Origin of the sequence: Paenibacillus oenotherae, from assembly GCF_019443105.1 — a bacterium.
GTDB classification, from domain to species: Bacteria; Bacillota; Bacilli; order Paenibacillales; family Paenibacillaceae; genus Paenibacillus_Z; species Paenibacillus_Z oenotherae.
Genome location: NZ_JAHZIJ010000001.1, coordinates 403,700 through 517,380 on the forward strand (window position 1 = coordinate 403,700; position 113,681 = coordinate 517,380).

The following is a 113,681-nucleotide window of genomic DNA, read 5'->3' on the forward strand; positions in this document are numbered from 1 at the left end:
TCCTGGGCGCCGCTGAGGAATGTTTCGTATACAGGCACTTTGCGGAATGCGGCGTACAGAGGAATCAGCACAATCATAAAGGGGATGATCCATGAAGATACTGCCGTTATCCATTCATACAACGGCCTCACCCTTCCCGCTGCCCGGCGTATTGTTCGCTATTGCCGCATAACCTCCCGCGCCCCCATGCTTGCCGCTTGCACCTGCCCCGCCGGAGCCCCCGCCGATGTCCTTCCATTGCGGAGGCTTGCCGGAGCGATGCCTGTACCAGCGGTCAGCCGCTATTGCAGCTGCTGTTGCGATTAGTGTCGCAGCCAGCGTCGTACCGACAATCTCGGCAGGATGGGCGGAGCTGTATGTCATCCGAATCGCAATCAGCGTAGTTGGCACGAGCGTAATGCTCGAAGTATTAAGCGCCAGCAGTGTGCACATTGCCGCCGATGCTGTTTCTTTGTCAGGGTTAAGCTTCTGCAGCTCCTGCATCGCTTTGATACCCATAGGAGTAGCTGCATTGCCAAGCCCCAGAATGTTCGCGCTCATGTTGCTCATAATATAGCCAAGCGCAGGATGGTTGCGCGGCACATCCGGGAACAGAAACCGCACGACAGGCTGCAGCAGAACGGCCATTCTATCCAGCAGCCGCGCATCCTCGGCAATGCGCATCAGTCCGAGCCAGAACACCATGACGCTAATCAGGCCGAAGCTGACCGTAACCCCGCTCTTCGCACCATCGAATGCCGCTTCAGTCAGCGCCTCCATCCTCCCGGTAACGGCTGCAGCGATGAAGCTTGCAACGATGAAGAACAACCAGATCCAATTCACCATCTTGCCGCCTCCCCTCCGAACAGCGTCCCCAGCACAAACTTCAACGCTCCCCAGAAGGAGGTCAGCCAGGGCTTGGCGGATAACGGATGCGACGTCAACGAGGTCGACCAAGCCTCCCGATCCGGCAGCTTGATACGAGCGCCCTGGGGTTCATAGACAGGTGTAGAGCCGATCTTCGCATCACCGATATACCAATTGATCGTGCCCCGCTCTCCCAGCGCATAAGCAGTAGATTTTACCGGAAGGAGTACCATCTTGGAACGAAGCTGCTCCCTCTCGCCCTCTGCGAACGGATATTGAAGCGTTCGGCCGACCGCGAGCGGATAGCCATTAACCGGTTGGCCTTTATGCGCCACTTCGTCAAGCGGATAATGGGCGAAGCCCCAATTAAGCAGCTTCTGGTGATCGACCCAATCATCGCCGTCATTCAGTGTCACGACAGCCAATTGTTGATTGTTGCGGGTCGCCGAGCTGACCAGACAGCGGAAGGCCTGCTTGGTGAAGCCGGTCTTTACGCCATCGGCTCCTTCGAACATCGTGAGCATCTTGTTTTTATTTTTCCACTTATAGTCCCATTCTTCGTTCGGATTCGGCGCTGTTTTTATTTTCGTCTTGACGATTTCTTTGAAAATCCGGTTGCGCAGCGCGTAGGCCGTCAGCTTGGCCAGATCGTTCGCAGACGAATAATGCCCTTCGGCATCCAGCCCATGGGGATTCTTGAATTGTGAATTTTCAAGCCCGAGCATGCGAGCCTTCTCATTCATGAGATGGACGAATCCTTCCTCCGAGCCGCCGACATGCTCGGCGATTGCGGTTGCCGCATCATTGCCGGAGCGGAGCATCAATCCGTACAGCATATTGTGCAGACTCATCTCCTCGCCCAGCTTCAGGTAGATCGAGGAGCCCTCCTTGCCGGCCGCGCGCTTGCTTGTCTTCACCTTGTCGGACAGCTTGCCATGCTCAATCGCTACGATAGCAGTCATTATTTTGGTCAGACTGGCGATCTTCATCTGCTTGTCGCCTTCATCGCTATACAACAGCCTGCCGGACTCCACATCGATGAGCGCGGCCGCTTTGGCATGTGTGGAGATCGGCTCAGGTTCAGCATGGACGGACGCAGCTCGGTCCCATGGTATGATGCTCCACGCTAATACGAATACCCCCATGAGACCTATGGTCATACGAACGAGCCTCATACATTTCCTCCTCTAACATTGGAATAAGCTTCAATCGGCTTGCCGACTGCCGGTTGTGATCCGACTTCAGGTCTTGTACAAGTATATGAACCCTGTGACATTCATATGTCCCTATGATCATTGCCGGTATTGACCGTATGGGGCAACATGAGCCGCAACAGAATAAAGGCTGCACCCGACCGCCATTGGGATGGCGATGGATACAGCCTTGCAGGATAGAACATGGCCTTTACGTCTCTACACCAGGTTCGACTCCGGCGTTTCGATCAGCACAGAAACATCATTCCCTGTCTGGGATTGACTGCTGCTTTTGAACATGCTTTGAATCTTGTCGAACACCTGCGGCGCAGAATCGATAACCTTCTCCATCAGATGCGTCTGACCGTCAAGCGGTACAATTTTCACACCCTGCGTCCCGACAACAAGAAAGGCAATCGGCGTAATGGAGACACCGCCGCCGCTGCCGCCGCCGAATGGCAGTGCCACCGAAGCATTGTGGGCATCGCCGGACTTTGCCGATGTGCTCTCCGTTTGCTGGCTGTTGTCGAACCGGATATCACTTCCGCCTGCTACGAAACCGAATCCTACCTTGGAGATCGGCATAATGACACTGCCGTCCGGCGTTTGGACGGGATCGCCGACAATCGTGTTCACATCGACCATTTCTTTAATATTTTCCATGGCTGTCTGCATCAAGCCTTGAATCGGATGATTGTTCACTTTCTTTCCTCCTCCTTCGGGTACTCACCTCATAAAGTCAGTGCAAGTTGCAATACCTAGCTTTCCCTTGGCTAAGATTCATTATGTGCCTTACGCCTTCAGCAGGATTTTTTGCCAGCCCAGCAGCCCTTTCTCCGTGCCATGAACCTTTTTTACCCGCCGCATCAGCACAATTCCGGCATAGATCGCATAGCCGAACCTGATCTTCGCCGTGAATTGCCCGTCTGTAGAGAACTGCGCCCGTTCAAAATTCGGGTCTACAGCGATCTCAGGCTGCGCCTGCAAACGGACCAATTGCGACAGCACGCCTATCGCCGTTGTTTTCACCGACCAGACCATTCCTGTCGCCATAGCCGTCCACATCGCATCTCCTGTACCTACTGCCGTTCGCCACTGCCAGTCAACCAGCTTCACGTGGCTCAGCATCGTTCTAACCCAGCCCAGCAAATTATCCGTATGTTTAAGCAGCATCTGAGCTTTCTCAATCGATTGCATTATTTTCTCCGGATTGAGGTTGGTTAATGACGATCCGCTATGCTTCCCGCCCATATTCTCTTCCGTAACCTCGCGCTTCAGCTCCATCTCGAATCCTTTGACCCGCATGATCGGCAGCTCCCAATGATAATTAACAAGTCCAAGCAGCGCTTTTATTTGCAGCTCGGCGTGATCATTGTCACCGATTCGCCTTGCGTTGCCGTGAATGACGACCGAGGACATCGCAGCGGCGAAAATAAGCAAAAAAAAGAGAACTGCCCCAATCAACCATCCGAGCGGGTAACCCAGCATGGGCGCTAATCCCCCGTTTCCCTATAATTGGCTCGAATATAGTATGACCTCATGGACAAATCTCATTCATCATCTTACTCGTTTTCATCGGAAGACTGCGCTTCCCTGTCGAACAGCTCCTTCTCCAGCTCTTCCGTATCCAGTTCTTCCCCATCCCATTCTTCTGTCCCTAATTCTTCCGCCTCCGGTTCCACGGTATCGAACTCCTCGGACAGCAGCTCATCCAGCGGCGGCAAATCTCCCAGCGGCATTTCCTCCAATGTCAGCTGGCGGCCCTCCAGCTTCTCGAATAAGAGCTGGGTCTGGTCGTCAAGCGAATCATCATCAACTGCTGTCGGTTCGGGAAGCGCATCCAAGCCGGCCAGTCCAAAATAATCAAGGAACGACTTCGTCGTGCCGTACAGGATCGGTCTGCCGATAGCTTCCGCGCGGCCCACCTCTTCGATCAAATCCTTCGTAACAAGCGTATAGATTGGGCGTTCGCTCTTGACTCCCCGTATCTCTTCAATTTCAACCCGTGTGATCGGCTGCCGGTAGGCGACAATCGACAGCGTCTCCAAAGCCGCTTGAGAGAGGCTCGAGCGTGTCGGTGTATAAGCCATTCGTTCAAAATAAGCCGCGTGCTTAGGATTCGTCGTTAATCGAAAGCAGCCTGCAACAAGCGTCACCTGAATACCTCGTCCCTTGCGCTTGAACTCCTTCATCAGATCATTCGTAATGTCCGCCGCAACCGCAGCGTCGAGCTCTAATATATCGGATAATTGCTTGGCGCTTAGCCCTTCGTCTCCTGCCATGAAAAGCAGGCCTTCAATAATCGACTTCAACTTCGAGTAGTCCATCTTCAGCCGCTTCTCCTCTCCTGTGTATCACAATGTCCTCGAACAATTGATGCTGATAACAGCGAATATGCTTCATCTTCATCAGCTCCAGCAGCGCCAGAAACGTTACAACGATCTCATGCCTGCTCATATCTTCACGAATCAGCTTCGAGAAACGAACCGTTTCATAGTCCCTTAATACGACGATAATGTCATTGATCCGGTCCTTAACCGATATTTCGTCCCGGTGAATCGTCGCGACTATATTGCGGCGCGTGGCTCTGCGCAGCGCCTTCTGGAACGCTTTGACGAGATCGCCCACATGCAGCCCCTTGACGGGGTTAACCGGTACTGCCTTCATATAAGGCGTTAAATCCTCCGGCTCCTTCGTAAAGACAAGGCTGCGTTCAAATTCCTGTTCCCGAAGCTGTTCCGCGATTTGCTTGTATTTCCGGTATTCAATCAGCTTGGCAATCAGCTCGTCGCGCGGATCAAGGCCGTCGTCCTCCCACAGCTCGTAATCATCCTCGATGACCGGAGGCTTAGGCAAGAGTTGCTTGCTTTTAATGGATAAGAGAGTCGCCGCCATGACAAGAAATTCGCTCGTAACCTCAAGCTCCAGCTCCTGCATCGCATTCAAATATTCCATATATTGATCCGTCACTTCACTTATGGATATTTCATGAATGTCGATTTCCGCTTTGTCGATCAAGTGCAGAAGCAGATCGAGCGGGCCTTCGAACGACTCCAGTTTGTATGTCACCGCCATGGTGCTGCCTCCTAAACGTCATGCAGACAACCGGCATTCCCTTGGTGGGAATGACCGGTTGTCTGTGCAACTGATATCATCTTTGTCTATTCTAACAACTTCATAAAATATTAGCTCAGCAGCGTTTTGGTCAGGTTCGCCATCTCGATAGCGGTAACTGCAGCTTCCCAGCCCTTGTTGCCTGCCTTCGTGCCTGCACGCTCTACCGCTTGCTCGATGGAATCCGTCGTCAGTACGCCGAATACAACCGGCACGCCTGTCTTGAGGCTGGCAGCCGCCACGCCCTTAGCCGCTTCGCTGCATACATAGTCAAAATGCGGTGTTGACCCTCTGATTACTGCGCCCAAAGTAATGACCGCATCGTATTTGCCACTCTCCGCCATCTTGAGTGCGATCAACGGAATTTCGAATGCACCTGGCACCCATGCAATATCCACCTCTGCATCATCTGCGCCATGGCGCTTGAATGCGTCCAGCGCACCGCCCAGCAGCTTGCTCGAAATAAATTCATTGAATCGTCCAACGATGACTCCATAACGCAAACCTTGCGAAATCAGGTGACCTTCGAATACTTGATGTGCCATATGATTGATCATCCTTCCACTTTTTCAATAGTATCGTCAAAACGGAGCATATGTCCGAGTTTGGATTGTTTGGTATGCAGGTAATTCGTATTGTCCTCATTCTCTTCCATTTGCAGGGGAACCCGCTCCACAACCTCGATGCCGTAGCCCTCAAGGCCCCGGATCTTCCGGGGATTATTGGTCAGAAGGCGCATCTTGCGAACGCCGAGATCCTTGAGAATTTGAGCGCCGATCCCGTAATCGCGCAGATCAGGAGCAAAGCCTAGTTTAATATTCGCGTCCACCGTGTCGAATCCCTGCTCCTGCAGTGCATAAGCCTTCAATTTATTAATCAGGCCGATACCGCGCCCCTCCTGCCGCATATAGAGCAGCACGCCGCTTCCTTCCTCATCAATCTGCTTGAGAGCAGCAGCCAGCTGCGGCCCGCAATCACAGCGGTGGGAGTGGAATACATCGCCGGTCAGACATTCCGAATGGACACGGACAAGCGTCGGACGGTCAGGGTCCAGCTGGCCCTTGACCAGCGCGACATGCTCCTTGCTGTCCACCTCATTCGTGTAAGCGATAGCGCGGAAAATACCGAAATCTGTCGGCATCTTCACATCGACCGCGCGCTCCACCAGCTTTTCTTTCTCATTGCGGTAGTGGATCAAATTCTGGATCGTAATTAGTTTCAGCTTGTGCTTGTTCTTAAATTCGATCAAGTCGGGCATTCTTGCCATTGAGCCGTCTTCTTTAATTATTTCGCAGATAACCGCTGCAGGAGCGGAGCCGCACATGCGGGCCAGATCAATCGCTGCTTCCGTATGTCCCGCCCGGCGCAGAACGCCGCCCTTCTTGGAGATAAGCGGAAAAATATGCCCCGGCCGCCGGAAGTCCGCCGCCTTCGTATTCGGATTGATTAGCGCCTTGACCGTCTCCGACCGTTCATGCGCCGAGATTCCGGTGGAAGTGGAGATATAATCGACGGACACCGTAAAGGCTGTGCCGTGATAATCCGTATTATGGGTTACCATCGGAGGAAGCTCCAGCTCTTCCGCCCTCTCAGGGGTAATCGGCACACAGACCAGACCGCGAGCCTCAGTAATCATGAAATTAATGACTTCCGGTGTTGACTTGTCCGCCAATGCGATCAGATCACCTTCATTCTCGCGGTCCTCATCATCCACGACGATGATCGGTTTGCCGAGAATCAAATCATAGATTGCCTCTTCAATCGCATCAAAGCTCCCGGCATCAATCTCGTTCGGATTTACTTGTTGTTGATCGTCATGCATAGGGTTGACCACCTTTCCTGCAAGTCTGGTTAATTACATGAATCCGTTATCCGCCAAAAAAGATGCCGTTATTCCGCCACCGCGGCTTCCTTGCCTGGATCCGGAATCGCTCTCTCCGCCTGCCGGCCCGCCGCCCTTGTAATGGAGCAGATGATCCACATACTTGCCTAATACATCACATTCAATGTTGATGACACCGCCTGCCCCTTTGAACTGCAGCGCCGTCTCCCGCAAGGTGTGCGGAATAATCGAAACCGTGAAAGTCGCTTGATCTGCAGACACAACCGTAAGACTTATACCATCCAGTGTGATGGAGCCTTGAGGAATGATATATCTTAATAAAGCAGGATCATGCGGTCTGATCGTAAACACTACCGCATTCGCATCCGGCGTCCGCGTTACGATGGCACCTGTTCCATCGGCATGGCCTTGAACGATGTGGCCGCCAAAGCGTCCTCCGGCCTTCATCGCCCGCTCAAGGTTGAGCGTCTCGCCAGGGCGAATATCCTTTATATTCGTATGGCGGAAGGTTTGCGGCATAACATCCACCGTGAAGGAGGTGCCGTTAAGCTCTACTACGGTCAAGCATACGCCATTAACTGCAATGCTGTCCCCGATTGCCGCATCCTCCAGCACGCGGGATGCTTTGATCGTCAGCAGCATGGCCTCCCCTTGCTTGTAGGAGCGTGACAGTGTACCTATCTCTTCAATAAGACCAGTAAACAAACAAAAATCACCCCTATGGCAGGCAGCCAACGGAGTGATGGGAATGTAAAGGACGTAATGGAAGACACATTTAAACAAGCCCTCATACTTTGTGAAAAAATATACAAAGTGAGCGAATAGAAAAAATGGAATTCGCAAACGTCTCCTTCTCCCATCCAGACTTTACTGTCGGTCCCGGAATTGCACCAGGTCCACCGCTTCGCCATTGCTTCACCGTTAGACGATCAGAAGCTGCGAATCGGGTCACGGACTGACAGAACGACGAACACGTAATCGTTGGACGAGTCGTGTACGCTGCTCTGATCACCGCCGGTTGGGAATTTCACCCTACCCCGAAGGAAACCGCAAATACTTTGAAGAAATGTTACCACTTCAGAATGAAAAATGCAATCTATTTTCATCGATTATTTTTGTCGGAAGCCGAAAGAGAGCAGCCCTCTGCTCAGAGACTGCTCCCCGCAATCGCTCATAACCGCTAATTATAGCCCGGATAGTGGCTGTTCTGATTGGTCAGCTTAGGCAAAATATTCATCGATTCGATATGCTCCCTCGTCCTGGGTGTACCGAGCCTGTAAATATACGCATAGAGGTCAAGCAGGTCATCGCTGAATTTCTCCTGGGCCGGGTCCCGCTCAGCGGATTTGAAAGGAATTGCTGCGCGAAGGGAGGTCGATTCCGTAATCTTCTCCTCCTGCTGCAGCTTCCGCTGAAGTATCGTAAGCTCCTCCTCGGTTGCTTGAATGGACAGCTGATCCGTGCGCGAAGGCTTCATCTCAATCGTACCCGATGTTATCGATACATAGTAAGTTTGAGGCGTCATCATGCCCCCTCCTTTCCTGATATACCTCTATAACACGATCAGTCCGATTATGAAACAGCAAATAAGGACTGTCCAGAAAGTCCAATATCCAAAGAGTCATTCCCAATTGATAGGAGAAGATGCCTCCAAAACCACTAAAAGGCTAAAAAAGTGGGGCCGGAAGCATCTATTTCATTCCTATAGTGGGGACTCTGAAATCATCAGACCACTTTCTCGGTCACCCCTTCTCCAAGTGGTTCGAAGGCAGAGTGACGGAGTAAAAAGCCTGCGAATGTGCATGAATTTCGGTTAAAAGACGCCATAATGATAAAATTCCTGCAATGATGCATGAATGTGAGAAAAAATCGGCCGTTAAAAGGAAATAAAGGTAAAATACATGCACTCTGGCAGGCATTTTACCTTCATCGGGTCAGAAACGAGAACAAAACTGCCGTTTCGCATGTTTGCCTCCTCGCATCTCGCTTGTCTCGGCGTTTGAATGACGGATCGTCCTCTGGCGAGGAAATACATCAACAATCCCAAGATCGCAGGCATTCCACGTCGTACAGCTGCTTAAAGTGGGAGCTGAGACTTCCAAAAGGACTTTCTGGAAAGCCCCTATACGAGTCAAGGCTTATTCAGGCTGACGTCCTATACGTCTACAACTTCGACCTTTTCCATTTTGTCGCGGCCCTGGAATGCATCAACATGCTCCATGCCTTTCGCCACTTTGCCGAATACGGTGTGTCCGCCATCGAGATGCGGCTGCGGCTGATAGCAGATGTAGAATTGGCTGCCTCCTGTATTGCGGCCGGCATGCGCCATTGCGAGCGTACCGCGCTCATGCTTGTTCGGGTTGATCTCACAGTTGATATTGTATCCCGGCCCACCGTTGCCGACACCGTTCGGACAGCCGCCCTGTGCGACGAAGCCCGGAATAACGCGGTGGAATGTCAAGCCATTGTAGAAACCAGAGTTCGCCAGTTTCTCAAAATTTGCAACCGTGTTCGGTGCGTCTTGATCGAATAGGTCAATTACTACTTCTCCGCCGTTTGCCATTGTAATTTTCGCTTGTTTTGCCATTGTTTGTTGTCCTCCCAATTTGGTTTAATCCCCCTAAATCCCCCTTGGAAAGGGGGACCCCAGGGGCTCCCTCCCCTGGACCCCGGCCCCACCGTACCTGCCACGAGGCCGTCTTCGTCCCCACTATGGTGCCGCAACCCGCTTTCGTCCACTTCCGTGGACACGCTCCACCTCTACGCCTCTTCACCCACTATCAGCCTCTTTAAAACCTTCCTGCTGCCACCTTCCACTCTTACCCTTCTCTCCCCCACCATCCACCTGCACCCGCTTTATGGCTCCCGCCATAAAGCTCTCTTTCGATGCACTGCACACACACACACTTCCCGTACACATCAGTGCAAGGGAAGTGTGTGACTTGGGTTGTTGGGGCGGAGCTTGGTTGTGTATTTGGCTTTAGATGATTGTGTTTGAGCTTGTGTTTGTTTTTGAGCTTGGTGTGCTTTTGGCTTTATATGGTTTTGTGAGTGGGTCTTTGATCACAACAGAATTCGGGGCTTGCTGGGACGGACAGGTTGCTTTGTCCGTCTTGTTTGCCCCTCCTTATTATAAGTTGAACGATTGCAAGAACAACAGAGCGGAGCAGGGGGAATGATTCTGGAGAAGCGTCAGCGCTCGCCTTTGTTCCTGGAATTCCACATGAACGGATACAATTCAAGAATTCCGGGAACAACAGCGATCGTAAGAACATTCCCTTGTGCAGCGGCCTGCTTGTTCATTTCCATCGTTGAACATTCTCTTGTGCAGCAACCTGCTTGTTCATTTCCATCGTTGAACATTCCCCTGCGCAGCGGCCTGTTTGTTCATTTCTATTGTTGAACGGTGCTTGCTTGCTTCATTCTTGCAGGGATTACGTCATTGCCGATAATATTGTCCAGCGACTCGCGCTTGACTGCCAGATCCGCTTGACCATCCTTGACGAAGACTACCGCCGGACGACGAATCCGGTTGTAGTTGCTTGCCATTGCATAGTTGTATGCGCCTGTGCAGAATACGGCCAGCAAATCTCCCGTCTTCGCTTTAGGCAGCTCCAAATCCCAGATCAGCATGTCGCCGCTCTCGCAGCATTTGCCCGCTACGGAGACGGTCTCTTCTGCCGCTTCATTCGCACGGTTGGCGAGAATCGCCTCGTACTTGGACTCGTACAGCGCAGGACGGGGATTGTCGGTCATGCCGCCGTCAACGGCAATATATTTGCGCACGCCTGGAATGTCTTTGCTTGTCCCAACTGTATACAGCGTCGTACCCGCATCGCCAACCATGCTGCGGCCCGGCTCAACCCAAATCTCAGGCAGCGTGTAGCCGGCATTGGAGAAGTTGGTTTTGATGGAATCGGTGATCGCCTTGACATACTGCGAGATCGGAAGCGGCGTATCCCCTTCGATGTAACGGATGCCGAAGCCGCCACCAAGGTTGATAACGCTGAACATAATGCCGAGCTCATCACGCACTTTGACCGCGAAGCCCGCTACTTTATCTACCGCCATCTGGAAGCCTTCCACCTCGAAAATTTGCGAGCCGATATGGGAGTGAACGCCCAGCAGCTCCAGGTTAGGGAGCCCATCGGCTTCCTTGATCGCCGTATATGCCGAACCGTTGCCCAGGTCGAAGCCGAATTTGGAATCGGTTTGTCCCGTTGAAATATATTCATGCGTATGTGCTTCAACACCCGGCGTAATCCGAAGCAGAATCTTAACCTTCTTGCCCTTGTCGCCTGCAAGCGCATTAAGCAGCTGCAGCTCGTTGAAGTTGTCCACTACGAAGCAGCCGATATTCGCGTCAAGCGCCATGTTGATCTCATCCGGCGTCTTGTTGTTGCCATGGAAGTGAATGCGCTGCGCCGGGAATCCTGCCTTCATCGCCGTGTAGAGCTCGCCGTCAGAGACGACGTCCAGCGACAGATCTTCTTGCTCGGCAATGGCACACATAGCCATTACACTGAATGCTTTGCTCGCATAGGCAACCTGGAATTTCAGGCCCGATGCGCGGAACGACTCCACATATTCGCGCGCGCGCTGACGCACAAGCGCCTCGTCAACAATATAAAGCGGCGTTCCAAACTGTTCTGCCAAATCTGCGACATCGCAGCCGCCGATCTCTAAATGACCTTTTACATTGATTTTGCTAGTACCGTGAAAATACATTGTTTCCCCTCCGCTGTCCAATTATTCCCATTGATTTTGATTTGTATCAATTAACATCAGTATACCTTATTCATCCCTTTGCCGAAATGGATATTTTCGCAATTCCTTTGCATTTTTTGCGAATGATTACTTTTTGGCGCGGTCAGGCATCTTATCCCGCTGCTGCGGCTTGAGGTTGTTGGGACGTGTTCTATTATACAGAACCGGCTGTCTGAATATAATGTTCCACAGCCCCTTCAGGTCGAATGGAATAAGCGGCCACATGTAGGGACGATTGAAAGACCGCTCCATAACCAGGATGATAAAAATGGCGGTGGTCGCCAGCATGAAGCCCGGTACCTTGAACGAGGCTACGGCCACAATTAGCACCAGCCGGACGATCCGGTTCGCCAGGCCAAGCTCATAGCTTGGGGTCGCGAACATGCCGATGGCAGCTACAGACATGTACAGGATGACCTCATTGACGAATACACCCGTCTTGACCGCGATGTCTCCGATCAGAATGGCTGCGATCAAGGACATTGCCGTCGCAAGCGGGGTCGGTGTATGTACAGACGCCATCCGGAGCAAATCAACCCCTAGCTCTGCAATTAGAAACTGTGCCACAAGCGGCAGCTGACCGGCTTTCTGCAAGCCGATGAAATCCAGCGCAGCAGGCTTGAGCGCGGGCTGAATCGTGAACAGAAACCACATCGGAAGCAGAAACAGCGAAGCGAAGATGCCCATAAACCGGACCCAGCGAAGATAGGTGCCGATAAACGGCGTCTGGCGATTCTCCTCCGCATGCTGGATCAGATCAAAGTAGGTCGTCGGCAAAATCATGACGCTCGGTGTTGTATCGACGAAGACGGCCACATGCCCTTCCATGAGATGAACCGCCACAACATCGGGCCTCTCCGAATAGCGGACGAGCGGAAAGGGGTTCCACCCCCGCTTCACGGTCGCTTCTTCCAGCTGTTTGTCGGCGAGCGGCAGTCCGTCCAGCTTGACCGATTTTATTTTGTCGCGAATGGATTCCAGCAGATCCTTGTCCACTATATCGTCGATATAGGCGATACACACATCTGTATGTGTCCGCTCCCCAACCTGCAGCACCTCATAGCGCAGCTGCTTGTCGCGCAGCCGCCTGCGAACGAGCGTGACGTTGACCAGCATCGTCTCTACGAAGCCGTCGCGGCTGCCGCGAACGACACGCTCCAGCGATGGCTCCTCTGGCCCGCGCGCCGGAAAGTTCTTGGCATCGATAAGGAGCAGTTCGGTCTCCCCATCCATATACAGCGCGCTTCCTCCCGAAAGCACATTAGTCATCATTTTGTTCCAATCGCCTTGACGTTCTACTTGAATGCCTGGCACATAATGATGAAAGAACGACTCCAGGGCGAAGGAGGACAGATCACTGGGGTCGAGATAAGTTAGCCGGGTCAGAATATCCGTCAGCACCTCATCCTTGGCAAACCCGTTCATGAAGAACAGCGCGGTGCGCTTGCCGCCGAATGTCATCTCCCTTACGACAACATCGAAGCTTTTCTTATATCCGACCTCCTGCTCCAGCTTCAGGATGAACGCTTCCATATTATCGGGGATTGGAACGGGCTCTTCCTTCTCCTTTTTATCTCCGCCAGCCCTGCTGTAGTGTACCTGTATAGGCTCGGAATGCTTCGTCCCCTGATCCGCATCCTCTTTCCAATGGGCAATGATCGGATCTTCTTCCCCTGCCTCCGGCCGGTTCTGGCTGCCATGCTCATGCTCGTTCATTCCTATACCCCCTATGTCTAGTTCTACTCCATCCATTGAAATACGAGCCAATCGAACAGCGATCCCGTTACTTTCCCAAGCATCATCGCCATGACGAGGCTAACCATGAAGCAGCTGAGGCGCAAGCGCTTCGCTAACAGCGGCAGCAGGTTCATCACTTCCGTCAGTGCCGCAGCGAGCATGCCGATAAAAATGCCGTCGAACAGTCCGATCCCTGCCAGCGTGAGACGTCCGGGCAGCGAGAAGCGCCATTCCATGAAATCAGCCAATGACCAGAAGACCGCTCCGCTTATGAGCGCTGTCTCATACCAGATCGACTTGCGGAAGGCGCATGCCAGCTGCGCTAGCCGGGGGATGAGATCCAGAACGATCAGCAGGGCGATGAGTCCGCTGCCGACAGACAGCCCGCCGGCAAAGCCGAGGATAGCGACGAATGCTTTTGCAGCCCATGCGATACTATCCATCATCGATCCCTGCCCGCGAGCTGCCGCCGCTGGAACGCTGACCGGGCTGACCGATATCGGCGCCGTTCTTCCTGCTCATCTCGTCAGCAATAACATAGGCATTCATATTCTCCTCGTACATATAGAGCTCCACCTCAAGCGGGTTGGGCTCTTCATTAAGCTTTTTGCGGAAAATATGATTGAAAAAGACGATCATGCCAAGTCCAATCCCGAGGGAATAGGGGATCTGAAACCATAACGGATGCTCACTCTTCTTGCCTGTCACAAGCTCCGTGATCCGCTGATGAACCTCCTTCATACTGACATCTGTATGAAAGTTCATAATCGCAAGTCCTGAACCGAAGAACAGCAGCAGCCAGGCCAGAATCAGCACGGCAATTCTCGGCTTGGGCGGCTTGTCCGCCACGAGCACAAGCACCTGCGGATCGCCGAATGTCTCAATTGTCAAATCCGGCTCCCGCTGCCGCAAGGCGCCTACAATTTGCAGCAGATCAATAACGATACGGTTGCCTTCCGTCTGTTGGTGGCGATGAAGGACGAACGTCTGCAGCTTGGCCTCAATAACAGGATCAGCGCAAAATAGACGGGCGGCGTGACCAAGCGTGACAATGCCTCCAGGCTTGATGCCGATCCGCTTGCGCAGCCGCAAATATAAGATTGATGCAGCGGCACTGCTCATATGCTTGCCTCCCATCATCAGTTAGTGGCTCCTTACCCTTCCCTTTTAGTATGATTAAAGGCCGCCGTGGATAATCGGTTCAATTGCGGTAAGTTCAACCAAACCTGCCGCGATGCAAAAAGACCCAATCGCCGCAGCCCGGCGATTGGGTCTCCTGTATGCTTATTATTGAGCGATCTGATCTCTGATCAGCTGCAATATCTTTTTCTCCAGCCTGGATACCTGCACCTGCGAGATACCTAGCCTGGATGCTACCTCAGACTGAGTCTGGTCACGGTAATAACGGAGAAAGACGATAAGCCGCTCCCGCTCCGACAATCCGCTGATCGCTTCATTAAGCGCCAGCTTGTCGAACCAGCGATCCTGCGAATCATCCGCGATCTGATCCATTAACGTGATGGGATCGCCATCGTTCTCGAATACCGTCTCATGAATCGAGGTCGGCGGCTTATTCGCCTCCTGGGCGAATACGACATCCTCCGGACTGATCCCGAGACGCTCCGCTACTTCCTTGATCGTGGGCAGGCGCCCCAGCACTTTGGACAGCTCATCCTTCGTCTTGCGCACCTTATTGGCTGTTTCCTTGAGAGACCTGCTTACCTTGAGTGTTCCGTCATCTCTGAGAAACCGCTGAATCTCCCCGATAATCATCGGAACCGCGTAGGTCGAGAATTTCACGTCATACGATAAATCGAATTTATCGACTGATTTCAACAGACCGATGCAGCCGATTTGAAACAAATCCTCCGGCTCGTAGCCGCGGCCCATAAACCGCTGCACGACAGACCAGACGAGCCGTATGTTGCATTGTACTAGTGTATCACGCGCTACCGTTTCACCAGATTGACTAAGCGCGATCAGCCGCTTCACTTCTGAATCGTCCAAGTATGGCCCCGCTGTTTGTTTCACACCGACTTCCATGAGGTTCAACCCCTACGCGCCTAATTAAATAGCGCTTTTTTCGATTCAATGCGCTTCGTCATCGCAATAGATGTTCCGGTTCCCGGCTCGCTCGACACCTCGAAGCCATCCATAAAATTCTCCATAATCGTAAAACCCATCCCCGACCGCTCCAACTCCGGCTTGGACGTATACAAGGGCTGGCGCGCCAGGTCCAAGTCCTCAATGCCATTGCCATTATCCTTAATAAGCAGCTTCACAACATCGCCTTTGATCGACGCTTCGATCGTCACCTTGCCGTCCGGATCGTTGTCATAGCCATGAATAATGGCATTCGTCACCGCTTCGGAGATGACGGTCTTCAGATCGTTCAGCTCCTCAATGGTGGGATCGAGCTGGGAGACGAATGCGGCTACAGCAATACGCGCGAACGCTTCGTTCTCCGAACGGGCGGAGAAGGTAAGCGTCATCTCATTCGTTTCGTTCATGAAACGACCTCCAGACTTGTGAGCGCTATTCGCTCATTCTCGTGAATAGGCAATATTTTGAACAGCCCTGACAGCTCGAACAATCGGTACACGCCCTGATTGACATCGCAGACGACCATTTTGCCGCCCTTGGCTTTAAGCTGCTTGTAGCGTCCCAGAATAACGCCCAGGCCGGAGCTGTCCATAAATTGGAGTTCCTTCAAACTGAGAATGATATGGTCGCTGCTGCCGTGCAGAATCGCATCCTCCATCTTGAAGCGCACGATATCGGCCGTATGATGATCCAGCTCTCCGTGCAGCCTGACGATGAGCACATTGCGGTAATGCTCCAATTCAACCTGCAAACTCATAATCCTGTTCACTCCTCCCCCGTGTTGAACAAGCATTTCTACAATTGGAGTTCCATTTCCTGCCTCACGACAAAACTAGAAGCAGGGCCCTATGAGCTGACAAAATGCGCTACACTTTTGCGACGGAATACGCATTTATTCACTGGTTCAACTGTCCATCCATTCCGGTCAGCCGTTAATCTGCGGCTTGAGCTTTTTAGCTGAACAGGCCGCCGAAGCTCCGTTTCAGCAGCTTCCACCAGCCTGCACGCTCAACCGATACCGGAGCGTCCACTGCGAACTCGGTGAGCACCTGATCGCCCTGATACACAATAAGCTTGCCGATCGGAGCATTCACGGTAACAGGCGCCTTGAGCGGCTCCAGCTTGAGCTCATAACGGATATCTTTGACCGAGCTGCCCTTCCTCAGCAGTACACTATAGGAATGCTTGGCCGTAAGCTGCAGCTCCGATTGCATGCCCTTCTCAATCTTGACCGTGCCCATCGGGTCACCCTTCTTGAAGATCGGATGGTTCATATATTGAGCGAAGGAGAAATCAAACATCTGCGATACTTCCGCATTGCGCGTCTTCGTATTCGGCTCGCCCATAACGACTGCAATGACACGCAGATTGTCACGGCGCGCAGTGGCTGTCAGGCAGAATTTGGCCTCTGTCGTAAAGCCAGTCTTGAGGCCGTCCGCTCCCGAGTAGAACCGGACAAGCTTGTTCGTGTTCACCAGCCAGAACGGTTTCTCGCTCGATTTGCGCAGATAGTCCTGATACATCCCTGTATACTTGGTTATTTCATTATGCTTGAGCAGCTCTCGCGACATGATGGCGATATCATGAGCCGATGAATAGTGATTCTCCGCAGGAAGACCATTGCAATTGGCAAAATGGGTATTCTTCAGTCCCAGCTCCTCCGCGCGCTTGTTCATCATGTTGACGAACTCCGCTTCCGTCCCCGCAATCTTCTCTGCCATCGCAACAGACGCATCGTTTCCTGATGCCAGCGCGATGCCTTTAAGCATCTCGTCAACACTCATCTGCTCGCCCGGCTCCAGAAAAATTTGCGACCCTCCCATAGATGCCGCATATTCGCTCGTGGACACTTTATCAGTCAGCTTGATCCGTCCTTCATCCAGCGCCTCCATAATGAGCAGCATGGTCATTACCTTCGTAATGCTTGCCGGCGGCAGCCGGTCATGGCTGCTTTTCTCGTAAATAATCGTGCCGCTATCCGCATCCATCAGAATGGCCGAACGCGAGGATGGCGCAAGCTCCGACTGGACAGCCGCTTCTCCCTCGGCCCTCTTCTCCCCGGCAGACCATGCCGTTGACGGAGCCAGCAGCAATATCGCGATGCAGCTCATAACTATTAATCGTTTACACTGTTGATTCATACGTATCGATCCCCTCCAGCATGATGTCTGCAGCTGCAAGCGGCCACAGTTCGGCTAAAATCTCTTCCTTAGTTTCGACCGATACGCGTTAAATTATTCCAGTACCGCGATTTTTTATAGTGTTTTCTAAGATTATGCCCGGTTTAAATGCATGAACAGATCTCTGCGCTGGATACGGCTTAATCTGTGCTCGATCTGTGGCTGGATCCGTAGCTGGATCCGTAGCTGGATCCGTAGCTGGATCTGTGCTCGATCTGTAGCTGGAATGCGTGATTTCGCGTTTGTAAGCCGGATATATCGTGTTATAGCACTGAATGACAACGCGGTGTATGTTGTAAGCAGGAAAATTCCTTGCTACAGCTGGAAGAGAGCCATTCGCGCCCGCGCAGAGGGTGACTTTAGACGAAAAAAACCGCTTACGACGCACGAAACAACCTCAACCTTGGCTGAAAGGCGGAAAAATCCGCTTACAGACGGCACAACAACGAACGACAGGGTCACTTGAGCTTGGGTTGTCGCTGTGTGTATCGAGGTCATCGCTGTGTATCGACCGTGAATCGGCAATAGCATCATGCAGAGCGCTGGACATGTGCTTCGAGCTTCCTGCACGTGCATTCCCGGCAGCCTGCTCAAATAAAAAAACAGCAGCCCCGTCAAAAACCGGGTGCTGCTGCCTGTCGCTGTTTGCGGCCTAACTATAGCGCTGAACGCCCTTTCCTGTCACGACTGACAGCAGAAGCGGAGACAACCCTGGTTCCTCTGTGCTAATCGTATAAGCGTTCTGCACATGCTCCACAATGAGGCGGTTGGCCTCACCTTCACTGCGTGCATGCAATATTGCAATCGTCTCGCCTGCCGCCACCTTGTCTCCTACTTTGCGGCGAAGCACCAGTCCCACAGCGTGGTCGATCGCCGCATCCTTCGTAGCGCGTCCCGCTCCGAGCTGCATCGCTGCGATTCCAAGCTGCTCGGCATCAATGCGCTGCACCCAGCCTTCCTGCAGAGCCGCAACTTCTATGAGGACAGGCGCCTGCGGCAGTAGGTCCGGCTGATCTGCAATGGCCGGATCGCCGCCCTGCGCCGCGACAAAAGCGCGGAACTTGTCCAACGCAGCGCCGGATTCCAGCCGCTCGCGCAGCATGCTCTCCGCCGATTCCATATCGCTGGCTTGACCGCTCAGCACGACCATCTGCGCGCTCAATGCAATGCAAAGCGCGGTCAAATCCTGCGGCCCCTGCCCTCTCAGCGTATCAATGGCCTCTTGAACCTCTAGCGCATTGCCAATCGCATACCCGAGCGGCTGATCCATGTCGCTAATAATTGCGGAGGTCTGCCGGCCTACCTGGGTCCCGATATCCACCATCGCACCAGCCAGCGCCTCGGCTTCATCCACTGTTTTCATAAAAGCGCCGCTGCCTACTTTCACATCCAGTACAATCGCATCCGCTCCGGCGGCAATTTTCTTGCTCATAACCGAGCTCGCAATCAACGGGATGGATTCTACTGTAGCGGTCACATCGCGCAGCGCATAAAGCTTCTTGTCCGCGGGCGTAATGTTCCCGCTCTGTCCGATTACAGCCAGACCGATCTCATTCACCTGAGCGAAGAAACGTTCTCTGGTCAGCTCTGTCTGAAAGCCGCGTATCGCTTCCAGCTTATCGATCGTTCCGCCTGTATGTCCAAGCCCTCTGCCCGACATCTTCGCCACCGGGACACCGCAAGCCGCTACAAGCGGGCCTATGATGAGCGTCGTTTTATCCCCTACGCCGCCTGTGCTGTGCTTGTCGGTCTTGATCCCGCGGATCGGAGACAGATCGATCTCATCGCCGGATTCCGCCATAGCCAGGGTCAGCGCCGCCGTTTCCTCTGCCGTCATTCCCCGAAAATAAACAGCCATTGCCCAGGCCGACATCTGGTAGTCAGGAATGTCGCCCCGGCAGTAGCCCTCCACCAGGAAAGCGATCTCCGCCTGGGACAGCGGCTCGCCGTTCTTTTTTTTATGTATAAGATCAACTGCGCGCATCATTATGAGCCTCCTCATGATGGATGTCGATAATAGCTCAGGTTGCTTTGGGCTCGTCGAGCGATTTGCGCTTGTCCGTTTGCGCTTTAACAATAAGTTGGTCGAGCGTCTGGCTGAGCAGCAGCACATCACGGTGCATAAAGGTCTGTTTCCTCATTGCTGCAGCCACCAGTTGACCACGCAGCCGTTCAAGCCGACGATTCGTAAGGTTGTCCATATTCATCACCACTTTATCTGTTATCACGGACATTATACGACGAGCGCCGAACAAAGAATGTCACAATCAGTCGAGCGAATTGTTACATTTATGTTACAGAAACAGAGATGCTGCACGACATATTGTAGCTCCAAAAGGAGTACAATCGTGCAGCATTATCATATCGAACAGATGCGCGGTATCTACCGCAAGCTCCGCGCCAACTGTGCGTTTCAGATGATTACAGCAAGGAGATCAGACCGTTGACAAGACCAAGGAATCGCGTCTTCACACGCTCGGTCGTCTCCATTACTTCCTCATGGGACAGCGGCTGGTTCAAAATACCCGATGCCATATTGCTTATGCACGAAATACCTAGTACCTCGATACCGGAATGACGCGCCGCGATAACTTCCGCAACCGTCGACATGCCCACTGCATCGGCTCCCATTGTCCGCATCATGCGGATCTCCGCAGGTGTCTCGTAGGAAGGGCCCAGAACGCCGACATAGACGCCTTCACGCAGTGTGAATCCTTGCGCCTCGGCCGTTTGGCGGGCCAGGCCGCGCAGCCGGCTGCTGTAAGCCTCCGACATATCGGGGAATCTCACGCCAAGCTCGTTGTCATTCGGTCCGACCAGCGGATTGCGTCCGGTCAGATTAATATGATCGCTGATCAGCATCAGATCGCCGGGATCATAGCCAGTGTTAATGCCTCCTGCAGCGTTCGTGACTACGAGCGTCTTCACTCCAATCGCCTTCATGACACGCACAGGGAAGGAAGTCAATTCAGGACCATAGCCCTCATACATGTGGAACCGTCCCCGCATAAGCACAACGGTGCGCCCGGAGAGCGTGCCGATCAGCAGCTCGCCTGCATGTCCCTCAACCGTGGAGAGCGGAAAATGCGGAATATCCTGATACGCTATCGTCACAGCGTTCTCAATATAATCACCCAAAATCCCCAGCCCCGAACCCATAATAAGGCCGATCTCCGGCTGTACTTTAATCCGTGCAGTTATGTATTCCGCTGCCTCGCGGATATGTGCTCCTGTTAATAAATTCATTATAAATGCCTCCCATGCGATTTGAATTATTATAGTGGCTGCGCCGGGCAGCGCAGAGCCTGCCTGCCCGCGGCGGCCCTTCCCCTAACGCAGCATGCTCAGGAACGAGCTGCCATGCTCCGGCGACTGCACGCCGAAATTATCGGCGATTGTAGCCGCGATATCCGCAAAAGTCGAACGAATGCCAAGTGAGCCATGCGCCTGAAAAGCTGGACTGTACACGAGCAATGGCACATACTCACGGGTATGATCCGTTCCAGGATGCGTCGGATCGTTGCCATGATCGGCAGTTACGATCAGCAAATCCTTGTCGCCGACCAGCTTCTCAAGCTCCGGAACCGCCCTGTCGAACGCTTCCAGCGCCTCCGCATAGCCCTGCGGGTCACGGCGGTGGCCGTAAAGCGAATCGAAATCGACCAGATTGGTAAACAGCAGCCCCTTGAAGCTGCGGGCCAGCGTCTGTGCCGTTTGCCCGATGCCATCGGCATTGCTCTTGGTCGGAAGCGACTCCGTGATGCCCTCCATACTGAAAATATCACCGATCTTGCCAACTGCGATTACGTCAAGGCCGCTGTCCTTGAGCGAATCAAGGATCGTGGGCTCGGGCGGCGCAACCGCGTAATCATGGCGGTTGGGCGTTCGCTTGAACGCCCCGGGCTTGCCGACATACGGCCTGGCGATTACCCGTCCAACCGCATAGCGGTCATCAAGCGTAAGCTCGCGGGCAATCCGGCAAGCCTCATACAGCTCTTCGAGCGGAATGATCTCTTCATGCGCAGCAATCTGAAAGACGCTGTCCGCTGAGGTATAAACAATCCATTGCCCTGTTCGCATCTGCTCCTCGCCAAGCTCGTCGAGAATTTCAGTCCCGCTGGCCGGCTTGTTGCCGAGAACGCCCCGGCCTGTCCGCGCCTCGAACTCGCCCAGCAGCTCCTTTGGGAATCCTTCGGGGAAGGTGCGGAAAGGAACTGTCACTCTCAGGCCAGCGATCTCCCAGTGTCCCGTCATCGTATCTTTGCCGACGGAGGCCTCTGCCATCTTCCCGAAGTATGCGCCCGCCTCAGCCGCAGGTGTCCAAGCCCCCAGCGGCGCAATCCGGTCAAGCCCCCAGCGGCGAAGATTCGGCAGATTAAGGGCAGGAACACGCTCCAAAATATGCCCGATCGTATGGGATCCGGCATCTCCGAAGGCTGCCGCATCCGGCATCTCGCCAATCCCTACACTGTCGAGCACAATAACTGCAATCCGGTCAAAAGACATCTCATCACTCCTTCTTCCAAGGCACTATGACCATAGACGTATATTATTTCACCTTCGCCCTGGGATGTGCAAGATTATAGACGTCCTTCATGCGCGTCTTCGTTACCTGTGTATAAATCTGTGTTGTCGAAATATCGGCATGGCCCAGCATTTCCTGGACAGACCGCAGATCCGCCCCGTTCTCCAGCAGGTGCGCGGCAAAGGAATGCCGCAGTGTATGCGGCGTAATTTCGCTTAGAATACCCGCCTCCACGGCATGCTTTTTGATGATTTTCCAGAAGCCCTGCCTTGTCATTCGGGTGCCCAGATGGTTCAGGAACAGCGCCTGCTCCGTACAGTCGCCCTTCAGAAGCTTATGACGCATAGATTGGATGTAGGTAGTCAGCGCTTTGCAAGCAACTCCTCCAAGCGGAACGATCCGCTCCTTGGCATTCGTGCCCACACAGCGGATAAAGCCCATGCTCGCATCGACATGCTCGACATCAAGCGTGATCAGCTCCGTTACCCGGATTCCAGTCGCATACAGCACTTCCAGCATCGCATTGTCCCGGGCGCCAGCAGCCGTCGTAATGACCGGAACGCTTAGAATCCGCTCAACCTCTTCTACCGTCAGCACTTTCGGCAGCCGCTTCTCCTGCTTGGGTGTCTCCAGTTCAGTGGAGGGATCGTAAGCAATAAACCGTTCTCTCGTCAAATATTGAAAAAACGAACGGATTGAAACTGTATATCGTGAAACAGTCGCAACAGCTCTGCCCTGCTGCCGCAGCTCATTTAAATATCGCAAAATATGATGCTTGTGAACATCCCCAATCGCGGATACCCCTTGCAATTGAAAGTAGTCGATAAAAATATTCAAATCACGCTCGTAGGATTCGAGAGTGTTCGGGGAGAGTCTTCGTTCGGACGATAGAAACTGGATAAATGATCGTAGATGTGCTTTCATGGGTCGGTCCTTTCCCTGAAAAATCGTTCCGATGGCGCATTTGTCCTTATGTATATTCCACAATGCCCCCGAGTTCTCCTGCCAATGAACGGCAATTCTTGTCGAATCATTGCAGAACCGCCTTTATCCCATGTCCCCCGCTTACTCCCCATACCAGTAAAATAACCGCAGTCTGTCCGATAAAGTGTTCTCCTCCAGCGGCGCAGGCTGTGCCCGAAACACTTTCTCGGCGCTGCCCTGCGGCACTCTGTAGGGGTCTTCGGGAGCTATCCATACCGCAATGTAACGGCAGCCGTTATACATCACGATCGTGAACAGAGCCAGCAGCACAATGAACACGATCCTCCTTGTCCATCTCCGAACCGATAAGACCATGACCGGCGACCCCCTCTTTCATAAGTGAGACGGACAATAATGGTTGTCCCTTACAACACCATATGAAGAGTGCCATCCAATCATGACTTATAAAGCTGTATTCGAAGGCATGCCTTCCCTTCTCCTGGCGAGATGCCATCCTAGTCGAATGGCTTGCTGCCAATCAGCTGCTCCAGCGCCATGTAAGGCATGACTACAGCCTCCGCAACCTGCGGATGCGTGACATGGCCCTTGAACGTGTTGACTCCCTTGCTCAGCGGCTCATCCTGCAGCAAGGCTTGCTTCAGTCCCTTGTTCGCAAGGTCAAGCGCATAGGACATCGTCACATTCGTCAAGGCAAAGGTTGACGTGCGCGGTACAGCACCCGGCATATTAGCCACCGCATAATGAAGCACGCCATATTTCTCATAGATCGGATTGCTGTGCGTCGTTACACGGTCAATCGTCGCGATGGAGCCGCCTTGATCGACAGCTACGTCAACGATTACCGCCCCTTTTTTCATCGTCTGCACCATTTCATCCGATACGAGCTGCGGAGCGCGGGCGCCTGGAATCAATACCGCACCGATGAGCAGATCCGCTTTTCGAACGGCGTTGGCGATATTATAGGGATTGGACATTAAAGTCCGGATTCTTCCGCCGAAGACATCATCAATATAACGCATCCGGTCAGCGCTTTTCTCCAGAATGACGACACTTGCTCCCATGCCTAGTGCAATTCTTGCCGCATTGATGCCGACCGTTCCTCCGCCGATGATGATGACCTCCGCAGGGGGCACGCCTGGAACACCGCCAAGCAGAATTCCTCTCCCGCCGTAGAAAGCCTCCAGAAATTGCGACCCCACCTGAACCGCCATTCGCCCCGCCACCTCACTCATCGGAGTGAGCAGCGGCAAGCTCCCGTTCTTCAACTGAATCGTCTCGTATGCAATTCCTGTCACACCCTTCTGGACGAGCGCCTTGGTCAGCTCAGGAGCAGCAGCCAAATGCAAGTAAGTGAACAGCAGCAGGTTCTGGCGAAAATGTGAAAATTCCTCCGGCAGCGGCTCCTTCACCTTCATAATCATCTCAGCCCTCGCCCACACTTCTGCGGCATTGTCTATCATGACCGCCCCTTCGGCTGCATACGAATCATCGTCAAAGCCGCTCCCGATACCGGCACTGGACTCAACCAGCACTTCATGGCCTGCAGCCTTCAGCATGCTGGCCCCAGCCGGCGTCAATGCCACGCGGAACTCACTTCCTTTAATCTCCTTAGGCACACCGATTATCATCACAATTCCTCCTCTTAGTAACATCTGCTAACTATAATAGCACTATATGACTGGATTTCAGTCGCTGTCCATCGCTTTGTGCCTTACTTGTCCTTTACGATACGGTTTCCTCTCCTGCTACAAATTATGTGCTTGAAGGGCAGCCGCCCATGCCTCTGGTTGTTTGCCTCCATACACTGGATTAATCGGCGCAGCATCTTGGATGCAAGACAACGGTTCCAGATCATCAATGTTCAATTGTTGGAACAATATAAGGAGGATCTTTCATTGAAAAGAGTAGAACGATTGCTTTTGCACTGCTCTAGCGGCACCGTATCTGGACAACATACTGTTCGCCAAATAATTGGATTCAAGACACAATCTAATTACAAGCGATGCATTAAGGAACTGTCGCGGCATGGCATTAAACCCGTCAAGAGCATACGTCAAAGCCGTGTCATCTCCTGTCTTCTGGACGGCCGCCGTACCGAACAGCTGCAATCGCTCAAAAATCACCCGCATGTTAAATATGTGGAGCCTGATTTGAAAATCAGTTCACACGGCCTCTCGCCTGCGTTCATCGCGCCTCCTTCAGCAGCGAAAGCAAAACGAACAAACAGCCGGCCCCTCCACTGTACAGCTGCGACTTCCACATACAACCGGGCGTCCCGCCCTCTTCTGCTTCCGCCTATCTTCTCGAACTCAGCCACCATCAGCAAAGAAATCACTTGGAACATCAACCGAATTCAAGCCCCCGACGTATGGGCCTCGACATGCGGAGAGGGCGTTGGGATTGCCATTATTGATACCGGAATCGCATCACATCCTGATCTGCAAATTGCGGGAGGCGTGAACACCATCGACGGTTCATCCTACCAGGATGACAACGGCCACGGCACCCATGTTGCCGGAACCGCCGCCGCCCTTGGAACGAACGGCAACATTGCCGGAACGGCACCCAAGGCCAGCCTCTATGCGGTCAAGGCGCTTGATGCGGACGGGGCCGGCTACGTATCCGATATTATTGCCGGAATCGACTGGTGCATAAAGAAAAAAATCAAAGTCATCAACATGAGTCTCGGCTTGCAAAATGCTACAAGCGCAGCACTGCGCGATGCGGTTCAGCGGGCGTATAAGCAAGGCATCGTCATTGTCGCATCCGCCGGCAATTCTGGCCCGAACAGCGGCACAATAGATGAGCCGGCAAGCTATTCCGAGACGATAGCAGTGGCCGCTTCTACGATTGCCAACGGTATTGCGGACTTCAGCAGCCGCGGCTCCGGTATCGATATTGCCGCACCCGGCAGCATTATCCGTTCCACCTGGCTTAAGAACGGCTATCAGGTCCTTTCCGGCACCAGCATGGCTTGTCCTCATGCTGCTGGCAGCGCTGCGCTCATTTTGGCCAAGGAGCCTAATCTGACCCCTGCGCAGGTAGCCGAGCGGCTGCGGTCATCCGCACTGACTCTGCCCGGTTACGTCGCACAATCACAAGGCTCCGGCCTGCTCCAGATTGCCGATGCTATGAGCAAAAAGAATACCAATGCCGCCGCGAGACGCAAACGCATCCTGCAGCGCAGAGCCGGCAGCCGCAGATGATAAAAAAACTCCTTCGTGCGGCATGGTTTCGCTGTAAGCGAATCATACCGCACAAAAGGAGTTATTGTTGTTGATCGTTCTTACTGCGGCATCTGCTGCAGACACCTTGAAAATCAAGCCGATGATCGATAACCGTGAAACCAAATTCCAATTCTAACCGTTCTTCCAGCGGGCCAAGCCAATCTTCTAATATTTCGTCCATCGCTCCGCATTGTACACAGATCAAATGGTGATGATGGTGTTTGTTGTTGTCCGTACGCAAATCATATCGGGCCACTCCGTCTCCGAAATTCAATTTCTCCACGACGTGAAGCTCGGTTAGCAGCTCCAAAGTCCGATATACGGTTGCTAATCCAATCTCAGGCGCCTTGTCCTTCACAAGCATAAAAACATCTTCCGCGCTGAGATGATCCTCTTCATTCTCCAAAAGTACTCGTAGTGTCGCTTCGCGTTGCGGGGTTAGTTTGTACCCTTGCGACTGCAGCTGCTGCTTAATCTTATCAATCCGGGATTCCATGGTTTCCCCCCTCGCACTGCCTTGCGCCCATCACCGGAAAACGTTTGCTTTCATTATAGGGGCACATTGCGAGTAAAGTCAAACCCTTTTTAGAATCATTATAATCCTCCCGCGACCTCGGACAGCAGCGGCACAGCCCACTTCAGCATAGCTGGCGATACAAAGGTCTCAATCGACGCTGCCGCCGCAATCATAATGAGCATCAGCCCAAACGTCCCCGTATGCGCGAGGAAGGGCTCGCTTAACGTCCCGTAGCGGCCCATGAGCCGATTGCGGACAATGTACAGGGAGAAAGAAAGGGCAGATACACTTGCAATCAACAGCGCAGGAACAACGAGCAGATTAGGCGGAGCAACAGAAACCAGCGAGAACAGAAGACCTTTCCATGAATATTGGCTGACAAGCGTGCCTACCGTGAACCCGACCAGCACTCCTTTGAGAAAATCAAGCGCCAGCACGAGCGGCATGCCGACAACCGTAAGCCCAAGCACCCATACAAGCAGAAGCCATTTGCCATGGAAAAAGACACGATCCCAGAAGGACAGAGCGCCATCCGGCAGCAGTCCTTTCTCGGCTCGTTCCGCGAATTTCTGCACATAACCGGCCAGATCCTGCTGCTGATCAAGCGTCAATGCATTGACAAGCAAGGCGCCAAAGACGATCCCCACTATAAAAATAACCGCAACGAATACATAGATCGTGAACTGATCCTTCATCAGCAGTCCCTTCGGCGATGCTCGCATGTCACACACTCCCACATTCGAATGGTACAGTGTATGTCCAAGCCATCGCCGCTATGACGCCGCAGCTAAGTCAAGCCGCGTAAATTCGCTTCATCGCGCTGCGCGGTTGCGCGCTGCTCCTCCCAGGGCGCGTGCGCACGCTATTTCCGCTTTCTGGCCACTTTGCCGTATTGACCGCCGCCGCCAGAGCTAAGCTCCACAGTTCCTTGCCGTGCACTGACGATCACTTCTGCCGCGGCTGCTCCGACTATGGCAGCAATCTCTTCCGGTGCAGCATCATGCAGGACTGCCATCTCTGTGCCGAAGCGCTCAAGAAGCTTGTCCAGCGACCGTTTCCCGATTCCCGGGATGAATTCCAGCGGCACCTGATAAATATACGGCGGACGTCCTTCCGAGACATGCGATTGCTCTCTTCCGGCAAACCGGGCAAGCTGCTCGATCCGGTCCATAACGCCCCGAACCAGCTTAGGGCTGCCGCACATGGGACAACGCTCGGCTGCGGCCTCATCGCCCGCCAGCGAGCCGCAGTTCAAGCAGTAGGTACGATGATATTTGCCAAGCAGCGGGTTCAGTCCATAATTAGCGGCAATTGACCTGCCCTCCCGGCCTCCCAGCGCCAGCCTCAGCTCAGCGTAAGACGGCTCAGCCAAATGCATGGCATTGTATTCCCGGCCGATCTTGGCGATGGAATGGGCATCGGAATTCGTGACGAAAGGGATGCCGTCCAGATCCGGTATCCATCCCGCCATCATGCTGTCCGAGCTTAGTCCAAGCTCCACGGCATCCACCAGCTCCGGGTCCAATGTCTCCTGAAGCGTATCCGAGCAGCTGCCGAACAGGCTCTTGTGGGGCGTGAAAATATGAGCAGGTATAAATAATCCGCCCCGTCCCTTCACCTCTTCCTGAAGCACTCGTGCCGGCACATAGATACGCTGCGAGCTGAGCCCGATGTTGCGCATATGCCTGCTCATCCAGCCAGAGAACTGCCGCATCGCCTCCAATGTCGGCATATAAGCCAGGTGATGAGCGGGACCGCAGCCGGGATCCCTCACCTCAATTTCTGCGCCAAGCACAATTGTAGTTCCTTTATAACGAATTCCGCCGCCTTCCGCCTCGGACATTTCGCCTGAGTCAAGAAGAGCCATAATATCATGCTGCACACCCGGCGCATGACAATCAATGATGCCAAGAAGATGAATGCCTTTGCGGACAGCAGCCTCATGAGCGATATTGCGAAAGGTAAGATCGCGGCTCCCGCTGATCTTCACCGGATCGCCGTTCTCCGTGCGGCCAATATGAATATGCAGGTCAGCGAATACCCGCTTCAGTGCCGTGTGATCCATTCGCTAAATTTCTCCCGTTAGCCTGTAGATATGCCAGGCATAGACGGCCAGAATAGTCTTCGCATCGCTGATTCGCTCCTCACGGATATACGTCTGCGCCTGTTCGAACGTAATCGCCTCGACCGCAAGATACTCATCCTCATCCGGCCTGCTCTCGCCCTTCACAAGATCCTCCGCAACAAAGAGAAACAGCTTCTCATCGGCAAACCCCGGTGAGGTATAGAAGGCGCTGATCGGGCGAAGACGTCCCGCACGGTAGCCTGTTTCCTCCTCCAGCTCGCGCGCCGCGGCAGTTATGGGGTCCTCCCCGCTGTCCAGCTTTCCTGCCGGGATCTCGATCTGAAATTTCTCCATCGGCTTCCGATATTGCTCGACGACAAGCATTTTGCCGTCTATCAAAGCAAGAACGGCGGCCGCTCCGGGATGCTTCACAATTTCGCGCGTCGCGGTTCCGCCATGCGGGAGCTGCACCGTATCGACCTGAAGAGAGATGACCTTCCCCTGGAAGATCGGTTCCGTTTTTATCGTCAGCTCTCGGAATTCATCCGTTTTCTTTAGCATTTCGTCCAGCTCTCCTTTTCTACTGCACTGCCTCAGTGCTGCCTCAGTGCCAATCTGCCTCGGTCACAGCATACATAACTTGTCCACTTCCCTCATATGCTGATATTAGCCCTGTGGCACAGCCCATTGGCAATGAACGTTAATTTGGTTCCAAGGTGCTTATAAATGCGGCCTATGCGATTAATAAAGATTAAGGGGGTATGGTTCATGAAACAATATTCCGTTACCAGTCAGCTTATGCTTGTAGGCAAGGCTTGGGAAATTCGCCATCAGCTCCGGTTAATGGCGAAGCAGGACACTGTCCGCACGAAGGAAGACCAGCGAAAGTCCACATTAAGCGAATATTTGGAGCATCGCCGTCCTCTTCATTAGCAGCACAATTCGAATCTTGCATCTCAGCAGCCAACGTTCATTCGGGACATCGCTGATCTTCATATAATGGCATATAGGGAAGAGCTGCGGCTAACTTGCTGTCCGCGCCTCTTCCCTATTGTCATTGCAATTCTTATACGGTTTTGTTCGCCGCTTGCGAGATAATCTCTACGACAAGCCCTGCGGTCTTCACCAAATCCACTACCTTAATCTGCTCTTTCGTCGTATGGATATGCTCATAGCCAACAGCCAGATTGACCGTAGGCACACCTAATCCGTTAAAAATATTAGCGTCACTGCCGCCACCCGAATGGAAAGTGCGCGGTGTAGCTCCAATGGCCGTAATTGCCGATTTGGCAAGCTCCACTACAGAGTCCCCGTCGCTGTACGAGTAGGCTGGATAAATAATGTCGCTCTCGAACTCCGCTCTGGCGCCATACTCGGCCGCTACTGTATCCACCGCCTCGCGCATAGCCGCAATCTGCCCATCCAGCTTATGCTGCACAATGCTGCGCGCCTCGGCATCCAGCTTCACGTAGTCGCACACAATATTCGTCGCGCCGCCGCCCTCGAATCGGCCGATATTAGCAGTCGTCTCATGATCAATACGTCCCAGAGGCATCCGGGCAATGGCTTTACCAGCTACTTGAATCGCGCTGATGCCGTCCTCGGGATTCACGCCCGCATGCGCTGATTTGCCGTAGATCTTAATCGTAATCTTCGCTTGTGTGGGCGCAGCAACGGCAATATCGCCGATAAGCCCGTTGGAATCCAGCGCATAGCCGAACGCCGCTTGCAGATGCTCCCGTTCGAGCGCAGCAGCGCCGAGCAGCCCGGATTCCTCGCCGACTGTAATGACGAACTGCACAGGGCCATGCTTAACCCCCTGCTCCTTCAATACTCTGATCCCCTCAAGCATCGCGGCCAGACCCGCTTTATCATCACTGCCGAGAATCGTCGTGCCGTCACTGCGAATATAGCCGTCAGCATCCAATTGCGGCTTAATTCCGTTGCCTGGCATGACCGTATCCATATGCGAAGTGAAAAATATCGTTGGCGCCGATTCCGCCCCGGCAGCAGCGAGATTAGCGATGAGGTTGCCTGCTCCGTGACCCGTCTTGGCTGCGGCGTCATCTTCCAGCACATCGAGCCCCAAGGATGAGAATTTCTGCTTCAGCACATCGCAAATTTGCCTCTCGTTCCCTGTCTCGCTATCCACCCGCACAAGCTCCATAAATTCATCAACTAGACGTTTCTCGTTAATCATCAGACTTCCACCATCCTTCTCAATCGTTTACAATAATCAGATACGCTTTATATTTTGCACGAAAGGAGTATGAGGACATGCGCCCCAATCGATTGATGAGAGTATTAATCTGGGTGTTGATCATAGCCCTGCTGTTATCAACGCTGCTAGTTGGTATCGGCTGGATCTTTGAATAGCTCGTCTCCGCCGGCAGTGGCATACCCGAACTGCCGGCAAAAATACGGAATAATTTCCTTTGCGACCTGCGTAACTGAGAGATGAATCCCCGTCAAATCCGCGAAAGAGGTCACCTCATATTCCTGAATGCCGCAAGGAATGATCCCCTTGAAGCCATCCTGCGCTATGCCTGCTTTGACATTCAATGCGAACCCGTGGCTTGTTACGAATCCCCGGCGAGTGCGGGCTTTATTGAATTTCACCCCGATAGCCGCGATTTTCTTATCCCCGATCCACACTCCCGTATATTCGGGCTTGCGTCCGCCTTCGATGCCGTATTGGGCCAGCCAATCGATAATAACCTGCTCCAGCTGCCGCAAATAGCCATGCAAATCAAGACCGGGCGCTTCCAGGTAGAGAAGCGGGTAGCCAACGAGCTGGCCGGGGCCATGATAGGTAATATCCCCGCCACGGTCAATCTGGAACAAGCCGATTCCCTGCTCTGCAAGCTGCTCTTCGGACAGCAGCAGATGCTCAGGATGGTTCTGGGAGCCGATCGTATAGGTCGGCGGATGCTGAAGCAGGAGCAGCGTCTCGCGCCGCTCCTCCTTGTCAATTTGTTTCACATATGATTTCTGAAGATCCCATGCTTCGGCGTAGCCTAACAGTTCTGTATAGCTGACGTCGAGCGTCTTGACATTCGTTGTTGTCATCGCAGTCAAGCCTCGTTTCAATACAGTTTGGTATCCAGATCGAAGCCTTCAAGATTATCCTTCACCCGCTGCAGGAACCGTCCGCAGATTACCCCGTCGAGAATCCGGTGATCCAGCGACAGACAGAGATTAGCCATAGAACGTACAGCGATCATATCATTAATAACGACCGGGCGCTTCACAATCGACTCGAATGTCAGAATAGCCGCCTGCGGGTAATTGATGATTGGATAAGAGAGAATAGAGCCGAATGAGCCTGTATTGTTGACTGTGAATGTACCGCCCTGCATGTCGGACATCGTCAGCTTGCCTTCGCGCGTCTTGCGGGCCAGATCATCAACCTCGCGCGCCAGACCGGCAATGTTCTTCTGATCGGCATTCTTAATCACAGGCGTCCATACGCCCTCTTCCGTACCTACTGCAAGAGAGAGATTGATATCACGCTTGACGATGATTTTATCAACGGCCCATACCGAGTTCATAATCGGATAGTCCTTGATCGCATTAACCACCGCTTTGAGCAGGAAAGCCAAATAGGTCAGATTAATGCCTTCACGCTTCATGAACTCGTCTTTAAGCTTGTTGCGAAGCACGACGAGATTCGTAACATCCACTTCTATTGTCGTCCAGGCATGGGGGATTTCAGTCACGCTCTGGCGCATATTTCTGGCAATCGCATTACGAAGCGGCGTCACATCGATAAAATATTCACTGCGTCCCGCTTGCGGCCCATTCTCAACTTCAATGGAAGGAAAGGGCGGCGATTCCGTCAGATGCAAGCCGGAGGAACGAACCGTCTCACGCGTATCCATATTTATTGATTGCGCTGCTGGAGCAGTACTTCCAGCCGATCCTGCGTTTGAACTGCCCGCATTGCCGGAGGCTACATAAGCGAGCACATCCTTGCGGGTAATCCGGCCGCCTAGTCCGGTTCCCTTCACGTGCGCCAGAACGATGCTGTGCTCGGCAGCGAGCTGCTGAACAGCAGGAGAGTAGCGGTGACGCATGCTCGTGTCACTGCCATCCTCCCCTTCTCTTGCTGCGGATCCGGCTCCAGTCCCGTTGCGGTCTGCCGCATGGCCTCCAGCAGATGCGTTCCCAGCGGCTGGTGTGCCTGAATGATCTCCGCCACCCGCTCCTTCTGTTTCAATAATGCAGATGGGCGCGCCGACCGGTACGGTTTCACCGGCACCGACCAAAATCTTCGTTAGTATGCCCCGAACTGTCGATGGCAGCTCAGCGTTCACCTTGTCCGTCAGAACTTCGCATAGCGGTTCATACATATCAATAGTATCGCCCGGCTGCTTCAGCCATTTGTCGATTGTAGCAGATACGAGCGATTCCGCTAGCTGCGGCATGACGATTTCCGTCACCGTCTTCATCTCTATTCAACTCCTTACCGTCTTCTATGCTACACTGTGTCAAGCTTCCTTGGCAGCAGACATTAGCATCGGAAGCATCCATCCAGCCTTGCTTTTACAAACAATAAATCCTGTATCAACAACTTATGATGGTCTAATAGAGCGCCAAATGCCTCATCGACTCTTTGACCTTATCCTTGTTCAGCATAAAAAATTTCTCGCCGGGCGGATTGATCGGCATAGCCGGCACATCCGGTCCGCATAAACGCATAATCGGCGCATCGAGCTCGAACAGCATCTCCTCCGCAATAATGGCTGACACCTCGCCGCCAATACCGCCGAACTTATTATCTTCATGAATAATGAGTACTTTGCCCGTGCGGCGGGCTGCTGCAAGAATAGCTTCCTTGTCGAGCGGCTGCAGCGTGCGCAAATCAAGAATATGCGCAGAAATCCCCTCCTCAGCGAGCTCTTCAGCCGCTTCCATGGCGAAATGCAGCGGCAAGCTGTAGCTGATGACCGTAATGTCATCGCCTTCCCTGAGCACATTAGCTTCACCAATCGGAACCGTATAATCGTCCTCCGGCACATCCCCGACAACAAGCTTATAGCATTTCTTATTCTCGAAGAACAGCACCGGGTCGGGGTCGCGCACCGCAGCCTTCAGAAGGCCTTTGGCATCATAAGCCCGATATGGAGCTACGATCTTCAATCCCGGTGTGCCGAAGAATACCGACTCCGGACACTGCGAGTGGTACAGACCGCCGAAGATGCCTCCGCCGATTGGCGCGCGAATTACGATCGGACAGGACCAGTCATTGTTGGAGCGGTAGCGGATCTTGGCCGCTTCGCTAATAATCTGATTCGTCGCCGGAAACATAAAGTCCGAATATTGCATCTCTGCAATCGGCTTCATACCGTACATAGCGGCCCCGATTGCGACACCGGCGATTGCAGATTCTGCAAGCGGCGTATCGAGCACGCGGGCTTCTCCGAATTCAGCGAGAAGTCCCTTCGTCGTTGTGAACACGCCGCCCTTGTAGCCAACGTCCTCACCCAGCACGAACACGTCCTCGTCCCGTTCCATTTCCTCTTTCATAGCAAGGCGGATCGCATCAATATATTCCATAACCGGCATCTTAACGTCCCCCTTTGCCTTGATCGCCATCATAGACATGCAGAAGAATATCCTCTGGCCTTGGGAACGGCGCCTTATCGCCATATTCCGTCGCATCGTCCAGCATGACGCGGATCTTCTTCATGAGCTCGGCATCCTTCTCCTCGTCCCATAATCCGCATTCAATCAAATATTGCTTATATTTATTAATGCCATCCTTGCCGCGATGCTCATCTACCTCTTCCTTCGTCCGGTAAGCCAGATCATTGTCGGAAGTGGAATGCGGCGAAATACGATACATCATCGCCTCGATCAGCGTCGGACCTTCTCCGGCAATCGCTCTCTCTCGTGCTTCCTTAACGACACGGTAAACCTCAAGCGGATCATTGCCGTCCACACGCACACCCGGGAATCCGTATCCGATAGCACGGTCGCAAATACGCCCGCCAACCTGCTTGTGCAGCGGAACCGATATCGCATATTGATTGTTCTCGCACATGAGGATAACAGGGAGCTTGTGAACGCCGGCAAAATTGCAGCCCTCATGAAAATCCCCTTGATTGCTGGAGCCTTCGCCGAATGTGACGAACGTCACCAATTCCTTCTTCTTCATCTTCGCGGCAAGCGCAATGCCGACAGCATGGGGAACCTGAGTCGTTACAGGACTTGAGCCTGTTACGATGCGCAGACGCTTGTGGCCGAAGTGTCCCGGCATCTGCCTTCCGCCGCTGTTGGGATCTTCCGCTTTCGCGAACAGAGAGAGCATCAATTCACGGAGTGTCATGCCAAGCGACAGGACCAGCGCATAGTCGCGGTAATAGGGCAGGAAATAATCCACATCCCGATCCAGCGCGAACGCCGCGCCAACCTGCGCAGCCTCCTGCCCGATACCGGACACGTGGAAATTAATCTTGCCTGCGCGCTGCAGCAGCAGACAGCGCTCGTCATAGCGGCGCGAAGTCATCATCGTGACATACATTTCAATGGCTTTCTCATCTGTAAGCCCAAGCGCTGCATGCTTGGATTGATTCTCGACCGATTGTGATTGCTTCATGAAGGGATGCCCTCCTTTAACCTACTTTTATAACCTGGTACTAAGACTTGGTTACACCTATTATAACTGACTTCGGAGCAAAAAGAAATGTCGCTGCTCTCTTCGCTCCGCTCAGCCCCGGAATCAAAAGGATATCGCTTTCCCGTCCACCGCAAGCATAGCTTCACCGATCACTTCAGACAATGTGGGATGCGGATGAATGACATGTCCAACCTCCCACGGAGCTGCTTCCAGCAGCATGGCAAGCGATGCCTCTGATATGAGATCTGTCGCATGCGGCCCGATCAGATGAACGCCGATAACATCATTCGTATTTCTGTCGGCAATGACTTTGGCAAAGCCTTCAGCCTCGCCGATTACGAGTGCCTTGCCGATCGCTTGAAATGGAATTTTCCCAATCTTCACATCATGTCCCTGTTTGCGCGCTTCGTCCTCGGTTAAACCGATCGATGCGATTTCGGGACGCGAATAGATACAGCGGGGAACCCTTGCTGGGTCCGGCGCCTGCTCCTTGCCGCCAAGCAAATGGTCAATCGCTACCATCGCTTCATGCGCCGCCGCGTGCGCCAGCTGCAGTCCGCCGACAACATCGCCAACCGCATAAATATGAGGCTCCGTTGTTTGGAAAAAGCCGTTCACACGAATGGCATTGTTCTCAACACGAATGTCCGTGTTCTCAAGGCCGATCCCTTCCACATTCGCCCTGCGTCCAACAGATACCAGCATTCTGTCCGCGTTCAGCTTCACGGCTCCTTCTTCTGTCCGCGCTTCGATCACAACTTGTCCATCTTCGACTGCATAAGTATCCGTCATTAATTCGATTCCTGTCAGAATGCGGACTCCTCTGCGGCGCAGCTGCTTGGCTAGCTCCAGCGAAGCTTCCGCATCCTCTCCTGGCACCAGTCTTGCTGCAGTCTCAATAAGCGTTACATCCACGCCAAAATCAACCAGCATCGACGCCCACTCCACACCAATAACGCCGCCCCCGACAATCAGGATGGATTCCGGCAGCTGCTCCATCATAAGCGCATCGTCACTTGTCATAATATGAGTTCCGTCAGGCTCAAGCCCTGGCAGCGTGCGCGGACGCGAGCCCGTCGCAATCAGGAGGTTGGTTGGCACGATCGTCTCCATCTCCCCATCCGCAAGCTCAACGGCAACACTGCCGCTTCGCGGCGAGAAGATGGACGGGCCGATCACTCTTCCGCTGCCGTTCATAATCGTTATGTCATGCTTGCGCATCAGATGCTGCAGCCCCTTGTGAAGCTGCTCAACCGTTCCCTCCTTGCGCTGCTGCACACCTGCAAAATCAAGGGTAACCGCGCCTTCCGCCACTTTGATGCCGTATGTATTTGCCTTGAGCATCGTTGAATATACCTCGGCACTTCTCAGCAGCGCCTTGCTAGGTATGCAGCCCTTGTGCAGACAGGTGCCTCCGAGCTTCTCCTTCTCAACAATAATGACCTTCTTCCCTGCTTGCGCTGCTCTGATCGCAGCCGTATATCCTGCAATGCCTCCGCCAATGATGGCAATGTCGCATTGAATCGTCATTGATTTTCCCCTCTCGCCACAAATCGCATTATTAGGTTCACCAGACTATAATCGCCAATGAAATGTTCAACCCTGATACAATCGGATGGATTGAATGATTGAATGGATTGAGTTAAATTGAATCGAATGGAATGCTTCTCCTCTCCTATTGTACCTGTTTTCGCCGCCAGGGAAAACATCCCCGTGTGGCAAATGGACAGCGCATATCGAAAAAGGTATGATAATGAAGTATCTGTTTTTGCCATACAGGAGGATCTGCAGCTATGAAACAAATCATCGCGCGTTTTATTGCCATACTACTTCTCGTTATACCCGGCCTTGGAGCCACTTACGGATTCCTGCTTATGAAGGATGCCGTCTTTCATTATTACGCTGCGCATGGCGACGAGCAGGCCATTCCTCAATTCGAATGGGGCATGATGCTGGGCGGGCTAGTGCTGTTTCTGATCGGTGTCGGCTTTATCGGCGGCTGGACATTCTTCCGTGACCGCAAGCGCAATTATCTCTCATCACGCTTTCGCGAGAAGAAGCCGCGTCCGCCGCGCCCTGGGGCGCAATAAAGTCCTGCTATAGCACGGGAAGCGCGTAAGGGACTGTCCGACAAGTCCAATATCCAATGCGTCAGTGATGTGAAAAGATGCCTCCAAACCACTCAAAGTGGGGCTGGAAGCATCTTTTTTCATTGCATATAGGGACTCTGAAATCATCAAACAACTTTCTGGACAACCCCTTCTCCAAGTGTGGTTTGAGGGCAGCATGACGATGAAGAAGAAGCCTGCGAATGTGCATGAATGTCGGTTACAAGACGGCTTTAATGGTTAAATTCCTGCGATCATGCATGAATTTGGGGGGAAATCGGCCGTTAAGAAGAAACAAAGGTGAAATACCTGCGCTCTGGCAGGCATTTCACCTTCATGGGGCCAGAAACGAGCAAATACATGCCGTTTCGCAGGTTTCGCTTGGCCCCTAGCTCACATTTCGCATCTCGTATCTCGCATGTCTCGGCGTTTGAATGACGGATCGTCCTCTGGTGAGGGGTATGTCAGCAGTGTGATAATCGCAGGCACTCCACATCGCATTTCTTCTTAAAGTGGGAGCAGGGATTTCCACAAACTGGACAGCTCCTTTAGTCTGCTGTCCATATGACCGCGGGCTGCACTTGTTCAGGCCCGTTCGCGTGAAATAATACTGTCAACAAGCCCGTATGCAACCGCCTCTTCCGCAGTCATAAACCGGTCGCGATCGGAATCCTTTTCGATCTGTTCCTGTGATTGCCCCGTGTGATCCGAGAGAATGCGATTAATTTTCTCCTTCGTCTTCAGAATCCAGCTGGCGTGGATTTGAATGTCTGCCGCTTGCCCGCGCGCTCCGCCCAGCGGCTGATGGATCATCACTTCGCTGCTGGGCAGCGCGAATCTCTTACCCTTCGCCCCTCCTGCAAGAAGAATAGCTCCGAAGCTGGCGGCTATCCCCATACATATGGTCGATACGTCAGAGCGTATGAACTGCATCGTGTCATAAATCGCGAAGCCCGCTGTCACGGAACCGCCTGGACTATTAATATACAGCTGAATGTCCTTCTCGGGCTGGTCCGCTTCCAGGAAGAGCAGTTGGGCGACAATCGAATTCGCCATATGATCTTCAATTTCTCCGTTCACCATAATGATGCGATCCTTGAGAAGCCTGGAATAAATATCATAGCTTCGTTCGCCGCGATTCGTCGTTTCAACCACATAAGGAGTCAGATTCATTCGACGCACACCTCTCTTAATTATGCTGCTGCGCACAGCTGAGCCGGCATATGGAAGGTGTTCGCAACCGGTTTTCTCCAGCCAGGAGAAGACTGCTGAACTGCAATCATTCCGCCGAGAGCTTGAACCGGATCGTTCTGAGCCAATGCCAGATACACGAGTGCCTGCGGATCAGAGCGCCGTATAGCAGTCAGATAGGCATGGAGCAAGCCTGGATCCAGCCCTTCCTGCTCTTCACCGCCGCCCGAATTGTCTTGAGCGCGGGACGATTCGTGCTTCTGCTTAACCTTTTCGAGGACATTTCTGGCCCGATGCAGGGCAGCCTTGACGGCACCCTCCGTCGTTTGCAGCCAGCCCGCTGCCTCGGCGCTCTTGTAGCCGCATACTTCCCGAAGCAGGAATACCGCCCGCTGCAGCGGCGACAAATGCTTCACAACGAGACGAAGCGCCTCCTCGACCTCTAAATGATCATGAAGCTCATCCCAGGCCGCGTCGGCAGCCGACTGGCCGATCATTTTTTCCGCTGCCCGTCTCCGACGCACGATGTCCACCCACAGATTTTTGGCGATTCGCAGCACGTAGGCTGTCGGATTGGAATGGGGATGTGCGCCAACGATAACAGACAATGCCCGCAAGCAGGTTTCCTGCACCAAATCCTCCGCATCCCAGACCGATCCCGTCAGCTTCAGGCAGTATCTGTACAACACAGCCCGAATTTCACCTGTCATTGTATCCTGCTTCAGGCCTGCATCCACGCCCGACTCCATATTTTGCACACTTGCCGCACCTTGCAGCATTTCGCTCAAAACAATCACCTCCTCAGGACTCCAGCTTAGCTCGCTGCATATTGTAAACGAATGAGGCTGTTTAAAGGATACGCTTCCTAACTATGAAATAGAAAAGGCACCTTTCATTTAGATCTGCATCCAAAGGAAGTGCCTTATTTGTAAAAGCTTTAATGTTGCAAATCCCCAGCATCCCATTTATGAGCACATTTCAAACAAGTAATTACAACTTTTTTGCTCCCAATCACTCCGCCTAATAAACCAACTGGACCAAGAAGAATCCCACCCAATGCCGCTTTACCTAATCCAAAACCTTTATTTCCCACAGTAACTTGTGCGGTTCTACACTTAGGGCATCTAACTGGTTCATCATCCATATCATTTCTTACTTCTGGCTCTAAATAATGAACTTTTTCAAGCGTTGTACCACATGAGCAGTTGGTGTTTCGTTTGATTTCAATTTCAGCATCGCTTTTAATACAATATGCTCGCATTACACGCACTTCATCTCCACAATCTTCACAGGCAAAATAGTAATAACGCCCATCTTCACGAACCATTGCCATCATATCACCTCAAAATTTTTAACATAAAAAAGAAACAAACATGCATCCCATAATAAAAAATATTTTTAAGTTTCAACATCTTGAAAATAGTGTAAATAATATCTTTAACATATCATAATTCTGTAAATATTGGCAACCGAGATTACAAATACATTCTTCAGGGTAGATCATATAAAAAAACACCACTCTCCACTGGTAATTTTGCAACCAATAGATTAGTGGTGTTTATTAATTTGATAAAAGTTAATCAGTAGCGTTTTACTTTCTTGCTTCGATTACTCTCAGCTCACCTTATGCTCAATCCGCAGCTTGTCCGCCACCATCGCGATGAATTCGCTATTCGTCGGCTTGGACTTGCTGATATTGATCGTATAGCCGAACAGGTGCGAGATGCTATCGATGTTGCCGCGTGTCCAGGCAACTTCGATAGCATGGCGGATCGCGCGTTCAACACGGGAAGGTGTTGTTTTGAATTTCTCCGCAATTGCCGGATACAGCGTCTTGGTGATCGCGCCGAGAATTTCGATATTGTTGTACACCATCGTGATGGCTTCGCGCAAGTACTGATACCCTTTAATATGCGCAGGCACACCGATCTCGTGTATGATACTTGTAATATTAGCATCCAAATTCTTGCCCTTTACAATTGGTACTACATTCGATTTAACAACAGAAGATGAACTGTAGGATGAGGATGTAGAAGATACAACATTGGAATTGCCAACAAGCTGGCGAATGCGATTAGCCAGAATTTCCATATCAAACGGCTTTAATATGTAATAGGATGCACCGAGTTGAACCGCTTTCTGTGTAATATTTTCTTGGCCGAAAGCAGTCAGCATAATAATTTTAGGCATTGGAGACAAGTTCATATCACGCAACCGCTCCAATACTCCAAGTCCATCCAAATGAGGCATAATAATATCCAGAATTAGAACGTCCGGCATCTCAGTGGATTCTTCAAGCAATCGAAGCACTTCTTCTCCGTTATAAGCGACTCCTGAGACAACCATATCGTTTTGTTCAGAAATGTACTCCGACAACAGATTCGTGAACTCCCTGTTATCATCCGCTAATAAAACTTCAATTCTTTGCAAGGTATAATCCTCCTTAGTAAAATCCATATCATACTGCTATATGGTTTCGTGATATTCCGTCTGTCCTTCATGTCTAACATACATTTTCGACATCTCAAACCAAATTCCTTCTGTCGAATAATATTTTTCTTTATTTTTTTATTCGTTTGTTTTATAATGAATATTTTGCTACATATAGCATCATAATTCGTATATTTTCGACAAAATGAATAAGAAAAAATCCTAAGGCGTACTAAGCCGCCTTAAGATTCAACCCCGCTGTCTTCAGCAGAACCCCCGCATCCTGAAGCATCCATTCAATGAAACATCCATAACCCGATGTAGGATCATTGACGAATACATGCGTTACAGCTCCAATCAGCTTGCCATTCTGAATAATTGGACTGCCGGACATCCCTTGCACAATACCACCGGTCTGTTCAATTAACCTGGAATCCGTAATTTTGATGACCATACCTTTGGTTGCTGGAGAGGATTGCCGTGTTACATGCACAATCTCTACGTTAAACCGTTCGACCTTCTGACCGTTCACTACTGTTAACAGCTGTGCGGGACCTTCCTTCACTTCCTCAGCGAATGCTACAGGAACCGAACGTTCATTGTAGCTGTGATTGGGAAGCTCCTTCATTTTGCCGAAGATGCCGAATGGCGTGTTCTTCTCAATATTGCCAAGTACCTTGCTTTCCTTGATAAAATGTGCGCGTTTCTCTCCTGGCTCGCCGCTTTGGCTCTTGTTAATCGAAGTGACATTGGATTGTAAAATTTGACCCTCGCCCACTTCAATCGGTGTTTGTGTATCCATATCGGTTATAACATGGCCTAATGCCCCATACACGCCTTGATCCGGTGCATAGAAAGTCAACGTGCCTACACCTGCGGCAGAGTCTCTAATGTAAAGCCCCAGCCGCCATGCACGATCTTCAACATCATATACAGGAGACAGTTTCGTCTCGAAAAGATGAGAACCACGCTTCACTGTCAGATGAAGAGGCTGCTTCTTACCTCCGGCACTCTCCGCCAATTCCGCTACTTTATGAACTTCATTGATGTGATTCCCATTGATACGGACAATTAAATCTCCCAGCTGCAGCTTTGCCGTCTCACCTGGCGATACTTTGGAACCTTTTCCAATAACAACTTGATGATGGCCTACGACCATAATGCCGGCTGATTTCACCTTGACTCCAATTGTCTGTCCGCCAGGAATGACACGAAGATCAGGAACGACATTCACCTTCACTGTCTTAAAAGGGATAGCGCCGAATAATTTCAGCTTCATCGTTGTCGCACCGCTATGCTGGGATTGAAGGGACAACGGCTTGTTCAGATCAACGGAGAACGAACCAGCCTTAGACCCGTTCACGCTTAATATCTGTGGATCAACTGTCACCTGTGCATGTACAGGCATGCCGTAGTCTAATTGCTTCAACTGCCCGGAAAACAAGCGAAGCTCGTTTGGAAAGGAGGCATAGTGTTGAAAGGGGGAGGACAGACCAAGCATGCAAACGATGAATACGAGAAGAAGACCAAGCCACCGCTTTCGCTGATTGGCATTCAATGACTTCACACTCCCTGTTTACAATCGCTTGACGAGATGTTTGTTCGCCAAATGCGTATCTTTAAGGTATCCCTGCCCCCGCAGTTTTATGTCGCCAAAAACCTTCCCGTATATCCTTACATTACGCTCCCTTTTGTTTGTAAGCCAAGTCAAGCATTTCTTGTGCATGATGCCGTGTTTTTTCCGTTACTTCCACCCCGCCGAGCATTCTGGCCAGCTCTTCAATACGCGTGCCATTCTGCAGTTCCGTTACATGTGTGGAGGTTCGTTCTGCAACAATTGCTTTGCGGATCTCATAATGATGATCAGCCATACAAGCTACCTGCGGCAAATGCGTAATGGAGAATACTTGGCACTGGCTCGACAGCCTAGACATCTTCTCAGCGATAGCTTGAGCTGCACGGCCACTAACACCTGTGTCAACCTCATCAAATACAAGGACAGGAACCTGATCTATGGAAGCGAATATCGCTTTAAGTGCCAGCATAATACGCGACATCTCGCCACCGGATGCGATCTTGTTCAGTGGCTTCAGTGGTTCGCCCGGATTAGGCGCCAGCATGAAGGCCGCTTCATCTATACCGTTGAGCAGAAGCCGGCAGCGCTCCCCTTCCACATGCTGCTGCAGCTCAACGCGGAATGTCGTTCGCTCCATCCCCAGCTGTCTCAGCTCCGCTTCGATGGCAATTGCCAGCCGATCCGCAGCAGCGCGCCGCAGCTCAGACAGCCGTCCCCCAACCTTGTTCGCCTCTTCATACAGGGCTGATCCTTCCTCACGAAGGCGGCTTACATGCTCATCCCGATTCTCGATTTTATCGGCCTCGGATTGAATTTTAGCCAAATAGGCCAAAATATCAGGGATTGTCTCCCCATACTTGCGCTTCAGGCTGTGAATCAGATCCAATCTGTCATCAATAATAGCCAGACGTTCAGGATCAGACTCTACACCGTCACGGTAATCCCTTAATTGAAATACCGCATCTTCCAATCCATAATAAGACGATTGCAGCTGCTCCAGAATCGGACTGATTACCGCAGAATCAAATTCGCGTATATCTTCAATGCGTGAGATTGCACGGCTTACCGCATCCAGACCTTTGCTGCCATACAGCATGGAATAGGCTTCTGATGCGCTGTCCCGGCGTTTGACGGCGTACATTAGCTTCTGCTTCTCTTCCGCCAGCGATTCATCCTCCCCAGGGATAAGCTTGGCAGCAGCGATCTCTTCGATCTGAAAGCGATAGAGATCAAGCATTTGCATATTCTGACGCGACGTATCCTCAAGCTCTCTGAGCTGATGGCGAACCTGCTCATAGCGCCTGTAGACCGCTTTGTACTTCTCCAGTGTTTCCGTTACTTTAGCGCCCGCGTACATATCAAGCCAATCCAAATGCTTCTCCGTTCTGAAGAGGGATTGATGCTCATGCTGTCCATGTATATTCACAAGACATTCGCCCGCCTCACGCAGCATCGACATCGTTACAATGTGTCCATTCACACGGCTGACGCTCTTGCCCTGCGAGCTAAGCTCACGGCGGATGACGAGGCCCTCCTCCGGCAAAGCATCGATTCCAAACGTGTGCAAGGCCGCCCATACCGGATGGCTGGCAGGGAGCTCGAACATGGCTTCGATTTCCGCTTTGGCGCAGCCGTAGCGTACCATATCTGATGAGCCTCTGCCGCCAACTACGAGGCTGAGCGCATCAATCAGGATCGATTTCCCCGCTCCAGTCTCACCGGTCAGTACGTGGAATCCTTCGTGGAATCGGACTGTAACCGACTCAATTACTGCCAAATTGCGAATTGAAAGCTCCCGAAGCATGTACGTGTTCCCCCTTTATGTCTTGTAGCCATTACATTAATTCATGAAATCAAGCAGGCGATCGACCAACTGTCCGCTCTGAGCCTTGGTTCGGCAAATAATGAGAATCGTATCATCGCCGCAGATCGTCCCCATAACTTCACTCCACTCCATGTTGTCAATCATTGCACCGATCGCGTTGGCTGTACCCGGCAGGCTCTTCAGAACGACCAAATTATCAGTGTAGTCAATATGGACGAAATGATCCGCTAATGTACGCTTCAGCTTGTGAATCGGATTCGTTCGAACCTCCTGAGGCATGGAATACTTGTACCGTCCATCCTCCACAGTGACTTTAACAAGCTGCAGCTCCTTGATATCGCGTGAAACCGTAGCTTGCGTCACCTGAAATCCGGTTGAACGAAGCGCATCAACCAGTTCATCCTGCGTTTCAATAATTTGCCCTGTAATGATCTCGCGTATTTTCATATGTCGAACACTCTTCATATTATCCTCCTCAAATGCTTCCCATCCATCTATCCAAAACGAAATGTTATTGTTCGAATTGTTCTTTCCTTGCCATCGACGAACAGAATGCCTTCGCTCTCCGGCATAAGCAGTGCATACACCATCAGACGGTCTCGCACCCCGCTGCCTGTCCAGTCAATCGGCATCCGGTCACGAGCTGTCTTCACGATATAATGCTTGCCGTCCTTCTCTGCAATCAGATCAATAAACAGCCGGCTTTGCAGCAACTGTCCGTCCAAATCAATCGTTATAGGCAGCCGATAACGGCCATATGTCACTTCATACCCTCTATGCTCCAGAAATCTGACGTTCTCATCATCCTCACGCACCTCTTCCGCATTGCTGAGCAGCAGCTTGGAATTCATGCTTGGCGGCTCATGCAGCCAGCGGTAGAAGAGCCGGTACAACCAATAAATAATCAGGCTCCCAGCGACAAGCATCACCAACCAGTCACCGTATTTCCCCATTGATTCCCTCCTCACGAACAAGAGTGTTACCTATTCATTCGTGAAAGAAGAGGAAATTCCCTCTAAATGGAATGGCGAACGTTTGTTTGGTTTTTTATAGTTTATCAGATTTTGTGCATTCTGCAAAGGGGAACAACGCTTTTAACGGCGGCGCTTCCAATCTCTCCATCCCTATTATGCAGCAGCTCATACGCCAGCAAGGGGCACAGTCCCATTATTCCACAGCGAAATAAGCTTCGCAAATAGACAAAAAAAAGCCCTCCAAGCCAGCTTCCGCTGAATTGAAAGGCTCCTGCCATCTATTAGCTTATCGTTTCCAGGCTAGGCTTGATCACGCGCAAACGTCCGCCCCGCATTATGAACGAGCTCTGCCAGCTCTTCATCAGAAGGGACAGCTGCTGCTGAACCCGGCATCCACAGCCAGTAAGCCAGAAACTCTATATTGCCTTCTCCGCCTGTAATGGGGGAAAAGGTTACCTGCTGCAGTGAAAATCCCTGCTCGGCAGCAAATGTCAGCACGGTCTTCAATACATCTCGATGAACCTTGGAATCCCGCACCACACCTGATTTGCCCACATTCTCCCGCCCGGCTTCGAACTGCGGTTTAATAAGCGCCACTACTCCGGAACCTTCCGAGAGCAGTGTTCCAAGCGGCGGCAAAATGAGCTTTAGCGAGATAAAAGACACGTCTATCGTTGCAAAGGAAGGCTTGGGGCCATTCAAGTCTGACGGCTTCGTATATCTGAAATTAGTGCGCTCCATAACTTCAACTCGCTCATCTTTTCGCAGCGACCAATCCAATTGATTGTAGCCGACATCAATGGCATATACATGCGAAGCGCCATTCTGCAGCGCACAGTCCGTAAAACCTCCGGTCGAAGCGCCAATATCCAGCATAACGATGCCGTCCATTGACAGCTGGAATTCTCGAATCGCTTTCTCCAGCTTCAGACCTCCGCGGCTCACATAAGGGTGAGGCGCACCCTTTACAGTGATTGCAGCCGCTCGCGGCACTTTGGTACCGCCCTTCTCGATTCGTTCTCCATCGACGATTACGAGCCCTGCCATTACAGCAGCCTTCGCTCTCTCCCGACTTTCATAATAACCTTGCTCAACCAAGAGCACATCGATTCGTTCTTTCGCTGTCGTCATCTTATCTCCCGTTTCTTATGCAGGACCGTTCACGCGCTTGCGCACTCTGGGCAGCATGGCTTTAAGCTCTGCCGCAGTATCCTCAGCCGTAAGCCCGATTTCCTGACGCTGCTCCTTGATGGAGCCATGCTCTACATACACATCCGGAACACCTTTGATTCGCACAGATACGTCCCGTTTATTGCGAAGTGAATAGAATTCAAGCACAGCACTTCCAAGACCGCCTTGCTCGCAGCCCTCTTCCAGCACCAGCATGTTCAATCCTTCATCCGCAAGCTGCAGCAGCATTTCTTCATCAAGCGGTTTGACAAACCTGGCATTCACAACACGGATATTCAGCCCTTCGCGCTTGAGCAGTTCGGCTGCTTCTTCCGCTACCTGTACCATTGGGCCAATGGCAATAATAGCCGCCGAGTCGCCTTCACGAACCGTTTCCCATTGCCCGATCGGTATCGGTGTCATGACTGGCTCCATGGCGACCCCAAGCCCGTTAATGCGCGGATAACGAATGGCAATCGGCCCATCACTATAATCCATTGCCGTCTTCATCATCTGGCGCAGCTCATTCTCATCCTTAGGCATCATCAGCACCATATTAGGAATATGACGCAAATAAGCAATATCATATACACCCTGATGGGTTTCACCATCGGGTCCAACAAATCCCGCGCGGTCAATCGCGAATACAACGTTCAGGTTCTGGCGGCAAATATCATGGACCACCTGATCGTACGCGCGCTGCAGGAAGGTGGAATAGACCGCATAGACAGGCTTCATTCCTTCCATTGCCAGTGCCGCACACATTGTAGCCGCATGCTGCTCCGCAATCCCTACATCGATCATCCGGCCGGGGAAACGCTCGGCAAACTTCAACAGTCCAGATCCTCCGGGCATTGCAGGTGTAACGGCAACAATCCGGTTGTCCTCTGCGGCAAGCTCCATTAGCGCATCACTGAATACTTCCGTATACATAGGCGGGCCCACGGCCTTCAGCACTTGACCGGACTCAATCTTGTAAGGTGAAATGCCATGCCATTTGTGCGAATCCGCTTCTGCAGGAGAATAGCCCTTGCCCTTGACTGTCAGGATATGAATGAGAACAGGGCCGGTAACATTGTTGGCTTGCTCCATAACATCAAGCAGTTGGTTCATATCATGACCGTCAACGGGGCCAAAATACGTAAATCCGAATTGTTCAAACAAAATTCCGCCGTTAACAAGCAAATATTTGACACTATCCTTGAGACGCTCAGCCGTCTTGGCAAGCTTGCCGCCGATTGCCGGCACCTTATTAAGGAGCTGCTGCAGCTCATCCTTGGCTTTCTGATAATGGCGGTCTGTACGGATTTTGCCCAAATAATGATGCAGTGCTCCGACATTAGGCGCGATTGACATCTCATTGTCGTTGAGAATAACCGTCACATTGCTCTTCTCATGGCCGATATGATTCAGCGCCTCGAGCGCCATACCGCCGGTAAGTGCGCCGTCTCCGATTACAGCGACAACTTTGTTGTTCTCGCCTTTAAGATCGCGCGCCAGCGCCATTCCCATCGCAGCCGAAAGAGAGGTGCTGCTATGGCCCGCTTCCCACACGTCATGCGCACTCTCCGACCTCTTGACGAAGCCGCACAAACCCTTGTACTTGCGGAGCGTGTCGAATTGTTCCTTGCGGCCTGTCAATATTTTATGAACGTAGGATTGATGACCCACGTCAAATATAAATTTATCCTTAGGGCTGTCATATAAATAATGGAGTGCGAGCGTCAGCTCCACCACACCCAAATTCGGAGCGAGATGTCCCCCTGTTGCGGACAATTTCTCAATCAGAAATTCGCGGATTTCTTCAGCAAGCTGCCCAAGCTGCTCAACAGACAGCTCTTTCAAATCTTTAGGCTCGTTAATGTGTTCGAGCAACACGATATTTCCTCGCTTTCCAAGACAACGCGATTTCATTGTCCAATGAAGATCAACCAATGTCTAATTATAGCATAGATCATGGCCTTGCCCAATATTGTCCCCTAATGATCCCTGCTCATCAAGTACTCGGAGATGGCAAACAACCATTCAGGCTTGCCAAGACCGGCTCTGGTGAGCGCCTCAGTAGCTTCCTTCGTCAGCCGTTCCACAAGCGTCTTGCTCTCTTCCAGACCGATCAGATAAGGGTAGGTCACCTTCTGCTGCTGTACATCGCTCTGCGTAGGTTTGCCCAGCTTCTGTTCATCGCCGATCAGATCGAGAATATCGTCCTGAACCTGAAAAGCAAGCCCGAGCTTGTGGGCAAACTCCGTCAAGGCTTCGATCTGTGCCGGGGATGCCCCGCCGATTCTGGCCCCTGCTGTAACAGAGAATACAATCAGATCACTCGTCTTGCGGGAGTGAATGTACTCCAGTTCCGCAAGCGTCGTTCTTCCTTGCTCGCCCAGAATATCCGCCGCCTGGCCGCCAACCATGCCGGGAACGCCGGCCAAGCGGGCCAGATCGGAGACAATAGCGATGACCGTTTCTGCGGATACGCCGCGCTTCGCCGCTTGGCTGACAGAATAGAAAGCGTGTGTCAGCAGGCCGTCTCCCGCCAGAATCGCAACCGCTTCTCCATACACCTTGTGATTCGTCGGTTTGCCGCGTCTGAAATCATCATCATCCATGGCAGGCAGGTCATCGTGAATGAGTGAATACGTATGTATCATCTCAATCGCGCAGGCGACAGGCATAGCGGAGTGCCATGCATCGGAGTCGCCTTTGACTGCTTCTGCGGCAGCAAGGACAAGGATGGGGCGAAGCCGTTTGCCGCCTGCTTCAACGGAATACATCATCGCTTCGCGCAATTGAACCGGAAATACCCATTCAGCGGGTATTGCTTCAGCAAGCGCTTGCTCCACTTCCTTGGCTGACCGGCTCAAAAACTCTGCAGTAGTAACCAATGCGTTCAACCTTATTCCCCTCTATCTTCATTTGCCGCAGCAAACGGTTTTTTATGAATGGCGCCTTCCGATTCGATCAGTATCTCGATTTTGCGTTCCACCTGCTCCAGCTTGGACCCGCACAATTGGGAAAGCCTCATTCCTTCCTGAAACAGTTCAATCGCCGTCTCCAACGGTACATCACCGCTCTCCAGACGACTTACGATGCCCTCAAGCCGTTCCATCGCCTCTTCAAAGCCTAGCGGCTGCTCTGCCTCGCTCGCCATCGTCCTCATGCCTCCTCCTTCATACCCCATACATGACATTCCAAATCTCCATCAGATAGCTTAACTTTAACTAAATCCCCAAGCTGAACATCACCTATTGATTTGACCAATTTATTATTGGTGCTATCGTAAACGAGACTATAGCCGCGTGACATGACTTTAAGCGGACTCAGCGCATCCAGCTGCCGGATTGAAGCATGGAGCTTCATCCTGCGCTCCTTCATTCCGGCCGACATTGCAGCTTCCAGCCGTTCTGAAGCCGTTAACAGCCGGCCCGCCGCCAATGCCGCCTTCTCTCCCGGATGAGCTGCTGCAAGTGCGGATTTCAGACGAATAAGACGGTCATTGCCTCTTTCCGTTGCCCGCAGCATCCGCTGCTGAAGCCGTTCTGTCAGCCGATCAAGCCGTTCCGCCTGCAGCAGCATATATCTGCGTGGATGAAGGAAGACAGGTGAACGCTGCAAACGCATTAACCGTTCCTTGCGGAATTGTACGGTTCCGCGCAGCGACTGCACCAGCCGCGACCGTATATTGGTCAACTGGGCTTTCAATTCTTGCACATTCGCAACCGCGAGCTCTGCAGCAGCTGTTGGGGTAGCAGCCCGCAGATCAGCAACAAAATCCGCAATCGTAAAATCCGTCTCATGTCCAACTGCTGAAATGACCGGAATAGCTGAAGCTGCGATACTCCGTGCCACCGCTTCTTCGTTAAACGCCCACAGCTCTTCCAGCGAGCCGCCGCCGCGTCCAACAATTAATACGTCTACTTCCGCCATTTGGTTCATTATTTCTATCGCCTTCACAATAGAGGGCGCCGCTCCCGTTCCCTGGACCACAACGGGAAAAAGCAGCACCGGCACGGAAGGGTGACGACGCTGCAGCGTAATTAATATGTCCCGTACAGCAGCGCCGGTCGGTGATGTAATAATTCCTACAGCCTTTGGGTGCGCAGGTATCGGGCGCTTACGCGCTCCGTCAAACATTCCCTCCTGCTCCAGCTTGCGCTTGAGCTGTTCAAAAGCCAGGTACAGGCTTCCGATCCCATCCGGCTGCATTGCTGTAGCATAAAACTGGTAATTGCCGTCCCGCTCATAGACCGATATATTGCCCCGTGCCAGCACCTTGGAGCCTTCCTTGGGCATGAAGGGCAGCTTCACATTATGAGAAGCGAACATAATGCATTTCAATCGGCTGTCCTTATCCTTCAAGGTGAAATACATATGCCCGCTGGAATGATGGGTGAAATTCGATATTTCACCCCGCAGCCAAACATCGCCAAGAAGCCTGTCAGACTCCAGCTTCATCCGTATATATTTATTGATATCCTTAATGGAGAAAATACGTGATTCATCAGACATATGGGAATGATCACTCCCCGATTCCGTTTGCTTGTTTAGCCGCCTTCAACGTATTGAGCATCAACATCGTAATTGTCATCGGTCCAACTCCGCCTGGAACCGGAGTCACATAACCTGCCGTATCCAGCACATCATCGTAATCTACGTCGCCCGCAAGCTTGCCATCCGGCAGCCTGTTGATGCCAACGTCAATAATGACCGCTCCCGGCTTCACGAATGACCGTCCGATTGCCTTAGGCTTGCCGATAGCTACAACGAGTATGTCAGCAGTCTTCGCGATTGCCTCCATATCTGCGGTGCGGGAATGGCAAATCGTTACCGTCGCATGCTCGCGAAGAAGCAGCATGGCAACTGGCTTGCCTACAATGTTGCTGCGGCCAATGACGACTGCATGCCTGCCCGCAATCTCGATGCCCGTTCTTTTGATGAGCTCGATAACACCGGAAGGCGTGCATGGCAGCAAGCTGTCATCGCCGATTGTCAGATTGCCGACACTGATGGGATGGAAACCATCGACGTCTTTATGTACGCTAATAGCGTCAATAACCGGTTTCTCCTCGATATGCTTAGGAAGCGGGAGCTGGACAAGTATACCGTGAATGGTAGACTGATTGTTCAGCTTGTCTATAACGGCAAGAAGCTCCTCTTGCGTCGTCGACGCCGGGAGCCTGTGAACCTCCGAGTAAAAGCCCAGCTGCTGGCATGCCTTCTCCTTGCTCCCAACATACACTTTGGATGCCGGGTCTTCGCCTACCAGTACTACTGCCAATCCAGGTACGATGCCGCGCTGTGCCAGCTTAGCTGTTTCTTCACCGATTTCGACGCGGATCGCATCTGAAATTTGTTTGCCTTCAATTCGTTGTGCCGACATATTGGTTCATCTCCTTTTTATTGATCCCCCTAAATCCCCCTTGGAAAGGGGGACCCCAAGGGCTTCGCCCTCTGGACACCCAGCCGAATAACGTCTGTGCTGCAGGGACGCTCTATTGTTACTCCGAACTTCTTCCCCGCTTTCGTCCCTCCGGGACACGCTCTACTTCGGGTGATCTGCTTCCGATCATTTCTCCGGTCAGCCTATTAAGTGCCTGTCGCCCACTTCGCAGGCTTGTCCCTGCGGGACTTAAATGCTCTTTAAGTGCAAGTGCCCTGTCGCCCACTTCATGGGCTTGTCCCTTCGGGACTTAAATGCTCTTTAAGCGCAGGTGCCTGTCGCCCGCTTCGCGGGCTTGTCCCCGCGGGACTTGAAATGCGGTTTGCTAGGTTATGCTTTAGGCTTTAGCTCATCTACCGCTTGAAGGAGACGGCCTAAGACGCCGTTTACGAATTTACCGGACTCGTCTGTGCCGAAATGCTTGGCCAGATCTATCGCTTCGTTGATCGCTGCTTTGGGCGGAACATCATCGCGAAATATCATCTCATAGCATGCAAGACGCAAGATCTGACGGTCTACACGGGATAACCGGTCTACCTGCCAGCCCGTCAAATAACCCTGTAGCATATCGTCAATCGCCGCTTTGTTCGCTGTAACGCCGTTGACTAGCTCGCGAACGTGGTCGTCAATGGCTCCTACATCTGTCGAGTCAAGACCAAGCTCGTTCTCTTCGTTTACTTCGTCAAACAGCATGTTGACCGCTTCAACCGCGGCCACTTCGTTCATTTCCATCTGGTACAAGCTTTGTACCGCTATTTCCCGTGCAAGCCTTCGTTTCATGGGGCCTCCTGACAATCTCATCATATTTCAGTAAGAAGAAAAGACAGACACCGTCCTGTACGGCGAAGCCGGTCTCATCTCTCGAAGAAGTCCGTAAAGTATAGGAGAACGATTTATTTATACTTTCAGATCTTTTCAAAAAATATGATCTCCTCCCTGCCCCGATCAGAATTCATTTTGTCCGGGGTACGGAGGAGACCATAGCACTATTTGAACGGACGCCATCTCTCCATAAGCCACTCGGTAAGCCGCTGCCATGGAATTACAGGTCCGCTTTGTTCATCCTTCGCCTTGCCAATCGTATAGCCAATCCAGAGCAGCAGCGCAAAGAACAGCATGTCCCAGAAGCCTACAATGAAATAGATGATACCAAGTACTACTCCCGTAGCAACACCGGCAATCCGTCCTCCATAGGTTGTCCAGATTTCCCTCATTGACAACACCCCTATTCCACTCGACTTTTGAAGTTCGTCGACTGGATGATGTTCGCCACGAATACCGCTACTGTCGCTACCGGAATGCCAGTAATCTCTTCAACATGTGATTTAACAGCGCGCTGAATCTCTTCCGTCAATACCGGAATCGAGGACTCTCCATCCGCAACTGCCCGAAGTGAAATATCGATGCCAGCCTCGCTAATACGAATGCGCGCCCGCAGATCCTTGATCCCCCGCTGACGGCCAGCCGCCTTCAACGCCAAATTCTCAACGGTTTCAATGGAAATCCGAATGTCGCCAAATTCCGTACGCTGGTCAATGGAAGGAGCCGATGAATTGCTGCGGCGCAGCGATACATAGAAGAATCGCAATCCAATCAGGAACATAACGACCGATACGGCTACAACCGTCCACTGCAGCCACTCTACTTTGCCGCTATACAGATCTTGAACGATTTCTCTGGACCATTCCTCTGGAATCCAGTTTAACCCGATGCCAAATGCCAGTACTGACAATGCACCCACTGCGAGGCTTAACAGAAACAACAGCAGCTTGTCCATTACTCTTATCAATGGGAGCCTCCTCCTTGGGGCAGACTAGATAAAACCCCCAAGCGCCGAGCGGCAAGCCCATTCACAAGGGGGTATAGCTATCTTACTTATTCACTCCATTTACTTCACGCGATGCGCTTCATCCTCGTCCGGTTTATCATTCGTCTTGAAATGGACGTCATGGATATGAACGTTGACTTCAACGACATGCAAGCCTGTCATCGTTTCGATAGAGCGCTTCACATTCCGTTGAATGTCGGAAGCGATCTCCGGAATTCGGTTGCCGTACTCCACAATGATAGAGACGTCTACAGCCGCTTCCCGTTGTCCAACTTCAACCTTCACGCCCTTGGACAAGTTCTTGCGTCCCAGCAGCTCAGCAATACCGCCAGCTAATCCGCCGCTCATTCCAGCAACACCTTGAACCTCAATAGTCGCAAGTCCTGCGATAATCTCTATGACTTCGGGTGCGATCTGAATAGTGCCCATGTCGGTCTTCTCATAGTCCGCTGCCAGCGTACTCATGGTTATCATACACCTCCCGTAAAAAGTTGCGCAGCTTCAGCCTCCAGCCGATAGCTCATCCGCTTCTTATTTCTATACTATAGCATTCAGAGAGAAATATGACAAACAACATTGCAGTTGTTAATCAGCATCAGTGAACCCCGGGATACAGACGATGTCAAAGGTTGACAATCCTGTGTTCCGCCTGGCTGATGCCGGTTTGTCAAATTGTAAAGTTGGCGCCTTCGCCTTCTCTTTCCTTCTCCGGTTGATTGACATCGTATTCCTCAAGGAACTTAATGTCGAAATTGCCGTCAACAAACTTAGGATGATTAAGCAGCTTCATATGAAAAGGAATGGTCGTGCGAATGCCGTCGATCGCAAATTCAGCGAGTGCCCGCTTCATTCTTGATATCGCATCCTCACGGTTCTCGCCCCAAACAATCAGCTTCGCAATCATAGAATCATAATGCGGCGAAATCGTATAGCCCGGGTACGCTGCGCTGTCCACTCGAACGCCAAGACCGCCCGGCGGCAAGTAAAACTGAATTTGGCCCGGCGCAGGCATAAAGTTGCGATCCGGATCCTCCGCATTAATGCGGCATTCAATTGACCAGCCGTTAATCCGGATATCCGATTGCTTGATCGACAACGGATTGCCCTCAGCAACGGAGATCATCTCTTTGATCAGATCAACGCCTGTTATCATCTCTGTAACGGGATGCTCAACCTGAATCCGGGTATTCATCTCCATGAAGTAGAAATTGCCGTCGGGACCAAGCAGAAACTCCAGCGTTCCTGCTCCGGCATAATTCACCGCAAGAGCGGCGCGCACTGCGGCTTGTCCCATACGCTCGCGGAGAGCCTGGCTCAGCACTGCACAAGGCGCCTCCTCCACCAGCTTCTGGCGGCGGCGCTGAACGGAGCAGTCACGCTCGAACAGATGAACGGCATTGCCGTGCTTATCGGCCATAATCTGAATTTCGACATGCTTCATGCCTGTCAGAAACTTCTCCAAATATACGCCGGCATTGCCGAATGCCTTCTGGGCTTCCTGCTGCGCTGTCGTAATCTGGGAAACGAGAGATTCCTCGTCCTCCGCAATACGAATGCCTTTGCCTCCGCCGCCTGCCGTCGCTTTAATAATGACCGGATAACCGATCTCGCGGGCAATTCGAAGCGCATCGTCCATATCCTCCACAAGTCCGTCCGACCCAGGAATAACAGGAACATCCGCTGCCTTCATCGTATTCTTGGCGACTGCCTTGTCCCCCATCTTGCTGATCGCTTGCGGAGAAGGGCCTATGAAGGTCACATTGCAGGATTCGCATATTTCAGCGAAATTAGCGTTCTCGGCAAGAAATCCGTATCCAGGGTGAATGGCGTCGCACTCTGTTAATGTGGCGACACTCATAATATTCGTCAGGTTGAGATAGCTGTCCTTGGATGCTGTCGGCCCAATGCAATAAGCCTCGTCCGCAAGCCGGACATGCAGGGAATCACGATCAGCCTCAGAGTATACAGCAACAGTTCCGATGCCAAGCTCGCGGCAGGCGCGAATGATCCGGACAGCAATTTCTCCCCGGTTGGCAATCAATATTTTATTAAATTTCAAGGTCTTACCCCTTTCGATCGCTGTCGTTCATGGACTGAATTCCTCGCAGCCGGATTATTCCGGTTTGACCAGGAATAGAGGTTGTCCGAACTCAATAAGCTGTCCGTTCTCAACGAGAATATCGACAATCTCGCCGCGAACTTCCGCTTCGAGCTCATTCATCAATTTCATCGCTTCCAATATGCATACAACGGACTTCTCATTAACACGATCACCAACGCTGACAAATGGCGCAGCCTCAGGTGACGATGAGCGATAGAATGTGCCAACCATTGGAGACAGAATTTGATGCAGGTTGGCATTGACTGCTGCCGGCTGAGCTGCCTCTGGTGCAGCAGGTGCTGCCGCAAGCGCCGTCGGTGCTTGTTGTACAGGTGCGGGAACGCCTTGCGTATATGTAGGAACGAGCGACGCGGTTTGAACGTTCACCACTTCGGTTTTGCCTGGCTTGCGGATGAGCAGGCGGGCGCCTTCGTTTTCAATCTCGAGCTCATGAACAGACGTTTGATCCACTAGCTTGATCAATTCTTTAATCTCGCTTAGCTTGAACATGGTTTCACTCCTAAAAGCATACTTTTTTTGAATAGTTAACATCAGGATAAGCATCCGGCATACGTTTCCACCTTCTTATGCGGCAGAAATGCCAAAACTTGTACATAACATTCCTATTATAGCACAAACACCGTCGAACACGAACCCATTTTTATAGCATCTTACGAAAAACAGCCCCACAGCCGCAATGACGGCTATGAGGCGCAAAGGCGGGCTGCGATAAGCACAGGCCTCGCTATGGGGCTATGAATTGAACGGATACCTGATCGGCTCCAACCTCCAGCTCCTTCATGACCATCATGACGATATTATCCGCCTGGCTTCTCTCAAGCTTCTCGCTCTCAACGACGACTTTATATTTATTGTTGTTCTCCTCGACTATAATTGCATTGCTGAATTGCTTCGTCAGCTCATCCTCAATGCCGGTTTTTTTGGAGCTCTTGTCCTCCAGCTGATTGATCTGCTCCGCCGCCTTGTTCGCTTCCTTCGCATCCTGCGATGCATCCGAGATAATGCTGTACAGCCGGTTGTTCTCCTCCGCGAATTTCTGGTCACGCTTGTATTGAAGCTCTTCAAAGATGCTGCCAGCTGTACCTGCCGCTGCCGCATCCAGCTTGCGCAGCACCTCCTGATCCGCCTTCTCCGCTTCCTTGTCCACAGCCGTCTCTGTTGCAGTACCCGCATCCGCCGCCTCTGTTACCTCTGTAACGGTAAGGCCATCGAGCTTGTCAGCATTGCCGGCCGCTGCCTCTGTCGCATCCATGCCGAGCTTCTCTTCCTGGCTTCCGCCATCTGTAAGCATATTATTGCCGGGATCCACATCTTCAGTAAACAGGTAGTATGCGGACAAAATAACCATCAAGCTCAACATCGACACCAACCAGATCGTTTGCCGTTTCGTATTCATTCGTGAACAGCCTCCCTTTTCTCATTCCAATTGTTATGAATGCTTTCTTGGCACTACAGATATCCGATTCACTGGAACGCTGATCCCTTTCTCTACAGCATCCATAATAAGCCGTCTGACTGTCCCGTTCTCTGCGCCTTTGGCAACAATAAGAACTCCCCTGATGCGCGGCTTGATTCGTTTGGTCACAATGGGAGTCTGATTGCCTGACGCTTCGTACATGACCACTTGCCCATCCTTCGATATGGATGTAATATGCCGTTTGCCGCCATTCTTGTCATTCTCGTCTGTTACCTGCTGCGTCTCCTTTTCGTTGCGCTGCACGACAATCTCCTCCGTCGAATCAATCGTAACCAGCACATCGACCGCTCCAACGCCAACGATTTTCTCCAAAATATCTTTCAGCTTCTCCTCAAGGGGGCCCTCAATCGCCTCAAAGGACTCTCCCTCACCAGAGCTTCCTCCGATGAAAGCCTCTTGCTCGGAGGCAACGGGCGGGGCCGTTTGCTGTGAAGGCTCGACGGTCTGGAAGGACAGGAAGGAATGAATGAGCATGAGCAGCGCTCCTAGACCGCCAACCAATAGCAATATGCGCATTGTTCTCACCCTCTTCGGACCTCCCGGCCCTCCGCCTACAACCGATTCGAGTCCTTCCAACCATTTGGCCACCGTCGTCTCTCCTCTCCACCTGCTTGCAGGAGGTACTGTAAAAAAATACCTGTCTACTTCTGTCCGCCGACTCTATGCTCGGGTACGTATCAAGACCGATTCCGGCTCGACATCCCAGCCGTTCTGCAACACCTGCACAATTCTGTCCGCCAGCTCACCCTTGAGCAGAGTGGAATCTTCAGTCAGGGCGGCGCCAGTCCCCTCGTCATTGGCGATCCCATCCAGTTGCACAGCTACGGCAACAGGCTCTACCACCGCCACCACAGCTTCTTCCGACTGCTCGCGCCCTTCGGCCTGCCCATCCTCCGGTGCTGCGATGGTCACCGACACTTTGGCAATGACTGCTCCCCCCATACCTGCGGCATCCTCTCCAAGCTCAACGGCTACCTCCATCACATGTGTGCCTGTCCGCCTCTGAATCTGCGATAACATGGCTTCTTCGAGCTTTCGCTCCGCCAATGCTGCCGCAGAAGCCTGCGCTTTGCGCCGCATAGCCTCTGCATCGCGCTGGATATCCTGAAGTGTCGGCATATGCACTTCTCTTGCCGAGGGAGCATCGATCCAGCTTGCAAAGCTCCGGTCCAGCCGCGCATTGAAATCTCCTCTTAGCAGGGATATTATCGGCGACAGAATGGTCAGCAGAATGATCAGGCTTGCCACCAGCCGCACATAACGCTGCATCGACCGGTTGGGCAGGAGCAGATCAATGAAGCTCGCAAGCAGGACGACCGCGATGATTCCTCTCAACCAATCGGCGAGCCATGCAAGCATCCTGCCACCTCCCGCAACTAACGAATCATGACCGTCGCATTCCCGGCTGTCAGAATAATCGTCACAGCGAGAAAGAACATAAGTCCAACAGCAGCCAGCGCCGCGAACACGTAGATCAGCGTCTTCCCGATCGTCTGCAGACATCCGACTATCGGACTGTCCCCTAGCGGCTGCATAATGGCGCCTGCCACGTTGTAGATCAGTGCCAGCGTCAAAATTTTGATCGCCGGGAAAGCGCATAAGAAGATCAGAATGATCACACCTGCAAGACCAATCGCGTTCTTGACAAGCAGTGAGGCGGACATTACCGTATCAGCCGCATCAGAGAATGTCCGGCCGATAACCGGAACGAAATTGCCGGTAACGAATTTGGCCGTCCGCATCGTGATGCCGTCTGTAACCGATCCTGTCGCTCCCTGTACGGATATAACGCCAAGAAAGATAGTGAGCATAACACCCATCAGCCCTACTCCGAGATTCCGCAATACATTTGCAAGCTGGGTTACTTTGAACTTGTCCGTAAGCGAACTGGCGATGAAGAGCACCGCCGAAAAGAACAGCAGCGGGAACACGAAAGTATGGATGACTGTACCTACAGCATGGATCATAAAAATAATCAACGGATGCAGGACAGAAACCGTAACGACATTCCCCATCGTCGCGAGCAGCGTCAGCAGAAGCGGCACCATCGCCATCATGAACTGTATCATGCCGCTTATAGCATCCTTCGCATATCCGATCGCTACGTTAAAGCTGTTGACAGCGAGCACGAGCATCACCATATATGTGATGCTGTAAGCAACCTTGCTTACTGTATTGCGTTCAAATGCCGTCTGCAGCGTCTCAAGAATCATGCTGAATACAGTCAATATAACGATGGTGACGAGCAGCTTGCCGTTATAGAGCACCTCATGCAGCACATACCGGAGCAGGCCCCCGAGCACGGTGCTCAGCTTCAGTCCTTCGCCGCCCGGCATGATCATCTCCATGAAGCTCGGCACCCGGCCTTCGGGAAAAAAGCCCCCGTATTCCCTGGTCAGCCGCTCCCAGTATTTCTCCACCGCCTGCATGTCCATTCCCTTCAACTGCTCGTCAGCCAGCGATTGCGCTAATCTGGAGGACTCACCCTCAGTAGAGGAAGTGGCTTTCCTAGTATCCATATCCGAATTTGCATTTGGATTCTCGCTTGGATGCGCAGTTGGATTCGCATGGACATCCTGATCCGGATTGGCTGACAGAGCGGTTCCAGCAGCAGCAACCGCCCCCTGCAGACAGAGCATATAGGTGAGGAATATAAAGAGCACGACTGCAATTCTTAGCAATCGCAGCAGCATAACACTTCACCCTCCTGCAGGCAGCAAGCCGAGCACAGTCTCAACGATGACACTGATGATGGGAACCGCCATAACGAGGATCAGCACCTTTCCGGCAAATTCGATTTTGGATGCAATGCTCTCCTGCCCTGCGTCTCGTACGATCTGTGCGCCAAACTCTGCAATATAAGCGATACCGATTATTTTTAGAATGGTCTTGAGATAGATCGTGGGGATGCCGGAGCGATCCGCAAGTCCCTCCAGAACGGTTATTACCGCTTCAATCTTGCCGATCATAAACAGGAAGATGAAGAGTCCGGTAAATGCAGCCAGCAAAAAGGCGAACATCGGCTTTTGCTCCCGGATAACCAGGATCAGAACCGTTGCCATTAGCCCAAGGCCGACGATCTGGATCATTTCCATGCTATCCTCACCCGCCCTGCAGCCCCGATCCTGTTATTGAAACAGGAAGATCGTCTTGATTTCTTGGAACAAATCATTCAGCAATCTCACAACCATGAACAGGACAACGACAAAGCCGATCAGTGTCACCCAATGCGCCATATCTTCCTTGCCCATTTGCTTCAAGACGGTATGGATCATGGCAACAATGATGCCGATGCCTGCAATTTGGAATATGGCGCTAACATCAAGATTATTCATACATTCGGCACCCCACTAAACGATCAAAATGACGACAAGCGCCGCGATGAGGACGCCGAGGCTCTTCCACATCTTCTCATAGCGGGCTTGATCATCCCGCGCCGTCTCTTCTTCCGCTTTCAGCTGCCCCATCGCAAGCTTGAGATGCTTGATTTGATCGTCACGGTCGCTTATGCCAAGAGCCGAACCCAGCCTGATCAAAGCCCCCTGCTCAGCCGCCTTCATCGCTGTTCCCGGCCAATGCGCGGCGACTGAGCATTCCCAGCATTCGCGGAAGGTAAGCCCGTCCGCTTCATCCAGACGATTCTTCACTTCCCTTAACAGAGAGCTGACCGGTTCAGGCAGGTGTGCCGATGAGCGGGCGAGCGCTTCCGGCAGCGGCGTATAACCGTAGCCAATCTCTGTCTCAAGACGCTGCAGCGCTTGTATCAGCTGACGGATCTGACGCGGCCTTGCCGCAAAGCGGGCAGCCTGCTGGAAACCGATCATCGTGCCTGCAAAGAGAATGAGCACCGCGCCGATCAGCTTAAGCATGCGCATCCCCTCCTGGGCGCCGTGTCGGCTCCCTCGCCGCCGGTGCTCGCCCGGCCGCTGCTGCTGCCGGAATTACCCGGCTCGACATTCCCGCTGCGGTGCGCCCCAGCTCGACGCACACTGCAAATGCATCGGCCTCAAGCAGCCGCCGCAGCACCGGACGGCCACGGGCATCGTCCAGATCGCGGGCATGGGCAGTTGCAATCACGGCTATCCCTGCATGACTCGCATCAAGAATGGCATCCGCGTCCTCCTCACGGCCGATCTCATCAACAATCAGCACCTCTGGCGACATCGAACGGATCATCATCATCATCCCTTCCGCTTTCGGACAAGCATCCATCACATCCGTCCGCGGGCCGACATTGAAGCTCGGCACACCACGTATGCAAGCGGCTATCTCGGAGCGTTCATCCACTATGCCGACTTTTCTCCCCTGCCAGCCTGCTGCCGCACGATGCCCCCACTCCCCGCTGCTCACCGCCCTTGCCAGATCACGCACCAGCGTAGTCTTGCCCTGCTGTGGAGGAGCAATAATTAAAGCAGGCAGCACAGTTTGTCGGCTCAAGTCCAGCAGCTTGGGCAGCACCGTATTCGCCGCGCCCACGACCTCGCGGGCTATCCGCACATTGAATGCCGCAACATCACGAATTCCTCTGACACCGCCGTCTTCAAGAACCGTCCGTCCGGCAATGCCGATCCGATGGCCGCCAGAAGCTGTAATGTACCCCCGCCGCAGCTCTTCTTCCATCGCATAAAGCGAATGGTTCGTAACCCGCTCCAGCAATTTGCGGCAGATCGGAGCAGCAGGCTTGTACGCATCGGCTGGCTCGGTCAGAAGCGCGCCATTCTCAGCAATAAACCGAAACCCGTCGCCAAATCCAACCTCCAGCGGCCGTCCTTCGCGAATCCGTATTTCCTCCAGCCTGTCTCTTACTGTGCGGGGCATCTGCTGCAGAATGAGATGAAGCTCGGCTGGCAGCAGGTGCATTACGCGCTCTAGCATGCGGCATTCCTCCTGGAACTGCTTGTTGAAGCTGATTTCGTAGTTTCATAGAACAGGTTTGTCCATCGTTGCTTCCAAGTTTATTCCGTTCATGCTGCAATTATGACAAGCCCTTTCGTTTCTCGCAGTCTTTGAAGACTACTTTTTTAATATGCCTATTAGAAGACACGCAACTCCGGCTACAACCCACAGAAATTTGCCAGGGGACAGCTTGTCCGACAGCCCTACAAGACCGATTGTCGTTGTTGTAATAAGTACAAGCGGCCCTACGAGCGCTAAAGCTGAGTTAACCGCGAGCGCTTTGTCAATCTGGTTCAACCTGAGCATTATAAGCGCCGCGCATATTTCTACCGTACCTGACAGCAGACGCAAGGAAGCCATCGTCATCACGATTTTGTTAAGCATCACTCACTCCTCCTCAATAAATTGGCTTAACGGTTATAGTACAGCCTATGCGGACTTGTCTATCATTCAGACCGACAAATAAACTTATGCAGCCAAGCTTAATTGGGCACACGCCCTTGCCGAAATGCATATATTGCACTCGAATGTCAAAGTGATTCTTCACGATAACGTGTGAACAAGCGAGGAGATTAAATCATGAGAGCCATATCCCGTACAGCTTGGCCGGAGTTGCTGCAAGATCCCAGTGGATTGCGAGAAAAGCTATGTCGTACCGGGGATACAGCCGTCTCCCTGAACAGGCATGCCGGCCGCGGACAGACAATGGTGATCGACAAAGGCCTCGGCATGCATGCCTTCACAGATTTGCTCGAGACCGCAGGCCATTATATGGATTGCTTGAAGCTTGGCTTCGGCACCGCTCCCCTCTATCCGTCTGAGCTTCTGCACAATAAGCTGCAATTCGCCAAACGAAGCGGAATTATTGTGATGCCAGGCGGCACGCTGCTGGAGGCTGCGATTCAGCAGAACGTCGTTCCTGCTTTCTTCGAAACGATCTGCCGTCTGGGCTTTAGCGGGATCGAGGTTTCGGACGGAACGATCGAGCTGCCGCGCATACAGCGAACCGAGCTTATCCGTGAAGGTGTGAGACATGGACTGCGCGTCGTGTCCGAATATGGCAAGAAGCTGTCCGGCTCCATGATCGAAGCGGATGAGCTTGCATTCACAGCAGAAGAGGATTGGAAGGCGGGCTCCGAGCTTGTAACAATCGAAGCCAGGGAGTCAGGCACCGGTGTCGGGTTGTTCGACGAAGACGGCGAGTGCCGGGAGGATGTGCTGGAGGCGATATGCCGCGTCATACCGGATACGCGCCGGATTATGTGGGAAGCGCCGCTGAAGCATCAGCAGGTCCTGCTGCTTGATACATTCGGAGCCAATGTTCATCTCGGCAATATCCCTCCGTCAGATGCATTGACACTTGAGACGATGCGCCGCGGCCTAAGGTCTGATACCTTCCATCTGGCCAGGAACATAGAAGCTCTTCATTACATGATCTAACAGGCTTGACAACGGGACTGCTGCACATCACTGCTGTTCTCGTGCAAGAGTGACCAATGGAAGGCGGATCAATAAACGATGCATATTGAGGTTATTTCAAGCGTCAACGAAGCGCGGGCAGACCGGTTTACCCATCGGACAGCGATCGTGATTGATGTGCTCAGGGCGACCAGCACGATGATAACCGCATTGCAAGCAGGGGCAGTCAGCATCTACCCTGTTGAGACAGTGCTCGAAGCGCGCACGCTGCAGAGGCAAGGCTACATGCTGGCAGGCGAACGCTTCTGCCGTAAAATACCGGGGTTCGAGCTCGGCAACTCGCCCAATGATTTCACACCGGAAGTGGTACAAGGCCGCCGAATCGTACTGACGACAACGAATGGCACACGTGCGGTCCATAAAGCGATGCGGGCGGACTTTGTCCTGTCGGCTGCTCTGCTCAACGCTACCGCATGCGCAAAGGCCGCGATTGAATTGCGGCGGGATGTCGTCCTGCTCTGCGCTGGCTGCCATGATGATTTCGCCCTTGAGGATGGACTATGCGCAGGGCTTATTATTGATCGCCTGAAGGCTCTGTCCTCTTCCTCCGTTGGGATAGACGACTTCGGCACAGCGATGCTGGGCCTGTACCACAGCTCGAAGGAGTGTGTGGCAGAGAGACTTACGGCAAGCTCTTCGGGCAAGCGGCTGATCAAAATGGGATTCGGGCGGGATATTGAAAGCTGCGCTCAATTGGATACGAGCGGCATCGTCCCCAAACTGCAGGGGGATATGATTATTGTAGGCTGATGAGGAGCGGGGGCATATCGGCGAGGCTTGTTCCATACAATGGACAGTAGACGCCCATCCGTGCGGGATGGGATGATGCTAATGAGTTGAAGGAGCATGGGGGCATGAACGGTCAAATCATTCTAGTTATTCTAATCATTATCGGGCTGGCAGGGCGCTCTCCAATTATTTCCACCGCAGCATGCGTGCTGCTTATCGTGAAGCTCGTTCACCTGGAGCGGTTCCTGCCCATGATCGAAAGGCGCGGAATGGAGCTCGGCCTGCTGTTCCTGACCTTCAGCGTACTCGTCCCGTTCGCCTCCGAGCGGATCCAGAGCAAGGATATGATCAGCGCACTGACTTCATGGCCCGGCATCCTTGCCCTGATGGGAGGCGCGGCCGCTACCTACATTAATGGCAAAGGATTGGAGATGCTGAAGTTCGATCCCCAAATCATTGTCGGACTTGTTGCAGGCTCCATTATCGGCATCGTGTTTTTTCGCGGCATTCCGGTTGGCCCTCTTATGGCTGCAGGAATTACCGCCATTCTGTTCAAGCTGTTCACTCTTATAGCCGAACGATTCTAGTTCTTTTGGAGTTCTTGCGATCATGGGACATTTGACGTCCTTCTCGCCAGAGGATGGTCCGTCATTCAAATGCCGAGATATGCGAGATACAAGATGCGAGATGCGAGATGCGAGCCAGGCGAAACATGCGAAACGGCATTAATGTTCTCGTTTCTGACCCCATGAAGGTGAAATGCCTGCCAGCGTGCAGGTATTTCACCTTCATTTCCCCTTAACGGCCGATTTTTTTCTCAAATTCATGCATGTTTGCAGGCTTTCTACCATTATGGCGTCTTATAACCAAAATTCATGCACATTCGCAGGCTTCTTGCTCCGTCACGCTGCCTTCAAACTTGGACAAGGAGTTGGCCTGAAAGTTGTCTGATGCTTACAGACTCCCCCTAAGTTCCCCTGTACAACGAAAAAGATGCCTCCAGCTCCACTTTTTAGTGGTTTGGAGACATCTTTCACATCATTAGGGACTGACGCATTGGATATTGGACTTTTTCGGACAGTCCCAGGTTTCTTAGTGATTCAATTCAAGCTATATAATCGTGTTTAGCGGCGATCCTGCGGGCCACCAACAAAGGCTTGCTCTGCTGTATCCAATCCATATGCGGTATGCAGCGCGCGTACGACATCTTGAACAGGCTCGGCTGCAATGATGCATGACAAACGAATTTCTGACGTGCTGACCATTTTGATGCTCACGCCCAGGTTGTAGATCGCTTCAAACATCTTCGCAGCAACACCCGGGTTGCTGACCATGCCAGCGCCTACGATGGATACCTTCACGAGATCCTCTTCCGAGCTTAGCTCGCGATAAGGAACTTCTCCGCTGATGCTCTCAACAACACGCAGCGCCCGCTCTTTGTCGTCCTGAGACACAGTAAAGGAAAAGTCAGCCTTGCCATCTTGCACACCGCTTTGAACGATAATGTCCACATCGATGCCATTGCTCGCAAGGGAGCCAAATACTTTAGCCAGCACGCCCGGCACATCCTCTACGCCTGCGATGCTGATTCTTGCCACATTCTTGTCAAAAGCAATGCCGCGAACGACAATCCCCTGTTCCATGACCGCTTCCTCCTTCACACTCGTCCCTTCGTTTTGCGTAAAGCTAGAACGTACGACAAGGCGTACATTATTCAATTTCGCATATTCCACCGCACGAGGATGCAGAACAGCTGCGCCAAGATTGGCCAGCTCCAGCATTTCGTCATACGAAATTTCATTCAATTTCCGTGCACATTTAACGACACGCGGATCGGTCGAATAAACGCCGTCCACATCCGTATAAATCTCGCACACATCGGCATTGATCGCCGCAGCAAGAGCAACTGCGGTCGTGTCCGATCCGCCGCGTCCGAGTGTCGTAATTTCTCCGTCATCCGTCATTGCCTGGAATCCGGCAACAATGACCGCGTTTCCTTCATCCAGCGCCTTGAACAGCCGATCCGGCTTAATATCTCTAATACGCGCCTTGCTGTGCACCCCGTCTGTGCGAAACCCGGCTTGCCAGCCGGTAAAGGACATCGCTTGATATCCAATGCTATGGATGGCCATGGACAACAGCGACACGGAGATTTGCTCCCCGGTAGTAAGCAGCATATCCATCTCGCGAGCTGGCGGATTCGGATTAAGCTCCTTTGACTTGTCGATCAAATCATCTGTTGTATCGCCCATTGCCGACACGACAACAACTACCCGGTGACCGGCATCTTTATAATCGGCAATTCGTCTTGCGACCCGTTGCATCCGTTCTGTCGAACCGACGGAGCTGCCGCCGAACTTCATTACTATCAAAGACAACGCTGATCCACTCCCAACGTATTCAATTCATAATCATCAAATAAAGATTATAGCATAAGGTTGCCTTATTGGGTATGAAAAAACCGCCCGGGTATTCGCCCGGGCGGCCTTATATCTGGCAAGGAAGAAAGTACTATGCGCGGGAGATGTATTTGCCTTCTCGCGTATCAATGAGAAGAACGTCGCCTTCGTTAATGAAGAGCGGCACTTGAACATTCAGTCCTGTTTCGACTGTTGCGTTCTTGGTCGCGCCGGTTGCTGTGTTGCCTTTAATGCCCGGCTCGGTCTCCACAACCTTCAAGTCTACGCTGTTAGGCAGCGTAATTCCCAGAATCTCGCTATGGTAACTGGAGATGTTAACCGTCATGTTCTCCTTGAGGAAGTTGATCTCCCATTCCAGCTGCTTCTTATCCAGTGTGAACTGGTCATACGTCTCGTTGTCCATAAAGGTGTACTCGCTGCCGGAGTTGTACAAGTATTGAACAGCGCGGTTCTCTACATGCGCACGGCCAAGGCTCTCGCCTGCACGGAACGTTCTCTCCACCGTGTTGCCGTTGCGGAGATTTTTGAGCTTGGAACGAACAAAAGCCGCTCCTTTACCCGGTTTAACATGTTGAAAATCCAATACCGTAAAAATATCGCTATCCACTTCAATGGTCAGGCCTGTCTTAAAATCGTTAACTGATATCACTGCTGACAACCTCCTAAATTATGTTAAGCACTCAACCCAAAATATGTAGCTCCTTCGGTGAAGAGGTTAATAACGAATTTCCTGATTTTGTAATGACGATATCGTCCTCGATTCTGACTCCGCCAAATCCGGGAATATAGATGCCAGGCTCGACCGTAACAGTCATGCCAGGCTCCAGAATTGTATCTCCCGTCTTCGAGAGGCGCGGCGCTTCATGGATCTCCATGCCAAGGCCATGCCCTGTGCCATGACCGAAACAATCGCCATACCCATACTTCGCAATGACATCTCTTGCAATGGCATCCGCTTCGCGTCCCGTCATGCCAGGCGCAATGGCCGCCAGCGCAGCAAGCTGCGCCTCCAGCACGATCGCATAGATTTCACGGTGCCGATCCGTCGGAGAGCCAACTACAATAGTACGTGTCAGATCAGAGCAATAGCCGCCGTAATAAGCGCCAAAATCAAGCTTTACAAACTCATTGCTGCCAATAATCCGGTCGCTTGCCACCCCATGCGGCAGCGCTGACCGCTCGCCTGAAGCAACAATTGTCTCGAAGGAGGTCGATGTGGCGCCCTTGCCGCGCATATACATCTCCATCTCAAGCGCAACCTCGCGTTCGCTGATTCCCGGCTTAATGAAGCCAAGGATATGCCGGTAGGTATCGTCTGCCAGAGCAGCCGCATCCCGCATAACCGCAAGCTCGCATTCTTCCTTGATCATACGCAGTCCTTCAACAACACCGGAGACAGGAACAAGCTCAATATCGCCAAGCGCTTCCTGCCAGGCCCTGTATTCACTGAACACAACATGATCCTGTTCGAATCCAAGCCTCTGCACACCGGCTGACGCCGCCAGCTCGGCGACGGTAGCAATGATTGAGGCCGTATGCTCGACGACTGTGAATCCAGCCGCTTGCTGCGGCGCCTGCGACATATAGCGAAAATCGGTTATTAGCCACTGATCGGACGAAGTCAGCAGAAGTGCTCCGGCAGATCCGGTAAACCCGCTGACATAACGGCGGTTGAACGAATTCGTAATAAGTATGGCATCCAGCCCATGCCCATCCAGCTTCTTCGTTACACCATCTACGCGATTATTCGTCATAATCCACCCTTCCACCATGACGCTGGGACAGCAGGCTAGACCGTTTCCTGACCTCTGTCCTGCGGATTCAAATGCTGCACGAGTGCATGAAGTCCAAGCACATAGCTGTGCGCGCCGAAACCGGCGATTTGTCCAAGCGCGACTGGCGCTGTAACGGATACATGCCGGAATGCCTCGCGTTTATGAATATTGGACAGATGAACTTCGACAAAAGGGATAGCTACAGCTCCCAGCGCATCACGCAGCGCATAGCTGTAATGCGTCAGCGCACCGGGATTGATCATAATCCCGTCCACCTTGCCGTAAGCCTCGTGAATGCGGTCAATCAGGAAGCCTTCGTGGTTAGATTGATAGAATGACGTCTCCACTACAAGCAAAGCCGCCGTTTCCCGAACAAGTGTCTCAATGCCGGAAAGCGTTGTTGTTCCGTATACACCGGGCTCGCGAATTCCGAGCATGTTCAAGTTCGGTCCGTTCAATACAAGTATCTTAATCATGAGGATCCTCCCGGCGCTTAGATCATTAGACATTTTACCACAAAGAACCATGCTTTGAGAAGTGTCTCCGCCAGAGAGGAGGATGTGATATTATTTCGCTCCCTGGGCGCCCGACGGCTCTCTCGTTGCTTCATCTGTGAATTCATAAGCAATCGTGAAGCCAATGAACAGTCCCCAGATCAGAAAAACAGAAAGCTCTGTTGCAATCGTATCCATCCCCTGCTTGTGGATCGGCGCCATCATGCCGAGCAGCGGGCCAATGCCGATGAACAGCACAACCCACCACAGCAGCCCGTACGCAATGCCCGGCCGGGGGCCGGCAATCTTCCCCAGCAGCAGCTTGTACACCAGTGCCGCGACGATGGAGAGAAGGATAAAGGCTGCCAGCCCGATCGCATAGCCCCACGGGGACTTCAGGAAGGCGCTGCGGAAGAAGGGCTCTGCCAGAAAGGCGGGAATGACTTTCGTAAAGTGGATCTGGTACAGCACCCACCGGAATGAGCCCCATATTAATCCGGCAAAAAAACCTAGGCGGACACAGAACCAATAAGGGTTGGTCTGGCGGCCGCGCTTCCTTTGGCGCAATGATTTATGTGTTAGATGCATCTGCTCTCCTCCAATTTGTGCAAGACTATAGCCCGTACAGCATAGTATGCGCCAAACCCGCATCCGTAAACGGAGAGATTCACCTGAACAGGGAAATAGGGTTACTCGCATTCATAAGCAGAATCAAGTACAATAGGATGTAATTGAACTAATATAATAGAAGCAGGTAAAAGGATGGTGATTCGCCCTTGTCGCAGGAACCACGTAATATTTATGGCGGACAAGCCGTCATCGAAGGCGTTATGTTTGCCGGCAAGCATGTTAATGTAACTGCCGTTCGCCGCAAGAACGAAGAAATCGTATTCTATGAAGTTCCACGGACATCCAAGACATGGATACAGAAACTCAAAAAAATACCGCTGCTGCGCGGCATCGTAGCTATTCTGGAATCAAGCGCTAAGGGCTCGCAGCATTTGAACTTTTCGATGGAAGCTTATGCAGAAGATGAATTGGCCGACGAGAAGGATGATGCCAAAGCTGCCCAGAAGGAAAAGGAAGGCAAGGGCGGCTGGAGCCTCAGCATGATTGTTGGCGTAGCCATTGCCGGCATTATTTCGTTCATCGTCGGCAAGCTCGTCTTTACCGTCGTTCCCGCAGCAATCGAGGAACTGCTCTTCGGAGGAGCAAATTTGAATATTGTTGTACACAACCTTATTGAGGGCCTAATCAAAATTGTGTTCCTGCTGGGATACTTATACATCATCTCGCTGACACCACTCATCAAGCGTTTGTTCCAATATCACGGTGCTGAGCATAAAGTGATTAGTGCCTATGAAGCCGGAGAGGATCTTACTGTAGCGAATGTACAGCGCTATACTCGGCTCCACTATCGCTGCGGAAGCAGCTTTATCGTATTTTCCGTGCTGGTGGGAGTCATCGTCTATTCCTTCTTCCATTGGGATTCCATGTGGGAGAGAATCTATTTGCGCGTACTGCTGCTCCCCGTCGTGCTTGGCGTATCCTATGAGACGCTCCGCTTCACGAATGCGCTTCGTGAATTGCCGCTGCTTCGTTATCTCGGCTATCCGGGACTGTGGCTTCAGAAGCTGACTACGAAGGAACCGACAGATGAGCAGGTAGCTGTATCGATCGCTTCCTTCAAACGGATGCTGGAGCTGGATCGGCAAATGGGCAAAGCTTAACACCTTTAATGTATCGTATGGGAAAGAAAGGATGAGGGGTATGCCTCGAAAATGGAGTCCGTTGTTAATCGTTATTCTGACACTTGTCGTTATTGGCCTGACTGCACAGACGATCGGTAATCCTATACAGCTCATTATTCCCGTCGTCGTTCTTGGCGTCATCTTCCTGCTCTATAAATTCCCGCCAAGGCCTTCCAAAGCGAAGCCATATCAGAAGTCAGCAGCCCGCCGTGACGGAGGGCAGACCAAGCCAAAGACACGGAAGAACGTGCCGTTCCGTGTTATTGAAGGCGGCAAGGATGACGACAATTTGCCCAAATATCATTAACGCCCACCTGGCAGGCCGCTAACGCCATTTACTATCGTGAACAAAAGGGTTGTCCGAAAGTCCAATATCCAATGAGCCAGCCCCAATTGTGAAGGGATGCCTCCAAAACCACTAAAAAGTGGGATGGAAGCATCTTTTTCATTATTTACGAGGGAATTCACAGCCCTCCTTCATTCATGTTCGCCCACTGTGCAGGTTCCCGGCTCTCCCCACTTTCAATTGTGACGGAGTATGAAGCCTGCGAATGTGCATGAATTTTGACTACAAGACACTTTAATGGAAGAATGCCTGCGATCATGCATGAATTTGAGTAAAAATCGGCCGTTAAGGGGAAAAGAAGGTGAAATACCTGCACGCTGGCAGGCATTTCACCTTCTTGGGGTCAGAAACGAGAACATTAATGCCGTTTCGCATGTTTCGCCTGGCTCGCATCTCGTATCTCATGTCTCAGCGTTTGAATGACGGATCGTCCTCTGGCAAGGAATACGTCAACAGTCCCATGATCGAGTGGGAGCTGAGATTTCCAAAAAGGACTTGCGGGTAGCCCATGTTCATCACGATTCAGGAAGAAAAAATGACATCCAACCGGCAAGCCGTTGAATGTCATTCTCATTTAGCGCCATACAATTGCCTGTCCAGCGCGCTTGCGCCACAAATAACTCTATTCGCTCTCAAGCTCCGACCGGATATTGCGCAGCTCCTCCGAGCGGCTTGGATCCCGGCGAAAATATTCTACCAGTGTCTCAATACATGTAATGGAATCCCAGCTCAGATGATGCTCTATGCCTTCAACATCTGTATAGATGTTCTCTTCCTGCACACCGATTATGGTCAGGAACGACTCCAGCAAATCATGGCGTTCCATCAGCCGCTTGCCCATCTTCTTCCCTTTATTGGTTAACACTAGTCCACGATATTTCTCGTAGATGAGATAGTTATCCTTGTCCAGCTTCTGGATCATTTTCGTAACAGATGAAGGATGTACTTCAAGACCTTCCGCTATATCTGATACGCGCGCGTACCCTTTTTCGTCAATTAGTTTGTATATCCGCTCCAAATAATCTTCCATGCTGGGCGTAGGCATTAACTGAACCTCCGTTCTCCTTATTACTCATTAAGTATCATACACTGCCCGGTGAAAGGCTGCAACCTGAGACACGGAACTTTCGATGTTTGCCTGCATGTCCAGTGAACAAGCAGATGCGCTCCGCATCATTATGACGGAGCGCATCCTGCAGCTTTTCCAGATGAAGCAAACCATCATTCCGCCTAGAATTTCAGCCACTCCGGCGTGATGGAATTCAGCCAAATTGTAATTTGAGTCATCTTGTCCGTGAAGAGCAGTATGCCCATCAGCAGCATGATTCCGCCGCCGATCTTCATCATGATGCCGGAGTAACGAACAATCCATTTCGTCGAACCGATGAAGAAAGCCAGTACGAAGAACGGTATAGCGAAGCCAAGTGAATAAGCGGTCGTAAGCTGGAACCACGTGCCAGGCTCTGAAGCGGCATATAGTATAATTGCGGTAAGAATCGGTCCGACGCATGGCGACCATCCGGCAGAGAAGCCGATACCGAACACGAATGACCCGAGATAACCCGATCTTAGCTTGATCGGCAGCTTGCGCTCCTTCATCAGCACCTTAGGTTGAATAAGGCCCATCAGGAATAGTCCCATTGCAATAATCAGTACGGCGGACAGCTGGCGTATGAGCCCTTGATACTCGGAGAAGATTTCGGCAAATGCGTTCGTGCTGTAGCCAAGCGTGTAATAAACGATAGAGAAGCCCAGAATAAAGAACAACGTGTGGCTCATCGTCCGTATTCGAACCTCTTTACCTGGATTCTCACTCTTCAAATCAGTAACTGACACACCGCTTATGTACGATAAATACGAGGGATAGAGCGGCAGACAGCATGGTGATATGAATGACGCAATACCGGCGCCAAACGCAGCCCAAACCGTTACTTCGGTCATTGCAGGAAGACCTCCCAATCTTGTGACAAATTCTTTTTAGGCGCTGAATTTGCGCCTTACAGACAACAACAGCAGCAGCATAGCAATAAGGAGCAGCACAATGGTGCCCCCGGGAGCCAAATTCCACACCCCCGCAATAACAAGGCCGCTAATGATCGCAATCTCGGCAATGACAACGACGGTAATAACAGAGCGTTGAAAGCTTCTTGCAATGACAAGACTGCAAGCGGCAGGAATCGTCAGTAGCGCTGAGACGAGCAGAGCGCCGACAATCTTGATCGAGACACTAATGACCAATGCCGTCAATACGCTAATCAAAAAGTTGAAATAGCGTGTCGGCAGACCGCTGACAGCGGCGGCATCTTCATCAAACGTCATCAGAAACAGCTCCTTGGCATGCATACGAACCGCAATCAGAACCACGACCGTAACGATACCGATCAATAGAAGATCTGTATCATCCAGCGTGTAGATGCTTCCGAACAGATAGCCGCTGACGCTGACGTTAAATCCTTTTCCCATGGAGAATAACAAGGACGCCAGCGCCACGCCTCCGGACATAATAATAGCAATCGATAGCTCCGCATAAGACTTGTAAGCCTTGCGCAGCTTCTCGATTGCGAATGTCGCGGCCAGCGCGAACACAAGACCGACGCCGATCGGATATACGCCAATAAGGAAGCCTAGTGCTACGCCTGCAATGGAGACATGCGCCAATGTATCTCCAATCATCGCCAAGCGGCGAAGTACAAGAAAAAGGCCCATGAGCGGCGCGGTTATACCGATTAGAATGCCGCCAATAAGCGCTCTTTGAAAAAACTCGCTAGTTATTATTTCCAAGCCCTGCGCCCACTTTCTCTCTTTCCATGGAATGACGCAGATCCTTTAGACTATGCGTCAAGTTCGTTTCCACACAATCCTCGATCTCATGAGAGTGCTTCACATAAAATTTAAGCTTGCCGCTCCCGCCCTTGGGCTCTTCGCCCAGATAGGACCGAATCATCTCCAGATCATGGGAAACCATCAGAAACGTAATATTGTGATGCTGGTGCATATGTTTGATCAAATGAAAAAAATCTTGCTGAGTCTCCGTATCTATGCCGACGGTAGGCTCATCCAGAATAAGCAGCGCCGGATTATTGATCATGGCACGCGCCAGAAATGTCCGCTGCTGCTGGCCTCCGGACAGCTGCCCGATCCGCTTGCCCGCAAGATCCTCGATATTCATCGCATGAAGCGCTTCATCGCATTTGATCCCATCGGCCTTCGTCACCCTTCGAAACAGCTTGTTTCTGCTGTAAAGGCCTGACATGACGACCTCGCGAACGGTAGCTGGAAACAGTGGATTAAACACATTCTTCTGCGGCACATAGCCGATCCGGTTCCAATCGCGAAACTCGCCAATCGGCTGGCCAAATAAGTTAACACTGCCGCTGTCGGGCTTCAGCAGCCCGACAATAATGCGCAGCAGTGTTGTCTTGCCCGCTCCATTAGAGCCGATTAATCCGACGAAATCCCGCTCCCGTACGGCAAATTGCACATGCTCAAGCACAGGCTTCTGCTGATAAGAGAATGATATGTTCGACAACTCGATCACATTCTGATGACACATTGTTTGCTGCTGATCAGCACGCATTAAGAATCACTCCTACTCCCGCGCCCTCTGATGCTTCATTCAAATTGCATAATGACTTGAACCTTGTCTCTCTATTGTAATGCCTTCAGCAGATTTTGCAAATTGGCCTCCATAAGACTGAGATAGTCGTCGCCGTTCTTCTCCTGATCCGGTGTTAATCCTTCCAGAGGATTCAGCACAAGCGTATCGACGTCCGCCTCTCTTGCCAAAGTTTTGGCCAGCTCATCCGAGACCAGCTCTTCGAAGAAAATATATTTCACTCCATGCTCTTTGACGAATTTGGATATCTCCAGCAGATCCTGCGCTTTCGGCTCCGCTTCCGGCGACAAGCCCATAATCGATACCTGGGCAAGCCCGTAATCCCGCGCCAAGTAGCCGAAGGCCTGATGCGACACGACGATATCCTTATGCGGCGCGGCAGCCAGCTCAGTCTTGAAACGATCATGAAGCGCGGCAAGCTTGTTCGCCAGCTTCTCATAATTCGCCTCATAGTCGGCCTTGTGCGACGCATCTACCTGTATGAAGCTGTCCAGAACATTGCGAGCCATAATGAGCATGGAATTCGGACTGACCCAAGTATGCGGATCAACATCATGATGATGCCCCTCTTCGCCCCCATGCGCAGCTTCATCAGCATGAGCGGCTTCATCCTCATGTGCCGCTTCATCCGCATGGTCGGCTTCGCCCTCGTGATCATGCCCCTCTTCCTCACTGCCCTTAATTAAAGGGATACCTTTGCTGATCTCTGAAGTGGCCAGCTTGCTGTCCTTGGGCAAGCCCTCCAGAAAATCATCTACCCAGCCTTCCAGTCCAGCTCCGTTATACAGGAACAGCTGCGCCTTGGCTGCCGTATCCAAATCCCTGCTCTTGGGACTCCAATCATGCGGCTCTACGCCAGCAGGAATCATATTCACAACGTTCACCTGGTCCCCGCCAATCTCCTTCGCCAAAAAATAGAGCGGATAGATGCTCGTCACGATATTCGTCTTGCCCTCCACCAGCTTGCTGCCGGAATCACCGCATCCGGCTAACGCTATAACAGAAATAACAATCATTATTAATGTTAATGGTTTCACACTCATTCTTCCCATTCGTTCTCTCATCGCAGCCCCTGGCCTCCACCTCTAAAATCGTAAACATTACTATTAAATTGTATCAGCGGCGTACTGGGCTGTCAATGAGAAACCGCCGAAGCACTTGGCCCCGGCGGCGTAAAGTTCTTATTTATTTCACAATCGCTCCATTAGGCATGCCATCCGGCACGGTCGCAAGCGTCAGCTCATCACCGTGCGAGGCTGCAAGAATCATTCCTTGCGACATCTCGCCGCGAAGCTTCACCGGCTTTAAGTTCGTCACACAAATGACTTTGCGTCCCACCATCTCCTCAGGCGTGTAAAATTTGGCGATGCCCGAGACAACCTGGCGCTGCTCATAACCAAGATCAAGCTGCAGCTTCAACAGCTTGTCCGCTTTCTTCACCGGTTCAGCAGCGATGACCTGCGCGACGCGCAGCTCCACCTTGGCGAAATCATCAATCGCGATCTCGGCCTTAGGCTCCGGCACTTCAGCCACTGGTGCGGCGGCTGCCTCCGGCTGCGTCTCTGCTTCTGCTGCCTGCGCCGCAGCGGGGTTCATCGAAGACGCGATGTATGCCGCTTCCTCCACTGCATCCAGACGCGGGAATATCGGCTCCGCTTTCGTGACGCGGGTTCCGCCTGGCAGCCCTCCGTATGTCTTTGTGCTGTCCCAGGCAGACAGCGCTCCTTCCCCAATGCCAAGCTGTCTCTGAATTTCCTTCGGCGCAGTCGTCAGGAACGGCTGAAGCAGAATGGAAATGATGCGGAGCGACTCCGCAAGATGGTACATAACGGACGCAAGAGCCTCCCTGCTCGCCTCATCCTTGGCCAGCGTCCATGGCTGCGTCTCGTCGATATATTTGTTCGTCCGGCTGACCAGTGTCCAGATCGCGGCAAGCGCAACGGAGAACTCCATCCCTTCCATTGCTGTCTCCACCTGCTCGACTGTTCTGACCGCCAATTGCGACAGCGATTCATCGAATGCGGTCACATTGCCGCCATATGCCGGAATTTCACCGCCGAAATATTTGTCAATCATCGCGACTGTCCGGTTCAACAGATTGCCAAGATCATTAGCGAGGTCGAAATTGATCCGCTCCACGAAGCCTTCCGGCGTGAAGGTGCCGTCAGAACCGAAAGGCACTTCTCTAAGCAGGAAGTAGCGCAGCGCATCCAGGCCGTAACGCTCAATGAGAACGACCGGATCGACAACGCCGCCCTTCGACTTCGACATCTTCCCTTCCTTCGTCAGCCACCAGCCGTGCGCAAACACTTTCTTAGGCAGCGGCAATCCGAGCGCCATCAGCATAATCGGCCAATAAATCGTATGGAAGCGCACAATTTCCTTGCCCACAACATGAACATCCGCAGGCCAGAATTTGTTGAACTTGCCGGGCTCGGAGGAGCCGTATCCAAGAGCGGTGATATAGTTCGACAGCGCATCGATCCAGACGTAGACGACATGCTTGGGATCGCCCTTCACCTTGACCCCCCAGTCGAACGTTGTACGAGATACCGCCAGGTCTTCCAGACCCGGCTTAATAAAATTGTTGATCATCTCGTTCTTGCGCGATTCCGGCTGGATGAAATCAGGGTTCTCTTCATAATACTGAAGCAGTCTGTCGGCATAATTGCTCATCCGGAAGAAGTAGCTCTCTTCCTTCACGAGCTCGACGGGACGGCCGCAGTCGGGACAATTCCCGTTCACGAGCTGGCGCTCAAGGAAGAACGACTCGCATGGCGTGCAATACAGTCCTTCGTAATTGCCCTTATAGATATCACCTTGCTGCAGCAGCTGGTCGAATATTTGTTCCACTACTACTTTATGCCGCTCCTGTGTGGTTCGGATAAAGTCATCATTCGTAATATCAAGCTTCTTCCACAGCTCCTTGATCGTAACAACGATGTCATCGACAAAGCGCTGCGGAGTCGTCCCCTTCTCCTGCGCTTTCCGCTCAATCTTCTGCCCGTGCTCGTCGGTGCCGGTCAAATACCAGACATCATAGCCGCGCAGCCTCTTGTACCGCGCCATGGCGTCACAGGCCACCGTCGTATAGGCATGGCCAATATGCAGCTTGTCACTGGGATAATAGATCGGGGTTGTAATATAAAAAGACTTGTTCGTTTCGCTCATGAGTAGAGCCTCCTTATCATCATTATTGCCATCTTACAAGCTTATGTCTGCACAAAAAAAGCTCCCGTCCGCTATGGGACGAAAGCTTATCGCTCACGTGGTACCACCCAATTTTCTTCCGCCGGAGCCCAGGGCGTCCGGTGAAAGCTTCATTAGTGCCGTCCGATTGGACAGCAGCCTGGCCGATAACGCGGCCTCGCGTCCCTCCCTTGCCGTTGCAGCTTCAGCAGCTGACGGTTCGAAAGCGAATTCTCCCGGACCATTTTCCACAAGATGCGCCTTGCCGGTTTCCAGCTTCTCCGGCTCTCTGGTAAGGGCATTGTCTCTGTACTTATCCGTTCATCGAAGATTCCAGTATATTGAACTCTCTTGCTTGCTACAAACTATACCGAATCAGCAGCACCGCTGTCAAGAGCGGCAGCCCGCTCCTCCCGCGTAGGCGGAACATGGTCGATGCCTCCGGGATGGAAAGGGTGGCAGCGGCAAATTCTCCGGACGGCTAGCCAGCTGCCCCGCAGCGGCCCATGCTTCTCGATCGCTTGCAGCGCATATTCGGAGCAGGTCGGGTAGAAGCGGCAGGTCGGCGGCTTCAGGGGCGATATAACCTTACGATATGCATATATAGGCGCCTTTAATATTCTCCGCATCGCTGCCTCCTTCTCATGAACCACACTCTAGCTGCTATTGTTGCATTCTACTCCGCTCATTTTACCATAGTTACAACGCCAATCCTAATAAAAAGCCTCCTCTTGGCTGCATGAGCGTGCAGCTTGCAAGAGGAGGCCCGATGGAATTATAAGTGCAAAAGCGTCATCTACCAGCGTTCTTCCGGCAGCGGCAGAAACATCATTGCAACCGGCATGTTGCCGCCAGCCGCAGGTGTGAAGACGATCTCCAGCGATTCTTCCTTGTCGCCCGTACGATAGAGCACGCCAGCCTCATTGTTGTTCTTCAGAATGCTGTTGGTCGTAGCCTTGACGACCTGACCGTTAACGATAAACGCTCCTGTATATTCACCGCCGCGGCCATTCAGCGCAATCAGTGTATTAGGCGCTACATGCGGCAGCTTGAGCGTGTACAGAACGCCGTAGTTGCCGAAATTCAGCTGCAGCTCGCCGTTCGTATAATCGATGCCGTCTTGAAACGTGTCAATCTTGCGGTCGCCAAGCATAATGCGCTGCGGCTCAAGTCCGAGCGTCTCCGTAATTTCAATAACCCGGTTAGCCCCGTTGAAGGTACCACGCGTATGCTTATCATCCCGCGGCATCACCTTCAAATTCGGCAGCTCGACAAGCGGCAGCTTCTTCTCTGCAACAATTACGACACTATACTGGAGCTCTTGATCGGAGTATATATCAGCGTATGCCGAGAACACTTGATCCTGCTTGAGCGGCACCTTCGATATCTCCGGCAAAATAACGACAGATTGCTTAGGCCCGATCTTCGTCCATTTCGGCGATTCATTGGCAATGAGCGATTCCAGGTAACGCGCGGTGGAGAATTTGCCTGCATTCACTACATAAGGGTCCGGCCCGCCCACGCCGATTGAGCTTGTATTCACATTAACCGCAGTGCTGTTCAGATTCGTTGCCACAAGATAGATTTTGACAGGATAACCGATCTTGTTCAAATGGTGGAACATGAAACGAACCTGTCCTGTAATCTGATCCTGATAAGCGATTCCTTCTTCAATGAGCGTCTCCGGGCTGTTGCTTCTCACCATCTGAGCCGTATCGGATTGAATCGTATACGGGAGCGCTGTCGCGTTGAGTACAGAGGCGCCGTCAATTGCGAATTTATCCCCGATCCGGGTGAACAGCTTCGCATATTCATCCCGCGTATACAGCACTTCGGTCGTTACCGTGAACGTCTTGCTAACCGAGTGCGACAATCCGTGACGGTCTGTAACCTCAAGCGTTACCGTCTTCTCACCGGCGTCGAAGAACACATTCTCGCCCTCTTTGCCCGTCCAGTCTCCTGACCATTTGCGAGTTACAATCGCATTCTCATCATCATAGCTGAACTCATTGAATGTGACCTGCTCCCCAATCCGGTACTGCGACTTCTCCGTGGAGAAGTCCGCTACCGGCGGCTGATTCGGAGCTTTAACCACAATAGTAACGGAATATGGCTCGCTCCACAGTCCGTTACTATCGCGAACCTGTCTGGATACCGTATACGTACCGGGCTCCGGAAAAATCTCCATCTTGCCTTCCCACACGTCTTCTACGAAAGGATAGCCTGTGCTGTTCGTCGAACGGTCGATATAGTTCACATAGGTCTCACCCGCGTAAATCTCCGCAGGCTGCACTTCAAAGTTAGCCGTTGGCAGCACTTGCGCATTCCAAGTCAATGTGATGATATTGCCGCTAAGAAGCAGATTGCTTTCCGTAATCTGCGACCAGGCACGCAGCGGAACCATCAATGAACCGCCCTGTACATATGGCGCGACAAGAGCAGTGGCCGAAACGCCATCCTTCCACAACGTCTTGTTCCCAATCTTGAAGCGGATCTCTCCCTTACTGCTCTTCGCGATCGATTCCTTCTTCGCCGCATCATACGAGATCGTATATCCATAACGCTCGGCGATAGATTTGAACGGGATAAATGTCGTCCCCTTCACCACCGTAATGGGCTGAGGCGATTTATAAGCAGCCCCGTTATGGGTAATAACGTTGCTCTTCATCTTCACAACCAGCTTATCGGACATCTGTCCCTGTGCGGTTGCCCTTTCTACAGACAGACCGGCAATTGGAATAAACAATAACGATAAGATCAAAAACCATTTCAGCGATTTCATGCTCCGTCTCCTTTATCTCTTTAATGCAGCTTGTTACCTGTCAAGATGGCTCAAGTCATGCGCTCATGACCTGTTAAACGCCATTTTGAAGGGAAAAGTTGCGCAAAAGCGGAGATCGGACATCAATTGGTCACATTTGCCGTGCCTATCGACTTCCTATTCGAAGCCCTATCAACCGTTCACTTTCATGTTCATAACGAAGCTGAATGCCATCGCAACGAACGCTGCAACGGTGAGAATTCCAACGATCAACCGAATGGATGACAAGCGCCGAATACGCTCCGGATTTTGCTCCTGCCGCGCAGTCGTTAACGCGCGATGCGCGAATAAGAAGATAATAAGCAGCGCAACGAATACCATGTTAATCAAGAACCATAACTGTGCCCACATAACAACCCCTCCTGCTAATCGATCTTGATTCACCAGAATCAACTAGACAAGACTGTAACCGATCCCTGGCAGGAATGCAACTTTCTTTGCAGCAGCTTATTGCGCAGCCGTGTACTAAACCGTTTTCTTGCTCGGTTGCAGAACAACAGATCCGAACGCCAGCAGTACAGCGGCGAATAGAAGCAATATCCCCAGCGGGAGCAGCACATCCCTAAGCGCATTCCCGAACGCCAGCTTGCCGATCGCTTCCAGCGCCCATTTCTGCGGCATGAAATTAGCCAGCTTCTGGATGTATGGAGGCATCATGCCGATTGGCACGAAGCACCCGCCCAGCAGACAGCTTGGCGTAACGATCAGATTCTGGATCTGCGACAGCTGATTGACATTGCTCACCAGACCTGCAACGGCTGTAGCAATTCCGACTGCTGCCAGCAGAAAGCATTCCAGCACGATAAAATGCGGGAGGAAATCAACACCGTAATCGTATTGGAATATCCATTCCGTCACGATTAGCATCAGCAGCAGCTGGATCGTTCCGACCAGCAGGCTGCCAATGAAGTTGCCTGCTGCGATAGAGTAGCTCCGAATCGGGGCTGCGAACATCCGGGACATCGTCCGCTGCTCCCTGTCCTCCATCACCACTTGAATGGCCCCATTGATAGCCATCATAAGGAACATGAGAATAACACCCGTTATAAGCACATTTCTGCTCCCCGTCGATCCATCCTCATTAAGCGGCGTAATCGACAACGCTGCCGGCCGGTTGTTCGTTTCCGCTAGCAGCTGTTTCAGCATAGCCGCCCGCTTCGGCCCCTCCTCCGAATGCAGGGCGGAAAGTCTCGCATACTTCGCGGCCTGGCCCGCTTCCGAAGACAGCCTCTGCTCCAGCGCAGCGTTCCACAGCTGCTCGCTTAGACGGTACAGCTTAACCTCCGGCAGCTTCCCATCCAGCAATGAAGCCGTGTAATCTGGCGGGATATATACGGCGGCATCAGCCCGGCTGTCCGTGACGGCAGACCTAAGCTCCCCGGCATTGCTGCCGAGATTGTTCTGCAGCTGGTAGCCCCCCATCTCTTCCAACGACGAGACCAACGCCGCTCCCAGCGGGCCTTCATCCGCATTCCACAAGGCAATAACGCGAGGACTTTCTACCGATGTGCCGAATAGCAGCACAATACCAGACAGCACGAGAGCAGGAAGCAGTACGAGCATGAGGAATCCTTTCGGCTGGCCTATCGTCCGTTTCAATATATTGGCGGCAATCGTCAGGCTATGCATGCAGGCTCACCACTTTCTTCAGCCTTGCAAAGGCGAGAATAAGGAGCACGGCTGTAATCATGGCAAGAATCCCTATCCCTTGCCAGATCACGGTTGTTTCGCTCTCTTCCATAATTCGTTTAATCGTCATCACTGCCCAGTGATTAATCGTAAATTTGCCGATATTCAGCACATTCTGGTTCAAATCGGCAATCATCCCGCCAGTGAGGAATGTCATCAGCACGGTAACGGTGGAGAAAATCGATTGTGTCGCCTTGCTCGTTCCGACGATAGAAGCAATGACCAGGCTAAGGCCAATCGCGCACATGGATGTGAGCAGACACGCCAGAACGAGCAGACCGAGATGATTCCCCCAGCTTACGCCGAATATTTGCCAGGAGAACACAATAATGATGCCCGCCTGCAGGACGGCAAAAATACCTGTTCCGGTCAATTTGCCAAGCACAATAATCCAGAAGGGCTGCGGGGCTGCGTACAATCTTGCCAACGTCCCCTTCTCCTTCTCCTGAAGCAAGGACAATGCGGCGGGCATTCCCGAGTAGAGCAGGAACATGACCAGATAAGCGCCCGCATAATATTGAATGGCCGAGACGCTGCCGAAGACCGCTTTTCCCTCGCCTGCAAACTCTGTGCTGATTCGCGCCACTATTTCCTCCGATTCCGTCCTCTGCTCCAGCCCCTCTCCAGCCCCGGCCAGCATGATCGCACGTCTTGTCTCCAGCTCTTTCAGAAAGGAACCGGCTGTCTCCTCAGCCATCAGATTCTCATTATCCAGCCGTCCCGGATAAGCGGTCCAAACCGCCTCCCCACCTGCCAGAAACTTCTCCGAGAAATCCTCTGGAACGATGAAGCCATAGTCCACGCTCCCCTCCCGCAGCTGGTTCAGCACCTCCTCCCTGGATGAGGCAAATTTCACGATCATAAGCCCGGCCGTTCGCTCATCCTGCAGAAATGCTTCAATCTCCTTGCTTAGTGGTCCGCGGTCAGCGATATGCATCGCTACCTGAACCGGCTTCATCTGATTATCGAATACAGTGCCAAGCAGGAAAATAAGAAATAACGGCAGTATTAGCATAATAATTACGACTGACCGCAGCCTCAGAATCTGGATCAGCTCATACCAGGCCATTGTGATCCAAGCTTGCATAAAAGTTCTCTCCTCTCGACTCTTTCTCTCTTCGATCTCTTATCTCTCCGCTTGCTTATCCACGATCTCTCAGCGTGCGCCCGGTCAGCTGCAAAAATAACGATTCCAAATCCGTCTCGACACGGGACAGCTTGAGGAGCGCCGCACCATGCTTGTGCAGAATGAACAGCAGATCCTGCAAGGCGGTGGTTGATTCATCCAGCACGACCTCAAGTGTCTGCGCATCCGTTACCATCACCGATCGCAATCTCGGATGCTCGCGCATCTCCATCAGCATCGTTTCTTCCATGCGATCAAGCTCCAGCAGCAGCTTCTCCTCTTGACCCGACTGTTTGCGAAGCTCCTCCTTCGTGCCCAGTGCGATGAGGCGTCCGCGATCCATAATGCCGACCCTTGTGCTGATCGCCTCCACTTCCTCCATATAGTGGCTCGTATAGATAACCGTCGATCCCAGCTTGTTTAATGTCCGCACAGAATCCAGAATGTGATTGCGGGACTGCGGATCGATGCCGACCGTCGGTTCGTCCATAATAATAAGCTTGGGCCGATGCATAATGGCGCAAGCGATATTCAGCCTCCGCTTCATCCCCCCTGAGAATGTTGCAGGCTTCGCTTTGGCCCGGTCCAATAGTCCGACAAACTCCAGCGACTCCGCTACCCGCTCCCTCAGCAGGCTGCCTCTCAATCCGTACAGCTTAGCGAAAAAAGCCACGTTCTCCTCCGCCGTCAAGGTTTCATATATAGCGAGCTCCTGCGGCACAAGTCCAATGAGGCGCTTCACAGCCAGCGGCTCCTTGCGGATGGAATGTCCGCCGACCCTTACATCTCCCGCGCTGGCTCCCAGCAGACCGGCAAGAATATGAATCGTCGTGCTTTTGCCCGCCCCATTCGGGCCGAGAAGGCCGAATATTTCCCCTTCTTCTATCACCAGCGACAGATGATTAACGGACAGTGCAGCATCATATTTTTTCACAACCTCATCAAAAACGACCATGCTCATCGCAGTAAGCTCCCCTCGTAATTCTGATATCTCTATTGTAAGCAGCGGCAGACTGCTTTACATGTCCGAATCGTCACTGCACAGATATGACAAAAGTCATTTTATAAGTCTTCCTCCTCTTATTGCCGCTCGGGGAACGGATCAATATGCTATAATAGGTTCACTTATGATGGGCCGGAGGGCTGCAATGTCACTGCTTCTCAGCTGGTTGCGCCATCTTCTGCTGTTCGTCCCTGCGCTCGGTACGTTATTAGCCGGCGAGGTAGAGTCACAGGGATGGTTTGTGTTGAACGTGCTGATCGGACTGCTTCTGATCAGAATCGGGGAAATAAGGCAGAGCATCGGCGGCTGGCTGCTGCCTGTAGAGCTCGTCTGGTTCGGCTATCTCGGATTTCATGAGGGCGGGCTAATGTATCTGCTGCTCTATTCGAGCTTGGCAGCGGCCTTCAGCCGCTACAGCAAGAACGGAGCGATCGCAATGTTCGTTCTGGCAGGCGGCGTTATGCTGAATGTTGTTATTCAGAACAATCAGGGGCCTGCGGTTCTCTGGTCGGCTAACATACTTTGGTGCGCGATGGCAGCTGTGCTGTATATGACGCTTCATGCTACCGCCAGGCATCATCATGTGGAGTCGCTGTATGATGAGCTCGCCCACAGCCATGAGCAGTTGGAGCAGGCACGGCGACGGCTGCAGGATTATACCGGACAGATCGAGCAGTTTGCTCAGGCCGAGGAGCGCAATCGCATCGCCAAAGATATTCACGACGATCTTGGTCATCGTCTTATCCGGCAGAAGATGATGCTGGAGGCCGCTCTTCAGCTGCTCGACACACAGCCAGAGCGAGCGCATGCGATGCTGCGGCAAATCCGGGATCAGATGGAGGACGGGATGGAAAGAATGCGCCAAACTGTTCGCCGCCTGTCTCCCTCCGATGATTCGCATTCACGCCGATATGCGCTGGACAGACTGATTGCGACATCGGGACTTGAGCTCGGGCTCGACGTTACATTCACGGTCGAAGGGATTCCACAGCTGCTGTACCCCAGTATCGAATATGTGCTCTTCCGCAACGCTCAAGAAGCGATAACGAATGCGGTGCGCCATGGCGGCGCAAAGCAAGTCAATATCATTCTTGACTATCGTCCCTACGAGCTGGCGCTGACTGTCACTAATGACGGTGCCGTGCCTGGCGAGCCGCTTCATCACGGACTCGGCCTGCGAGGAATGGAGGAACGCATCGCAATGCTGGGAGGCCGTTTGGAGGTGCAGACTTCGCCTGCATTCACAATTACTACCATTCTTCCAATTAAGAAAAGGGGAATCCACCATTGATACGTGTACTCATAGCCGATGACGATCCCTTTATCCGTGAAAGCTTGCAGGTGCTGCTTGATCTGGATCCAGATTTGACGGTCTGCGGAACTTGCGAGGATGGCGAGGCGGCCTATCAATTTGTGCGGGAGCAAGCGGTGGACGTCGTTCTGATGGATATTCGGATGCCTGTCTGCAACGGCGTGGAAGGCACCAGAAAGCTCAAAACGCTGCCGAGCCCGCCCGCTGTCCTCATTCTGACTACCTTTGACGATGATGAATATATTACCGAAGCGCTGCGCAGCGGAGCGAATGGCTACCTGCTCAAAAATGTGCCGCCCAGCCGCATCATATCCGGCATCAAGACCGTCAATGACGGCTCGCTGCTAGTCCACCCGGATATCGCGCGCAAGCTGGCCGGACTCGTTCATTCCGGCACGCGGCCAGCCGACCCCGCCTCTGACGAGGCGGAGGAGAGAAGGCAACAGCTGCTGTCCAGTCAGGGGCTGACGCAAGCCGAGCGGCATGTCGTTCAACTGATTGCCGATGGCAAATCCAATAAGGAGATTGCCTCCGCTTTATTTCTAAGCGAAGGAACGATCAAAAATTACATTTCGGTTATACTGGATAAGCTTAGTCTGAGAGACCGCACCCAATTAGCCATCTACTATTTGAAAATGTAGCTGCATATCCGTTTTGTCACCCGTTATACATTGCAGCAATTGAAAGGAAGGATCGATTTTATGACTATGCCTGCGACTACCGAGACTGAGACTGCACCAGTAACTGCAACTGTGACAGAACCTAAGTCCACAGCTTTTAGCGGATTTTCCGCCCATGACTTCGACGTATTCCATGTACCGGGGCTGGAGGCCCGCATGTCCGTTCTGATCGAACGCGTCCGTCCCAAGCTGGAGCAGCTCGGTGAACGCCTCTCTCCCTTTCTTAGCGAGCTCGTCGGAGAAACCATCTATCCGCATGTCGCCAAGCACGCCAGACGCAAAGTAAACCCGCCGAACGATACGTGGATTGCATTCGCTGCGAACAAACGCGGCTATAAAGCCCATCCGCATTTCCAGATCGGCCTGTTCGGCTCGCACTTATTCGTGCAGTTTGCCATTATCTATGAATCGGACAACAAGTCTGTGTTTGCCGATCACGCATTGAGGCAGCTGAGCGATATGGAGAAGCACATTCCTGCGCATTTCGTATGGTCAGGCGACCATATGGTGCCAGGCGGCGATACACAGAGCGAGCTTGGACGCGAAGGATTGCGCAAGCTGCTGGAACGTCTGCGCACGGTCAAAGCATCCGAGGCGCTCTGCGGCATTATCATCGACCGCAACGACCCGCTGCTCATGGACGGTGAAGCGTTTATTGCCAAGGCCGAAGAAACGTTCAAGACGCTGCTGCCCCTGTACCGGATGGCATTCTAATTCTAGCCAGCAGCACGCGTGAATGATGCGCGGACAACCGCAGGTTGCGCAATCTGCAGCTTATACGACCGCAACTGCGCAACTTCTGCGGCTTACGTATGGCCTGCAGATCATCCCGGCTCTTAGTGCATTGTTGCCATTAGCAGCATGGCTGCTCACGAATACTACGGAAAGTTCAATATCCCATGAGCCTGTCCTAAATGATGTGAAAAAGATGCCTCCAAAACCACTAAAAAGTGGGGCTGGCAGCATCTTTTCGTTGTATATGGGGACTTACTCTTCCAGATAGCAGTCATTCTCTCCGCCGCCATAACCTGCATCGGCTGGGGGTTCCCTAGCGCTGCCTTCCCCTTTATCCAAGTTTGGAGTGCAGGCAGAGCGACGGAGGAAGAAGCCTGCGAATGTGCATAAATTTCGGTTACAAAACGCCTTATTAGTAAAATGCCTGCGATCATGCATGAATTTAAGCAAAAAGCTGCCGTTAAGGGGAAACGAAGGTGAAATACCTGCACGCTGGCAGGCATTTCACCTTCATGGGGCCAGGAACGGGCAAATACATGCCGTTTCGCATGTTTTGCCCAGCTTAGCTCGCATCTCGCATATACCGGCGTTTGAATGACGGATCGGCTTCTGACGAGAAGTACTTCAACTTGATTGCAGGCATTCCACATCGTACAGCTACTTAAAATTGGAACTGAGATTTCCAAAAAGGACTTTCTGGACAACCCCTTCTGTTCCTTCCATACTGTAACCCTGTCCTATGCGGCTTGCTCCAGCGCCGCCTCAATACGTTGGCGCTTCGACTTGCGGAAGAAGAACAATTCGTAGATGCACGGGATAATGACGAGAGTCAGCAGCGTTGCAACTGACAAGCCGCCGATTACAACAATGGCAAGGCTTTGCGAGACGATGCTGCCGCTCGCTGATGTGCCGAATACAAGCGGCAGCATGGCCGAAATCGTAGCAACAGCCGTCATTATAATCGGACGCATCCGCGTTGCTGAAGCTTCGATAAGCGCGTCGCGAATCGACATATGCTCCTCATTCTGCTTGACACGGTCAAGAAGCACAATCGCATTCGTCACGACGATGCCGATAAGCATCAGTCCTCCGAACATTGCGGTAAAGTCAGGTGTGACGCCTGATAGGAGCAGCCCGACAATAGCGCCAATTGCTGCAAGCGGCAGGGAGAACAAGATAGCGAGCGGCGCCCGAATGGTCTTGAATGTAATGACCATGATGAGATAAACGATACCGATCGAGATCAGCATTGTAATGCCCAGGTCTGCAAAGTCGCTCGATTGCTGCTTGGATGCGCCTCCTACCAAATATTTTACTCCATCAGGCGCTTTAAGCTCCGTTACTTTCTTGCTGATCTCTGCTCCAACGATGGACAACTGGCTCGGCTCAACATCTGCGGTGACCCGAACGTACAGCTTGCCATCCTTATGGTAGAACACACTGGATTCTTCACTCTTCACCAGCTTGGCGACTGAGGATACGGGTACCGGCCCTTGATCTCCCATAACCATCAGCCCGTTCAGATCCGCCTCGGATTTCGGATCGACGGAAGGCTGCAGCACGACTGTTGTCTCACGTCCATCAATCGTGACGGAACCAAGGGGTACAGCATTCAGCAAGCCTTGAAGCTGCATCGCAATATTCTGTCCTTTTGCCTTCGCCGGATCTATCTCGAATGTGTATACCGATTTCTTCTCTTCTTCATTCGACTTCACTTTGATGACGTCTTTAATAGGCTTGATTGCTGCGATTACCTGCTCTGCGCTCTTCGCCAGCTGCGCCGGATCATCACCCGTAATATCGACAACGACCTGGGTAGAGCTGCCCCCTGTCAAAATATTCGCCGCACCGGCATTCAAATCCGCGCCTTTATAATTAGGCCGCTCGGCCTTGATGGCTGCAATCAGCTTATCAGCATCCGCATCATCCTGCATCTGCAACATGTAGGTTACAACCGAAGCCGATGATACATCGCCATACTTGGCATTATCCGAGCTGTTCCCATTCATCATCATGACCCAATCGACATCATTCCGGTCATTCAGGAATTTCTCCAGCTTGCGGCCGGATGCTACAACGTCGCCATGCGGAGTATCGCTTGGATATTCCAGCGTAATGTTCAGGTTCGATGCGTTGGAGGAATCAATTGCACCTTTTGGCATCGAAAAATATGCACCGACAGAGCCGACGAACAGCAGCACGGAAACGAGCAGCGGCACCCATTTGTACTTCAGATTCCACGTAAGGAACTTCGTAAACCACTGGGATGCTTCATGCTCCTTCATCTTCGTATTGCGCAGGAAGACAGCGCTAAGCAGCGGCACAACTGTCAATGCTACGAGCAGAGACGCCAGCAAGGAATAGGATACCGTTAATGCGAACGGCAGGAGGAAGTCCTGCAGCGATCCGCGAAGCAGACCCATAGGCAGGAACACGGCAACGGTAACCAGCGTCGAGGAGGTAATTGCCGTGGCAACCTCTTTAGTCGCATCCATAATGAGCTGGAGCGAAAAGCTCTCCTTCTGCAAGCGGCGGTATATATTCTCGATGACAACAATGCTGTCATCCACGAGACGGCCTACAGCAACAGCTACGCCGCCGAGCGTAATCACGTTCAGTGTAACACCGGACAGATCCAGCAGATAAAGTGTAATCGCAAGCGACAAAGGAATCGATACAATCGTTACAATCGTCGCTCTGAAATTGCGCATGAACAGCAGAATAACAATCGTTGCGAACAAGGCGCCAAGCAATACTTCACGAAGCATGGAATTAACAGAATGGACGACCTGGTCAGCCGTGCTGATCAGCACCTTCGCTTCTTCGATGCCCTTCAATTCCTTCGCCAGCCGTTCCACTGTAGCAGCTACTTCATCTCCGACAGCTACCGCATTCGCATTGGCTTTCTTGGAGACAGTCAGCATAAGAACGTTCTTGCCATCCACGCTGCTAATCGTCTCCTGATCATTCACGAACTTAATCTCTGCCACATCGCTAAGCTTGACGCCCGGAGCAACCGGAAGCTTGCCCAGCGTCTCCATATCATTAATGCTTGCTTGCACATTAACATTGCCTGTAGCACCATCAATGACTTTCTCGCCAACCGATGAAGCTGTGCCGCGTCCTTGAAGCACACCCATTAACGCCTGGAATGGAATTCCTTTCTCCGCCAGCTTCGCATTGTTCGGGATAACCGAGACGGAAGGCATCGACCGGCCGCCTAATGTGACTTCACCTGCACCCTCGATTGCCTTGAACTGGCTCAATATCTCCTTCTCCAGCCGCTCCTGATCCGCTTCACTCAGATTCTCCTCGAATCCGACCGTCACCCACGAGATCGGAATCATTGATGTGTTGAATTGGACGACGAAGGGGGCCGACACACGCTCAGGCAGTTGAACGGCATTTACAGCACGCTCTACCTCCGCCTTCGCTTCCTTCATATCGGTCTTGGAATCAAAGCCCATGTCGATCTTGGCATATCCGTTCCCCGATGAAGAAACCATGCTGCTCTTCCCTTTGATGAACTGCAGCGACTGTTCCAATTTCTCCGTAACTTGCTTCTCCATTGACTTTGCATCGTAGCCTGGCCCGATTGCCGCAACGGTAACCATCGGGTTATCCGCCTCCGGCAAAAACTCCATCGGCAGCTTCCAATAGCTGATAACCCCCATTACGAGCGCCATTAGTACGATGATCTTCATTCCGGCTTTATTATTGAAAGCCCATTTTGTTATTCCTTGCATGACCTTTTCTCCCCTCAAATATGGTTCTCTTCCTGTCCTTGATACAGCTTATCGCTTTCCCCTATCCGCTAAAAACGTCTGCAGACCAGTCTTTCTCCCCGACCTGAGACCGAGAAAGGAGTACGCCCTTGGAAGGGGGCAGCAAAAATGAGTGATTACTCACTATGCAAAAATGTATTTATGATCTATAGTAAAAGTGAGCGATTACTCACTTTTATAATATGAAGGAGTTGAAATTCCAATGACCTTGACAACGTCCCCTCATAGCCATGCAGCTGTAGTTCTGCAGGGCATCATCCGCAAATTCGGCAAACGCACGGTTCTGGACGGCATTACGCTGACGATCCAACGCGGAGAGCTGTTCGGCCTGCTAGGCCCCTCGGGTTCAGGCAAAACAACGCTGGTCAAGCTCATTACAGGCATTGACTCAGCTGACGGCGGAACCGTCCATATGCTCGGCCAGCAGATGCCAAGGCTCAGCATGCTCCAGCGGTTCGGTTACATGGCACAGTCCGATGCGCTGTACAACGATCTTACCGCCCTGCAGAATCTGCAATTTTTCGCAGCTCTCTACGGGCTCAAGGGCAGGCAAGCGATGGAACGGATTAACGGGGCAATGGAAATCGTCAGCCTGCTCCCCCATCTGCACAAGCCGGTTGCTGCTTATTCAGGCGGAATGAAGCGGCGCTTGTCGCTGGCCATCTCGCTGCTTCACGAGCCGGAGCTGCTCGTGCTGGATGAACCGACCGTAGGCATTGATCCTGTCCTGCGCCAATCGATATGGAGAGAGCTTGGAGCTATGCGGGAGCGAGGCACGACGATCATACTGACCACCCATGTGATGGATGAGGCCGATAAATGCGACCGCCTCGCCCTCATTCGCGAGGGCAAGCTGACGGCTGTCGATACGCCTGAGGCACTGAAGGCCAGGACCGGAAGCGGCACGATAGAAGAAGCGTTTATAAGACTCGGGGAGGGTGAAGCCAGATGAGAGTTCGCGCATTAGCCATTCGGATTATTCGGCAGTTCGTTCGGGACAAACGAACACTAGCTCTGCTTTTTCTCGCTCCACTGCTCATTCTTGGGCTGATGAAGCTGGTATTCAACGGGCAGGATATGCAGCTGGAGATCGGCGCAGTACAGCTCCCTCCGGCTATTGCGGAGCGGCTCGCCAGCAATGAGGCCAATGTAACGGTCTATGCTGATCCTGCTGCCGCAGAGCAGGCTCTTAAAGAAGGAGAACTCCATGCTGTGCTGCAGCTGAGGGACGGCGTGCCGGCCATCACTTTGGAGGGCAGCGATCCTGCTATTAGCAAGGCGGTCCAGCTCATGCTTCAACGCACGCTGCAATCCGAGGCGCCAACAGCCATTCAGCCTTCCATCACATACCTGCACGGGAATGAGAATATGGCCGCATTCGATTCTTTCGGACCTGTATTAATCGGTTTCTTCTCCTTCTTCTTTGTCTTCATGCTTGCAGGCGTCTCCTTTCTCAGGGAAAGGACTGGCGGCACACTTGAGCGGCTTCTGGCAACTCCGATTCGCCGATGGGAGGTTGTCCTGGGCTATTTGTCTGGCTTCGGTCTCTTCACCCTGCTGCAAGCGGCTCTTATCGCCTGGTTCTCCATTGATGTGCTGGGACTCTATATGGACGGATCAATCTGGCTTGTACTATTAATGAATCTGCTGCTGTCGCTGACTGCTCTTACTTTGGGCACCCTGCTCTCTTCATTCGCCAGCAACGAGTTCCAGATCATCCAATTCATCCCGCTGGTCGTTGTGCCGCAGGTCTTCTTCTCCGGGTTGTTCAGTCTGGAATCGATGACGCCATGGCTGCAGAAGCTCAGCTATTTCATGCCACTCTACTATGGGGCGGATGCCATGCGCGGCATTATGCTGCGAGGCGAGGGCTGGCCGGACATTCAGTGGAATGTCGGCATTCTGCTCGGGTTGTCGCTGCTGTTCGCCCTGCTTAATGTACTTGCCTTGCGCAAGCACCGGGCCATTTAACAAATCGTTGCCTCTGTGATATGATCGTGTCGAATGTGACAACCAAGAATGGCCGCGTTTCTAGCGGGCGGAAATGCGGGAAGGAGCTGCCGGAAGATGTCGGATACGATTGAGCAGTGGTTTGAGGAAATACTGAAGCTGGATGCAGAGGGCAATAAAATGACGGAGAAGCAGTCGAAAATATTGCAAGCCGCTATCGACGTCTTCGCCGAGAAAGGCTATGCCGCTTCGTCCACAAGCGAAATTGCACAGCGCGCCGGAGTTGCTGAGGGGACTATATTTCGTCATTACAAGACGAAGAAGGACCTGCTGCTGTCCATCGTCGCACCTGTTATGGCGAAGCTGATCGCACCGTTTGTCCTGCGCGATTTCAGCAAGGTTCTGGATGCCGAATTCGAAAGCTATGAAAGTTTTCTGCGGGCACTCATTGATAACCGGATCGAATTTCTGAAGAGGCATATGAACGTTCTGCGGATTATGATACAGGAAATTCCGTTTCATTCCGAGCTGCAGCAGCAGTTCCAGAACGTTGTTCTGGCCCAGGTGCTGGAGCGGCTAGGGAAGATCGTAAGCAAATTCCAAGCGGAAGGCCATTTGATTGCCCTCCCGCCTGAGACCATTATCCGTCTGACCGCCTCGACAGTTATGGGCTATGTGTTTATTCGCACCTTCTACGGCGAGCGCGAGGGCGCCATCTGGGATGACGAATTCGAGCGGCAGGCCACAATAGATTTTATTATCCGCGGCCTCGGCACGAAACAGTAAAAAGCCTGGGCTGTCCCAAAAGTCCGTTTTGGAAATATCAGCTCCCACCAGGACTAGGCGAAACATGCGAAACGGCATTTTTTGCTCGATTCTGGCCCCATGAAGGTGAAATCTCTGCCAGCGTGCAGGCATTTCCCCTTCATTTCCTCTTGATGGCCGATTTCCTCTCAAATTCATGCATGATCGCAGGGATTTAAGTCACTATATACAACAAAAAAGATGCTTCCAGGCCCACTTTTCAGTGGTTTGGAGGCATCTTTTTACATCATTTGGAACTGACTCATTGGATAATGGACTTTTCGGACAGCCCCGGCTTTTTCGTTATCGTCTATTGCCTAGGTTGCAGTGCTTGTCTCTTGAGCCGGCGCGCTGCGGTCAATGAAGCGAAACCGTATAAGCAGCAGCAGCGCAGCTATCGACAACAATCCGCCGATCAAATAAGGCAGTTCAAGATTGATCGTCAACAGGTAAGCTCCGAAGAGCGGCCCAATGATGCGGCCCAGACTGTCCATTGACGAGCTAAGACCGGAAGCAACGCCTTGACCGACTGTTGTCTTCTGGGTAATAAGCGAAGTGACGCATGGTCTGATCAGCGCATTGCCAATGCCGAATATCGCCAAATACAGTGTAGCTGTCCACAAGGAATGTGCCGTCAATAGAAGGAAGAAGCCAATTGCTGAAATAATGAGGCCCGCCGCAATATATTGCGGCTCTTGCCCTTTGCGTATCCGGCGGCGAACGACGCCGCCTTGAATAAGTGCGCCTACCAGGCCGCAAATAAGAAACATAACGCCCACTTGAAGCGGAGTAACATCGAACCGTTTCATTCCGAACAGCTGCAGCGTTGCTTCCAGGCCCGCAAGCGTTAATGAAACGAACAGCGCCAGCACATACAAATATTTGACCGATCCCGTAAAAGCGCTCCATCTGGATGGTTTCCGCTCTTGTGTCGATCTGCGTTTGCCTTGCTCAAGCGATTCCTTGAGCTTGGCGAAAGCCAGCACAAATGTGAGCAGGGCAAGCGCTGCCGAAGCATAGAACGGCGTATTGTGCGAGACCAGGCTGAGCAGGCCGCCAAAGCCCGGACCAATCGTAAAACCAAGGCCAATCGACATGCCGACAAGCCCCATGCCCCGCGTCCTCTGCTCAGGCGGCGTAATGTCCGCTACATAGGCAACAATTACAGATGCCACCGCCCCTGAGAACAGGCCGCCCAATATACGCGAGGCGTACATCAGCGACAGGCTGCCGTCCGCGATGCCGAACAGCAGGAAGCTGAGGGCAAAGCCGAGCACCCCGGTCAGTATGACCGGCCTGCGTCCGATTCTGTCGGACAGGCCGCCCCAGAACGGAGACATGATGAAGGCTACCGCCGAATAGAGCGACAGCATCATTGCCGTGTGAAACTCGACGGAGCCCGGAGTCGCCTCTTTAATAAGCTCCGGCAGAACCGGAATTATAATACCGAATCCAATAAATGTAGTCATCAGCAAAATCATTACTATACCTAGTCGTTTGTCCTTCATCCCATTGTTCCCTCCACCCCATTATCGTACCACAACTTTTGGGCGTCTTGTTATGAACAAATGAAGAACAAACAAGATCGTAAGTACCGTTCCGCTCACCAGGAAAGGCGCGTGAGGCCCGAACGTATCCCACAGCTTGCCCGACATCACACTGCCAATTACCATCCCGAGGCCTTCAATCGTCAGGAAGAAGCCCCAGACCGCTCCCCGCTCCGACTTCGGAATCGCCTTGGCGATCAATGCATTCCATGCAGGTATAATGAGCGCGTAGCCTACGCCAACAAAGGCGACAATAAGCAATACAGCTGGCAAGGATCGCGTGTATCCGAGTATCGGCAGCGCTATGGCAGACACCAGAAATCCGACATGCAGAAACCATTTGGTTCCATAGCGGTCCACCCACTTGCCCACAGGAATCATCCCCAGAACAGTAACAGCTCCTCCTGCCACCAAGTACATACTATACTGCTGCGGTGTCAGATGAAGCACGGTGCGCGCATACAGCGTCAGGATAGGAGTAAGCAGGCCAAGCGCAAAATTTTGTGTGAACATAGCCGGGTACAGCAGCCAGCTCGCATGAAGCGAACGCCCTACTTTGGCAAAGTAATTGCGGATTCTGCTGACCATTGTGATCGTCTGCCCATGATTGTCCGGTTGAAGAGACTCCTGATGTCCTTCAATCTCGCGGGACTTCTTCCTTCCTGGAAGAAATAAAGCAACAAAAACAACAATGATCATCATCACAATGAGCAATCGGAACGCTGGTGCATAAGATTGGATAATGAAGTAATTAATGACGATGGGGCCGCAGCCCACCCCTGTCAGCCATGCTATGTAGACGACACTCATAATCGTTCCGCTCGCTTTATCGCCGCCAACAGCAGTCGCGCCTGTAATGACACAAGGCCATAAGGGCGAAGTGCCCACTCCTAACAGGACACAGGCCAATATAATCCAGCCGAACTGCGACGTGAGAGACACAATGGCCACCGATGCGAATGTCATAATGACACCGAACAGCATTACATTCCGATAGCCGATCCGGTCAATAATCCACCCTAGCGGACTGCGAAATGCGTTATCGCCAATATATTGAAGCGCAAGCGCCCAGCCAATCGCATATGCTGATAAGCCCAGAACGGTTCCCATGTAGACAGGAAGAATGGAGATCAGCAGCGCTCCTTTGACAAATTCAACAAGAAACATAATGATAAGGAGCTGTATAACAAATGGTGAAGAAAGCACTTTGCCGCCTGACCAGCTCATTCGGGTTTCCATGTGTTGCTCTCCTTTCCAAGCGCAAATTCATTATTCCTTAGTCTCAACAAAAATGTTACTTGCAATCCCTCTCGTTTTTGCTATACTCAACCTTGTTTGTACGAACGAATATTGTGGAAAGGCGGGATGACAATAATGGATCATACCCGGACCCCGCTGTTCTCCGCTCTGCGGAATCATGCGGATAATAATCCTGTTCAATTTCATATTCCCGGACATAAAAAAGGGGCGGGAAGCGACCCTGCGTTCCGAGAATTTATTGGAGATAACGCATTATCTATCGACTTGATTAATATAGCGCCGCTGGATGATTTGCATCAGCCAACCGGTGTTATTAAGGAAGCCCAGACTTTGGCTGCCGATGCTTTCGGAGCCGATTATACCTTTTTTTCCGTACAAGGCACAAGCGGCGCCATTATGACCATGATTCTCACCGTCTGCGCGCCTGGCGACAAAATCATCGTACCGCGCAATGTGCACAAATCGATCATGGCTGCCATTATTTTCGCAGGTGCACGGCCCGTCTTTATTTCGCCCGCCCGCGACGCCAATCTCGGGATTGACCACGGGATAACGACACGCTCCGTTAAGCGGGCGCTTGAACGCCATCCAGATGCAAAGGGCGTACTCGTTATTAACCCAACCTACTATGGAATATGCGCTGATCTGAAAGAAATCGTCGAGCTCGTACACAGCTATGATATTCCTGTTCTCGTCGATGAAGCACATGGCGTGCTCATTCATTTCCACGAGAAGCTGCCGATGTCCGCTATGCAGGCCGGTGCAGATATGGCTGCGACTAGTGTCCACAAGCTTGGCGGCTCCATGACGCAAAGCTCTGTCCTGAACATTCGCAATGGACGGATTAACCCGTTCCGCGTTCAGACGATTATCAGTATGCTGACGACAACGTCTACCTCTTACATTCTACTTGCGTCCCTGGATACGTCACGACGCAATCTGGCGCTGAATGGACAGCGGATCGCCCAGCAGGCGATCGAGCTTGCTCAATATGCCCGCCGTGAAATTAACAGCATTGAAGGACTGTACTGCTTCGGGGAAGATATTCTTGGCGACGAAGCAACCTATGATTATGATCCCACTAAAGTAACTATTCACGTCAGACATTTGGGGATCACTGGATACGAGACCGAAAATTGGCTGCGCGACCATTATAACATTGAGGTCGAGCTCAGCGATATGTATAATATCCTTGCCCTCATTACGCCGGGCGATACTAGAGATACAGTAGAAACACTGCTTGCAGCTCTGCGCGATCTCTCCAAATCGCATTACAGACTGAATGATGTTCAAGAGCTCGTTGTCAAAATTCCTGAAATACCGCAGCTCTCCCTCACTCCGCGAGATGCATTCTATGCAGAGACTGAGGTCGTTCCGTTCAAGGAATCAGCCGGACGGATTATTGCCGAGTTTATTTATGTCTACCCGCCAGGTATTCCTATTCTGCTGCCTGGAGAAGTTATCTCCCAGGTCAACATTGACTACATCGTTGATCATGTAGAGGTTGGATTGCCGGTCAAGGGACCGGAGGACCGCAGTATCCAGTTTGTTAAAGTAATCGTTGAAGAAACTGCCATTTCATAATCGGAAGCCGGAGCCGCCGCTCCGGCTTCTTCTATCTTCAGGAGATTGGCGGTTATTATTGTCAATGTTCATATGGAATGCTATGATGTGGAAGGGGGTGGGCGAGAATTGAGTCAAAGCGCTTACATCAAATTTGTGGAAGGTTCCACTGTGGAACGACTAAGCCTCGATGAGGTGAAAGAACAGCTTCAACGCTACCGCAAGCAGACCTCTCTGACCGGGCAACAGCTGGGCTGGGATTATACAGAGGCGGCATTCCCGTACACGCTTGAGGCCAAGCCGGGCGAGGAGCATCTCTGGTTCTACTTGAAGGGTACGAGCCCTCAGTACAACTACATTCTATTCGGTACAGGCTCGGAGCAGGACGGCGAGAAGGAAACAGCTCATATCCAGGTTGTCCTCCCTGACAGCGCCACACATGGCGACAAGGCGAAGGCCAATGAACTGTGCAAATATTTCGCCAAGCACCTGAAAGCAGAACTAATGATGTTTAATGGACGAACCATATATTATAATCCTCGCAAATAAATGAAGGCAGACAAAAACTCCGAACCTTCCGGTATCGGAGTTTTTGTTTGCCGCATGTACTGCTATGATTAGTTCTCTTGATTCTCTCGTTGAGCAATTTCCTCGTAGATGCGCGTTACGCGATCCCACTCAGCATCGTCTTCGATTCCAACAAGGAACGCTTCACCATTCTCTTCTTCAATACGGAAGATAACGCCGTCAGCCTCTGGATCATTGCGATCAAGCAGAACAGCATATACCTGTTCTTCAGATTCAAACGTGTAGACCATAACCATCTCACGCTCTTTGCCTTCCTCGTCTGTTACGAGGAACACATGCTCTTCGTGCTCGTGGTCATGACCGCATCCGCATCCGTCGCCACAGTTCTCATCATTCTTATGTTCATGTTCGCTCACGATTATAACCTCATTTCAATTCATATATAGACTTCCCCGCTATCGTAACACGGAACATGGTGTCGGTCAAACAGAAGCCCTTGCCGGACTTGGCAAGGGCTTCTGTGATGGATCAGCTTTTCGCTGTAATTGTTTTCTCTGATATTAACTTCCAATCATCTGATGCATTGGATTTCATATAGAAGCGAATTGTATATTTGCCTGATGAGCTGAACGTATAATTGATATCGTCCGTTCGATACCAGAAATTATCATTCTTGTTCGAAACCTTCTCGGACTGAATAAGCTCTTCTTTGCCATCAGGATCAAAAATCGAAACTTTAACCGCAGAAATGTCTGTTAAAAGGTTATCGATTTGAGCAAATACTTTAAATGAAATTCGATTTCCTTTGGTAACATTGCCGAATATCGTGTTGTCCTGGAAAAGGAACATATGGACATTTGGTTTGTATACCGTTACTTTCTTCGAACTCTCATCCCATGAAACAATGGATTGCATCGTATTGGCTATTTGCCGTATGGACAAATAGGTTTTGCCGTCGGTGAATAGGCCGGCATCGTCTAACTCTGATCCGTTAACGATTACACGAATTTTTTGTACCGCCGCATCGGCGAACAACATCGTACCGCCCCATAATGACATCACCAGCAGCAAGATGAGAAGCTTTCTGAACTTCATGGCTGCTAACCCTCCATCCTGTATGCTTGGATGTTTGGTTATACTCTCCAAGTCGTCCAAAGTTGCGCAGCGAGACAAAAAAATTTACCTTTTTTCAGATGTCGTATTCTGTTGAATACTGCGCTTGCCCGGGAAATGGAAGCCTTGTATGGACTACACATATTTGAGCGTCAAGATACATGGAACACCTTTCCCGATCGCTCCGGGCTGCTCCATCGATGCCAAGTATCTTAAACCTCTAGCACAAGGTGTTGGACAAACAGCACAGGTATCTGAGAGAACAAGCTTCGTTACTTTCTGCTTGCGATCGGATGCAGACTTCTTTTTTTTGACCTTTTTCCCTTTTGCCATCTTTCAAGCACCTGCCTCATCGTCTCAGTCGGTTCATTGCTATCCTATGAGCATAGAGACAAATGTGCAGCGGCTACTGTCACGGCGATTGTTTACTTTTACCAACAAACCTCTTTCCATTTCCGAATGGAAGTGATAAATTTGTAATAAGGATCACATAGGGGGATGCCCGATTGAACATACAAATGCTCGGGACCGGCAGTGCTTTTGCCAAAAATTATTACAACACCAATGCTATCTGTTATTCACAAGGACATAAGATTTTGCTCGACTGCGGCACTACAGCGCCTCTATCTTTACATCAAATTGGCCACAAATTCTGCGATATCGATGCACTGCTAGTCAGTCATATCCATGCAGATCATATAGGCGGCATTGAAGAATTTGCATTCCAGATGAAATATGTATATCAGAAGAAAGCGAAGCTGTTCGTTCCTTCTCCTCTTATTGAGACGCTCTGGGAAGAATCGCTCAGCGGCGGCTTGAAGACAGAGGAATTTCCGACACTGGATGATTATTTCGAGGTTCATCTATTGGAAGCGGGCCGCAAGCAGGAGCTGATTCCGGGATTTTCAGTGGAACCCATTCTTACGAACCACATTCCTAAGAAGCCCAGCTTTTCTTATTATATTAATGACCATTTCTTCTACTCCGCCGATATGAAGTTCGAGCCCCAATTACTGGAGCAGCTCTACCAACGGGGATGCACAGCGATTTTCCATGATTGCCAGCTCACACCGCCCGGCCTTGTTCATACGACGCTGGAGGAGCTGCTTTCTTTGCCTGAGCACCTGCAGGAGCTGATCTGGCTTATGCATTATGACGATAATAAATCCGAATATGAAGGTCTTACTGGTAAGATGCGATTCGTAGAGCAGCATGAGCTGTATACGTTCTGATTGGATGAATAGAGAAATGCTGCCGATGTCAGATGCATCGACAGCCTCGGGGCCCGCTTCTTTGCGGGCTTTTTTCATGTCATAAGGCTAGAAGCGCGGGAGTTGATCGAGATTATTGGCTGGATCCCCGTCCGCATCTCCACGGATGTAGGTTTCACCGTCTCTGCCTTTGAAGGCGTTAACTCCGGCAATTCGTCCTGCTTGCACCTCTTGCAGCGCCTGGCTGTAATCCAGAATGCGTCCTGCAGAGGTTTGAAAGGCTGTTAGATCGCCGTCACCATTCTTCTGCACGGCAACGAATGTCTCCCGGCTCTGCTGTGACTGCACTTGTTCTGTCGTATCCATCTTGATCTGCTCCTTTAGCTTAGCGGCTTGCTGTCTTGCTGTGCAGCTCTACATGCTGCTGCACCTTCACTGAGACCCACTTAGAGTACCCGCTGCCGTATAATCTATTCCTGGCGTCCCTTCATCTCCTTCAATACTGGGCCCTTGGGCATAGAGGAGGATCTCTCCGTACGTTTTAATTCATAAACGTCTCTCTGCACAGATCCGCTGAGTGGATAGACACTGGCCGATACGCTGTCATGAAGAGATTCTCCCCTGCGCATGGTCTCTTTCGTAAATCCGCAGCCTGAGCAAACAACCAGGCAAAACAGCATGAAGGCACATTTTCTCATACTTCTTCATCCCCTTGATTTCATCAATGGGACTAGTATGCGCCAATATCTGTCAAGCCAAACGAACACCGAATCATTAAGAGCCTATCATGATTTAGAGCGTTCTATTCAGGCGGCAGCTTCCGCTTCCAGACAAAATGCTCGTCGTACGCTCTGGAATCATGGATAATCAGTCTCGCCACACAGATTGAGACAATTCCGACGAGCCCGAATAAGCCCAGTAGCCAGACCGCCAAATATACGCTTTCCTGCACCATGTATACCGCCTCCTCCGTTGCCGCCCTTTCTGAAATCCTATGCATGGAATGGATCCAATAGCATCCCTTCGTATAATCACAACTCTGGTGATCATACTACTTCTGTCGTGCATAGTGACATCAAATTACCGCAAAGGAGGCTTCACACATATGCTGAATCATTTGGAGAGCAGCTATGATTGTGCCCGTGCATCTGAAGATTTGCACAGCCTGAAGCAAGAGCTTGAGGCTGTGCAGCAAGGCTCGGCCAATCCAACCCCGGAACAGCAAGAGCAAATAAACCGCATCGAGAATCAAATCCGGTTCATCGGGAACAAATGCGATATTCCGACCCATAACTGAGAGTAATGATCGAGCCTGTACCCTTGAATGCATGATGTTCTAGGGTACAGATCCTTGCCTAGGGAAGAAAATTTATTCTAATTCATTAACCAACGAGGGCATTTAAGATATGGTGATCGTAGCGAACCCCCATCCTATCAAGATGTTGCTCTCCCAGCTGAGCTAACAGATATGTAAATCTTAATGTAGTTAATGTATAATTTTCAGCAGGAGGCGAAGCACGTTATGGGGATGAATTTCACATGCTATATTGGTCATAAATTGAACGGGAATGATTTAAGCAGAATGTCCAACGCACTAAATTCAGGAAACTTCAAGTCTGTATCAGCATTTATTGAAGAAATACTTCCATACAATCCCGAGGATGTAAATAAGAAATGGAAGACTGAATTCGATAGTATAGGCGGAACTGTATGTCTTAATGGTCCGTGTGGTCTCAGTTTTACGTTCTCAGAGCACGTATGTATGATTGATCATTATACTCGATGGATCACATTCATTCTAAATGATTTGGAAGTTAACTTCAGAGCTCATTTCCGAAACATAGCGTATGAGTTATCACGCTATTTTGAGTCGTCTTTCTCTATTTATGTCCCTGATAACGCTACGAAAGAATCAGCAATCTTGGATTTCATATGGGATGATGAGAATAGAAGTATCGATTATATTAAGGACTGGCTTTTAACAAAGTGCGGTGATCCTAAACTTAATATTGAGGACATATACAAAGATTGTGGAGACTATTGGGAATCGGATGGGTATTTCATCGATTACTTCAAAGATTATACTCAATAAATTTATGAGTCTGCTATTATCACCTAGCAAACTCCGATGAAATATTTGACTGTACCCTCGAAAAACGGGAGCGCCACCAACAAAAAACACGTCAGATCAACGCTCCAAGCGTTGATCTGACGTGTTTTTACGTATGATCTGTAGTGGGCTCGAACCACTGACCCCCACCCTGTCAAGATGGTGCTCTCCCAGCTGAGCTAACAGATCAAGGGATACTACAATTAGTGACAAGAAATAATATATCAAATCAATGAACTGAAGTCAATCATTTATTTGATTATTTTTTGACGCCCACTCCTCAAATTAGGCAACTGCATATGATGGGAACAAACCTAATCTAAGGAGTGAATCATTTGTATCAACCAAGTCAGACCAGTCCAGCGCAGTTAAATCCTAGTCAGGTACAAACGGTATCATCGATTGACCCTTACGTAGTTGCTGCCCTTTGCCGCTTAATTGGCCAGTGTGTCCTACTTGAAACAACACGTGGAGCGATTGAAGGAACGATCATTGATGTAAAACCTGATCATGTACTCCTGCAATTACACAGCCAAAAGTACGGCCGGCAAGCTTGTGTACGGATTGCCGAGATTGTATGGACAATGCCGTTATAACCATTGTGGATGAATGACTGAGCTCTTTTTCGATCGGATTCTCCCATAGAACCAAACCCGAACATAAAGAGATCCCAACGGAACTGAACTGCACCCTAATTGTTAGACATGATCCAACAATTAGGGTGCAGTAGGGACATAGCCCAACAGTAGGAGCTCACACAAGTGAGCATCGTGCGTGAATAGGGCTTGTCTTGTTTCGTTCGTATGAAGAAATACCGTTCCTGTAAAGGAACTTGCACCGAATATCCTTGAGAGGGACTTCACAGCCTCAAAACCTAGCGAGAAACTATTTTTATCCCCTATGCTGAATCTGTATAACGGGGAAATCATTGCGTACACACTTGAATCACGTCCAGTTTATTCACTTGTAGCTACAATACTGGATCAAGCATTAGAGCGCCTACATGATCATGATACACTTCTCTTACATCCAGATCAGGGCTGGCATTATTAGATGGGTAAGTTAATGTAGATACAACCAATAATGTTTTCCAAATCCAGTACCATAATCAATGGGAGTATGGCCTGAAATTCTGAAATACATTCGCTCACCAGGGAGTAGGGTGTAGCTGTAAAAACCTTCAGTGCCGCCAGCACCAGCGTCAGTCAAGTATCCAAGATTAAAAAGGTTCCCGCTAGAATAGAAAAAAACTTCCACATCATAATTTAAACTTGCAGGTGATTTTAGAGCAAACGAAAAGCTGGCTGCATCAGTGTAGAACCAGTCTTCATCGAGATATTCTATACAAGCTGCATAAGTGGTGCCAGCTGATGGTGGCGAAGGATTAAGACGAATAGCCGTTGAGAAAGTATCTGCGATACCTACATATGCAAAAGCGGATTGTGAGAAGCTAAAAATCGAAAAAACAGCAAATACTGACAGAATTAACTTTCTTATTTTCATATTTCTCCTCCATCCGGAAATAATATTAGAAAGACTGGCCAGACTCTCTGTGAATATCTTACAAAAACATTCAATGTATGTAAATGGTGTTTAAGTAACATTACCGGAAATCAATTTGTCGAAAATTAAAGTAGTATGTCGATATCTACAACTAGAACGCAAAAGAAGCCCCGATCGAAATTACCCGATCGAGGTCTCTTTTGATAAAGCCTTTTATTCTAGAAACCATTATAACAAGGCGTTGACGTGGAAGAGGTAATCGTAAAGGTTTCTGAAGGAATAGGGAGCGAAACTGTATAAAAAGGCGAGAAGTTTGTCGTTACATGTGCAGTCATATAAGCTTTGTAAGTTCCCGGAGCAAGACCGCATGGACGGGATCCCGTAACGTAATCAGTCGTGCCTGGATTGACATGTCCGATATTAATCAATCGATCATGCACCTCAGTACCGCCTACGATTTTGTAGATATTAATTGTTCCAAATCCGTTCGTTGAGCCTGAATATCCTGATGGGAAGTTAGGATATACCGTCCAATAGAAGTAATCAGAAGAATATATGAGAGTAGCGGTTCCCGTCGCACCGGTAGTCGAGCCTGCCTGAGCAGAGATCGGAGCAAACACCATACACAATACCAATGAGAACATAATCAAAGATTTAATTTTTCTAGTTAACATTAGTTCACGTTCCTTTCGATTTTGGATTAGTCATTGCCTTTCATTGTCCACACTACTTGCTGGTCTTTCTTGTGCACATCTGAATAGCAAGCTCTCAATAGTTCGACGTTTGACGACCACCTCACTCCAGCGTAGATTAGGATACAGCAACAATATAACACACGACTCAATATCCATATATGGTAGTAAATGATTAATTTCTCAGAAATATATGAAGATGATTAGGGACTTTTATACCTGTGTCAATAAGTCTTAAGAAACTTGCAAACCTTCAAAACACCTTATATTTCAGTTACAAAATCATTTTTTGTAATTAATTTGTAACAAAAACCACCCATTCATAACCACTCCAACACCGCAGCCGCCTGCCCCGCGATTCCGAATTGCTGCAACATAACGAAATAACGACTCGTCTTTAGAAGTAGCTGCTTTAATGATCAACCACACTACTAATTGAGGTGATTGCTATGAGAAAGACTTATCTGATAAGTGCAATTGTTATGCTGCTGCTAGTTGTTGTCGGCCAATCCGTATGGGCGTACTCGGATACGAAAGGAGATCCCAACGAGGCCAAAATCACTGAATTGCAAAAGCAGGGTATCGTCTCATCCAGCAAGGACGACAAGTTCAACCCTAAGGACAAACTAACCTATGCCGCAGGCATTACGCTCATTGTCAAAGGGCTGGGCATTAACATTGATGACAAGCAGTTCATCAAGCAGCCTCTGGCCAGCGATTATTTTACCCGTGTGAAAGATAATGCATGGTATGCGGATGCTTTTATTATCGCTCATCTGAACGGCCTGGATATCCCTAAGGATATTGACCCTTCCGCTCCGTTGACCCGCGAGCAATATGCCCATCATCTCTTTCGCGCTATGATGACAAAAGGGGATTTTGCCTTCATTGAACTGTTCATGCTAATCCATGATGAAGCTGATGTTACTCCCGTTTATATGGAAAGCATACAGAAACTGTTGATCAGCAAGATCGTTCAGCTGGATAGCAAACAAAACTTCAATCCGCAAGCAATTATGACCAGGGGCGAAGGCGCTGGCTGGCTCCATGATGCGATGCGTTTTGTAAAGGAGAATATATTGAAACCGGAACCCGGCAAGGATGTCCAGCCCTTCCCTCTCTATGATCCGGCTATCACGATCGAAGCCGTCAATGAAGAGGTGAACAAAGTCACTGTTACCGCCCAAGCCCCTAGTCCAGGATATGGGATGCGCATTTCGTCCATTACCTTTGAAGGAGATCAGGCCACTCTGAACATAGAACCTATCTATCCCCAGAAAGATATGATGTACCCGCAAGTGCTGACTGAAGTGAAGATTGTTACGTTTATTGCAAAAAGCTACAAGCCGGTCCTGAATGAGGCCGGCAGTTCAATGAATGACACAGCAAGCTCTGACGGCAGCGCAGCAGTCAATCATGAATAGCTCCCGCTAGAAAAAAAGAGCAGTCCTCCCCATGAATGATGAACGCGGCCTGTAAGCCAGCCGAAATTCACACTTCATGATGGAGGACTGCTCTTTTGTAACATCTACTATTCTTTGTCTGCCGCTGACTCCAGCTCTGCAAGAGGGGGCACGCACCAGTCGATCTCCGGGCAGCCAATACTGTTCAGGAAGGCATTGACCTTGGAAAAGGGACGGCTGCCGAAGAAACCCCGATGTGCAGCAAAAGGGCTTGGATGCGGTGATGCAAGGATATAATGCCGATTCGTATCTATCGATGCCGCTTTCTCCTGTGCATGCTTGCCCCAGAGAATGAACGCCACTGGCTGCTTGCGGTTGTTTAATGAAGCTACAACAGCATCCGTGAACTGCTCCCACCCCATTCCTTGATGCGAAGCAGGCTGACCAGCCTGTACTGTCAGAACGTTATTCAGAAGCAGGACGCCTTGCTTGGCCCACGATACCAGATAGCCGTGATCAGGGATCGGACATCCCAGATCGTCGCGAAGCTCCTTATATATATTTTGCAGGGAAGGCGGCACCTTCACACCGGGCTGTACAGAGAAGCTCAGACCATGCGCTTGTCCTGCCCCATGATAAGGGTCCTGTCCCAATATGACAACTCTCGTGCCCTCATAGGAGGTATAATGCAGTGCATTAAAGATATCATGCATACTCGGATATATCGTAGTCGTTCGATACTCATTAGCCAGCCTCTGCCGCATGTCCCTGTAATAGGGCTGTGCCATCTCTTGATCCAAGATGGGCGCCCAGTCATTCTTGAATATATTCGTCATTTGTACCTCCAGCTATAATGAAGACTACAAAAGCCTCCATCTCATCATCTGAGAATGATCTCAGCATCTGAAAGGAAGGCTTTATGTGTGATGCTTAGTATGTAAGTTTAAGCTTTGGCTGCAAGCCATAAAAACGATGGTGCCGAGGACGGGAATCGAACCCGTACGGTGGTCACCCACCGCAGGATTTTAAGTCCTGTGCGTCTGCCAGTTCCGCCACCCCGGCATGTGATGACGTAATAGAATGGTGGGCCCTGAGGGACTCGAACCCCCGACCAATCGGTTATGAGCCGACCGCTCTAACCAACTGAGCTAAGGGCCCTAATGATTAACCATTAGAGGTTGGTTGCGGGGGCAGGATTTGAACCTGCGGCCTTCGGGTTATGAGCCCGACGAGCTACCGGGCTGCTCCACCCCGCGACATTACCATTTCACTACTGTCATTGAATGGCGACAAGAATTAATATACTATATATAGCAGTCAGAAGTCAAGATTTTTTTCAGGGTACATAACGAACGCCAAACCGCCCCCTCCGCGATTGAAAGACTTCTATCTCCTGTGGACAATCATATCCATATACCCACCAATCATTTTCCATTCTTCTGACAAGACAGCCTGCTTGAAATTTAGTCTCGTACAACCGTACCCAGTAGACCCATCGCATGACGAATCCCTCCATCATTGTTTTGCTTAGGTTACCCCAAGACCATCCAATTCAAGCATAATCCTTCAAACAAAAAAACAGATCCGCAGCCTGTTTCCAGGCGCGGATCTGTATCAAACCTTCATTATTTGTATATTTCGCCTGCAACTCCACCACCATTAAGCGTGTGGATCGAGGCTTGCGGATCCTCTTTCATTTTTTGCAGCAGCGCATCGCCTTTCGTCTGCCATTCCTTGAGCGCTTCCTCAACCGATTTCTTGCCATCGATCACTTCCATGAAAAGCTGCGAGCCATACTGGTTAACATCCCAGATGTTCGGCTTATCACGATACAGTCTCTCATTGTCCGTATCAGATGGCGGAACTGGCTTCAACGTGTAGAAGGCTTTGATGTTGTAATCCGCGCCGTCTTTAGGCTTCAAGAACGAAATACGCGACACCATCTCGTAGGTGCTGCGGGATTTCAGCTTCGCCCACTCTTTGCTGTTATTGAATTCGATAAATTTCCAAGCATCATCGCTATTAGCGGCTTTGGCATTAATCGTCATCAGGTTGTTCATGTAGATATTGCCGCCTACATTTGGCTCCTCAGGGAACGTAGGTACCGTTACAACATCCCAATCCACTGGTGTAATGTTTTTGTTTTTCTCGGCTGCGCTTTTCGCTCTGCTCAGCTCTGTGATGTAATCGTAGCCGCCAATTGTCATCGCAACACGGCCGCTAAGGAACATATCGCCTTGGAAAGGATTAAAGGCACGCTTTTCCATCATTGCGCCATCGTCTATATTCATATCTTGCTGGCCCGGAATAATTTTCTCCTTGTACAGTGGAAGTACATCCTTCCATACCTTTGCCCATTGTGCAGTGTCCACTGTCATTTTCTCGCCCTTGTCATCCCACACCTTGAGGCGCAGCGGAGCTGCATAGTTCTGTGTGTCATAGTACGGATCTCCGCCATACCGGCTGAAGGTCAATCCGAACTTGCGCTCCTTGCCCTCGCCTTTCGTTACACGCTTGGCAAGCGTGAACAGCTCATTCCACTCCATGCCATCCGTCGGGAACGGCACGCCTGCTTCAGTGAATACAGCCTTGTTATAGAACAAAGCAGATGAGCTGAACGTAGGCGCCAGACCGTACAGGCTGCCCTCGCCCGCATCCTTGATGCCCTCAAGCACTGTCGGCACGATATCCTGAATATCGAACTCGCTGTCCTGAATATACGGCTCTAGCTGCTTGAGCATGTTATCCTTCACAAGACGCTTCATGTTCCCAAGGTCAATCATGAGCACGTCTACCGGGTTTTTGCCTGTGAGCAGCTCTTTAAGGCTCTCATACGGATCCGGCTGCTTCTTCTTGGGATCATACTCTTCGTAGCGCTGATCATCATAGTTCATCGCACTGACAATTTGGATCTCGATATCAGGGTTCAACAATTCGAATGAGTCCGTATATTGCTGACGCAAATACTGCTCATTGTCAGCACTGGAATACAAGAATCCGACACGCAGAACCCGGTTGTCAGAGTCGCTGCCGCTATCCCCCTTGCTGCATGCTGCAAGCAGGGATGTCATTAAAATTAGAACGAGCACAATAGCTGTAGATTTACGAAAAATGTAATTCTTGGTTAAGTGTGATTTAGACTCCATAGCCGATTACCCCTCCAATGATTTGGGCGTCGAAATAATAATTCGCTCGCCATCGAATTCCATTGATGCTTTATCTGTAATTTGCAAAGCAGTTAAATATGCTTTTGGAATTTGCAGACGGCCTACCCGGTCAACAACGACATACTCTTCATGCGCATCCTGTACGCCCGGATCGAGACTGATCCCGCCCTCAGCATCCAAATTCGGATTGCGCTTAATAAACTCTGTACTCGTCAAGCCGTCACGGATCGCAACGACCCGGTCCACCTTCCCGGCAAGCGAAAGATCATGCGTAACGATAACGATCGTTATCCCAATCTCCTTATTAAGCTTGCGGAAAATGTCCATGATCAGATCTGAGGTTCGAGTATCAACTGATCCTGTCGGTTCATCTGCAAGCAGCAGCTTGGGGCGATTAGACAGCGAGATCGCAATTGCAACACGCTGCTGCTCACCGCCGGACAGCTGATGCAGCTTGTTGTGCATCCGCTCCTTCAGACCTACCCATTCCAGCAGCTGCTTCGCATACGCCCGATCCAGCCTGGAGGAGAGCATCATCGGCATCTCCACATTCTCCAGGGCAGTCAGATAAGGAAGCAGGTTGCGGGCATTATTCTGCCATATAAACCCTACCGTATCCCGCTTATACTCGACAAGCTGGTCATCGGTAATCTTCAGCAGATCCCAGGGGCCTACCCGCACTTGGCCAGCGGAGGGCCGATCAAGCCCTCCCAGAATATTCAGCAGTGTCGATTTGCCGCTGCCGCTATTCCCGATAATCGCCATCATCTCGCCTACACGGACATGCAGGTTCAATCCTTGCAGCGCAACGACCTCGAGATCGTCTGATTTATAAATTTTGACAAGACCCTCGCATTGAATCATGGTCGTCTAACGCTCCTCTCCCATCTTGACCGCCTGATGCACCCGCAGTCTCCGGATATGAATGAGCAGCAACGCGGCTCCCATCAGCATCATGCAGCCAACAACAACGTACAGCTGCATCGTATCCTTCGAGTCGAACACGACACGGAACGGCGGCACCGAATTGGCGACATTATCGGTTGTTTGCAGAAACGGCAGAAACAGCAAGCTGGCAATTTTGCCGATCGCAATACCAAGGCCGATCGATAGGCCCGCTGTAAACAATTGTTCCAGCAGAAGCATGCCCGTGAGCTGCTTGCGTGACAATCCCATCGCTCTCAGTACGCCGAACTGCACCACACGCCCTGACAGGTTAAAGAACCAGAAAAGCACGTAACCGGTCAGCGATACGATAATCGAGACAAGGAATCCAAGGCTCAAAATACCGAATACACCGCCTCTGGTAGGATGCTTCGCTTGTGTCGCAAGCTCGATGCGGACATCCTTCACATCTGCAAGCTCAATCCCTTTCTCTTGCAATTGCTTCATGATTGGACCCGTCAAGGCGTCCGGCTTCATCTTCAGCCATACATCATAACGGATAATTGGCACTTGATCATAAATATAATCCAGATTCGCAATTACGAACGGCGATTGATCCGGATATTGACTCGGCCAGAATGGCACGATTCCAACAATGACAAAGTCAATCATTCCGTCCTGAAGCCCAACAGATACGATATCTCCGAGCTTCAGCTGATATTTCTCAGCAATCTTCGAAGGTACAATTGCCGCTTGCTCATACATGCCAAGATAGTTCAGATAATGGAATGGATGCGCCGGGAACAAATCACTGCGGAACCATCCTACCTTGGCAAAGTCTACGTTATCAATCCCCATCAATGTGCCCTGGCCTACCGAGCGTCCGGAGACGATAACATTGCCCTTCGTCTGCATGACCCGAGCAGCGGCCTCAACGCCGTCCAGCTTGCGGAAAATCTCGAACGGAGGCTCTGTGTAATTGGTACGGGTTGGTCCTTGCGGCGCTCCTCCACCCTGCCCCCCGCCTTGGCCTCCACCCTGATTGCCGCCGTTCTGACCGCCTTGATTTTCCTTATCGATCAGTTCAGTCTCGCCTTCCCATACGGTTTGCATAATAACGTCCGTGCCGTATTTGTAAAGCGTGCGTTCTGTGGAGTTCAAATCAATCGTGCGGGCCGCGGAGGCATTATAGACACCAAGTCCCAACGTAAGTATAAGTAAGATCATCAGTGGGTAATACCCTTTGGATGAACGCGACAGCTGTGTCAGTGTCAGGAACACTGGAACCGGAAGCAGTCTGCGGCCCATCCAGCTAAACAATTTAAGCAGCCATGGGAATATACGCAAGAAGAATAATCCCATCGCAAAGATCGATAATGCCGGAACAAAGAACAGGAACGGCTGCACATTCAGCTGATCTGTCGTCATTCCGCTCTTGAACGAGATCATTTGACGCTCATTGAAGAGATACCAGCCGTAAGCGGCTGCTCCAAGCAGCACAACGTCGATATACCAGCGCTGCCAGAACGGCTTGCTGTCAGAACGCGCAAGCTGCTGCTTGTAGTTAACGATGGAAGCACGGGCATACATGACCGCCGGAATAACCGTTGCCAGGACGGCAAGCAATACTGCCGCCAAACCCGCGATTATAGCTTCCGTGGAGAACCCGACCGGTATAGACTTGCGGTTGACGAATTCCAGGAATCCGTTGGCAGAGCCAATACTCTTCGCCATATACCAGCCGATTAGCGGACCGATGACCAGAGCGGCTGCGCCCAGCATGAACCCTTCAAGCAGGTACATCCATATGATTTGTCTTGTGCCGGCGCCACGGCTCCGCAGCACCGCGATATCGCTGCGCTGTTTGTCGAGCGATTGTCTCGCATTCATCGCAATAAAATAGAATACCATGGCAATCATTGGCGCTGCCAGCGTAAACAGCAGCATTTGCAATTGCAGACTTTGCGTGCGGAACTTATCCAGCAGCTTATCGAAGGAGAGCTCAACCTTCGTATCCTTCAGCTTCTGGTACAGCTCCACATCCAGCCGGCTAAGCGTCTGACTGAGAGGAGACAGCTGGCTCGTCTTGATCTCCTTGAGATCGAAAGCATAGTACCAGTTCACAGTATGAACGGGAATTTTGTTGGCTTCAAGAAGTCCCTTCTCGAATGCTGTACCGCTAACCTGAAAAGTGTTCATAAGACCTTCCAGGCCTTGGTACCAGTAGGGATCACTCTCGCTGAGCGGCTTGTATGCCCCCACGATCTTGACTCGCAG

At 51.5% G+C, this 113,681-nt stretch carries 119 protein-coding genes, 4 tRNA genes, 1 pseudogene and 1 riboswitch (2 of these 125 running past the window's edge); of the genes and pseudogenes, 22 read left to right on the forward strand and 102 right to left on the reverse strand.

Annotated features, from left to right (window positions below):
* The 27 genes from K0T92_RS01895 to ald form a co-directional block, all read right to left on the reverse strand.
* On the reverse strand, window positions 1–77 hold the 5' portion of the coding sequence (locus K0T92_RS01895) for a spore maturation protein (protein WP_219871167.1). 412 nt of this gene lie to the left of the window's left edge; 77 of the gene's 489 nt are visible here — the first part of the coding sequence; it begins with the start codon at window positions 75–77; its stop codon lies beyond the left edge, outside the window.
* A gap of 37 nt (window positions 78–114) precedes the next feature.
* Window positions 115–825: a nucleoside recognition domain-containing protein gene (locus K0T92_RS01900; protein ID WP_219870721.1), complete on the reverse strand. Its 711-nt coding sequence runs from the start codon at window positions 823–825 to the stop codon at window positions 115–117.
* A complete protein-coding gene (locus K0T92_RS01905; RefSeq protein WP_246627788.1) occupies window positions 819–2,021 on the reverse strand; it encodes a D-alanyl-D-alanine carboxypeptidase family protein in 1,203 nt (400 codons plus the stop codon). Before K0T92_RS01905 ends, K0T92_RS01900 begins: the two co-directional genes overlap by 7 nt.
* A 237-nt stretch (window positions 2,022–2,258) precedes the next feature.
* Window positions 2,259–2,741, reverse strand: a complete 483-nt coding sequence (gene ytfJ, locus K0T92_RS01910; RefSeq protein WP_219870722.1) for a GerW family sporulation protein — start codon at window positions 2,739–2,741, stop codon at window positions 2,259–2,261.
* Between the two features lie 90 nt (window positions 2,742–2,831).
* A complete protein-coding gene (locus tag K0T92_RS01915) occupies window positions 2,832–3,527 on the reverse strand; it encodes a DUF2953 domain-containing protein (RefSeq protein WP_219870723.1) in 696 nt (231 codons plus the stop codon).
* Window positions 3,528–3,601: 74 nt separating this feature from the next.
* The gene (gene scpB, locus K0T92_RS01920) at window positions 3,602–4,366 is read right to left on the reverse strand and encodes an SMC-Scp complex subunit ScpB (protein ID WP_219870724.1); all 765 of its coding nucleotides are present in this window, start codon (window positions 4,364–4,366) and stop codon (window positions 3,602–3,604) included.
* Window positions 4,335–5,114, reverse strand: coding sequence for a segregation and condensation protein A (locus K0T92_RS01925; protein WP_219870725.1), 780 nt, complete (start codon window positions 5,112–5,114; stop codon window positions 4,335–4,337). The genes scpB and K0T92_RS01925 overlap by 32 nt, the downstream gene beginning before the upstream one ends.
* A gap of 110 nt (window positions 5,115–5,224) precedes the next feature.
* A complete protein-coding gene (gene ribH / locus K0T92_RS01930; RefSeq protein WP_219870726.1) occupies window positions 5,225–5,698 on the reverse strand; it encodes a 6,7-dimethyl-8-ribityllumazine synthase in 474 nt (157 codons plus the stop codon).
* An 8-nt stretch (window positions 5,699–5,706) separates the two neighbouring features.
* The gene (locus K0T92_RS01935; RefSeq protein WP_219870727.1) at window positions 5,707–6,975 is read right to left on the reverse strand and encodes a bifunctional 3,4-dihydroxy-2-butanone-4-phosphate synthase/GTP cyclohydrolase II; all 1,269 of its coding nucleotides are present in this window, start codon (window positions 6,973–6,975) and stop codon (window positions 5,707–5,709) included.
* Window positions 6,976–7,008: 33 nt separating this feature from the next.
* Window positions 7,009–7,701 carry a riboflavin synthase gene (gene ribE / locus K0T92_RS01940; RefSeq protein ID WP_219870728.1) on the reverse strand — a complete coding sequence of 231 codons (693 nt, stop codon included), beginning with the start codon at window positions 7,699–7,701 and terminating at the stop codon, window positions 7,009–7,011.
* Window positions 7,702–7,840: 139 nt separating this feature from the next.
* A riboswitch (FMN riboswitch) is annotated at window positions 7,841–8,045 on the reverse strand.
* A 131-nt stretch (window positions 8,046–8,176) separates the two neighbouring features.
* Complete coding sequence (locus K0T92_RS01945) at window positions 8,177–8,524, reverse strand: hypothetical protein (protein ID WP_219870729.1); 348 nt, start codon at window positions 8,522–8,524, stop codon at window positions 8,177–8,179.
* A 627-nt stretch (window positions 8,525–9,151) separates the two neighbouring features.
* Entirely contained in the window at window positions 9,152–9,583 is a 432-nt protein-coding gene (locus K0T92_RS01950; RefSeq protein ID WP_219870730.1) for a peptidylprolyl isomerase, read from the reverse strand.
* An 806-nt stretch (window positions 9,584–10,389) separates the two neighbouring features.
* Window positions 10,390–11,724 (reverse strand): diaminopimelate decarboxylase, encoded by a 1,335-nt coding sequence (lysA, locus tag K0T92_RS01955; RefSeq protein ID WP_219870731.1) that lies wholly within the window; start codon window positions 11,722–11,724, stop codon window positions 10,390–10,392.
* Window positions 11,725–11,850: 126 nt separating this feature from the next.
* Window positions 11,851–13,479: a spore germination protein gene (locus K0T92_RS01960; protein ID WP_343223611.1), complete on the reverse strand. Its 1,629-nt coding sequence runs from the start codon at window positions 13,477–13,479 to the stop codon at window positions 11,851–11,853.
* A gap of 23 nt (window positions 13,480–13,502) precedes the next feature.
* The gene (locus K0T92_RS01965; RefSeq protein WP_219870732.1) at window positions 13,503–13,946 is read right to left on the reverse strand and encodes a stage V sporulation protein AB; all 444 of its coding nucleotides are present in this window, start codon (window positions 13,944–13,946) and stop codon (window positions 13,503–13,505) included.
* A complete protein-coding gene (locus K0T92_RS01970; protein WP_246627789.1) occupies window positions 13,936–14,640 on the reverse strand; it encodes a stage V sporulation protein AA in 705 nt (234 codons plus the stop codon). Before K0T92_RS01970 ends, K0T92_RS01965 begins: the two co-directional genes overlap by 11 nt.
* Window positions 14,641–14,787: 147 nt before the next feature.
* Window positions 14,788–15,543 carry an RNA polymerase sporulation sigma factor SigF gene (gene sigF, locus K0T92_RS01975; protein WP_219870733.1) on the reverse strand — a complete coding sequence of 252 codons (756 nt, stop codon included), beginning with the start codon at window positions 15,541–15,543 and terminating at the stop codon, window positions 14,788–14,790.
* A 20-nt stretch (window positions 15,544–15,563) separates the two neighbouring features.
* Complete coding sequence (spoIIAB, locus tag K0T92_RS01980) at window positions 15,564–16,010, reverse strand: anti-sigma F factor (protein ID WP_219870734.1); 447 nt, start codon at window positions 16,008–16,010, stop codon at window positions 15,564–15,566.
* Window positions 16,007–16,360 carry an anti-sigma F factor antagonist gene (gene spoIIAA, locus K0T92_RS01985; protein WP_219870735.1) on the reverse strand — a complete coding sequence of 118 codons (354 nt, stop codon included), beginning with the start codon at window positions 16,358–16,360 and terminating at the stop codon, window positions 16,007–16,009. The genes spoIIAB and spoIIAA overlap by 4 nt, the downstream gene beginning before the upstream one ends.
* A 196-nt stretch (window positions 16,361–16,556) precedes the next feature.
* On the reverse strand, window positions 16,557–17,744 hold the full coding sequence (locus tag K0T92_RS01990) for a D-alanyl-D-alanine carboxypeptidase family protein (protein WP_219870736.1): 1,188 nt from the start codon (window positions 17,742–17,744) through the stop codon (window positions 16,557–16,559).
* A 691-nt stretch (window positions 17,745–18,435) separates the two neighbouring features.
* Window positions 18,436–19,767 carry a pyrimidine-nucleoside phosphorylase gene (locus tag K0T92_RS01995; protein ID WP_219871171.1) on the reverse strand — a complete coding sequence of 444 codons (1,332 nt, stop codon included), beginning with the start codon at window positions 19,765–19,767 and terminating at the stop codon, window positions 18,436–18,438.
* Between the two features lie 37 nt (window positions 19,768–19,804).
* Window positions 19,805–20,017, reverse strand: coding sequence for an aspartyl-phosphate phosphatase Spo0E family protein (locus tag K0T92_RS02000; protein WP_246627790.1), 213 nt, complete (start codon window positions 20,015–20,017; stop codon window positions 19,805–19,807).
* A 187-nt stretch (window positions 20,018–20,204) separates the two neighbouring features.
* The gene (locus K0T92_RS02005) at window positions 20,205–21,029 is read right to left on the reverse strand and encodes a purine-nucleoside phosphorylase (protein WP_219870737.1); all 825 of its coding nucleotides are present in this window, start codon (window positions 21,027–21,029) and stop codon (window positions 20,205–20,207) included.
* Window positions 21,030–21,113: 84 nt separating this feature from the next.
* Entirely contained in the window at window positions 21,114–22,289 is a 1,176-nt protein-coding gene (locus tag K0T92_RS02010) for a phosphopentomutase (RefSeq protein ID WP_219870738.1), read from the reverse strand.
* A gap of 43 nt (window positions 22,290–22,332) precedes the next feature.
* A complete protein-coding gene (gene xerD / locus K0T92_RS02015; protein ID WP_219870739.1) occupies window positions 22,333–23,232 on the reverse strand; it encodes a site-specific tyrosine recombinase XerD in 900 nt (299 codons plus the stop codon).
* 141 nt (window positions 23,233–23,373) lie between these two features.
* Window positions 23,374–23,607, reverse strand: coding sequence for a DUF4227 family protein (locus tag K0T92_RS02020; protein WP_219870740.1), 234 nt, complete (start codon window positions 23,605–23,607; stop codon window positions 23,374–23,376).
* A gap of 140 nt (window positions 23,608–23,747) precedes the next feature.
* Window positions 23,748–24,881 carry an alanine dehydrogenase gene (gene ald / locus K0T92_RS02025; RefSeq protein ID WP_219870741.1) on the reverse strand — a complete coding sequence of 378 codons (1,134 nt, stop codon included), beginning with the start codon at window positions 24,879–24,881 and terminating at the stop codon, window positions 23,748–23,750.
* Window positions 24,882–25,148: 267 nt separating this feature from the next.
* Here ald and K0T92_RS02030 point away from each other — a divergent pair, with 267 nt between their 5' ends.
* Complete coding sequence (locus tag K0T92_RS02030; protein ID WP_219870742.1) at window positions 25,149–26,459, forward strand: S8 family peptidase; 1,311 nt, start codon at window positions 25,149–25,151, stop codon at window positions 26,457–26,459.
* A 61-nt stretch (window positions 26,460–26,520) separates the two neighbouring features.
* Here the strand turns inward: K0T92_RS02030 and fur are convergent, their stop codons facing one another.
* From fur to K0T92_RS02050, 4 genes are all read right to left on the reverse strand, one after another.
* Window positions 26,521–26,976: a ferric iron uptake transcriptional regulator gene (gene fur, locus K0T92_RS02035; protein ID WP_219870743.1), complete on the reverse strand. Its 456-nt coding sequence runs from the start codon at window positions 26,974–26,976 to the stop codon at window positions 26,521–26,523.
* A gap of 98 nt (window positions 26,977–27,074) precedes the next feature.
* Window positions 27,075–27,719 carry a stage II sporulation protein M gene (gene spoIIM, locus K0T92_RS02040; RefSeq protein ID WP_219870744.1) on the reverse strand — a complete coding sequence of 215 codons (645 nt, stop codon included), beginning with the start codon at window positions 27,717–27,719 and terminating at the stop codon, window positions 27,075–27,077.
* Between the two features lie 140 nt (window positions 27,720–27,859).
* Window positions 27,860–29,062, reverse strand: a complete 1,203-nt coding sequence (locus tag K0T92_RS02045; protein WP_219870745.1) for an endonuclease Q family protein — start codon at window positions 29,060–29,062, stop codon at window positions 27,860–27,862.
* 3 nt (window positions 29,063–29,065) lie between these two features.
* Complete coding sequence (locus K0T92_RS02050) at window positions 29,066–29,623, reverse strand: NUDIX hydrolase (protein WP_219870746.1); 558 nt, start codon at window positions 29,621–29,623, stop codon at window positions 29,066–29,068.
* A 207-nt stretch (window positions 29,624–29,830) separates the two neighbouring features.
* Between K0T92_RS02050 and mciZ the strand changes: the two genes are divergently transcribed.
* Complete coding sequence (mciZ, locus tag K0T92_RS25580) at window positions 29,831–29,995, forward strand: Z-ring formation inhibitor MciZ (RefSeq protein ID WP_219870747.1); 165 nt, start codon at window positions 29,831–29,833, stop codon at window positions 29,993–29,995.
* A gap of 133 nt (window positions 29,996–30,128) precedes the next feature.
* Here the strand turns inward: mciZ and K0T92_RS02060 are convergent, their stop codons facing one another.
* The 6 genes from K0T92_RS02060 to lpdA form a co-directional block, all read right to left on the reverse strand.
* Window positions 30,129–31,262: a M20/M25/M40 family metallo-hydrolase gene (locus K0T92_RS02060; RefSeq protein ID WP_219870748.1), complete on the reverse strand. Its 1,134-nt coding sequence runs from the start codon at window positions 31,260–31,262 to the stop codon at window positions 30,129–30,131.
* Between the two features lie 146 nt (window positions 31,263–31,408).
* Window positions 31,409–32,131, reverse strand: coding sequence for a lipoyl(octanoyl) transferase LipB (lipB, locus tag K0T92_RS02065; RefSeq protein WP_219870749.1), 723 nt, complete (start codon window positions 32,129–32,131; stop codon window positions 31,409–31,411).
* A gap of 17 nt (window positions 32,132–32,148) precedes the next feature.
* Entirely contained in the window at window positions 32,149–33,513 is a 1,365-nt protein-coding gene (locus tag K0T92_RS02070) for a dihydrolipoamide acetyltransferase family protein (protein WP_219870750.1), read from the reverse strand.
* A 133-nt stretch (window positions 33,514–33,646) separates the two neighbouring features.
* Complete coding sequence (locus K0T92_RS02075) at window positions 33,647–34,630, reverse strand: alpha-ketoacid dehydrogenase subunit beta (protein ID WP_219870751.1); 984 nt, start codon at window positions 34,628–34,630, stop codon at window positions 33,647–33,649.
* A gap of 1 nt (window position 34,631) precedes the next feature.
* Window positions 34,632–35,663 carry a thiamine pyrophosphate-dependent dehydrogenase E1 component subunit alpha gene (locus tag K0T92_RS02080; protein ID WP_219870752.1) on the reverse strand — a complete coding sequence of 344 codons (1,032 nt, stop codon included), beginning with the start codon at window positions 35,661–35,663 and terminating at the stop codon, window positions 34,632–34,634.
* 123 nt (window positions 35,664–35,786) lie between these two features.
* On the reverse strand, window positions 35,787–37,214 hold the full coding sequence (gene lpdA / locus K0T92_RS02085) for a dihydrolipoyl dehydrogenase (RefSeq protein WP_219870753.1): 1,428 nt from the start codon (window positions 37,212–37,214) through the stop codon (window positions 35,787–35,789).
* Window positions 37,215–37,477: 263 nt separating this feature from the next.
* Between lpdA and K0T92_RS02090 the strand changes: the two genes are divergently transcribed.
* Window positions 37,478–37,774 (forward strand): DUF2627 domain-containing protein, encoded by a 297-nt coding sequence (locus K0T92_RS02090; protein ID WP_219870754.1) that lies wholly within the window; start codon window positions 37,478–37,480, stop codon window positions 37,772–37,774.
* Between the two features lie 603 nt (window positions 37,775–38,377).
* Here K0T92_RS02090 and clpP read toward each other — a convergent pair.
* The 29 genes from clpP to K0T92_RS02235 all read right to left on the reverse strand — a co-directional run bounded on the left by clpP (window position 38,378) and on the right by K0T92_RS02235 (window position 63,102).
* The gene (gene clpP / locus K0T92_RS02095) at window positions 38,378–38,965 is read right to left on the reverse strand and encodes an ATP-dependent Clp endopeptidase proteolytic subunit ClpP (RefSeq protein WP_219870755.1); all 588 of its coding nucleotides are present in this window, start codon (window positions 38,963–38,965) and stop codon (window positions 38,378–38,380) included.
* Between the two features lie 20 nt (window positions 38,966–38,985).
* A complete protein-coding gene (locus tag K0T92_RS02100; RefSeq protein WP_246627856.1) occupies window positions 38,986–39,762 on the reverse strand; it encodes an RNA polymerase sigma factor in 777 nt (258 codons plus the stop codon).
* Window positions 39,763–39,920: 158 nt separating this feature from the next.
* Window positions 39,921–40,310, reverse strand: a complete 390-nt coding sequence (locus tag K0T92_RS02105) for a hypothetical protein (RefSeq protein WP_219870757.1) — start codon at window positions 40,308–40,310, stop codon at window positions 39,921–39,923.
* A gap of 287 nt (window positions 40,311–40,597) precedes the next feature.
* Complete coding sequence (gene spo0A, locus K0T92_RS02110; protein ID WP_219870758.1) at window positions 40,598–41,413, reverse strand: sporulation transcription factor Spo0A; 816 nt, start codon at window positions 41,411–41,413, stop codon at window positions 40,598–40,600.
* Between the two features lie 232 nt (window positions 41,414–41,645).
* Complete coding sequence (spoIVB, locus tag K0T92_RS02115; RefSeq protein ID WP_219870759.1) at window positions 41,646–42,971, reverse strand: SpoIVB peptidase; 1,326 nt, start codon at window positions 42,969–42,971, stop codon at window positions 41,646–41,648.
* 121 nt (window positions 42,972–43,092) lie between these two features.
* Window positions 43,093–44,793: a DNA repair protein RecN gene (gene recN / locus K0T92_RS02120; protein ID WP_219870760.1), complete on the reverse strand. Its 1,701-nt coding sequence runs from the start codon at window positions 44,791–44,793 to the stop codon at window positions 43,093–43,095.
* 36 nt (window positions 44,794–44,829) lie between these two features.
* Entirely contained in the window at window positions 44,830–45,279 is a 450-nt protein-coding gene (ahrC, locus tag K0T92_RS02125; protein WP_219870761.1) for a transcriptional regulator AhrC/ArgR, read from the reverse strand.
* Window positions 45,280–45,308: 29 nt separating this feature from the next.
* Complete coding sequence (locus tag K0T92_RS02130) at window positions 45,309–45,767, reverse strand: hypothetical protein (protein WP_219870762.1); 459 nt, start codon at window positions 45,765–45,767, stop codon at window positions 45,309–45,311.
* A 321-nt stretch (window positions 45,768–46,088) separates the two neighbouring features.
* Window positions 46,089–46,919, reverse strand: a complete 831-nt coding sequence (locus K0T92_RS02135) for a TlyA family RNA methyltransferase (RefSeq protein WP_219870763.1) — start codon at window positions 46,917–46,919, stop codon at window positions 46,089–46,091.
* A 15-nt stretch (window positions 46,920–46,934) separates the two neighbouring features.
* The gene (gene dxs, locus K0T92_RS02140) at window positions 46,935–48,836 is read right to left on the reverse strand and encodes a 1-deoxy-D-xylulose-5-phosphate synthase (protein ID WP_219870764.1); all 1,902 of its coding nucleotides are present in this window, start codon (window positions 48,834–48,836) and stop codon (window positions 46,935–46,937) included.
* A gap of 101 nt (window positions 48,837–48,937) precedes the next feature.
* Window positions 48,938–49,849 carry a polyprenyl synthetase family protein gene (locus K0T92_RS02145; protein WP_219870765.1) on the reverse strand — a complete coding sequence of 304 codons (912 nt, stop codon included), beginning with the start codon at window positions 49,847–49,849 and terminating at the stop codon, window positions 48,938–48,940.
* A gap of 2 nt (window positions 49,850–49,851) precedes the next feature.
* Complete coding sequence (gene xseB / locus K0T92_RS02150; protein WP_219870766.1) at window positions 49,852–50,106, reverse strand: exodeoxyribonuclease VII small subunit; 255 nt, start codon at window positions 50,104–50,106, stop codon at window positions 49,852–49,854.
* Window positions 50,107–50,111: 5 nt separating this feature from the next.
* The gene (gene xseA / locus K0T92_RS02155) at window positions 50,112–51,464 is read right to left on the reverse strand and encodes an exodeoxyribonuclease VII large subunit (RefSeq protein ID WP_219870767.1); all 1,353 of its coding nucleotides are present in this window, start codon (window positions 51,462–51,464) and stop codon (window positions 50,112–50,114) included.
* Window positions 51,465–51,474: 10 nt separating this feature from the next.
* Entirely contained in the window at window positions 51,475–52,335 is an 861-nt protein-coding gene (gene folD, locus K0T92_RS02160; protein ID WP_219870768.1) for a bifunctional methylenetetrahydrofolate dehydrogenase/methenyltetrahydrofolate cyclohydrolase FolD, read from the reverse strand.
* Between the two features lie 390 nt (window positions 52,336–52,725).
* A complete protein-coding gene (gene nusB, locus K0T92_RS02165; RefSeq protein ID WP_219870769.1) occupies window positions 52,726–53,175 on the reverse strand; it encodes a transcription antitermination factor NusB in 450 nt (149 codons plus the stop codon).
* 206 nt (window positions 53,176–53,381) lie between these two features.
* Window positions 53,382–53,609 (reverse strand): DUF2273 domain-containing protein, encoded by a 228-nt coding sequence (locus tag K0T92_RS02170; protein ID WP_425517602.1) that lies wholly within the window; start codon window positions 53,607–53,609, stop codon window positions 53,382–53,384.
* Between the two features lie 11 nt (window positions 53,610–53,620).
* Window positions 53,621–54,184 carry an alkaline shock response membrane anchor protein AmaP gene (gene amaP, locus K0T92_RS02175; RefSeq protein ID WP_219870770.1) on the reverse strand — a complete coding sequence of 188 codons (564 nt, stop codon included), beginning with the start codon at window positions 54,182–54,184 and terminating at the stop codon, window positions 53,621–53,623.
* A gap of 99 nt (window positions 54,185–54,283) precedes the next feature.
* Window positions 54,284–54,688, reverse strand: coding sequence for an Asp23/Gls24 family envelope stress response protein (locus tag K0T92_RS02180; RefSeq protein ID WP_219870771.1), 405 nt, complete (start codon window positions 54,686–54,688; stop codon window positions 54,284–54,286).
* Between the two features lie 202 nt (window positions 54,689–54,890).
* Window positions 54,891–56,282: an acetyl-CoA carboxylase biotin carboxylase subunit gene (gene accC / locus K0T92_RS02185; RefSeq protein ID WP_219870772.1), complete on the reverse strand. Its 1,392-nt coding sequence runs from the start codon at window positions 56,280–56,282 to the stop codon at window positions 54,891–54,893.
* A 54-nt stretch (window positions 56,283–56,336) separates the two neighbouring features.
* Window positions 56,337–56,834: an acetyl-CoA carboxylase biotin carboxyl carrier protein gene (gene accB, locus K0T92_RS02190; RefSeq protein WP_219870773.1), complete on the reverse strand. Its 498-nt coding sequence runs from the start codon at window positions 56,832–56,834 to the stop codon at window positions 56,337–56,339.
* Between the two features lie 235 nt (window positions 56,835–57,069).
* Entirely contained in the window at window positions 57,070–57,741 is a 672-nt protein-coding gene (locus K0T92_RS02195) for a SpoIIIAH-like family protein (RefSeq protein ID WP_219870774.1), read from the reverse strand.
* A gap of 33 nt (window positions 57,742–57,774) precedes the next feature.
* On the reverse strand, window positions 57,775–58,410 hold the full coding sequence (gene spoIIIAG / locus K0T92_RS02200; protein ID WP_219870775.1) for a stage III sporulation protein AG: 636 nt from the start codon (window positions 58,408–58,410) through the stop codon (window positions 57,775–57,777).
* A 72-nt stretch (window positions 58,411–58,482) separates the two neighbouring features.
* The gene (spoIIIAF, locus tag K0T92_RS02205; protein ID WP_219870776.1) at window positions 58,483–59,181 is read right to left on the reverse strand and encodes a stage III sporulation protein AF; all 699 of its coding nucleotides are present in this window, start codon (window positions 59,179–59,181) and stop codon (window positions 58,483–58,485) included.
* A 17-nt stretch (window positions 59,182–59,198) separates the two neighbouring features.
* On the reverse strand, window positions 59,199–60,515 hold the full coding sequence (spoIIIAE, locus tag K0T92_RS02210; protein WP_246627792.1) for a stage III sporulation protein AE: 1,317 nt from the start codon (window positions 60,513–60,515) through the stop codon (window positions 59,199–59,201).
* Window positions 60,516–60,521: 6 nt separating this feature from the next.
* Window positions 60,522–60,917 carry a stage III sporulation protein AD gene (spoIIIAD, locus tag K0T92_RS02215; RefSeq protein WP_219870777.1) on the reverse strand — a complete coding sequence of 132 codons (396 nt, stop codon included), beginning with the start codon at window positions 60,915–60,917 and terminating at the stop codon, window positions 60,522–60,524.
* A 33-nt stretch (window positions 60,918–60,950) separates the two neighbouring features.
* Window positions 60,951–61,157, reverse strand: a complete 207-nt coding sequence (gene spoIIIAC, locus K0T92_RS02220) for a stage III sporulation protein AC (protein WP_219870778.1) — start codon at window positions 61,155–61,157, stop codon at window positions 60,951–60,953.
* 15 nt (window positions 61,158–61,172) lie between these two features.
* Window positions 61,173–61,691, reverse strand: a complete 519-nt coding sequence (spoIIIAB, locus tag K0T92_RS02225; RefSeq protein WP_219870779.1) for a stage III sporulation protein SpoIIIAB — start codon at window positions 61,689–61,691, stop codon at window positions 61,173–61,175.
* Window positions 61,684–62,697 (reverse strand): stage III sporulation protein AA, encoded by a 1,014-nt coding sequence (spoIIIAA, locus tag K0T92_RS02230; protein WP_219870780.1) that lies wholly within the window; start codon window positions 62,695–62,697, stop codon window positions 61,684–61,686. Before spoIIIAA ends, spoIIIAB begins: the two co-directional genes overlap by 8 nt.
* A gap of 138 nt (window positions 62,698–62,835) precedes the next feature.
* Window positions 62,836–63,102: a YqhV family protein gene (locus tag K0T92_RS02235; protein WP_219870781.1), complete on the reverse strand. Its 267-nt coding sequence runs from the start codon at window positions 63,100–63,102 to the stop codon at window positions 62,836–62,838.
* Between the two features lie 195 nt (window positions 63,103–63,297).
* Between K0T92_RS02235 and comA the strand changes: the two genes are divergently transcribed.
* The 3 genes from comA to K0T92_RS02250 all read left to right on the forward strand — a co-directional run bounded on the left by comA (window position 63,298) and on the right by K0T92_RS02250 (window position 65,513).
* On the forward strand, window positions 63,298–64,158 hold the full coding sequence (gene comA / locus K0T92_RS02240; RefSeq protein ID WP_219870782.1) for a phosphosulfolactate synthase: 861 nt from the start codon (window positions 63,298–63,300) through the stop codon (window positions 64,156–64,158).
* A gap of 78 nt (window positions 64,159–64,236) precedes the next feature.
* Window positions 64,237–64,947 (forward strand): 2-phosphosulfolactate phosphatase, encoded by a 711-nt coding sequence (locus K0T92_RS02245; RefSeq protein ID WP_219870783.1) that lies wholly within the window; start codon window positions 64,237–64,239, stop codon window positions 64,945–64,947.
* Window positions 64,948–65,051: 104 nt separating this feature from the next.
* Window positions 65,052–65,513 (forward strand): DUF441 domain-containing protein, encoded by a 462-nt coding sequence (locus K0T92_RS02250; RefSeq protein ID WP_219870784.1) that lies wholly within the window; start codon window positions 65,052–65,054, stop codon window positions 65,511–65,513.
* Between the two features lie 537 nt (window positions 65,514–66,050).
* Here the strand turns inward: K0T92_RS02250 and K0T92_RS02255 are convergent.
* The 5 genes from K0T92_RS02255 to K0T92_RS02275 form a co-directional block, all read right to left on the reverse strand.
* Window positions 66,051–67,304, reverse strand: a complete 1,254-nt coding sequence (locus K0T92_RS02255) for an aspartate kinase (protein ID WP_219870785.1) — start codon at window positions 67,302–67,304, stop codon at window positions 66,051–66,053.
* 133 nt (window positions 67,305–67,437) lie between these two features.
* On the reverse strand, window positions 67,438–67,995 hold the full coding sequence (gene efp / locus K0T92_RS02260) for an elongation factor P (RefSeq protein ID WP_219870786.1): 558 nt from the start codon (window positions 67,993–67,995) through the stop codon (window positions 67,438–67,440).
* A gap of 31 nt (window positions 67,996–68,026) precedes the next feature.
* On the reverse strand, window positions 68,027–69,100 hold the full coding sequence (locus K0T92_RS02265) for a M24 family metallopeptidase (RefSeq protein ID WP_219870787.1): 1,074 nt from the start codon (window positions 69,098–69,100) through the stop codon (window positions 68,027–68,029).
* Between the two features lie 35 nt (window positions 69,101–69,135).
* Complete coding sequence (aroQ, locus tag K0T92_RS02270) at window positions 69,136–69,597, reverse strand: type II 3-dehydroquinate dehydratase (RefSeq protein ID WP_219870788.1); 462 nt, start codon at window positions 69,595–69,597, stop codon at window positions 69,136–69,138.
* Window positions 69,598–69,687: 90 nt separating this feature from the next.
* Window positions 69,688–70,203, reverse strand: coding sequence for a YqhR family membrane protein (locus tag K0T92_RS02275; RefSeq protein WP_219870789.1), 516 nt, complete (start codon window positions 70,201–70,203; stop codon window positions 69,688–69,690).
* A 242-nt stretch (window positions 70,204–70,445) separates the two neighbouring features.
* Between K0T92_RS02275 and K0T92_RS02280 the strand changes: the two genes are divergently transcribed.
* Window positions 70,446–71,345, forward strand: a complete 900-nt coding sequence (locus K0T92_RS02280) for a DUF1385 domain-containing protein (protein ID WP_219871175.1) — start codon at window positions 70,446–70,448, stop codon at window positions 71,343–71,345.
* A 40-nt stretch (window positions 71,346–71,385) separates the two neighbouring features.
* On the forward strand, window positions 71,386–71,673 hold the full coding sequence (locus K0T92_RS02285) for a hypothetical protein (protein ID WP_219870790.1): 288 nt from the start codon (window positions 71,386–71,388) through the stop codon (window positions 71,671–71,673).
* 661 nt (window positions 71,674–72,334) lie between these two features.
* Here K0T92_RS02285 and mntR read toward each other — a convergent pair.
* The 13 genes from mntR to K0T92_RS02350 form a co-directional block, all read right to left on the reverse strand.
* Window positions 72,335–72,757, reverse strand: a complete 423-nt coding sequence (gene mntR, locus K0T92_RS02290; protein ID WP_219870791.1) for a transcriptional regulator MntR — start codon at window positions 72,755–72,757, stop codon at window positions 72,335–72,337.
* 185 nt (window positions 72,758–72,942) lie between these two features.
* On the reverse strand, window positions 72,943–73,653 hold the full coding sequence (locus tag K0T92_RS02295; protein ID WP_219870792.1) for a cytochrome c biogenesis CcdA family protein: 711 nt from the start codon (window positions 73,651–73,653) through the stop codon (window positions 72,943–72,945).
* A 36-nt stretch (window positions 73,654–73,689) separates the two neighbouring features.
* A complete protein-coding gene (locus K0T92_RS02300; protein WP_219870793.1) occupies window positions 73,690–74,493 on the reverse strand; it encodes a metal ABC transporter permease in 804 nt (267 codons plus the stop codon).
* Window positions 74,477–75,289 (reverse strand): metal ABC transporter ATP-binding protein, encoded by an 813-nt coding sequence (locus K0T92_RS02305; RefSeq protein WP_219870794.1) that lies wholly within the window; start codon window positions 75,287–75,289, stop codon window positions 74,477–74,479. Before K0T92_RS02305 ends, K0T92_RS02300 begins: the two co-directional genes overlap by 17 nt.
* Before the next feature lie 71 nt (window positions 75,290–75,360).
* Entirely contained in the window at window positions 75,361–76,392 is a 1,032-nt protein-coding gene (locus K0T92_RS02310; RefSeq protein WP_246627794.1) for a metal ABC transporter solute-binding protein, Zn/Mn family, read from the reverse strand.
* Between the two features lie 121 nt (window positions 76,393–76,513).
* Window positions 76,514–78,499: a methionine--tRNA ligase gene (gene metG / locus K0T92_RS02315; RefSeq protein ID WP_219870795.1), complete on the reverse strand. Its 1,986-nt coding sequence runs from the start codon at window positions 78,497–78,499 to the stop codon at window positions 76,514–76,516.
* Between the two features lie 93 nt (window positions 78,500–78,592).
* Window positions 78,593–78,769 carry a hypothetical protein gene (locus K0T92_RS02320; RefSeq protein ID WP_219870796.1) on the reverse strand — a complete coding sequence of 59 codons (177 nt, stop codon included), beginning with the start codon at window positions 78,767–78,769 and terminating at the stop codon, window positions 78,593–78,595.
* 113 nt (window positions 78,770–78,882) lie between these two features.
* Window positions 78,883–79,146, reverse strand: a complete 264-nt coding sequence (yidD, locus tag K0T92_RS02325) for a membrane protein insertion efficiency factor YidD (protein ID WP_219870797.1) — start codon at window positions 79,144–79,146, stop codon at window positions 78,883–78,885.
* Window positions 79,147–79,313: 167 nt separating this feature from the next.
* Window positions 79,314–81,299 carry a stalk domain-containing protein gene (locus tag K0T92_RS02330; protein WP_219870798.1) on the reverse strand — a complete coding sequence of 662 codons (1,986 nt, stop codon included), beginning with the start codon at window positions 81,297–81,299 and terminating at the stop codon, window positions 79,314–79,316.
* A 171-nt stretch (window positions 81,300–81,470) separates the two neighbouring features.
* A complete protein-coding gene (locus K0T92_RS02335; RefSeq protein WP_219870799.1) occupies window positions 81,471–81,689 on the reverse strand; it encodes a hypothetical protein in 219 nt (72 codons plus the stop codon).
* 114 nt (window positions 81,690–81,803) lie between these two features.
* Entirely contained in the window at window positions 81,804–82,967 is a 1,164-nt protein-coding gene (locus tag K0T92_RS02340; RefSeq protein WP_219870800.1) for an ABC transporter permease, read from the reverse strand.
* Entirely contained in the window at window positions 82,960–84,114 is a 1,155-nt protein-coding gene (locus K0T92_RS02345; RefSeq protein ID WP_219870801.1) for an ABC transporter permease, read from the reverse strand. Before K0T92_RS02345 ends, K0T92_RS02340 begins: the two co-directional genes overlap by 8 nt.
* 55 nt (window positions 84,115–84,169) lie before the next feature.
* The gene (locus tag K0T92_RS02350) at window positions 84,170–85,114 is read right to left on the reverse strand and encodes an ABC transporter ATP-binding protein (protein ID WP_219870802.1); all 945 of its coding nucleotides are present in this window, start codon (window positions 85,112–85,114) and stop codon (window positions 84,170–84,172) included.
* Between the two features lie 187 nt (window positions 85,115–85,301).
* Here K0T92_RS02350 and K0T92_RS02355 point away from each other — a divergent pair, with 187 nt between their 5' ends.
* The 3 genes from K0T92_RS02355 (at window position 85,302) to K0T92_RS02365 (ending at window position 87,862) form a co-directional block, all read left to right on the forward strand.
* On the forward strand, window positions 85,302–86,447 hold the full coding sequence (locus K0T92_RS02355) for a sensor histidine kinase (RefSeq protein WP_219870803.1): 1,146 nt from the start codon (window positions 85,302–85,304) through the stop codon (window positions 86,445–86,447).
* Window positions 86,444–87,109 carry a response regulator transcription factor gene (locus K0T92_RS02360; protein ID WP_219870804.1) on the forward strand — a complete coding sequence of 222 codons (666 nt, stop codon included), beginning with the start codon at window positions 86,444–86,446 and terminating at the stop codon, window positions 87,107–87,109. The genes K0T92_RS02355 and K0T92_RS02360 overlap by 4 nt, the downstream gene beginning before the upstream one ends.
* Before the next feature lie 66 nt (window positions 87,110–87,175).
* Window positions 87,176–87,862 carry a YktB family protein gene (locus tag K0T92_RS02365; RefSeq protein WP_219871177.1) on the forward strand — a complete coding sequence of 229 codons (687 nt, stop codon included), beginning with the start codon at window positions 87,176–87,178 and terminating at the stop codon, window positions 87,860–87,862.
* Window positions 87,863–88,620: 758 nt separating this feature from the next.
* On the opposite strand, the gene K0T92_RS02370 is transcribed toward K0T92_RS02365, so the two are convergent.
* Window positions 88,621–91,629 carry an efflux RND transporter permease subunit gene (locus tag K0T92_RS02370; protein WP_219870805.1) on the reverse strand — a complete coding sequence of 1,003 codons (3,009 nt, stop codon included), beginning with the start codon at window positions 91,627–91,629 and terminating at the stop codon, window positions 88,621–88,623.
* A gap of 241 nt (window positions 91,630–91,870) precedes the next feature.
* On the opposite strand from K0T92_RS02370, the gene K0T92_RS02375 reads away from it, so the two are divergent.
* From K0T92_RS02375 to K0T92_RS02385, 3 genes are all read left to right on the forward strand, one after another.
* Window positions 91,871–92,620 (forward strand): ABC transporter ATP-binding protein, encoded by a 750-nt coding sequence (locus K0T92_RS02375; RefSeq protein WP_219870806.1) that lies wholly within the window; start codon window positions 91,871–91,873, stop codon window positions 92,618–92,620.
* Window positions 92,617–93,639, forward strand: coding sequence for an ABC transporter permease (locus K0T92_RS02380; RefSeq protein WP_219870807.1), 1,023 nt, complete (start codon window positions 92,617–92,619; stop codon window positions 93,637–93,639). The genes K0T92_RS02375 and K0T92_RS02380 overlap by 4 nt, the downstream gene beginning before the upstream one ends.
* A 96-nt stretch (window positions 93,640–93,735) precedes the next feature.
* Complete coding sequence (locus K0T92_RS02385; RefSeq protein ID WP_219870808.1) at window positions 93,736–94,404, forward strand: TetR/AcrR family transcriptional regulator; 669 nt, start codon at window positions 93,736–93,738, stop codon at window positions 94,402–94,404.
* Window positions 94,405–94,739: 335 nt separating this feature from the next.
* Here the strand turns inward: K0T92_RS02385 and K0T92_RS02390 are convergent, their stop codons facing one another.
* A complete protein-coding gene (locus K0T92_RS02390; protein WP_219870809.1) occupies window positions 94,740–95,930 on the reverse strand; it encodes an MFS transporter in 1,191 nt (396 codons plus the stop codon).
* Window positions 95,931–95,951: 21 nt separating this feature from the next.
* The gene (locus K0T92_RS02395) at window positions 95,952–97,208 is read right to left on the reverse strand and encodes an MFS transporter (RefSeq protein WP_219870810.1); all 1,257 of its coding nucleotides are present in this window, start codon (window positions 97,206–97,208) and stop codon (window positions 95,952–95,954) included.
* Window positions 97,209–97,343: 135 nt separating this feature from the next.
* On the opposite strand from K0T92_RS02395, the gene K0T92_RS02400 reads away from it, so the two are divergent.
* Together K0T92_RS02400 and K0T92_RS02405 are read left to right on the forward strand one after the other, a co-directional pair.
* The gene (locus K0T92_RS02400; RefSeq protein ID WP_219870811.1) at window positions 97,344–98,813 is read left to right on the forward strand and encodes an aminotransferase class I/II-fold pyridoxal phosphate-dependent enzyme; all 1,470 of its coding nucleotides are present in this window, start codon (window positions 97,344–97,346) and stop codon (window positions 98,811–98,813) included.
* Window positions 98,814–98,921: 108 nt separating this feature from the next.
* Window positions 98,922–99,341 (forward strand): DUF1885 family protein, encoded by a 420-nt coding sequence (locus tag K0T92_RS02405; RefSeq protein ID WP_219870812.1) that lies wholly within the window; start codon window positions 98,922–98,924, stop codon window positions 99,339–99,341.
* A 68-nt stretch (window positions 99,342–99,409) separates the two neighbouring features.
* On the opposite strand, the gene K0T92_RS02410 is transcribed toward K0T92_RS02405, so the two are convergent.
* From K0T92_RS02410 to K0T92_RS02420, 3 genes are all read right to left on the reverse strand, one after another.
* Window positions 99,410–99,736 carry a DUF1292 domain-containing protein gene (locus tag K0T92_RS02410; RefSeq protein WP_219870813.1) on the reverse strand — a complete coding sequence of 109 codons (327 nt, stop codon included), beginning with the start codon at window positions 99,734–99,736 and terminating at the stop codon, window positions 99,410–99,412.
* A gap of 112 nt (window positions 99,737–99,848) precedes the next feature.
* The gene (locus tag K0T92_RS02415) at window positions 99,849–100,415 is read right to left on the reverse strand and encodes a stalk domain-containing protein (protein WP_219870814.1); all 567 of its coding nucleotides are present in this window, start codon (window positions 100,413–100,415) and stop codon (window positions 99,849–99,851) included.
* A gap of 153 nt (window positions 100,416–100,568) precedes the next feature.
* Window positions 100,569–100,766 (reverse strand): hypothetical protein, encoded by a 198-nt coding sequence (locus K0T92_RS02420; protein ID WP_219870815.1) that lies wholly within the window; start codon window positions 100,764–100,766, stop codon window positions 100,569–100,571.
* 173 nt (window positions 100,767–100,939) lie between these two features.
* Between K0T92_RS02420 and K0T92_RS02425 the strand changes: the two genes are divergently transcribed.
* Window positions 100,940–101,665 (forward strand): MBL fold metallo-hydrolase, encoded by a 726-nt coding sequence (locus K0T92_RS02425; RefSeq protein WP_246627795.1) that lies wholly within the window; start codon window positions 100,940–100,942, stop codon window positions 101,663–101,665.
* A gap of 87 nt (window positions 101,666–101,752) precedes the next feature.
* On the opposite strand, the gene K0T92_RS02430 is transcribed toward K0T92_RS02425, so the two are convergent.
* Window positions 101,753–102,010: a DUF3892 domain-containing protein gene (locus K0T92_RS02430; RefSeq protein WP_219870816.1), complete on the reverse strand. Its 258-nt coding sequence runs from the start codon at window positions 102,008–102,010 to the stop codon at window positions 101,753–101,755.
* Window positions 102,011–102,446: 436 nt separating this feature from the next.
* Entirely contained in the window at window positions 102,447–102,599 is a 153-nt protein-coding gene (locus tag K0T92_RS24790) for a hypothetical protein (protein WP_246627796.1), read from the reverse strand.
* Window positions 102,600–102,749: 150 nt separating this feature from the next.
* Between K0T92_RS24790 and K0T92_RS02440 the strand changes: the two genes are divergently transcribed.
* Together K0T92_RS02440 and K0T92_RS02445 are read left to right on the forward strand one after the other, a co-directional pair.
* A complete protein-coding gene (locus K0T92_RS02440; RefSeq protein ID WP_219870818.1) occupies window positions 102,750–102,941 on the forward strand; it encodes a DUF2524 domain-containing protein in 192 nt (63 codons plus the stop codon).
* Window positions 102,942–103,166: 225 nt separating this feature from the next.
* A complete protein-coding gene (locus K0T92_RS02445) occupies window positions 103,167–103,736 on the forward strand; it encodes a hypothetical protein (protein ID WP_219870819.1) in 570 nt (189 codons plus the stop codon).
* A 134-nt stretch (window positions 103,737–103,870) separates the two neighbouring features.
* Here K0T92_RS02445 and K0T92_RS02450 read toward each other — a convergent pair.
* Window positions 103,871–103,943: transfer RNA gene (locus K0T92_RS02450), tRNA-Val, on the reverse strand.
* A gap of 137 nt (window positions 103,944–104,080) precedes the next feature.
* Between K0T92_RS02450 and K0T92_RS02455 the strand changes: the two genes are divergently transcribed.
* Together K0T92_RS02455 and K0T92_RS24795 are read left to right on the forward strand one after the other, a co-directional pair.
* Complete coding sequence (locus K0T92_RS02455; protein WP_219870820.1) at window positions 104,081–104,350, forward strand: DUF2642 domain-containing protein; 270 nt, start codon at window positions 104,081–104,083, stop codon at window positions 104,348–104,350.
* Between the two features lie 186 nt (window positions 104,351–104,536).
* A pseudogene (locus tag K0T92_RS24795) lies at window positions 104,537–104,804 on the forward strand (DDE-type integrase/transposase/recombinase); the annotation flags it as partial.
* A 12-nt stretch (window positions 104,805–104,816) separates the two neighbouring features.
* Here K0T92_RS24795 and K0T92_RS02460 read toward each other — a convergent pair.
* Both K0T92_RS02460 and K0T92_RS02465 read right to left on the reverse strand, forming a co-directional pair.
* Window positions 104,817–105,257 carry a hypothetical protein gene (locus tag K0T92_RS02460; protein WP_219870821.1) on the reverse strand — a complete coding sequence of 147 codons (441 nt, stop codon included), beginning with the start codon at window positions 105,255–105,257 and terminating at the stop codon, window positions 104,817–104,819.
* A 218-nt stretch (window positions 105,258–105,475) separates the two neighbouring features.
* Window positions 105,476–105,931 (reverse strand): hypothetical protein, encoded by a 456-nt coding sequence (locus K0T92_RS02465; RefSeq protein WP_219870822.1) that lies wholly within the window; start codon window positions 105,929–105,931, stop codon window positions 105,476–105,478.
* A gap of 467 nt (window positions 105,932–106,398) precedes the next feature.
* Here K0T92_RS02465 and K0T92_RS02470 point away from each other — a divergent pair, with 467 nt between their 5' ends.
* Window positions 106,399–107,373 carry an S-layer homology domain-containing protein gene (locus tag K0T92_RS02470; protein WP_219870823.1) on the forward strand — a complete coding sequence of 325 codons (975 nt, stop codon included), beginning with the start codon at window positions 106,399–106,401 and terminating at the stop codon, window positions 107,371–107,373.
* A 107-nt stretch (window positions 107,374–107,480) separates the two neighbouring features.
* Here K0T92_RS02470 and K0T92_RS02475 read toward each other — a convergent pair whose 3' ends face one another.
* From K0T92_RS02475 to K0T92_RS02505, 7 genes are all read right to left on the reverse strand, one after another.
* Complete coding sequence (locus K0T92_RS02475) at window positions 107,481–108,188, reverse strand: uracil-DNA glycosylase (protein WP_219870824.1); 708 nt, start codon at window positions 108,186–108,188, stop codon at window positions 107,481–107,483.
* A 137-nt stretch (window positions 108,189–108,325) separates the two neighbouring features.
* Window positions 108,326–108,414 (reverse strand) — tRNA-Leu (locus K0T92_RS02480).
* Between the two features lie 19 nt (window positions 108,415–108,433).
* A tRNA-Ile gene (locus tag K0T92_RS02485) sits at window positions 108,434–108,510 on the reverse strand.
* A 21-nt stretch (window positions 108,511–108,531) separates the two neighbouring features.
* Window positions 108,532–108,608, reverse strand: a tRNA-Met gene (locus tag K0T92_RS02490).
* A gap of 369 nt (window positions 108,609–108,977) precedes the next feature.
* Window positions 108,978–110,498 carry an ABC transporter substrate-binding protein gene (locus tag K0T92_RS02495; protein WP_219870825.1) on the reverse strand — a complete coding sequence of 507 codons (1,521 nt, stop codon included), beginning with the start codon at window positions 110,496–110,498 and terminating at the stop codon, window positions 108,978–108,980.
* Between the two features lie 6 nt (window positions 110,499–110,504).
* Window positions 110,505–111,383: an ABC transporter ATP-binding protein gene (locus K0T92_RS02500; RefSeq protein ID WP_219870826.1), complete on the reverse strand. Its 879-nt coding sequence runs from the start codon at window positions 111,381–111,383 to the stop codon at window positions 110,505–110,507.
* A 6-nt stretch (window positions 111,384–111,389) separates the two neighbouring features.
* Window positions 111,390–113,681, reverse strand: the 3' portion of a protein-coding gene (locus K0T92_RS02505; protein ID WP_219870827.1) for an ABC transporter permease. 573 nt of this gene lie beyond the right edge of the window; only the last 2,292 of its 2,865 coding nucleotides appear in the window; its start codon lies off the right edge, out of view; its stop codon occupies window positions 111,390–111,392.

What these genes read in the sequence shown, in the direction of transcription:
- K0T92_RS01960 (WP_343223611.1), bottom strand. Translation starts at nt 13,479, where the DNA reads ATGAACGAGCATGAGCATGGCAGCCAGAACCGGCCGGAGGCAGGGGAA.
- K0T92_RS02335 (WP_219870799.1), bottom strand. Translation starts at nt 81,689, where the DNA reads ATGTGGGCACAGTTATGGTTCTTGATTAACATGGTATTCGTTGCGCTG.
- scpB (WP_219870724.1), bottom strand. Translation starts at nt 4,366, where the DNA reads ATGGACTACTCGAAGTTGAAGTCGATTATTGAAGGCCTGCTTTTCATG.
- mciZ (WP_219870747.1), top strand. Translation starts at nt 29,831, where the DNA reads ATGAAACAATATTCCGTTACCAGTCAGCTTATGCTTGTAGGCAAGGCT.
- K0T92_RS02010 (WP_219870738.1), bottom strand. Translation starts at nt 22,289, where the DNA reads ATGTCTTTTGACCGGATTGCAGTTATTGTGCTCGACAGTGTAGGGATT.
- K0T92_RS02105 (WP_219870757.1), bottom strand. Translation starts at nt 40,310, where the DNA reads ATGGTTCGTGAAGATGGGCGTTATTACTATTTTGCCTGTGAAGATTGT.
- K0T92_RS01995 (WP_219871171.1), bottom strand. Translation starts at nt 19,767, where the DNA reads ATGCGCGCAGTTGATCTTATACATAAAAAAAAGAACGGCGAGCCGCTG.
- K0T92_RS02350 (WP_219870802.1), bottom strand. Translation starts at nt 85,114, where the DNA reads ATGAGCATGGTCGTTTTTGATGAGGTTGTGAAAAAATATGATGCTGCA.
- K0T92_RS02500 (WP_219870826.1), bottom strand. Translation starts at nt 111,383, where the DNA reads ATGATTCAATGCGAGGGTCTTGTCAAAATTTATAAATCAGACGATCTC.
- clpP (WP_219870755.1), bottom strand. Translation starts at nt 38,965, where the DNA reads ATGAATCTGACTCCTTATGTGGTTGAAACGACGAATCGCGGCGAACGA.
- K0T92_RS02445 (WP_219870819.1), top strand. Translation starts at nt 103,167, where the DNA reads ATGGGGATGAATTTCACATGCTATATTGGTCATAAATTGAACGGGAAT.
- K0T92_RS02340 (WP_219870800.1), bottom strand. Translation starts at nt 82,967, where the DNA reads ATGCATAGCCTGACGATTGCCGCCAATATATTGAAACGGACGATAGGC.
- K0T92_RS01900 (WP_219870721.1), bottom strand. Translation starts at nt 825, where the DNA reads ATGGTGAATTGGATCTGGTTGTTCTTCATCGTTGCAAGCTTCATCGCT.
- K0T92_RS02420 (WP_219870815.1), bottom strand. Translation starts at nt 100,766, where the DNA reads ATGGCAAAAGGGAAAAAGGTCAAAAAAAAGAAGTCTGCATCCGATCGC.
- K0T92_RS02070 (WP_219870750.1), bottom strand. Translation starts at nt 33,513, where the DNA reads ATGAAGACGGTGACGGAAATCGTCATGCCGCAGCTAGCGGAATCGCTC.
- K0T92_RS02170 (WP_425517602.1), bottom strand. Translation starts at nt 53,609, where the DNA reads ATGAGGGAAATCTGGACAACCTATGGAGGACGGATTGCCGGTGTTGCT.
- K0T92_RS02495 (WP_219870825.1), bottom strand. Translation starts at nt 110,498, where the DNA reads ATGGAGTCTAAATCACACTTAACCAAGAATTACATTTTTCGTAAATCT.
- K0T92_RS01945 (WP_219870729.1), bottom strand. Translation starts at nt 8,524, where the DNA reads ATGATGACGCCTCAAACTTACTATGTATCGATAACATCGGGTACGATT.
- K0T92_RS02330 (WP_219870798.1), bottom strand. Translation starts at nt 81,299, where the DNA reads ATGAAATCGCTGAAATGGTTTTTGATCTTATCGTTATTGTTTATTCCA.
- folD (WP_219870768.1), bottom strand. Translation starts at nt 52,335, where the DNA reads ATGTCGGCACAACGAATTGAAGGCAAACAAATTTCAGATGCGATCCGC.
- spoIIIAA (WP_219870780.1), bottom strand. Translation starts at nt 62,697, where the DNA reads ATGCTAGAGCGCGTAATGCACCTGCTGCCAGCCGAGCTTCATCTCATT.
- K0T92_RS02370 (WP_219870805.1), bottom strand. Translation starts at nt 91,629, where the DNA reads ATGCAAGGAATAACAAAATGGGCTTTCAATAATAAAGCCGGAATGAAG.
- K0T92_RS02400 (WP_219870811.1), top strand. Translation starts at nt 97,344, where the DNA reads ATGGATCATACCCGGACCCCGCTGTTCTCCGCTCTGCGGAATCATGCG.
- K0T92_RS02365 (WP_219871177.1), top strand. Translation starts at nt 87,176, where the DNA reads ATGCCTGCGACTACCGAGACTGAGACTGCACCAGTAACTGCAACTGTG.
- K0T92_RS02060 (WP_219870748.1), bottom strand. Translation starts at nt 31,262, where the DNA reads ATGATTAACGAGAAACGTCTAGTTGATGAATTTATGGAGCTTGTGCGG.
- mntR (WP_219870791.1), bottom strand. Translation starts at nt 72,757, where the DNA reads ATGCCTACGCCCAGCATGGAAGATTATTTGGAGCGGATATACAAACTA.
- K0T92_RS02460 (WP_219870821.1), bottom strand. Translation starts at nt 105,257, where the DNA reads ATGAAAATAAGAAAGTTAATTCTGTCAGTATTTGCTGTTTTTTCGATT.
- K0T92_RS02355 (WP_219870803.1), top strand. Translation starts at nt 85,302, where the DNA reads ATGTCACTGCTTCTCAGCTGGTTGCGCCATCTTCTGCTGTTCGTCCCT.
- K0T92_RS02130 (WP_219870762.1), bottom strand. Translation starts at nt 45,767, where the DNA reads ATGGGGAAATACGGTGACTGGTTGGTGATGCTTGTCGCTGGGAGCCTG.
- K0T92_RS02395 (WP_219870810.1), bottom strand. Translation starts at nt 97,208, where the DNA reads ATGGAAACCCGAATGAGCTGGTCAGGCGGCAAAGTGCTTTCTTCACCA.
- ahrC (WP_219870761.1), bottom strand. Translation starts at nt 45,279, where the DNA reads ATGAAGAGTGTTCGACATATGAAAATACGCGAGATCATTACAGGGCAA.
- spoIIIAE (WP_246627792.1), bottom strand. Translation starts at nt 60,515, where the DNA reads ATGCTGCTGCGATTGCTAAGAATTGCAGTCGTGCTCTTTATATTCCTC.
- xseA (WP_219870767.1), bottom strand. Translation starts at nt 51,464, where the DNA reads ATGTCTGATGAATCACGTATTTTCTCCATTAAGGATATCAATAAATAT.
- K0T92_RS02180 (WP_219870771.1), bottom strand. Translation starts at nt 54,688, where the DNA reads ATGAGTACGCTGGCAGCGGACTATGAGAAGACCGACATGGGCACTATT.
- K0T92_RS02050 (WP_219870746.1), bottom strand. Translation starts at nt 29,623, where the DNA reads ATGCTAAAGAAAACGGATGAATTCCGAGAGCTGACGATAAAAACGGAA.
- metG (WP_219870795.1), bottom strand. Translation starts at nt 78,499, where the DNA reads ATGAGCGAAACGAACAAGTCTTTTTATATTACAACCCCGATCTATTAT.
- K0T92_RS02250 (WP_219870784.1), top strand. Translation starts at nt 65,052, where the DNA reads ATGAACGGTCAAATCATTCTAGTTATTCTAATCATTATCGGGCTGGCA.
- nusB (WP_219870769.1), bottom strand. Translation starts at nt 53,175, where the DNA reads ATGAAACGAAGGCTTGCACGGGAAATAGCGGTACAAAGCTTGTACCAG.
- K0T92_RS02380 (WP_219870807.1), top strand. Translation starts at nt 92,617, where the DNA reads ATGAGAGTTCGCGCATTAGCCATTCGGATTATTCGGCAGTTCGTTCGG.
- K0T92_RS02385 (WP_219870808.1), top strand. Translation starts at nt 93,736, where the DNA reads ATGTCGGATACGATTGAGCAGTGGTTTGAGGAAATACTGAAGCTGGAT.
- K0T92_RS02000 (WP_246627790.1), bottom strand. Translation starts at nt 20,017, where the DNA reads ATGTCCGTGATAACAGATAAAGTGGTGATGAATATGGACAACCTTACG.
- K0T92_RS02470 (WP_219870823.1), top strand. Translation starts at nt 106,399, where the DNA reads ATGAGAAAGACTTATCTGATAAGTGCAATTGTTATGCTGCTGCTAGTT.
- K0T92_RS02135 (WP_219870763.1), bottom strand. Translation starts at nt 46,919, where the DNA reads ATGACGACAGCGAAAGAACGAATCGATGTGCTCTTGGTTGAGCAAGGT.
- K0T92_RS02235 (WP_219870781.1), bottom strand. Translation starts at nt 63,102, where the DNA reads ATGCTTAACAAAATCGTGATGACGATGGCTTCCTTGCGTCTGCTGTCA.
- lpdA (WP_219870753.1), bottom strand. Translation starts at nt 37,214, where the DNA reads ATGACGATTCAATGCGACATTGCCATCATTGGCGGAGGCATTGCAGGA.
- K0T92_RS02045 (WP_219870745.1), bottom strand. Translation starts at nt 29,062, where the DNA reads ATGGATCACACGGCACTGAAGCGGGTATTCGCTGACCTGCATATTCAT.
- K0T92_RS02375 (WP_219870806.1), top strand. Translation starts at nt 91,871, where the DNA reads ATGACCTTGACAACGTCCCCTCATAGCCATGCAGCTGTAGTTCTGCAG.
- xseB (WP_219870766.1), bottom strand. Translation starts at nt 50,106, where the DNA reads ATGGCGAGCGAGGCAGAGCAGCCGCTAGGCTTTGAAGAGGCGATGGAA.
- K0T92_RS02100 (WP_246627856.1), bottom strand. Translation starts at nt 39,762, where the DNA reads ATGCTGCAAGGTGCGGCAAGTGTGCAAAATATGGAGTCGGGCGTGGAT.
- sigF (WP_219870733.1), bottom strand. Translation starts at nt 15,543, where the DNA reads ATGGAAGTCGGTGTGAAACAAACAGCGGGGCCATACTTGGACGATTCA.
- K0T92_RS01965 (WP_219870732.1), bottom strand. Translation starts at nt 13,946, where the DNA reads ATGATGGATAGTATCGCATGGGCTGCAAAAGCATTCGTCGCTATCCTC.
- yidD (WP_219870797.1), bottom strand. Translation starts at nt 79,146, where the DNA reads ATGCGGAGAATATTAAAGGCGCCTATATATGCATATCGTAAGGTTATA.
- K0T92_RS02295 (WP_219870792.1), bottom strand. Translation starts at nt 73,653, where the DNA reads ATGACCGAAGTAACGGTTTGGGCTGCGTTTGGCGCCGGTATTGCGTCA.
- K0T92_RS02005 (WP_219870737.1), bottom strand. Translation starts at nt 21,029, where the DNA reads ATGAATTTATTAACAGGAGCACATATCCGCGAGGCAGCGGAATACATA.
- ald (WP_219870741.1), bottom strand. Translation starts at nt 24,881, where the DNA reads ATGATAATCGGTGTGCCTAAGGAGATTAAAGGAAGTGAGTTCCGCGTG.
- spoIIM (WP_219870744.1), bottom strand. Translation starts at nt 27,719, where the DNA reads ATGCGAGCATCGCCGAAGGGACTGCTGATGAAGGATCAGTTCACGATC.
- comA (WP_219870782.1), top strand. Translation starts at nt 63,298, where the DNA reads ATGAGAGCCATATCCCGTACAGCTTGGCCGGAGTTGCTGCAAGATCCC.
- K0T92_RS02265 (WP_219870787.1), bottom strand. Translation starts at nt 69,100, where the DNA reads ATGACGAATAATCGCGTAGATGGTGTAACGAAGAAGCTGGATGGGCAT.
- xerD (WP_219870739.1), bottom strand. Translation starts at nt 23,232, where the DNA reads ATGAAAGCACATCTACGATCATTTATCCAGTTTCTATCGTCCGAACGA.
- K0T92_RS02345 (WP_219870801.1), bottom strand. Translation starts at nt 84,114, where the DNA reads ATGCAAGCTTGGATCACAATGGCCTGGTATGAGCTGATCCAGATTCTG.
- K0T92_RS01970 (WP_246627789.1), bottom strand. Translation starts at nt 14,640, where the DNA reads ATGATGGGAGGCAAGCATATGAGCAGTGCCGCTGCATCAATCTTATAT.
- K0T92_RS02090 (WP_219870754.1), top strand. Translation starts at nt 37,478, where the DNA reads ATGAAACAAATCATCGCGCGTTTTATTGCCATACTACTTCTCGTTATA.
- K0T92_RS02020 (WP_219870740.1), bottom strand. Translation starts at nt 23,607, where the DNA reads ATGGTCTTATCGGTTCGGAGATGGACAAGGAGGATCGTGTTCATTGTG.
- spoIIIAD (WP_219870777.1), bottom strand. Translation starts at nt 60,917, where the DNA reads ATGGAAATGATCCAGATCGTCGGCCTTGGGCTAATGGCAACGGTTCTG.
- K0T92_RS02075 (WP_219870751.1), bottom strand. Translation starts at nt 34,630, where the DNA reads ATGCCGGTTATGGAATATATTGATGCGATCCGCCTTGCTATGAAAGAG.
- K0T92_RS01935 (WP_219870727.1), bottom strand. Translation starts at nt 6,975, where the DNA reads ATGCATGACGATCAACAACAAGTAAATCCGAACGAGATTGATGCCGGG.
- K0T92_RS01905 (WP_246627788.1), bottom strand. Translation starts at nt 2,021, where the DNA reads ATGAGGCTCGTTCGTATGACCATAGGTCTCATGGGGGTATTCGTATTA.
- K0T92_RS02285 (WP_219870790.1), top strand. Translation starts at nt 71,386, where the DNA reads ATGCCTCGAAAATGGAGTCCGTTGTTAATCGTTATTCTGACACTTGTC.
- K0T92_RS02245 (WP_219870783.1), top strand. Translation starts at nt 64,237, where the DNA reads ATGCATATTGAGGTTATTTCAAGCGTCAACGAAGCGCGGGCAGACCGG.
- K0T92_RS02475 (WP_219870824.1), bottom strand. Translation starts at nt 108,188, where the DNA reads ATGACGAATATATTCAAGAATGACTGGGCGCCCATCTTGGATCAAGAG.
- spoIIAB (WP_219870734.1), bottom strand. Translation starts at nt 16,010, where the DNA reads ATGAACGAAACGAATGAGATGACGCTTACCTTCTCCGCCCGTTCGGAG.
- K0T92_RS02415 (WP_219870814.1), bottom strand. Translation starts at nt 100,415, where the DNA reads ATGAAGTTCAGAAAGCTTCTCATCTTGCTGCTGGTGATGTCATTATGG.
- lysA (WP_219870731.1), bottom strand. Translation starts at nt 11,724, where the DNA reads ATGTATTTTCACGGTACTAGCAAAATCAATGTAAAAGGTCATTTAGAG.
- K0T92_RS01915 (WP_219870723.1), bottom strand. Translation starts at nt 3,527, where the DNA reads ATGCTGGGTTACCCGCTCGGATGGTTGATTGGGGCAGTTCTCTTTTTT.
- ribH (WP_219870726.1), bottom strand. Translation starts at nt 5,698, where the DNA reads ATGGCACATCAAGTATTCGAAGGTCACCTGATTTCGCAAGGTTTGCGT.
- K0T92_RS02280 (WP_219871175.1), top strand. Translation starts at nt 70,446, where the DNA reads ATGTTTGCCGGCAAGCATGTTAATGTAACTGCCGTTCGCCGCAAGAAC.
- K0T92_RS01925 (WP_219870725.1), bottom strand. Translation starts at nt 5,114, where the DNA reads ATGGCGGTGACATACAAACTGGAGTCGTTCGAAGGCCCGCTCGATCTG.
- K0T92_RS02310 (WP_246627794.1), bottom strand. Translation starts at nt 76,392, where the DNA reads ATGAGAGAACGAATGGGAAGAATGAGTGTGAAACCATTAACATTAATA.
- spoIIIAB (WP_219870779.1), bottom strand. Translation starts at nt 61,691, where the DNA reads ATGCTTAAGCTGATCGGCGCGGTGCTCATTCTCTTTGCAGGCACGATG.
- lipB (WP_219870749.1), bottom strand. Translation starts at nt 32,131, where the DNA reads ATGACAACAACGAATGTCAAGACGCTCGACGTCAGCTATACAGAACTG.
- accB (WP_219870773.1), bottom strand. Translation starts at nt 56,834, where the DNA reads ATGTTCAAGCTAAGCGAGATTAAAGAATTGATCAAGCTAGTGGATCAA.
- K0T92_RS02275 (WP_219870789.1), bottom strand. Translation starts at nt 70,203, where the DNA reads ATGCATCTAACACATAAATCATTGCGCCAAAGGAAGCGCGGCCGCCAG.
- spoIIIAC (WP_219870778.1), bottom strand. Translation starts at nt 61,157, where the DNA reads ATGAATAATCTTGATGTTAGCGCCATATTCCAAATTGCAGGCATCGGC.
- K0T92_RS02390 (WP_219870809.1), bottom strand. Translation starts at nt 95,930, where the DNA reads ATGAAGGACAAACGACTAGGTATAGTAATGATTTTGCTGATGACTACA.
- K0T92_RS02465 (WP_219870822.1), bottom strand. Translation starts at nt 105,931, where the DNA reads ATGTTAACTAGAAAAATTAAATCTTTGATTATGTTCTCATTGGTATTG.
- K0T92_RS02080 (WP_219870752.1), bottom strand. Translation starts at nt 35,663, where the DNA reads ATGAAGCAATCACAATCGGTCGAGAATCAATCCAAGCATGCAGCGCTT.
- K0T92_RS02430 (WP_219870816.1), bottom strand. Translation starts at nt 102,010, where the DNA reads ATGGATACGACAGAACAAGTGCAGTCACAGCAGAGCCGGGAGACATTC.
- K0T92_RS01990 (WP_219870736.1), bottom strand. Translation starts at nt 17,744, where the DNA reads ATGAATCAACAGTGTAAACGATTAATAGTTATGAGCTGCATCGCGATA.
- K0T92_RS02305 (WP_219870794.1), bottom strand. Translation starts at nt 75,289, where the DNA reads ATGCGTGCTGATCAGCAGCAAACAATGTGTCATCAGAATGTGATCGAG.
- spoIIIAF (WP_219870776.1), bottom strand. Translation starts at nt 59,181, where the DNA reads ATGCTTGCATGGCTCGCCGATTGGTTGAGAGGAATCATCGCGGTCGTC.
- recN (WP_219870760.1), bottom strand. Translation starts at nt 44,793, where the DNA reads ATGCTTCGGGAGCTTTCAATTCGCAATTTGGCAGTAATTGAGTCGGTT.
- K0T92_RS02440 (WP_219870818.1), top strand. Translation starts at nt 102,750, where the DNA reads ATGCTGAATCATTTGGAGAGCAGCTATGATTGTGCCCGTGCATCTGAA.
- aroQ (WP_219870788.1), bottom strand. Translation starts at nt 69,597, where the DNA reads ATGATTAAGATACTTGTATTGAACGGACCGAACTTGAACATGCTCGGA.
- K0T92_RS01950 (WP_219870730.1), bottom strand. Translation starts at nt 9,583, where the DNA reads ATGGCAAAACAAGCGAAAATTACAATGGCAAACGGCGGAGAAGTAGTA.
- fur (WP_219870743.1), bottom strand. Translation starts at nt 26,976, where the DNA reads ATGGAATCCCGGATTGATAAGATTAAGCAGCAGCTGCAGTCGCAAGGG.
- K0T92_RS24790 (WP_246627796.1), bottom strand. Translation starts at nt 102,599, where the DNA reads ATGGTGCAGGAAAGCGTATATTTGGCGGTCTGGCTACTGGGCTTATTC.
- spoIIAA (WP_219870735.1), bottom strand. Translation starts at nt 16,360, where the DNA reads ATGAGTTTGCAGGTTGAATTGGAGCATTACCGCAATGTGCTCATCGTC.
- K0T92_RS02195 (WP_219870774.1), bottom strand. Translation starts at nt 57,741, where the DNA reads ATGAATACGAAACGGCAAACGATCTGGTTGGTGTCGATGTTGAGCTTG.